A 105,705-nucleotide genomic window follows, 5' to 3' on the forward strand; every position below is an offset into this window, starting at 1 on the left:
GCCTCATCATCAAAAATAAGCTTCCATGAACTCTCTAGAGTCCCAGAAGGTCCGGCATTATTCGTTCTCACAAGCATTCCATTATTCGGAATAGAGCTTTTCATATCTTGAGGAAGAATAACTTTCATCTTTTTCCCCTTTCGACAATTGTTTCCAATATTATAGCATATAAGGACTAGTTCCCAATACCTTTTTTAGTCATAAATTCACATTATTCCCCTTCTTTACTGATCAGAACCAAATTTGTTACCTAAATGTAAAATAGAAAAATTCGACAATATGCTATGATTTAGGTGTGAAAACAAGCGAAAGAGGGTATATGAATATGTTAAAACGCAAAATTATGACATTCTTTGCAGCAATCATCTGTTTAACACTATTCTTCCAGGAAAAAACAGAGGCCGCAGAACCTATTAATTATAATCAGCTGGTGCCCCTCTCAAAACTTTACATCGGTGTACCCTATCAATTTGGCGGGACAAGCCCTGTTGGGTTTGACTGTTCCGGATACATACAATTTGTTTATAAAAAAATCGGCATTCATCTTCCAAGAATGACAAGCGACCAATTCCATACAGGTGTAAGTGTCGATAAAAGAAACCTAAGGGTTGGCGATCTTGTATTCTTTGAAACATACAAAAAAGGGCCTTCCCATTCCGGGATCTACCTTGGGAATAACGAATTTATCCATGCTTCATCTTCAAAAGGAGTCATGATATCAAAGATTGATGATCCTTATTATTGGGGACCGCGCTATTTGGGAGCGAAAAGAGTATTAAACTATCAATTGCCATTAGGGAAGTTTAAGGATATTCCCAGCAGCTTTTGGGCAGAAGACCAGATATCAGATTTAAATAAAAAGGAAATTATCGTTGGATATGAAGGCAGTCAGTTTAAGCCTGACTTGGATATGACACGTGCAGAGGTTGCTGCTCTCATTGCCGAAGTATTTGAATTAAATATCGCTGACCGTTCCAGTAAGTTTAAGGATGTGCCAAAAGATTATTGGGCTCTTGGGGCCATAAATGCCGTACAAAAAGCAGGTATCATCAAAGGAGATTCTACAGGCAGCTTCAGGCCAGAAGAAACTCTTTCAAGAGAGCATCTTGCATTAATTTTCACAAGAGCCTTTGACCTTACCCCTGTGAAGACACCGGTTGATTTTAAAGATATTCCAAAGGACTACTATGCTGCTGATGCAATTCAAAGACTGGCAGCATCCGGCATTACAACAGGTAAGGAAGACGGCACCTTTGCACCAAAACAGCTTGTTAACAGAACTCAATTCGCCGTCTTTCTTTCTAGAGGAATGAAGTAAAAGACAAAAAACAGCCGCTATTTTACTAGACGGCTGTTTTTTTCTTACTATCAGAATTTTTATCCTTTTGAACTTTGATAACTGTCTAGCTCCAGGCGCCCTGCGCTTTTCTTGTTTATTTTAATACATTCATTGTGCGTACTAAAATTACTGCGAAGTGAGATCTTTTTGTAGGATCATTGGGACGGAACCTTCCATCTTCGTAACCGTTTACGATATCATTGGAAGCGAGCGTATTTATATACTCTTTCGCCCAAAAGCCAGAATGCACGTCCTTAAAGTGCGTTTGCCTTTTTGGCTGTAAATCAAAAGCCAAAGTGATAATTTTAGACATTTGTGCTCTGGTTAAATGACTGTCAGGATTGAATTTTTCAGCACTTTGGAACAAGCCAACCTCTGTCATTTTTGCAATTTCATAGTAAGCAGGATGGTTTTTATCCACATCCTGAAAGCCCGGGTCTATAGGGACTGAGGCTGTAACAGGAATGACGTGCGCAAGCGCAGCAGCAGCCTCTGCTTTGGTTATTGGCTTTTCAGGCAGAAAGGAAAACTCTGATCTCCCGGCTAAAACGCCAGCGTTGACAAGCATCATAATCTCTTTATAAGCCCAATAGCTATCTTTGATATCATTGTATTGTGGCCAAAGCTTCGAAATTGAGAACTTTTCAAAGAATGCATCGGCCATCAGCTGGTAACCTTCTAAAGATGGGTGAACATCATTTGGTTTTGGAACGTACTTTGACCCAGTTAATCCAAACTTATCATCCACAGGAACAAATATCCCATGTCCTGCCTCTGCTGCCTTTTCAATCGCTGCGTTCAGCAACTGGCTTATTTTAATTAATTCTTCTTTCTTCTCCCCTTCTAGCTGCGGAAAAGGAAAATAGTAACCCATAACATAAACTTGAATTTTAGGATTAAGTTCTTTTATCTGTTTGACAGTCATGGCTATGTTTTCAAAAACACCGGCTAATGCAGAACGAACTGTCTCAGAATCATAAGTAAATTCACCTGTCTCGTGAATCTTTATTTGCCTTAACAGGTCATTGGCCCCTGCTGAAATAGTCACCAGGTTGGCTCTTTGCAAATCTATTTTGACATCTTCCTTTTGAATGCCCGCAAAGACTTGCTTGGAAGTAGCACCTGGCACACTGTATTCTTTTGTGAAATAGTGCAGCTTTCCATCCTTCAAAAGCCGGTCAGCAATCATATCTGCATAACCTCTCCCAACCTGCTTGTCCGGTGTCATGCCGGCTGCCAGGGAATCACCCAGTGCTATATAATGAATAGCTCCTGCCTCTGTGGTAGCTTTTGCAGGTGAATGGAAAGTGCCCAGCATAAGCAAAAACACTAATAGCATCGATAGAGTTTTCTTCATGTCTCGCCCCCCTCAAATTTTAGTGTACATACCTATTTTATAAAAACATTCTTTATGAAGAACGAAAATCATGTCGGCTTATCCCTTTTATTTTCCACTAAATAACGACATTCCTTCTTAATAAACTTGTAGATAATAATAGACAAAAGCCGGATCAAAATGATCCGGCTTTATGTCTTAGTATAATTCCTCTTCATCAAAGAAAGGAAGATAATGATAGATTTTCCATGTTCCGCTGTTTGAGTCTAACTTCAGATGATAAGCACCGTCCATTTTTGCAGTAAAGTCCATATTAAAATCCTGGCTCTTATAAACGAATGTTCCAATCATTCCGGTAGCTTCAACTGTTACAAAGCGGTCAGATGCAGAGATTACTTCAAGCTTCAGCTCTTCATCATGAATTTCTGCAGTAAAGGTTCCTTCTTCATCATCCATCAGGAATGCTGCCATCCCATATTCAGCAGCCTCTGCTTTATAGAATCCTGCTGCATTTTTTTCGTACAGGGCAGTAAGCTCCTTATATGCAGAAGTTTCTACTAAGCGATTTTCCGCCTTAATATGGTCATGGAGGAATCCAATTATCTCTTCTTGTGGCACTAGGCTGGATTGTTCCTGCTGCAGTCCTCTGTTGATCATAACAATTGCCTGCGCTCTAGTCGCTAAGTTACGTGGTTTGAAAAGATCGCCATAACCCTTTACAATCCCATTCGCCGCTGCTTTGTTAACAAACTCAAAAGCCCAGTACTCGCTGTCAACATCTGTGAATTTCTGCTTAGTTGCATCAGGGAATTGTACAGTCTTTTCAAAAGCCAGTACAATCATCTTTGTCATTTGGTCCCGGGTAATATTCGCATTTGGTGCAAAACGGCCATCTTCCTTCCCGCTGATGATTCCTAAACTGCTGGCGGTATTAACGTATTCGTAATACCAATCTGATGGTTTAACATCACGAAACGTTTTCGCTTTCCCGCTGTTTTTCAACCCTAAAGCATTTACCAGTATTTTCGTGAACTGTGCACGAGTGATCTTATTCTCAGGCTGAACAGTCATATTTAAATCTTCATCCATATAACCATCTAGAATATCAGCATTAATAAACTTATCCACTTCTTCAAATGCCCAATATTCTTCATCGATATCCATCGGGATGTAATGATCGATTGTTTTAGTCCCAGAGGCAAGAGCAAAATGACTTGGAATGAATGTTATGACTAGCCCCAGGGCAAGTAAAATTTTTAATAGTTTCAAGTGTTGGTTCCCCTCTCGAATTGAATGTATCCAAGTTGATAATAGAGGAAAAAAGAGAATTACACCATCGAAAATTAATGGTAAAGATGAAACTAACCGCTATTATTTGCTAAAAAACCCTTTTTTCTGCTGAAAAAGGGATTAAACCTATCAATTAAAGTCATTTTTTGTAGAAACTTTTGTTGTTTTATTTCTCAAAATCGCGGTATAAATCTAGTAGAGTGGAAATTGTAAAAATAATACATTCACAATAAAGGAGAGGAATAATATGAAGATTAAAGCTGGAAGCTGGAGAATGTTATCTGTGCAGGATAAAATTTTTATTCTAAAGGCAATCAGTGATCGCTCAAAAATTAAGAGAGATTTCAGATAGAGAATCCTTATTATATGGCCCATGAGAAAACAACATACCGCAAAACCTTCTTCCCTATTAAAAGTTTAAAAGAAATCTTTCCTTTGGATTAACTAATATTTATAAGATTAGCGATTGACGTTCAGGTTTCGTTGTTGCTTATTCCCCTTTGTACACAATGCCGCATTCGACCAAACAATAGAAAAGACTCCCCTTGCCTAGTCATTTTAATCCTTTAAGTAGCCCCTTCCATTATAACCCTATAGCTGGCCCTCAACTGCCAGCTTTTCAGCCTTTGCCTTTCCTTCAAAAATGGAAAGAAGCACGATTCTTCTTCCGTCTATTACAAAGGTTTCCTTACTAGAATAAGAAAAGCGCAAGCGCCTTGCCCACCCCCGACAAGCACAAGACGAGCCTCCCGGAAAGGCGTTCTTTGCCTTTTTGGGAGGCTTGGCTTGTGACCTCGAGGGGGTAGCGCTGGAGCCAGACAGTTATCGACGTTCAAAAATTATATACTTTCTTATCCTTTAAAAAGAAAAATTCACCATTGAAATTCTGTATGCTTTACTATATGTTCATTAAGAAGTTAAGCTTTTTAAAATTTGCTGGCATAAAGTGAATTCCATATAATAAAAAGCATATGGATAACATTTCAAAAGGGAACTGAAACTAGGGGTGAATCTGTGAGGAAAGAAAAGAAAAAGAAAAGGAAATGGCTCCGAATAATCGGCATCATTTTTCTTCTTTTATTACTGGGGGTTGCGGGCTACGGATTTTACATTTATTATTCTGTAACATCCGCAGTAGATACCATGCATGTGCCCATTAAACGCGAAAAATCAGATAAAAGAGAACAAACCATAACACTTGAGAAAAAAGATCCTTTCACCGTTCTGATGCTGGGGGTTGACGAACGCGAGGGAGATAAAGGGCGGTCTGACACCATGATCGTTCTCGCAGTAAACCCGCAAACCGAATCGGTAAAAATGCTGAGTATACCTCGTGATACAAGGACGGAAATAATAGGCCGGGGATCCGAAGATAAAATCAACCACTCCTATGCTTTTGGCGGTGTAGAGATGGCGATGGAAACGGTTGAAGATTTTCTTGATATCCCTATTAATTATTATGTGAAAATGAATATGGAAGGTTTTCAAGACATTGTGGATGCCGTAAACGGGGTGGATGTTTATAATGACCTGGCATTCAGAGCCGGGATGAACCAATTCAGCAAAGGTAACATCCATTTGGACGGAGAAGAAGCATTGGCTTTCGTGCGAATGAGAAAAGATGACCCCAATGGTGACTTTGGGCGTCAGCACAGGCAGCGCGAAGTGATCCAAGGAGTCATTGACAAAGGAGCCAGCTTCAGTTCTCTGACCCGTTTGGATGATATCCTTGCGGCTCTAGGCAAAAACGTGAAAACAAACATTACCTTTAGTGAAATGGTTGATATGCAAAAAAACTATAAAGATACAGGCAAAAACATCGATCAGCTTTCCATCGAAGGCGATGGCCAATATATAGGAGACATTTGGTATCTAATCGTGCCGGAAGAAGAACAGCTGCGCGTTCAAACTGAGATGAAACAGCAGCTGCAAATGAATAGGTAACAAGTCCTCTTAATTTGCCTGCAAAACAGAGGACTAGCCTCCATAAAAGGTAAAAGTGTCAGCCGCCAGCCAAAGACTATAGTCCTTGGCTGGCGGCTGACACCTGCTTTACTGGAAACCCATAAAATTTAGCAAATCCGCTAATTTCCCGCAGCTGACTGGTATTCTCCGCTTTTTACATTTCCAGTAGCGAAAATAAGATTATTTAAACATTGTTTCCTTATCCTCTCATCGCAAACAAAGTCGTATAAAAGTTCCGTTTTAAGCTTTGAAGTGATAATGGATAATTGTTCTTCCGAAGCATCCTCCATTTTGTGATCAGTTAAATATTCTTCAATTTCTCTTTCAAAGTATTCAACTGAACCAAATAACACTGTCATATCTTCTCCACCTCTCTTGTTTGAAATATTGGTCTTTAAAGGTTCTCATGTCAATGGCTATGAGAGCAAAAAGACCCTCCAAAATGTGGCGGACCCAGCTAGTAAACAATCAAAATACGTTTCCAGGTAATAACCGTACAATTTTGGCAGCCCGACGATCATAGTCCATGACCTTAGACTCGCGGCTTTGCGTCCTTATTTTTCAATAAATTTGCCTTTTTCTAATTCCTACCATAATAATAGAACTTTTGTATTTAACTTTCAACAATTTTCAGCATTTTACTACAGGTATCTCCTGCTTTTCGCATGCGACATTGTGCCTTGCTTCTGGCTGGCTGTTGAAACATTTATTTCCGCCTTAAATGATCTGTTCCCCATCCTCGGTTAAAAAAACGCAATTTTCTAAATACAGTAGGCACCATTCTGCCCACAGACATGTTTCCAGGACGGAATGAATATTCTTTTAAAGACAGCCATAAAAAGAGGGGATCTTTTCCATGAGACGCAAACATTCGGGGAAACTTTTACTTGCCATAATTGTACTCGCGTTAGCTGCTATTCTTCTGCTAAATAGTTTATTCTCTTCCCCTGATCAGCATGCTATAAATACAGTGGATGAGTTTTATTCTTACGAGCAGCAGGGCGAGTTTTCTTCTTCATGGCGAATGTTCCATCCATGGATGAAACAGAAGTTTTCGAAAGGCCATTATATCCAAGACCGAGCCCACGTGTTTATGAATCATTTTGGAGTCGATACGTTTTCTTTTAGCCTAAGTGAACCAGAAGAATTGAAGAACTGGAAACCTGCAAAAGAAGGTCCAAGTTTTAAAAAGATTTTTAAAATAAAGGTCACTCAAACCTTTAAAGGAAAATATGGGAACTTTGAAATCCACCAAGAGGTATTTGCTGTGAAGGATATGGATGAATGGACCATTCTCTGGGATTATAATAAATAATAAAAGAACTAGCCGGGACTCAGCCCGGCCTCTTTATGCTAATAGGCAAAAGTGTGGTTGCCGATTCGCTTGATCACTGTACGAGTGAAAATCCACTGATCTGTAACAAGGTTTGGATTATAGTAGTATACGGCCCCGCCAGTAGGGTCCCAGCCTAAAAAGGCATCTTTTACCGCCTGGTATGCGGTATTTCCTGGAAGCAGCCTGTATTGTCCATCATTAATCGCCGTAAAGGCATTTCTTTGATAGATAACTTGATTAATAGCATCTGGAAATTCATTCGATTCCATGCGGTTTAAGATGACGGCGGCAACGGCAACCTGCCCTTCGTAGCTTTCTCCGCGGGCTTCTCCGTTTACAATGTGCGCCATTGTGTCGACATGATAAATCATATTGGCTGTTTCAGTGCCGGTGACCCCATCCACTCTTAGCCCAAAATCACGCTGGAACTCACAAATCGCTTGAGCTGTAACCGGGCCATAATAGCCAGTTGTTTCTGTTTCAAAATAGCCAAGCTTCTTCATAAAATCCTGCACAAATGTAACCTCGGAGCCGGCAGACCCCTCTTTTAAAAGCTGGGAAGCCTTTGCCTCCGATTGAGTGTAGCCAGCTAAGAAAATAAACATCCATGCTGCTGTTATGTACTTCATTAATCGCATTACACTTCTCCTCTACAATATGTATTTCTGCTATGCTCACCTTAGTATCATCGGCGGCTTTTTATAGCACCCTTTTGCTTTACCCTAGTAAACACCATAGAAACTGATTCAAAAGTCGGCTTTTCCTATAGAGGCAATTTTTCACACATAAAAAGACAGCACCTCTGAAAACTCCGCTTCTTCAGAGGGTACTGTCTTTTAAACATTAATATTTCAATGCCACATTTTTCACCTGCGTATAATTCCGCAGCGCTTCCAAGCCTTTTTCCCGCCCAAAGCCGCTATGCTTATAACCGCCGAACGGCTGGGTGATGCCGCCGCCGGCTCCATAATGATTGATGAAGACCTGGCCGCATTCGAGCGCGCCGGCAACTCGGTGGGCACGGCTGGCGTTTTCAGTCCAAACGCCTGCAACAAGTCCGTAAGCTGTGCCGTTTGCGATTTCGATGGCTTCCTCTTCTGTTTCAAAAGTGGTAACGGTGAGAACCGGACCGAAGATTTCCTCCTGGGCGAGATGGTGGTTCGCTGGAACATTGTCAAAAATCGTCGGCTGCAGGTAATAGCCTGATTCGCATCCTTCTACCGGCTGGCGCTTGCCGCCTGCTGCCACGCGGATTCCGTCGTCCTCAGCCTCCTGCAGGAAGCCTTGGATCCGTTCGAATTGCTTTTGGTTTAACACGGGTCCGAGGTCCGGATTATTGATTCCCGGCCCAATGGTCAGCTCCTCCATGGCAGCTGCCAGCTTTTGCACAAATTCCTCCTTGATCGATTTCTCGATGACCAAGCGGGAGCCCGCTGAACAGGTTTGGCCTGCATTTTGCACAATCGACTTCAATACCCACTCCAATGCTATTTCTTCATTGCAGTCAGCAAACACCACATTCGGTGACTTGCCGCCAAGCTCAAGGGTGACTGGGATAATATTCTTGGCTGCTGTTTCCATGACTCGCTTTCCTGTTTCGACTGAACCCGTAAAGGTAATATGGTTAACACCAGGATGAGCAGATAAGGCGGCTCCTGCCTCATGGCCATAGCCTGTTACCACATGGAGGATCCCTTTTGGCAGTCCGAGGCTCTCCATTAATTCCACAAGCTTCAGCGTTGAAAGCGGAGTATCTTCAGCAGGCTTTAAGACGGAGGCATTGCCGGTTGCGATTGATACGGCAATGCTCCTTGCCGCAATTTGCAGCGGGTAATTCCAAGGGATGATATGCCCGATGACACCAAGCGGTTCACGGACCGTATAATCAATGATGCCCCTCTCCACTGGAATCGTTTCTCCCATAATCTTATCTGCCACACCTGCATAGAATTCGAAATAGCGGGCAGAAATTTCAACGTCCGTTTCTGCCTGGATAAGCGGCTTTCCAACATTCAGTGTCTCAAGCCTCGCTAATTCTGCTTTGTTTTCACGGATGAGGTCGGCTGTTTTAAACAGCAGCCTTCCCCGGTTATGAGCTTGAAGTGACTTCCACTCCTCCGAACGGAATGCTTTTTTCGCAGCCTTGACAGCCCTGTCGACTTCAGCCGCACCACCGCGTGGGACTTGAGCCAAAACAGATCCATCCGCGGGATTCTTCACTTGTATTAATCTATTTTCATCGGGAACAACCCATTCTCCATCAATATAGCAGCCTTGGATTTTAGCACCTGTTGCTTCCACTGCTTATATCCCCCTTCCGCCATCGACATTCAGGACAGAACCTGTCACGATCGCCGATTCTTTTGAACATAAGTACACGAGTGAATTGGCAATATCAATTGGCTGAATCAGCCTTCCTAATGGCACGCTCTTTTTAAAAATCGTATCCTTTGCTGCTTCAATATCAGTATCCTTTGCCGCGAACTGGCCAAGCATGCCTGTGTCTGCTGGTCCCGGATTCACGACATTGACGCGAATTCCGTACTCAGCAAGCTCAATCGCAAGGGCCTGTGAAAACGAGACGGCGGCCCCTTTGGACGCAATATACGCATTCAAACCGGGACGAGGACGCACCATCGAAATCGAAGCGATGTTCACGATGACACCCTCTCCCTGCTTTTTCAGATAAGGTACAGCTTCACGGCAGGTGAGAAAAAGGGATGTCGCGTTGACAGCCATAATCTTCTCCCAATCTGCCAAACTCACTTCCTCAATCGGTGTTGCGGACTGGGCAATTCCGGCAATATTAACCAGACCGCTGATTTTCCCAAACTGCTCACTGGCTTCTGAAAAAACCCTGGCTACATCTTCTTCCTTTGTTAAATCACCGGCAATCGGCAAAAGACGGTCTGTTTGTTCATCGCCTTCCACATTCAAGTCGACCGCAGCCACATAAGCGCCTTCTTCTAAAAACCGCTTAACCGTTTCTTTTCCCATCCCGCCTTTAGCACCTGTAACTACAAATACTTCATCCTTCAATCTCATTTTATAACCCTTCCTTTACTAGAAGTTTCTGCTGCAAAGCTTCGCTGATGGCTGCTCCCATTTCCCTTGTAGTTGAAGCTCCGCCAAGGTCTGGTGTGCGAACTTCCCCCTTCACAAGCACATCTTCAATGGCTTCGATAATTGCTGCACATAAATCCGCTCTTCCCAAATGCTCCAGCATAAGGGCTGCTGACCAGATTTGTGCGATCGGGTTCGCGATTCCCTTCCCTGCGATGTCAGGCGCCGAACCATGAACAGGCTCAAACATGGATGGAAAATCTCCCTCGGGATTCAGATTCGCTGAAGGGGAAAGACCAAGCCCGCCAACCACGGCAGATCCCAGATCGCTTAAAATATCGCCGAATAGGTTGGAGGCAACGACCACATCAAATGAAGCTGGTCTTTCGACAAAATAAGCTGCAAGTGCATCAATATAGTAGCTATCCAGTTTGATAGACGGATATTGTTCAGCCACTGTGCGAATCACTTCATCCCACAGTTTCATCGAATGGACGATGGCATTCGATTTCGTCGCACTCACAACGGATTTCTTGCTATGCTTCTCGGCATATTCAAATGCAAATTTCGCTGCTTTTGCCGTGCCGATTCGCGTAATTATCGTGTTTTGGACAGCCACTTCCTCATCAAGACCAGGATATAAACGGCCGCCGCTGTTGGAGTATTCACCCTCAGCATTTTCACGGACGATGACAAAATCAATCTCTTCACCTTCAAAGCGGGAATGCACACCTTTTAGCATTTTGACTGGCCTTAAGTTTATATACTGGCGGAATTGCTTTCGGATTGGCATGATCAGCTCCCAAACGGTTACATCATCCGGAACCCTTTTATCTCCGATTGCTCCGAACAAAATGGCATCATATTTCTTCAGCGTTTCCAGTGCGTTATCCGGCATCATTTTTCCATGCTGGAGATAGTACTCGCTGCTCCAGTCAAAGGTTTCAAACTCCAGGTCTAACGCGGGGTCAAGCTTTTTCAATAATTCCAATACCTTTACAGCTTCACTTACAACTTCAGTCCCGATGCCATCACCCGGCAAAACGGCGATACGTTTGCTTGTCATTAACTATGCACCTCTTCCATTTCTACGATTTTTCCAGGGTTTAAGATATTGTTTGGATCCAATGCTTTTTTGATCATTTTCATGACCGGCAAAGCCGTGCTTCGTTCTTCCTTTAAAAATTTCATCTTGCCAATGCCGACACCATGCTCACCGGTACAGGTGCCGCGATGGTCAATCGCGAACTTTACCATTTTTTCATTAAACTCATGAAAGCGCGTCATCACATCCTGGTTTTCAGTGTCCAGCGCGAATGCCACATGGAAGTTTCCGTCACCGACATGTCCAAGAATGGCACCATCAAGCTTGTAATCATCCAGTAGCTTGCGGGTATGAGCAATGGTCACAGCCAATTGTGAAATGGGCAGACACACATCTGTCGACACAAGCTTGCAGCCAGGCTTTTTGCTAAGAATTGCCAGAGCCGCCTGATGGCGTGCTTCCCATAGTTGGGCCCGCTTCAGGGAATCATGTTCAAACTCGAACCTCACCGTTCCAGCATCCTTCATCAGTTCTTTGATAAGTGCGATTCCCTGTTCTGTTGCTTCTGCTGTTCCGCTGTACTCTAAAAAAAGAGTGGGCACTTCTTCAAAATCTGTTCCTTTAAACTCGTTAACTGCCTGAATCGTTGCTGCGTCCACAAGCTCCATTTTTCCAATACCCACGCCAGACTGAAGGACTAGCTCAGCCGCCTTTCCGGCTGCCTCAACACTCTCGAAAGACGCTTTTGCCACAACAGTTGCTTCGGGAATTCCGGCAAGCTTCAGTGTTATTTCTGTAAAAATGCCCAGTGTTCCTTCTGATCCGACCAAAAGCTCGGTCAAGTTGTAGCCTGCCGATGACTTCACCGTTTGCCCGCCTGCTGCTGCGACACTGCCATCTGCCAGAACTGCTTGAAGTCCTAGGACGTTATGCTTCATCGTTCCGTATTTCACGGCATTTGTGCCGCTCGCATTTGTTGCGGCCATTCCGCCAATCGTGGCATCAGCACCCGGGTCAATCGGGAAAAATAAGCCATACTTTTTCAAATGCTTATTCAGCTGCATTCTCGTTACTCCCGGCTGCACCTTTACCAAGAAGTCTTCCGGATAAACGGCCACCACTTCATTCATTAGTGTAAAATCCATGCTGATGCCGCCCTTTAGCGGGAGCAGATGGCCCTCGAGGCTGCTTCCTGCACCGAAAGGAACCACAGCCACCTTATTGGCAGCAGCATATTTCACAATGGAAACAACTTCTTCCTCTGTTTTCGGAAAAACGACTACATCAGGCTTTTTCCTTTCGTGATAATCCATGCCCCCAGCATGATGCTCAAGCACAGTTTCATTGACACTGACGCGTTCCGGATCTTTTAACATGTCCAATAACTCTTGATACATTTTCCTTCACCTCTATTTATCTAGTAAAAACAAGCTAATTGATGGCATAAAGCTTAAAATTAGTACGTCAATAATCAGAACAATAATGAATGGCATGATCGCGCGAACGATATGCTCCAGCCGGATCTTGGCGATATTCGATGCGACGAATAGGTTAATCCCGACTGGCGGTGTAATCATTCCAATCGCCAGGTTCACGACCATGATCACCCCAAAATGGACGAGGTCCATGCCGGCTGCCGATGCGATTGGAACAAGAATGGGAGCCATGATGACGATGGCTGCCGAAGTCTCAAGGAATGTTCCAACAATCAGGAGAATGACATTGATAATGATTAAAATCATGATCGCATTGGACGTAATCCCAAGCATTCCTTCTGAAATTTGGGCCGGAATCTGCTCCCTTGTTAACAGGAAGCCAAAGATCGATGCACAGGATATAATGAATAGAATAACCGAAGATGTGATGGCCGAAGAAATGAAGATTTCCGGCAGGTCCTTCCATTTGATTTCCCTATAAATTAAAAGGCCTACGATCAATCCATATACAACTGCCACAACAGAGCCTTCTGTCGGAGTGAAAATCCCGCCATATATGCCGCCAAGAATAATAACCGGCATTAATATGGCTAAAATAGCGCTCCTGAATGCTAAAGCCACTTCCTTTATTGAGCTCTTTTCTTCCTTGCCGTAGCCCCTTTTACGGGAAATAAAATAAGCGACTAGAATGAGAGACATTCCCACGAAAACCCCTGGTATGATTCCCGCGATAAAGAGGTCCCCAATGGAAGCCCCCGCAATCACACCGAATAAAATCAATGGAACACTCGGCGGGATCATAACGCCAATCGTACCGCCGGCAGCCTGAATGGCAGTTGAAAAGCTTTTATCATAGCCGCGCTTGACCATAGCCGGAATCAATATGCTTCCGACGGCAGCCGTGGTAGCCGCTGCAGATCCGGAAATCGCTGCGAAAAACATGCAGGTAACAATCGATACCATTGCCAATCCGCCATGAAGGCTTCCGACCAGCGTACTCGAGAAATTAATTAAGCGCCTGGAGATCCCGCCGGATTCCATCAGCTTGCCTGCCAGTATGAAAAACGGGACCGCCATAAGTGTAAAAGAATCGGTTGACGTAAACATTTTCTGGACAATCACCATCAGCGGAACATTGTCCTGAACCATTAACACAATCATGGAAGCGAGCCCAAGTGCCACCGCAACCGGAACATTAATCAGGAAAAGCATTAATAGCAATCCGAATAATAGCCATGCCATCAGCTGCCCGCCTCCTTTCTCCACTCTGAAACCGTTATGTAGAGCAGATTAATGACAAATAAGATGCTAGCAATCGGAATGACCGTATAAACCAGTCCCATCGGCAGCTGCAGGGCCGGGGAGGTTTGCACCATGCTTCGCTCGATAAAAACGAATGAGTTGACGATTATTTGATAAAAGAAAAAAACAACTAAAACCGCCGATAACAGCAGCATCCCTTTTCTCACCGCTTGATTGGCTTTTTCAAAAAGCAGCTCAATGCTCGGATGCGCTTTAACGCTCACGGCATAGCCCGCTCCCAAAAAAGTGATCCACACAAGCAGGTAGCGTGATAATTCCTCCGTCCAGGCAAGCGGCTGATCCAGCACAAACCGGAAGAGCACCTGCAGGAAAACCACGATAACCATAATGAAAAAGAGAAGGATCAGTATCCATTTGATTAAGGCATTCAATGAATCTACCATTTTTTTTACCACCATAGACTTCCCCTTATGTGTAAAAAACCTGGTCTGTGCCGGCATCTATTGTCCGGCACTCGCCAAGTTTCCCTGTTTTGTTATTTTGTGTTTAAAATGGCGTCAAGTTTTTCCTTGCCGAATTGGGATTCATATTTTTCATATACAGGCTGGATCGCTTCACGGAAAGGCGCAACATCCACTTCTTCAACGATTTCCATTCCCTGTTCCTTCAGTACCTTTAAGGATTCTTCATCAGACTTTGTAATCAGTTCGCGGATCTGGTCGCCGGCCTTTTTGGATTCCTCTTTTAAGATATCCTGATATTCTGCAGGAAGCGTATCCCATACAGATTTACTGAACATGATGACAGCCGGTGAATACAAGTGGCCCGTCAAAGTCATGTACTTTTGGTTTGCTTCATAAAGCTTGTACGTATCTGCTACAACGATTGGGTTTTCCTGTGCATCAACCACTCCCTGCTGAAGAGCTGTTAACGCTTCAGTCCAAGCCATTGGCGTTGGCTTAGCACCTAATGCATTAAATGCATCAAGGTGAATAGGGTTTTCCTGCGTACGGATTTTTAAGCCTTTTAGATCTTCAGGCTTATGGATTGGCTTCTTCGCATTTGTGATATGGCGGAAACCATTTTCCCCCCATGCAAGACCGACAATTCCGACATTCTCCATCCCTTTTAAAAGCTCCTGACCGATTTCTCCATCCAGAACCTTGTAAGCGTGTTCACGTGATTCAAATAAGAAAGGCATGTCCACGATCCCGATTTCCGGATAGAAGTTCGCAATGGGCGCTGTGGAAGAAACAGACATATCAGCTGTTCCAAGCGTAAGAGCCTCAGTCAATTCTCTTTCTGCTCCAAGCTGGCTTAAAGGGAATACTTCGATCTTCACCTTGCCATCTGTGCGCTCCTCAACATTCTTAGCTAGCGCCAACAAACCGATATGGTACGGATGGTCCTCTGTTAAGGAGTGGCCCGCCTTCAGACTAAACGTCTTGCCGCTATCCTTTTCCCCCGAATCACCTTCACCGCTTGTCGAACTGGAGCCGCCGCCTCCGCAAGCTGACAAAATCAGACTCAATACCAGCATCGGCACCAGCCATAAAAATCTCTTTCTCATCTCTAAATCCCCCTTTAATCTTAAAAACTATTAGAATATACAGGCAATTATAACACCTTTTTCGCTTTTATGCGGTAAATTTTTTGTGAATTTTTAGAATTATGTGTATGCAGGTATGCTTGAATTTTGTCAAATATAAAATAAGCAGATGATAAAGCCCTAACTTTAAAATTAACTGGAAAGAGAATCCCAACAGAAACGGTTTTAGGGCTATTCATTAAACCAAATTGGTTTGCATTCTCATTTTCCTGCGCTAATTTGTGAACTTTGCAAATAGAATGGTCATTTCTGCAAATAGAGTGTTAGATTTTGCAACTAGAACTGCCTAACCCGCAAATTGGACAATTGATTTTGCAAATAAGACCATTATTTTTGCAAATAGACCTGCGTCAATGCCCGGTCATAGGTCTTAGAGAGGGGCACATGTAAAAAAATGTCTGCCCCTTTTTCAGGATGCAGACACTCTTATTAAAACCTCCCTTTATTCTCTTCAAAGACCTTCTTCACTTTCTCTACTACCACCTTCGACCCTCCGCTGTTTTCAACGCCCTCCATCATCATTGCTATCAAAAGCTTAGGAGATTGCGGATTGTACGCAACAAACAGTCCGTTTTCCTGCCCCTTTTCATCTGCGCTTTTCTTCAGCTCGGCAGTTCCCGTCTTGCCGGCCAGCGGGTAGTCTTTCATATAGGCAGCTCGGCCTGTTCCGCCTGGTGCCTGGATGACTTTTTCCATCATTTTTTCGATTGTATCAGCTGTCTCCTCGCTCATCACGCCTTCTTTCAGCACCTGTCCTTTTTCCTCTTCTTCTATTAATACAGGCTTAATCATCGAACCCTTGTTGATGAAAGGCGTATAAGACGCTGCAAGATGAACCATGCTCATTTCTACCTGTCCCTGGCCGTAGCCGGAATCTGCAAGGAGTATTTCAGTGTCCAGACCGCCAATTTTGGATTGTTCAAGCGGAAATGCGTATGGAATTTCCTCTTCGAATGCAAACTTCTTGAGCCCTGCTGCAAACCGTTCTTTGCCAAGTTCGAGTGCCTCCTGGGCAAAGAAAATATTATCCGAGTACATCATCGCCTTTTCAAAGTTCACTGGTCCTCCTGGATCTTTTACCCGCGTAACTTTGTAGCCTCCCCAAGCGCTTCCTTTTTGCCACTGAAGGCCCTTTACATTAATCGTTTCATCCAATGTTAAGGTTCCTTCCGTCAACCCGATTGCACTTGTCAGAGGCTTCATTACAGATCCAGGCGCATAGGTTTGCTTAAAGCGGGTCAAGAGCGGCATGTCCTTATTTTCTTCTATCGACTTCCACTCATCAGCGGTAAAACCAAGTGATGCCTGATTCGGGTCAAAGCTTGGGCTGCTGACGAGCGCCAGCGTATCTCCAGTCACTGGATCCATCGCAGCAGCTGTTCCCGGCTTTCCTCCCAGTTCTTTATAAAGGGATTGCTGCAGATTCATATCGATTGTCAGCTGAATATTTTCCCCATTCTCAACCGGCTTCTCTGCCAGCATGACTTCAGAGCCATCTTTCTTTTGGATGCCGATTTTGATCCCGTTCGCCCCTTTTAGCCGTTCTTCCAGCACCTGCTCAAGTCCTCTTTTGCCAATCATATCCGTGCTTGAATAGCCATCATGCTCCTTCATTTCTTCCGCTGTAATGGACCCCACATAGCCGATCAGGTGTGCAGCTGCTTCACCCATTGGATATACTCTTCCTTTGACATCCTGCTTTAAAACGCCTTTCAATGCAAAGACTTTATCCAGCTTATCTTTATCATCAGGGGAGACTTTTTTAATTGGAACAAAATATCCCGGCTGCACCCAGCTGGCATTTAAGCTTTTATGAATCTGTTCCTCTGATACCCCTAGTGCCTCAGATAGCCCTTTAATGGTCTGTTCCTTTTGAGCGCCCATCTGTTCAGGAACGACACCGATTTCGTAAAGGGTGCCATTTAGAGCAAGCGGGTCCCCGGTACGGTCCACAATATCGCCGCGCTTAGCTGGAATGGTTGAGTAGTTTATTTTATCCTCCGGACCAAGCTCTGGAAAAATATAAGTCGTGTCCCAGGCAACAAACCAATTTTCTTTTTCTTCCGTTTCTTCCCTCACAAGCTTGGCATCATGGGTGAACTCAATCTTCCCGGCAGCACTGTCCATGCTTGCAGAAAAAGGAAAACTGGCACTCTCTTCCTTCTTATATTCCTTCTCCATATCCGGCTTGTATGTAATCTCCAGATTATTTATCTCTAAATCCTTATAAACCTTTTCATAGCGGCCAGCATAATCCTCTTTGCTGATGGACTGCTTCGCATCCTTCGACAGAAAGTCATACATCTTCTCAAACTCCTGCTTATTCCAATGCTCCACATACTGCGCAAAACGATCCTGCGGCTTAACTTCCTTATTGCACCCGCTCAAAGCGGCCAAAACCAGGACAGCAAAAACGGCAAACATAACCTTTCTCATACATCACCCTCCCTTCCAATAGTTTACCATTTAATTGAAGGATTTACCTAGTGACAGGTGCTACCCGAATTTCTTTGAAAAACAAATAAGGGGATTCCACTTCAAAGTGAAATCCCAAGTAAATACATTGCTTAAGAGAATAGTTTAATAAAGAAACTTAATAGAATTCCCACAATCCCAAAGTCGGAGTCTCCGAATGTAGTCCCCTCAAATCCAAGGGATCCCAGAACCGGCAGCAATAAGGCCGGCAAAAAGGAGATTAATAGACCATTGGCAAATGCTCCAATCATCGCCCCTCTTCGTCCGCCAGTGGCATTTCCGAAGACCCCTGCCGCTGCACCTGTGAAGAAGTGCGGGATCAGGCCAGGCACTATGACTTTTAATCCGAATAACGGAAGCAGGAACATCGAAATCAACCCAGCCACGAAGCTAAATAAGAATCCGATAATAACTGCATTAGGGGCAAACGGGAATACTGCTGGACAGTCCAAAGCAGGCTTGGCATCTTTAACCACTTTATCCGCAATCCCCTTAAACGCAGGTACGATCTCTGCAATAAGCATACGGACACCTGCAAGGACTACATACACACCTGCAGCAAACGTAATCGCCTGCATCAGTGAGAACACAAGGAAGTTTACCCCGCCGCTAAGCTCCGTTTCCACATACCCTTTGCCAGCGATCGGAGCTACGACCAAAAAGAGAATGGTCATAGTCAAAGACATTGCAACTGATGTATCACGCAGAAAGCCGAGTGATTTTGGAACCTTAATATCCTCAGTAGAATTAGATTTATCTCCTACACGCTTTCCAATAAAACCTGCTGTAAAATAGCCAATAGATCCAAAGTGGCCAACAGCAATGCTGTCATTGCCCGTAATTTCCCGGACATACGGCTGGACGAGTGCAGGCATGAATACCATCAGCAAACCTAGAATAATAGATCCGATCATAATCAATGGCAGCCCTGTTACCCCGCCAGTTGCAAAAGCGGCTGAAATCAAGCATGCCATAAATAATGTATGATGCCCAGTTAAGAAAATATATTTGAATGGTGTAAAGCGGGCAATTACAATGTTCATAACCATTCCGAAAAGCATAATCATAGCTGTTTCCTTGCCAAATGTTTGCTGGGCAATCGCTACAATCGCTTCGTTATTCGGAATGACACCCTGAATATGAAAAGCCTTCTCAAACATTTTGCCAAAGATATCAAGCGAACCAATTAAGATGGTTGCTCCTCCGTTCAGGATGAGGAAGCCCATGATTGTTTTTAAAGTACCTGAGATCACATCGGCAATTCCTTTCTTTTGAAGAAGCAAGCCGAACAATGCAAATAAACCAACCAGGATTGCAGGTGTACCCAATAGATCATTCATCAGAAAATCAAACATCTTTACCCCTCCTTTTAAAATAGAACCTTTTTTATCAGTCTCTTTATCTATTTTTGAGAGAAAAATCATTCACACTGAAGCATTTCTCAAGTTATACTATAATTGTCTTTTTTATTTTTCAGCGGGCGATTTTTCGCCTGCTCTTTTTATATATATCTATTATGATAAATGTGATTCTAATGCTGCTTTTAGCTCGTCTTGGTCAAGGATATTGGTCAATCCGATAATCGTTCTTGTTCCATCGTCCAAAGTTGAGATTAAATCTTTTGACCCCAGGTAAATATCCGCTTTCTCCGATTTGGCAGTGGTTAAGTCTGTATGGGAAACATCAGCTTCTACTCCCAATTGCCCCAACACTGTCTTTACATTCATCTCGACAATAAAACTGCTTCCAAGTCCATTTCCGCACACAACTAGAATCTTTTTCATCTTTATTTCCTCCTTAGTCTTTTGAATATAGATTAATAATCTCTAAAACTTCTGCTGCTGTCTCTGCACTTTGCAGCTTTTCAAGATTCTCCCCATTTGAAAGCATTTTGGAAAGCTGGGATAATGCCTTTAAATGTGTTTCATTATCAATCGCTGCCAGAACAAAGAACAGCGTTACCTGGTGCCCGGATTTTTCTGAAAAAGAGCAGCTTTCCTTTAATTGCAGAAAGCTCATTCCAAGTTTGTTCACTCCTGCCTCAGGACGTGCATGCGGAAGGGCAATACCTGGAGCTATTACAATATAAGGCCCCATTTTCTTCACATTCTCAACCATTGCATCTATATACTCCTGGCTGATTGAATGGTCAGCCAATAACGGCTGCGACGCCATTTGCAAAGCTTCCTGCCAGCTATTTGCTGAATCTGCAAATTGAATTTTGTCTGGGGTCAGTACTTCATGTAGCATCGGCTTTTGGTCCACCTCACTTTTCATTTCCTTAATCGATTGATAGTAGGTTTTTAATTCCTGGAAAAGCATGCCTTCGTTTTTTATGTCAGCATGCTTCCTGATTATGCTCATAAGAGCGTCTATATTTTCCGGTCTTGGTGTTATTTTAGCTGTTTGAACCTGTTTGAGCAGCGCTTCCTTTTCAGAAGGATTCAAAATGGGATTCACAATAAAAACCGGAATGTTTTTCTCGGATACTGGTGTTGTAGAGATAACAAAATCCACATCGGCAAGGAAGGCTTTTTCATACTCGCGAACCGTGAACACATTTGTTACATCCACTAGCGGCATAAGATCTTCCACTTGTTTCTGGAGTATTCTTGAGGTTCCAATTCCGCTTGCACAAACGACAACAGCCTTCTTCCTTGCTTCCACTTTTACGCCCTCTTTGTCAATCCATCCTCCGAAGTGCATGGCAATATAGGCCACTTCATCATCGGAAACAGATTTCCCGAGAACATATTCAAAGTGATGCACCACTTTTTTCGTAAGAATAAACAGATCCTGATACGAATCCTGCACAGATTTGGATAAAGGATTCTCCAGCTCAATGCCATATTTGATCCTGAAATAGGCAGGTTTTAAATGAATAAGCAGATTCCGTTCCAGTTCAATCCGGTTTTGAAAAAATACACAGGCGTATTTTTCAAAATCATCCACCATTCGGGATACTATTTGTTTCAGATTCCTAAGCTCCTTGTTCTCCCATTCAGTTCCCTGGTAGTCACTAATTTTGGAACTCAGCAAATAGGTGGCAATATAGCAGGCTTCGTCTTCAGGAATCCTTACATCGAAACCGCTTTCAATTCTTTGGCAAATAAATTGGGCGGAACTGTACTCTTTTGTTTTTTTAATGACTTCTTGTTCAATGGGATCCATTTGAATGTACTTTCCCTGAGTAAACCTTTTAATAAGCAAAAATAATTGGGCGCTTAACGTCTCGATTACTTCATCCGTATAGCGGACTTCTGAATAAGACTCACTTTCACTCAAGATGCAGTAAATCGCGTCCAAATCTGAACGCTGGAACAATTCAGGAGATAATTCCTGCTTATCCTGAATCGTTAACTGAATTTCCGATAAGAGATCGTTCCATCCGCGATTGGTCAAAACCTGTGACAGAAAATAAATCAGCATCTTTCGTTTATCCTGCTCTTCACCGTCAATGAAATAGCCTGAGGTTTTATGAGAATTCAACTCAATTTGAAAATGGGCAAGCTGCCTTTTCAAGTCCCTTATATCTGCTAAAAGAGTACTTCTGCTCACGCCAAGCTGATCCATAAGATCCTGAAGGAACACTGCTTTTTCACGGGTCAGTATTATGATTGCAGCCCAGGCAATCCTCTCTTTTTTGGAAAACTCATAACCCGTTTTTTTATCAAAAGAGCCTAAGGCCTGTTTAATCTGCTGCTTGCCCTTCTCACTGAGAAAAAAACCGGCAGTCCGTACATAACCAAGCTCTTCCAATCCTTTTTCTTTTAGCCAGCTATTAATTTTTTCAATATCATAATAGACTGTCCGCTTTGAAACATTCAGAACCTCTATTAACTCCTGTGGTGATACATGCGATGGAGTATGAACCATTTTCGTCAAAATTGTCATACAGCGATGGCCTAGAATCATGGGGAGCGCTCCCTCCTTTACACGATCCAAAAACTGATTCCCTAGATTAAAAAGTGCAAAGATTAGACCTTTAAATAAAAAGGAAAACCTTATTTATTGCTATTATACTCCCCCTTTACACAAAAAGAAGTCCGAATATTGTGAGCATAACATTGCAATATTCGGACCGATGCAGCACCAGACACCACCCGAATTTTGTCGAATACTCACCTCGAAAATTTCAAACAAACGTTTGATTGAATGTGAATTTCCCTTCCGGCAGTAGTACAATCTCTCTATTTACCGTATAATTTAAATATTCAGTAAATAAAGCGCGACGGTGAATTTTTATAAAGGGAGCTGAGAGAATGCATACAGAAAGCCAGAAGGTCGGGTGGCTGAAAGGGATTATAGAGGCGGTTCACGATGGCATACTTGTGATTGACCGTGAGGGAATTGTTCAGCTAATTAATGATGAATATACAAATATAACAGGCGTAAAAAAGGAGCAGATTATCGGGAAGCCCTTGCTCGAAGTCCGTCCTGGCGCAATGCTGCCATCTGTACTAAAAGATGGGAAGCCTCGTGCAGGCGTTTTTCGAAAAGAGAATAAGATGGAGTATGTAGTGGATATGGCTCCTGTTTTTGAAAACCAGGAAATCATAGGGGCTGTATCTGTTTGCAAAAGCATTCCTGAGGTATTCCTGCTCACGAAAGAGCTGAAAAAGAGTAGGAAGCGGGTTAGCCAGCTGGAAAAAACGTTTGGAAGAATCCATCAGGCAAAATACACGTTTTCAAATATTATTGGAAATAATGAACGGCTAAAAAAAATAATTGCCCAGGCCAGGAAGGCTGCCGCTTCAGAATTGAATATTCTTTTAACCGGGGAATCCGGTACGGGAAAAGAGCTTTTTGCACAGGCCATACATAATGAGAGCGTGCGCAGTTCCTCCCCTTTTGTCCCAGTTAATTGTGCAGCCATTCCCAACTCACTCTTGGAGAGCGAATTGTTTGGCTACGAAGAAGGCTCTTTTACAAACTCAAAGCGGGATGGAAAAGTCGGTTTATTCGAACTGGCCAATCAGGGAACTCTTTTTCTGGATGAAATCGGGGACATGCCGCTTGATCTTCAGGCGAAACTTCTGCGTGTGCTGCAGGAAGGGACTTTTAGGAAAATCGGGGGACTTGAGGAGCAAAACGTGGATGTCCGTGTGATTGCAGCCACAAACAAGGACCTGCTGAGCATGGTTCAGAAGGAGCGATTCCGGGAGGACCTTTTTTACCGGATCAACACTGTGCACCTTTCTATTCCTCCTCTCCGGGAACGGAAGGATGATCTGCCAGATCTCATTTCCTTTCTGCTGAACGAGCAAAAAAGCAATCCGGACGCCCGGATTAACCGAGAAGCAATGAATATACTCCAGCAGTATGACTGGCCCGGAAATATCCGGGAATTGAAAAATACAATTCATTACGCCATTAGCATGTGTGAAGGAAATGAAGTAAGGAATGAACATCTCCCAGATACGATTAAAAAACGTTTCATTCCGGCCGGCAAAAAGGCAAAGCCGTTCCAGCCCCTGGAAGAGCTTATCAGGGAGACTGAAAAGAAAGCGATCATGAAAGTTCTCGAACAAACCGGAGCAAGTGTGAAAGGCAAGAAAGAGGCAGCAAAACTCTTAGGCATCTCACTCGCCTCTTTATATAACAAAATAACAAAGCTTCACATTCCGCTGTAAATTTCTAAAAATTTAGAAATTTGATAAATCCTTCTAAGTTTTTAGAAACCCTTGTTAGGCGTATCCTGAGGATAGTTATTTCCAATAAATGTTTCTACTATTCTAGAAACCTCCCCTTCCCTCTTTTCCAGAAAGCCTTTCCTATCAAGGCTTTTTATTTTTGGCACAGGAATTGCATCTACTAATTGTGAAAGCGCTTTAAAAACATGAAGGGGGTTTTGCATTGCTAGCTTTAATGGGCTTTTTAACAATCGCCATATTTTTGTATCTTATTCTATCAAAAAGAGTTTCCGTAATTGCCGCCTTAATCCTGGTGCCAGTGGTATTCGGCCTTTTCACCACTGATATCAAGAGTTTAGGAACCATGATCCTCGATGGGGTTACAGGAGTTGCTCCTACAGGGATCATGCTCGCTTTTGCCATCTTGTTTTTTGGCCTTATGAGCAAAGCTGGCCTTTTCGATCCCGTCATATCAAGGATTCTGAAATTAGTTAAAGGAGATCCTTTAAAAATTGTCATCGGCACAGCCATCATTGGCATGGTGACCCACCTTGACGGGTCCGGGGCTTCAACATTCCTGATTACCATCCCGGCTTTGCTGCCGCTTTATGAACGGCTGGGAATGAGCCGCCTTGTGCTGGCCGGGGTGGTGACCCTAAGTGCCGGCACCATGAATATCGTTCCTTGGGGAGGGCCGACCGCCCGTGCAGCCAGCGCTTTGGGCATCGACGCGGCAGCCCTGTTCAACCCGCTGATTCCAGCGATGATTGCAGGCTTAATTTGGGTTCTGTTTGTCAGCTATATTCTGGGAAAAAGAGAACGAAAGCGCCTCGGAATCCAGGATTTCCAGTATGACTTTAACCAGGAATTAAGCGAGGCCGACGCAAAAGCCAGAAGGCCCAAACTGCTTTGGCTTAACCTCCTCCTTACCATCGTGACCATTATCGCTCTGGTAAAGGTATGGCTGCCGCTTCCAGTTATTTTTATGGTTGCCTTTGCGATTGCTTTGGTTTTGAATTATCCAAATCCGAAGGAGCAGCAGGAACGGATTACCGAGCAGGCAACCGGAATGGTGGCCGTTGTTTCTATCATTTTTGCAGCTGGCATATTCACTGGTGTCCTCTCCGGAACGGGGATGATTGAAGCAATGGCGAAAACGCTCGTTGACTTCATCCCGGAAAGCACGGGGTCCTTTATGTCCCTGATTGTTGCCATAACCAGTATGCCGCTTAGCCTGGTCTTTACTCCTGATGCCTATTACTTCGGCGTACTGCCAGTATTAAGCGAAACGGCCAGCGCCTATGGCGTTGATCCGGTAAATATCGGGCGTGCAGCCATCCTGGGGCAAATGACGACAGGCTTCCCTTTAAGCCCGCTTACGGCCTCTACCTTCCTTCTGATCGGCCTGGCGAGAGTTGAACTGGCTGACCATCAGCGCTTTATCTTCATATGGGCGTTCGGAACAACCATCGTCATGGCCCTTATTGCCTTTATTACAGGAGCCATTGCCATTTAACTAGCAAAAAAAAGGAGTGTTTATGTTGCTGCGAATCGGATCAGGTGCAGGCTTTGCGGGTGACCGGATTGAACCTGCTAAAGATTTAGTAGAAAAAGCGAATTTAGACTATCTTGTTTTAGAAGGGCTGGCCGAGCGGACCATTGCCCTTGCGCAAAAACAAAAAAGAAGGGATCCTCACCTGGGCTACAACGAATATTTAGAAGATCGAATACGCTTGCTCCTGCCTTCACTGGTAAAAAATAAAGTCAGGCTTATTACAAATATGGGTGCTGCCAACCCAATCTCTGCAGCTAAAAAAATCAAGGAAATAGCAAATGAAATGGGATTAACGTGCAAGGTTGCCGCGGTAACCGGAGATGATGTAACGAAGAAAATCAGCATAAGCAGCAGAGTGCTAGAAAGCGGAAAAAGTCTCGAACATTATGAACCGATCATTTCCGCAAATGCCTATCTTGGGGCTGAAGCCATCCTGCCTGCATTGGAGACTGGTGCAGATATTATCGTAACTGGAAGAGTTGCCGACCCCTCCCTCTTTCTGGCGCCTATCATCCATCATTATAAATGGAATCTGGAAAACTATGAGTTAATCGGACAGGGGACAGTAATCGGGCATTTATTAGAATGTGCCGGACAAATTACAGGAGGATATTTCGCTGATCCAGGATTAAAAGACATCGAAGGGCTGGCAGATTTGGGCTTCCCTTTTGCCATCGTGGAAGAGGACGGAACCGCCATCATCACCAAGCTTCCTGATACCGGCGGGGCTGTCACTCTTCAGACTGTAAAAGAACAGCTTTTATATGAAGTCCATAATCCTGAAAGCTATCTTACTCCGGATTGCATCGCCAATTTTACTGCTGTTCATTTAAAAGAAATCGAAAACAGCCAGATACGGGTTCAAGGAGCCACCGGAAAAAAGAAGCCCGATACGTTAAAGGTTTCAATCGGCTATCATGCTGGCTTTTTAGGCGAAGGGGAAATCTCCTATGCCGGTTCAACTGCACTAAACAGAGCAAAATTGGCGGAAAGCATTTTAAAAGAAAGATTAGCAGGACAGCATCCTGATGTAAGAACCGACCTGATCGGAGTCTCTTCCCTCCACCATAGCCAATTTGGAGATTATACACCATATGAAGTAAGAGTCCGGGCGGCTGCATTATGCAAGCATATTGATGATGCCAGGCAAATCGGCCACGAAGTGGAAGCTTTGTACACGAACGGTCCTGCCGGCGGGGGCGGAGCCAGAAAAAGAACGGAGGAGGTCATCGGGATCGTTTCTTCCCTGATAGACCGGTCAGCGATTACCATAAAGACGGATATTTTGGAGTGAAAACTATGAAAAAGGTAAAATTAATCGATATCGCTCACAGCCGCACTGGGGACAAGGGCAACACGCTTAATTTCTCGTTAATTCCTTATAACGAAAAACACTACCACACGCTTGCAGACCAAGTCACAGCAGAAACAGTAAAAGACCATTTAAATCATATTGTGAAAGGAAGCATTACCAGGTACAATTTGCCAAACATTAAAGCTTTTAACTTCGTATGTGAAGAAGCGCTCCTCGGCGGTGTCACAACCTCCCTGGCAATCGACACTCATGGAAAAAGCCTCAGCAGTGCTGTCCTGGAGATGGAAATTATGATAGAGGATTAACGGGAACCCAAAAGGCAGAGAGTTGTGTTTATCAAGACCTAAATTAAAAAAATCTTAATAAATAAAGGACGATACATATTTTATATGACCCCCGCGCCGCTTTTGTGTCGAATTTTGCTTAGCGTACAAAATTTCCGAAATGTTGGCTGTACCCCCTTGTGTAATTCGTTTATGTTAGCGAATAGTTGCTCTAATACAAAGTCAGGAATGAAATCAATTTGATCAATTGATTTCTTCCTAAGTCTTGGCCTGTCCTCTGGAAAAAGTAAAAGTCTCATATGAGTTTTAGGAGCGATGGTATATTCGTATCGTTGAATATCCTCAAGGAATTTTCCAACTATGGATAAACCATACGAAATATACTTTTCGGGATGGGAGTTTCTTTGTCTTAAATTATTTTTAGCATATTCGTGCAGCCATTGAATGTATTGCTCCATGTGAGAACGCTTAAATTCCTTTAAATCGCTCCATGTAGGTTCCAACATGAAAACAAAAGAAAAGAATTTCGGTAAATACCTATGATACCTTAGAGCTGAGCCCCATGTGAAATTGTTTTTGTTTAAGAGGCGTTGCTTCATATACTTTTTCACTTGCTCACGTATTCCTATCTGTTGGATCTTGGTAAAGTTTATATAATAATCAGTTGTGCTTTTGTTATATTCAATTCCACATTTGTCATACAAAACCCGTACATCCCAACGGTCTTTCTCCCATTCCTCACGAGTATCGATAAGATCAAAGAAAGTAGAATGGATATTCCGAAGGAAATTTGCCAAGGCTGTTCTCTGTTTATACTCTCCATAAATCAAATCTCGTATTGTTTTTTGTGTCGCTAGCCCTTGCTAATTCAACCAAAACCACCATTCTCGTTCTGTATTATCTATATCTATATCAAGGAGGGAGGAGAGTTTCGGATACCTTTCGTTTAGAAACTCTGTTAGCCTTCCCAAAAATGCGACTTGACCGGAAAAAGTTGTAGTCAGCGTCCATTTTTCATGGAATAATTTCTGATACCATACATACTTAACCTCTAGATTCACCGAAGGGTTTTTGATTCGAAAATGGTTATTCCGGTTTGTACCTTTATACTTGTTCACCATAACCTGAAACTGTGGTATGCCTTCTAAAAAGGTGAGACTCCAAATGTCGTTGATTAGGAAGTAAGGATTCTGTTGTTGTTGGACAATTAGTGAGCCATTCGCTTGCACCATCTTTACTGGGTAGCTTGACAATACAAGCTGTATTCGTTCATGAAACCCAAGTTGTTCTAAATCTAAATTTATTATTTGCTTCATTCTCTCCCACCGTTCTTTTGTTGTATTTGGAACACTTCTTGAGCCTTTTCCAATCCTTACGGATGTCTTCTACCGAAGGATGAAGGTAAAGGTTCATGGTTGTTTGAATTTGCGAATGTCCCAGACGCTCTTGCAATTGTTTTATATCCTTTGTTTCTTGGTAGTACATCGTTGCGTGTGTGTGGCGGAAAAGATGTGGATGTATATCAATACCTGTTTTCTGCCGTAACCGCTTGAATAAAGCTTCCACATCACTATATGTCATTGGTTTTCCTGCATTCTTGCCACGCAGTTTAACGAATAAAAAATTCGTCTCCATATCCAGGTCATCAATGACTTCGTATAAATAATCGTCATACAAATCCATGAGAGATTGCGACATAAAAATTTCCCGTTCACCAGTTTTCAGTTTTGCTCCGTTCTCCAATTCCCCACGGTCAGTTAAACGAATTCGATGCCCTTTTCCATGATCAAATTTGAAATCCTCCAAGAAGAGGGAAAGAGCCTCTCCAATCCGTAACCCCGTCTCAAATAGAAGTTGAATTAAGAAAGTGTCCCGGCTATTTGTGGTAGCCCCTACGATTTGTTGTACTTGCTCCTTTGTGAGTATTTGAATTCTCTTTCGAGGTTCCTTCACCTTCAACACATTCCGAATGGACGACTTATCTTGGATAATGTGATGAAGAAAACTCTTATATCGTGTTCTCCACCTGTGAACACTTGTCGCATCAGTTTTTCCCCCATGTCTCGGGGAAGTTCTTCATTACGATAAAGGTAATCATAGAAATTTGTAACAGCCGTGACCGTCAGGTTCACAGTCTTCTCTGTTTTCTTTCCCTTTAACAGGGGATAGGGACGTTACTTTAGTACTCTCGTATGGCCTTCGAAGTTAGCCTATAAACTCCACCAAATCCTCTAAACGTACCTCTCGGTAATCTTTCGTTGTTTCCAGTAAATATGTAAAATATTGCTTTAACGCATAACAGTAAGTTTTCTGTGTATTACTGCTTTTCCCTGTCCTATCTAAATACTTTAAGTATTTAACCACTGGAATTATTGGCATTCCTCCTCCTATGGAATTATTGGCATTCCTCCTCCATCGATTAACATATATCTCTTTCCATGCTCCAGTATTACTTCTTGTACACGTATAATCCACCACTCCTAAAAAAAATTCACACTCGGTCTACGACCTCACTACGCCTCCCGCTGTGGGCTACGTCCCCCTAAACCAAAAAGCCAAGTACTAACACATTTTATTCATACAATACTATTTTTTCAAACTCTTATTAATAATTATTAAATGAATGAAAAAAGAGGATCTACGCCCTCATATTGGACATAGTATCCTCTTCTAATTATAGTATGGTTAACTTTGCTCCCTGCCTTTTTATCTCACTAAAATATCAGAAATACCTGATGCTAAAATAACCGGAAAGCAACCCAATGATTTAGTTAGCGTATCTCTTTTGTGGCACAGTGCTGGCGAAAATCTGGTTTATTCGGCAAAATCCGGGTGGTGCCTAGTACCTGTGCGCTAATCTTTTCCCTCTTTTTGCTGACCATAAAATCATCGATATACCCGGTCCCCAGCACAACCCCAGATACAATAAACAAAAACCCGATGATTTGCTCAAGCAGGATGGTCTCTTTCAGTTTAATGAGAAATCGTCTTACTGTCAGGTACAGCCATTTCTGTTCCGTAAATATTGTCTATAAACTCTTTCGGCATCGGCTTCGTCAGCAAAGTGACCAAAATCATAACAGGGGCCGCAGCTAAAATCGAGTAGCCGGAAGCTGCGAAAGGATTTGTGATGGCTTCAAGGCCTGGAATCCATCCCATATACAGCACCGCATAACTGATTACACCCACACAAAAAGAAGAGATGGCCCCTTGTTTGTTGGCGCGCTTCCACAGAGCTCCAATTGCAAGCGGACCCGCAAGACCCGATACCATTCCTCCAACACCAATCCATAAGAACATGGCTAGAGATTGAGGAGGATTATACGCAAGGAGAATTCCCAAACCAAGACAAGCAACAACCGCGACCCGGCCAATGATTAAGGAGTTCCTTTCCACCTTCTCTTTATCCGGATTGTTTTTCGCAAATGTTTTACGGTAAAGGTCATTGGCGAAAATTTGCGAGAATGAAACGACCAAGCCATCACCTGTAGAAAGAATGGCCGATAACACGACAACGGCCATCAGTGCTGCAGCAAATGGCGGGAACACTTCAATAAACAAGGCCGGTATGACGGCGTCTGAACTTTCCAGCGTACCCGGAATAACGGCTGCACCCAGAAGTCCGCCAAGTGCCATCATTGGCAAGAGAGCACCACCAACGATACAAAAGCTTAAGAACACCTTCATTTGCTTTCCATTTTTAAGAGCGAAGAACTTGTTCCCGATATGCGGCAGCACGCCGAAAGGAATATGGGCGATTAAAATAAGGAACACAAGCCATGCACTGCCATAAGTATTATGCCCTTCAATAAACAGTGTGTCCCATCCGCCCTGAGGATTTTTGGCTGTGATTGCATCATTAACAGCAGTAACTCCGCCATCTACGCCAAATCCGGTAAAAAACATAACCGTGATCATCACGGCAATTATTAACATGAGGAAGCCTTGAACAGCATCCGTTAAAATATCAGAATGCGATCCGCCGAGCACCAGATAAATGCCCAGGACAATAGCTGTCAGCCAAAGCCCCGCTTGATAGCTTAAACCCATCATCGTTTGGAACATCAATGCGGCTGCGACCAGCTGGGAAACAATATAGAAAATAAGAAGTAAAGAGAGCAGCGCCAGCCCGACCCGCAGAAATTCACTGTTAAAACGTTCCCCAACAATCTCGGGAATGGTGCGGTTGCTAAATTTGTCGCCCATTTGCTTAACCATTTTCGCTGTTAAAAGCATCCCTCCATAGATGCCTATCGGATAGATCATCGGATACCATAAGCTTGGGAAACCTGAGGTATAGGCAGTACCTGGAATCCCCATAAATGTGGCACCTGATGCAGTTGTAGCACAGACTGCAAGCCCCAGTGCAATTGGGCCGTAGCTTGAGCGTGCCGTTGCAAAGTCATCTGCGTTTTTTGTTTTCTTCATTCCTGCATAGCCGAGATAAAGCATCAGCCCAATAAAGAACACCATTAATATCCATGACCAAGCGATTACTGACATAAACAGACCCCCTTAATGAATCATTAATCGATTTTAAACATATCCGTTTTAAAAATTAGAAAGCCCAGGACTACCCAGGAACCCAAAATATATATGGCACCGTAATGCAACACAGTCATATTTTCACCTCCCCAAAAAGGGTAAAAATGACAACGCTTTCAAAATAATCAGCTATTGCGTTTTGCCATACTCTCCAGCCACGAATACAATTCCTTCATTTTTCGGGCTTCGGCCGTAACTCCGGTTAATGCTTCGGTTACCATTAACGTTTGCTTGCCTCGTGAACACTCATAGAAAACATGATACGGCAGATAAATCCTTTCCTTCCGGTTTAAATGATAAATAGGCAGCTTTACTGGCCGCATTGACTTAAAAACGTAGTTTTCAAGTGCCCGCCTGCATTCATCGTCGGCTGACTCTTTTGCAACCCTAATCGGCAGGCAGTTCTCCGGTTCAGCCTGCACGCTTTCACCATCAGGCCAAATATCGGTTTGCGCCGCAACATTCGTCAAGCCGTTTACACCAATGCGAATAAGGGCTTTTCCGTCCCTAAACATAAATCTGGGAACGGTAACCTTCCATTCATAAAACATATAAGGATAATAAAAAGTAAACACCGGATCGGCACGCTGACCGGCTGAGGAACTAAATAGCGTCCTTTTTCCCGGCTTCTTTATGATGTCTTCAAGAGTCAGCCCCCCCTTCGCGGCCTGAATCGCAATGGAAGATACATTTTTAATAGCCTGGGTCATCGTCTAGCCTCCTTCGAAAAAATATCTTTTGCCCTGATAAGTTGGTTTCCGCTAGAGGCAGTATGTGAATCGCGGGCGGTGCGGGAGCCACTTTGGCGCATAACGCGCCTGTTGGGACTCCTTTTTTTCCGCACTGCCGCAGGACATTGCATGTTCTCCCTTTGATTCGGCACTCCCGCAGGACATTGATTCACCATGCCTGAAAGTGCGAATTCATTTTTCCAGAAGCCCTCCATTTCCGCTTCAACCAACGGAACTCCATGCGTTTTAAAACAACCTATAAATTAATGATGACAGTTTTCAGAAAAGTCATCTCTTCAATCGCATAACGCGGACCTTCTTTACCGATGCCACTATCCTTAATTCCGCCGTATGGCATAGCATCCGCCCTGAACGTGGAAGCATCATTGATAATGACTCCGCCCGTTCTAAACTTTTTAACTGCCTTCATGGCTGTATTGATGTTGGTTGTAAAAATCCCCGACTGGAGACCATAGTTCGAATGGTTGGCCTGCTCGATGGCATCATCAATATCCTCAAAAGGCATCACCGTTATAACTGGTCCGAAAATTTCCTGGCAGACCACTTTCATCTCATGGTTCACATCGCTTAAGATCGTTGGCGTTATAATCGCCCCATCCTGTTTTCCGCCGATGACCACTTTGGCCCCCTGCGAAACAGCTTCATTGATCCACGCCATCACACGATCCGCTTCTTTTTTACTGATCAGCGGCCCAATATTTGTTTCTGCATCAAGCGGATTACCTATCTTTAACAGCTCTGTTTCGGCTTTTAGCTTATCAAGGAATTGGTCATATACCTGTGAATGAACCAAGATGCGCTGAACAGAAATACAAGCCTGGCCTGCTGTATTGAAGCCTTTTAGCACACACATTTTTGCAGCCAGATCCAGGTCTGCGTCATGGTGAACGATATTAGGGGAGTTATTTCCAAGTTCAAGCGAGACAGGGCGCAGTCCGCTGTTTTCCTTAATGTGGCGGCCAACTTCTGCACTTCCGGTAAACGTATATTTGGCAATTCGCTCATCCTCAAGCAGCCACTGGCCGACCTCCGATCCTGAACCGCAGACAAGGTTTATATAGCCGGAAGGCAGCCCTGCTTCTTGTAAAATATCAATTAAATGATAAGCGGAAGTCGCCGTATTGGAAGCCGGCTTCCATACAACCGTATTGCCGGAAGCAATCGCTGGGCCGACCTTATGGCAGGCTAGGTTAAACGGAAAGTTAAATGGAGTAATCGCCCCTATGACCCCAAGCGGTGCCCGGACTGCATAGCCCATGCGATTTTCCGCCCCGGGGCTTGCCGAAATTGGAATCACTTCTCCGTCAATCCGTTTGGCTTCCTCTGAAGATAAAGTGAGCGTCTGGATGGCGCGGTCTACTTCTCCCCGGGCGTCGGTAATGGTTTTCCCGACTTCCCTTGATAATGTAAGAGCCACTTTTTCTTTTCGCTCCTTTAAAATCTCAGCAGCACGCTTCAGAATTTCATACCGCTGATAAGGAGTCAGCTGATCTTGATCAAAGGTTTTTTGAGCAATCGATACCGCCTGATGAATATGCTCCTTGCTCGCCTTTGCCACATTGGCAATCACTTCACCAGTGTATTTATCCAGTACAGCAAACTCTGAATCTGTGAAAATTTCCTGGCCTCCAATGATTAGGCCTTTTCTTTCTGCTGTTGTTTGATCTGTTGGCATACGAATTCCCCCTTAAATAGTAAATAATTTAAGCTCAGTGATTTCCGCTCCGCATACTGGGTTTCCGCGGGCTGTCAGGAAGTCCCTTGGCGTCTTCTTGCACCAGCAGAGTCTCCCTTTCCAGCCTCAGACGACCTTTTTCCTCTGGCTCGCTTCTTTTACGGCTTCATGAACCCTTCATGGCGACCTTTTTCCTCTGGCTCGCTTCTTTTGAGGCTTCATGAGCGCTTCATGGCGACCTTTTTCCTCTGGCCTACTTTAGTTGCGGCTTCTTGAGGGTTGCCACTTCCAATGCACATTGAATCGGCACCCTTGAATAAACCGCAGCAGCTGAAGAAAGCGGATTCATTTTTTAGCACTTACACGCCTCCCGCTGCAATTAACGGTGCTAAAACCAATGGCAGCGCAGCTTAAGCGGATTCTATTACTCTCTTACTTTTCTGCTCCTACCACAACCGGAAGCACAATAGAAGCACGTGTTACTTCCCTCGAAGCTGACTTATCCAGTGCCTCCTGGATATTTTCAAATTCAAATTCGCCATCCATCATATGGGCAAACGGATATTTGTCGATATTCTTGGACATGAATTGCAGCGCCTTCTCCAAATACCAAGGATCATAGCGAACAATTGCCTTGATTTCGATTGATTTGCGTGTCAGGAAGCCAGGATCAAAGTCCGTGTACTTACCTGGGGATACGTTACCAATCGTTACATATTTACCGCCGCTTCGAACCAGATGGATTCCTTCATGGAAGGCAGCTGGAACACCGCTTAACTCGATTCCTACATCAGCACCAAGTCCATTTGTCAGCTCGCGGACAGCTGCTGCCCTTTTTTCCGTTGTATCGTATTCCGCTATGCTAATCGTATGGTCCGCACCGAATTTTTTAGCCATTTCCAATCTGGACTCTACCGCATCAATAATAATGACAGTGGCTCCTTTTTCCTTTGCAACAGCTGTTGCGTTTAATCCCAGGCCGCCGGCACCCTGAATGACAAGCGTATCGCCATAGGAGATGCCGGACTTATCAAGGCCGAAGTACACCTGTGACAGAGCACAGTTTGCACTGGCTGCCGCAATATCAGGCACATTGTCCGGAACTTTATAAAAGAACATATCCGGGTGGATATAATAATGGGAAGCAAAAGTTCCATGGAAATGAGGCGATTCCTCCGGATCTTTATTCCAGAAATTATAGGCGTTTTCACAAAGGTGGAAATGCCCCTTCAAACACATATTGCATTTCCGGCAGGTAACATAATAAACCGTTGCAACCCGATCGCCCTCTTTAATCGGGCGTCCCGCAAAGTCGGTCGTGACACCTTCGCCAAGCTTCTCTACAACCCCTACCATTTCATGGCCCAACACACCTTTTCTCTTCGTAGGATGCTCACCGCGCCAAATATGCAGTTCAGATCCGCAAACATTTGTACGAGTGACACGCAGCAATACCGCTCCTTTGTCCGGCTCAGGCAAATCAAATTCGCGAAACTCCATTTTCAACGGCTCAACCATTACAGCAACTTTCCCTTTCATCAATAAATCCCCTTTCATCAGAAAAATTTTTAAGCTATTTTTAAAGAATGCAAGTATCGTGCCAACAGGGAAAATCAGGTTATATGGGATTTTGGATACAATTAATATTGCAAAAATACAATATATTGTTAATATTCAGAATTATAAACAGGATAAAATGTTATGGTACAGGCATTTAAATACAAAGTTGCACAAATGCAACCTGTGTTGCAAAAGTACAACAGCCTACGCCAATGGATCCCAGGCCATTAAAGCAAAATGACATACAGCTAATTATCTATTTTTATAAGCAATGATATTTTGTCTGTTGATTTCCGCTAAAAAAACTCAAGCTGCAGCGGGCGAACAGAAGCCCCTCCTTGCACTCGAGCCTGCGGGATCTCCCTTAATCATGCGCCTCCCGCTAGACATTGAATCGCATCATCGAATAACCTCCACATGAATAAGGCACTTTCACGGGATTAGCGTCTTCCACTCTCAGCAGACCACTAAAATCAACATTGTACTTTAACAAAGCCAATATAAAAAAGAGAAGTTCCTCAACGAAGCCGCTGAAAAAGTGTTCACTTTGAGTAATTAGCCAGCACTTTCATCAACATACAGCAAATAAAAGAAGTTGATTACCTACATATAGTAGGTAGTCAACTTCTTTTTTCTCTTTAAATGGACTTTTTCAGTGCCCTCGCCTCAACACTTCTCTTTTTCGACAAAACCCAGGCGGTACCTGGTACTCATTTATGACCAGCGGGCAGTCAGCATCTTCCTTCTTGTGTAGAATTCCACGCCGTCTGTTCCATTGGCATGAAGGTCTCCGTAGAAGGAGTTTTTCCAGCCGGAGAATGGGAAGAAGGCCATTGGCGCTGGGACGCCGATGTTAACACCGAGCATGCCGACTTCGATGTTTTCTCTGAAGTAGCGGACACTGCTTCCGCTTTGTGTGAATAGGCATGCGCCGTTTCCGAAATCGGATTTGTTTGTAAGCTCAATCGCTTCTTCCAGGCTCTTCACTCGTACAATGGAAAGAACCGGAGCAAAGATTTCTTCTTTCCAGATTTTCATGGATGGATCCACATTGTCAAAGATCGTTGGCCCGATGAAGTATCCGTTTTCGTGGTAAGCTTCGTCTTTACGGCCATCGCGGACAAGGGAAGCTCCTTCTTTTTCGCCAATTTCAATATAATGGCTTGTGCGCTCCTTGTTTTCCTGGCGGATAACCGGCCCAAGGAACACATCCTCATCCAAACCGTTTCCAATTGTCAGCTGGTTCGCCTGCTCATTCAATTTCGCCACTAGCTCGTCAGCAATGGAATCAACAGCTACCACAACGGAGCAGGCCATACATCTTTCGCCCGCTGATCCGTAAGCGGCAGCAATAATTTCCTTAACCGACTCATTAAGCTCTGCATCAGGCATAACGATCGAGTGGTTCTTTGCACCCGCAAGCGCCTGAACGCGTTTGCCGTTTGCCGCTGCAGACTTGTAGATATACTCGGCAACAGGCTGGGATCCAACGAAAGAAATAGCCGGTACATCTTTATGGTCAATCAGGCTGTTTACCACGTCATGGGCACCATGAACAATGTTGAATACTCCTGCTGGAAGACCTGCTTCTGTGAAAAGCTCTGCCAGGCGGTTAGCCAGAAGTGGGGTTCTTTCAGATGGCTTTAAAACGAATGTGTTTCCGCACGCAATCGCAAGCGGGAACATCCAGCAAGGAACCATCATTGGGAAGTTGAAAGGCGTAATCCCGCCAATGACGCCGACAGGATAGCGGTACATGCCGGATTCAATATTCGTCGCAATGTCCGGAAGCTGCTTGCCCATCATAAGGGATGGAGCGCCTGCAGCGAATTCCACACATTCAATACCGCGCTGAACCTCACCGTAAGCTTCTTTATAGTTCTTTCCGTTTTCCTGCGTAATCAGCTTCGCAAGCTCATCCCAGTTATCGACTAAAAGCTGCTGATATTTAAAAAGAATTCTGGCTCTCTTTGGAACCGGCGTTTTGCTCCATGTTTTAAAAGCTTCCTTCGCTGCCTGAACCGCATGATCGACATCCTCGCGAGTGGAAATCGGTGTGCGTGCAAGCTCTTCCCCAGTTGCAGGGTTTGGAACCATTTCGAATTTTTCCGTATTTGCATCTACCCATTCACCATTGATATAGTTCTTTAATACCCTTGTTGTTGTCGTTGTCATCAGTAAAAACTCCTTTCAAAATTAGAAATCTATTAAACTCGGACTTTTAAAAAATCGAATATAAGATGACTGCCAGGATTAATACAACCGTTGGCATGGCCACACTCAGGATAAAAATAGGCCAGTAGGCACGTTTATGGGTTTCCCCGCATATCGCCCGGATTGTCGTCACAACATAGCCATTATGCGGAAGCGAATCCAGTCCGCCTGAAGCCAGTGCTGAAATCCTGTGCATCGCGCCAGGATCCAAACCCTGTGCCATATACATTGGCGCCAGAATCGGTAGGGCAATCCCCAAACCGCCTGATGCCGATCCGGTAATCCCGCAAATCAGCGTAACTGCTATTGCCAGGCCCATTAACGGCGGGCCCGGAATATTGACCAGCGCATCCACAAATGTATCAAAAGCGGCGACCTGGGCAGCAACGCTTCCGAATCCAACTACAGCACACGTATTGGCAGCGGCTACTAATGCATCCTGGGCGCCCTTTGCAAGTGCTTCCCAGAATCCAGCCAAATATTTAATCATCAATACACAGGCCAAAACGATTCCGCTGGATAAAGAAATCAATGCTGCAGCTGTTGATGAAGTGAAGTTGGCAGCTGTGTTTAAAATCGCAATAACGGCCGCCAGCGGCAGGATGGCCAAAATCACATGCGGATAGTCCTTCCCAGCTGGAGCAGCATCCGGCCTTTGCATAGCCAGCTCTGAATCAAGTGCAGCTGCCGACTCTTTGGCACTGGACGGGTGATTCGGCAAGGAGAATACCTCGCCATTTTGAACCGCTTTTTTCACCATTCGGCTGAGTAAAATACCGCCTGTTACCATGATCAAAAGTGCCATTAACACCCCGATGATTCCGCCCGCTGTCGGCTTCGTTCCGAAGAACTCGGTCGGAATCAAGTTTTGAATTTCAGGTGACCCCGGTGCTGTCATCGTAAAGGAGATCGATCCGAATACCAAGGCTGCCGGGATAAATCGATGCGGCAGATTAGCCACTTTAAATAGTGAAACAGCAATTGGATAAACGGCGAAGCCTACAACAAACAAGCTGACGCCCCCGTATGTCATGATCGCTGCTGCCGCTACGACCGCAAATACCGCTCTTGACGGGCCAAGCGTATCCTTCACCCAATTCGCAATACTGTCAGCCGCTTTGGTTACCTGCATGATTTTTCCGAAAATCGCTCCCAGCAAAAAGATCAGGAACCAGGAGTAAAAATACTTTGTAAAGCCTGTCATATAGTGCTCAGTCAGGGCGGCCTCCAGATTTAATCCCCCTGTAAGAGCTACCACAACCGCACTAATGATGGCTGCAATGATGATATTGATGCCTTTCATAGTCAAATACATTAATAGAAGCAGTGAGGCAATTAACCCAAGCATTCCGATCACCTGAATGTCCCCCTATTAAACTTTCTCTGTTTCAGAGGAAAACTGATAATCATAGCAAACATGGTAGAGCTCTTCCAGTTCGCTCTGGTCCGGCACTCTTGGATTGTTGCCCGGGCTGCCGCTGTCAATTGCATCCGTAGCCATTTTTCCAACAGCATTCTTAAACGCTTCCTCGTCAATTCCCCATCCTCTTAAGTTAGGAATATTTAATTTCAGGCACAAATTTTTAACAGATTGCACCGCAATCTCTGCCGCTTCCTTGTTGGAAAGGTTTTCATTTTCAGGCTGAAAAATTCGGCCGATATCCGCCAGGCGATCCACACAAGCTTCCTGGCTGAATTCCAGAACAGCCGGCAAAAGCATGGCATTTGAGATTCCATGCGGCACATGGAATAAGGCTCCAATCGGACGGCTCATGCCGTGGACAAGGCATACGGATGCGTTTGAAAACGCCATGCCAGCCTGAAGGGATCCAAGGCTCATGGCCTCACGGGCATCGACATTTTCACCGTCATTGTAAGCGGTTAAAATATGGTTCACAATCAATTTCATAGCCGAAATGGCCATTGTGTCTGTCATCGGATGCGCTTTTTTGGATAAATAAGCTTCAACCGCATGGCTCAGCGCGTCTACACCTGTTGCGGATGTGACAGTCTTCGGCGAAGAAATGGTCAGCAGCGGATCCACAATCGCTACGCTTGGCATGAAGGCTGGCTGCTTAATCATCATTTTGACATCATTGGTTGAGTTCGTAATAACGGTTACATCCGTCGCCTCAGAGCCAGTGCCTGCCGTCGTCGGTATGGCAATGTGAGGAACCGGTGCCTGCTGGGCTAGCTTCTTTCCGCCCATATAGTCGCCGATATATCCGCCGTTTGTCGCAAGCACCGCGATGGCCTTTGCCGTATCGATGCAGCTTCCGCCTCCTACAGAGATAACCAGGTCACATCGCTCTTTTTGAAAAAGCTCCAATGCTTCTGCTACATACTCGTCAGTCGGCTCGGATGCTACCCCAAGATAAACCTCGCTTAGAACGCCAGCTTCCTGAAGATAGGTTCTGCATTCGCTTACATACCCAAGCTGGTCCATCACTTTATCACTGATCATTAAGGCCTTTTTCCCTCTTAACGCCGCTTCAGGCCCAACCTTTTCTAAAGAGCCTCTTCCATAAAAAATTGCTTCCGGCACACGGAAAACTGCTGGTTTCTCCATTGAACATTCCACCCCTTTTATTCTGTTACTGCTACACTTATATGTTTGCAAGGAGCGTGCCAACTTTGAAATCCAGTAAAATCAGTGTTTGTTGTCTGCAAAAGTGTAGTTATTTCACTACAGTTGTAGATTTTTTATAGCGAAACCACTACACTACATTTACGAAATGCCATGCTTTCTCAGCTTCTGATAAAGGGTTGTCCGATGGATGCCCAGCAAATCGGCGGCCTTGGATTTATTCCCGCCGGCCTTTCTTAGAGCATGAAGAATCAATTCCGATTCTCTTTGGTTGCCCAGTAACTTGGCTTCTTCGATGGATCCGGCTGCGGATGGCGCTTTCTTTCCTTTTTTAACGGAAGGGCCCGCCCCCTTCAGCATATCCGGCAAATGCCGATAATCAATGACCTTCCCGTCCACCAGTGTCACAAGCTGCTCCACCGTATTCACCATTTCACGGATATTCCCTCGCCACGGGTGATGGACAAAAGCATTTACCGCCTCAGATGTAAATAGTTTTCCAGGTATCTTGTACCGATCACAAATTTCTCTCAGATAATGGACCAGCAGGACGGGGATGTCTTTTTTCCGTTCACGGAGCGGCGGAATGTGAAGCTGGATGATGTTCAGCCGGTAATACAGATCCTCACGGAATTCCCCATCCTCGATCATTTGCTTAAGGTCACGGTTTGTCGCTGCGATGACTCTGACATTAATTTGATATTTTTTCACACTGCCGACTCGTTCTGCTTCTTTTTCCTGAAGGACCCGCAGCAGCTTGGTTTGCATGACTAGGGGCATCTCTCCGATTTCATCGAGAAAAATGGTGCCATTGTCGGCCAGTTCGAATTTCCCCGGCTTGCCGCCTTTTTTCGCGCCAGTGAATGCTCCTTCTTCATAGCCAAACAGCTCGGACTCGAATAAATGCTCTGGGATCGCCCCGCAGTTTACACTGATGAACGGACCCGTAGAAAAGGGGCTGAGATGGTGAATGCTTTTGGCGAACATCTCTTTGCCTGTTCCGCTTTCGCCCGTAATCAGGACAGTAGCCGCCGTTCTTGCTGCCTTCCGGGCCAGCCGCTTCACCTCTGTAATTCCCTCGCTTGTCCCAATGATCTGATCAAGCGTAACCCGGCTGTCGCTCTCTTTTTTCTTTGTAAAAAGATCAGGATTTGCGGTTTGATTTTCCTGCAGCTTTTCATAGATTTTATAAACCTCTGTGACCCCTTCAAAAATCAGCATCCCGATCGCGCCGACAATCCGGTCTTCCTTCCAGATCGGAATCCGGTGCACCACCATATCATGGCCCTGGATATTTTGAAGAACCCCGCGTTCTGCCATGCCAGTCTTCACCGTTTCATGGAGATGAGTGTTATCAATCACCTCTGTTACATGCCGTCCAATTGCATCCTCCCGCTTAATTCCGGTAAAACGGCTATACGCCTCATTAAATTCCTGCAGGATGCCATTTTCATCGACAACAGCAATGCCCTCATAGGCACTTTCCAAAATGGCGCCAAGAGCACCGGTGGAATTATGCTGCTGCTTCAGCTTGTAAATATACTTGGAAAGCCCATCAAGGATATCCCTCGCTGTCAGGATGCCAAGCAGCTTTCCATCCTCCCCCATAACCGGCAGCTGATCATACGGAAGCGAAAACACATCAAGAATGGAATCATCCGGCCTGATGGCAGCCAGATTTGCCTTAGGTATGCTGCCGATCAGATCGTCTCCTTGATTGCCCTGTGCAAAATAGTTTATGAGCTTTCTCGACGTAATCATCCCAATCAGCCGATTGGTCTCATCCACCACCGGCAAACTGTCAAGGTGCAGCTGCACCATCATTTGAGAAGCCTCCCTTAATGTCTGCCCCGGCTGAATGCAATAAGGGCTGGGTGTCATCCAGTTCTTCACATGAAAGAGTTCATCGCTATGCAGTTCTTGATTCTTATCAGATACAGCTTGAGACAAGTCGGACCCCTCCATCAGTCTTAATTTTCTAAATTATAACACTTCTTAAGAACGGCAAAAACTAGCGGTTGTTGACAGATTCGAAAACCGGATGTGTTGCGGCCAATTGTGAACTTTGCAAATAGAACATCGAAACCTGCAAATAGGGAGCGTAATTTTGCAAATAGGGAGCGTAATTTTGCAAATAGGGAGCGTAATTTTGCAAATAGACTGTGGGAACCTGCAAATAGAATGACCTATTTTGCAAATAGAACCGGAAAACCTGCAAATAGACCACTCCGAACAACGAATGCCATCAAATTTATAAAAAGAAAGACAGAGAGCACTCCCCTCTGTCTTTCCGCCAATACCATTTAGAAAATCGAGAACAGCACAACGGCCAGAATGACACCCAGGATCGGCACAACAACTGTCAATGCACCAAATGCAGGGTATGCATCCTTATGGGATTCACCGGCAATCGCACGAATGGTCGTAACAACGTAGCCGCCATGCGGCAGAGAATCAATAGATCCGGAAGAAATCGCCACAACACGGTGAAGCTCACTTGCATTAACACCCATATCCAGATAATGCGGGGCAAGCAGCGGCAGCGCGATGGATTGCCCGCCGGATGCGGATCCAGTCAGGCCGGCAATAACAGATACTGCGAGGGCTCCTCCGATTAATGGGCTTCCCGGAATGCTTGTCATTACATCAACCGCACTGGCAAATGCAGGTGTCGCTTTGGCCACCCCGCCAAAGCCTACAACGGCAGATGTATTGGCAATCGCGATCAATGCGCCAATCGTTCCTTCAGACGCGGCTCCCCATACATTGGTAAAGTACTTCCGGTTAAGAATATAAGTTGCAAAGCAGCCGCTCAATAAGGCAATGATCAGGGCTGACTGTGCTAATGAATCATGGAAGATAAATGAAATCACTAGCACGACCAAAAGCGGAATCATACTTAACAGAGGGCTTGGCAGATTTTCACGAATCAAGGTAGAATCCGTTTCCCTTGCCTCAAATTTCTCCCCATTGCGGACAGCTTTATTGATCATCTTCTTAAGCCACCAATAACCAAATGCCATCATAAAGACAGCAACAATGAAGCTGACCTCCCAGCCTGCATACGGAGAAGTTCCCAGGAACTCAATCGGAATCCAGTTCTGGATTTCCGGTGAACCAGCTGATGTCATGGTAAATGTAGTCGAACCGAAGGCAAGAGCTGCCGGTATAAACCTTCTTGGCAGGTTAGCTTCCTTAAATAGACTCAATGCCATTGGATAAACGGAAAACGCCACGACAAACAGACTCACGCCGCCATAGGTTAAGACCGCACAGGCAATCACTACCGCTAAAGCCGCCCGCTTCATGCCAATTTTATCGATAATCCATTTCGACACACTGTCTGCAGCTCCGCTGTCTTCCATTAACTTTCCGAAAATGGCCCCAAATAAGAACATCAAATACCAGGATGTGATAAATCCGGCAAATCCGTTCATGTAATTCGTTAAAAAATTGGCTTCCCCTTCGGCCGCCACCTGCGGAAAAATTGGCAATCCGCTAAATATTGCAACAATAAAAGCTGCAAGAGGGGCAGCAAGCAGCAGGTTCATCCCTCTCATCGTCAAGTAGATGAGCAGGATTATCCCCCCAAGCAATCCAATCATACTAAGCATAGAATCCTCCTATCCGAAAAGCGTAAGGCGCCCGCCTATAAGAACGCAGACTAAAACCGCTACGTCCTGTGGCAACGTCTGCATGACCCGCATCCTCGCAAAAGCTGCCGCTTTCGGTCGTGCGGTGCTTATCCTCAAAAAAAGCTACCGCTTTTTACTTCGTGCCAAAAGATTTGCTGACGAAGCCTTCCTATTCCTGCGGGCCTCAAGCATAAGACAAGCCGGATGAAAGGTTGTACTTTAACCTTTTGGACGGATTGGCTTAGACCCGAGAGCCGATGGCGCCTGGAGCTAGACATTAATCAAATTTCAAAGGCACTAAAATCGGATTTATGAAAACCCCTTCCTTCTGTCCTTTACGGATCCTCTTTCGACCAAATGCCCTTCTACCCGCTGGATTTCAGGGGCGTCAATGTCCCCGTTAATATGCTCCAGCAGAAGGCTGATCGAATCATTGACCATTTCATCAATCGGCTGATGCCACGTGGTTAATTCATAGGAAGACCAATCTGACATGGCTACATTGTCAAAGCCCACAATGGAAAGATCCTCAGGAATTCGGATTCCCTGTTTTTTCAGATAGTCCATTGCACCAAAAGCGGATATATCATTTGCACAGAAGAGAGCATCTATCCTTTTATCGCGTTTCAGCAACTTTTCCGCTGCTGCAAATCCTCCTTCATATGAATAAAGACCGTTTTCCGTTAAAAAGGAAGAAATGCCGTGTTCAGCCAAAGCCTCCCGGAAGCCATTTTTTCGATCAACTGTTGTGGAAGTATTCATCGGTCCGGAGATAAAGGCGAGATTTTCATGTCCCTTTTCTATCAGGTAGTGCCCAATCCTTTTCCCGGCAGCAAAGTTATCGCACACAACAGCACTGCTTAAGGAATCGTTCACATATCGGTTAAACAGGACGACCGAGATGCCATTGCGGGTAAACTTCTGTACAGTCGATGAGGTCAAAAGTGCATCCGTAATGATGGCTCCCTCCACACTGTACTCAATTAAATGGCTCACTTCATCCTCTTGGATCTCGTTATTCTGGGAGTTGATAAACATCACCTTGTACCCTTTTTCGGCCAGCGTGCTGTAAAATTTATCGAGAACTTCCGGATAAAAAGGGTTCTGGATATTCCGCATCACAATGCCGATGATGCGGGACTGATTGGTAATCAGGCCCCGCGCAATGGCATTCGGCTGATATCCGAGCTGTTCTGCAGCCTCCAGAATAAGCTTTTTCTTTTTCGAAGAGATACTTGAATTTTCACTAAAAGCCCTGGACACGCTCGATTGGGAAACACCCGCCAGCCGAGCGACATCCATAGCTGTCACTTTTTTATTTTTCAACACATGTTCCTCCTGCCTGAATCTAGACAGAGAAATTATAACAGATTTCGATTACTTCACGAGTCTGCTGTAGAGCTTAACGCGAAGATCTGCCTGCGCCTGGTGGCCTTTAAAGCCTTCAAGGTCGCATAGACGGGATGCATATTCACCGATTTTCGCACTCGCTTCAGGAGTCGTTCTCTGGTAGGTGCAGGTTTTCAGGAATTTTCCAACCCATAGTCCGCCAGTATAGCGCGCTGCCTTTTTCGTTGGAAGGGTATGGTTTGTTCCAATAACTTTATCCCCGTAAGCAACATTTGTTTCAGGCCCAAGGAAAAGCGCACCGTAGTTTGTCATGTTTTCAAGGAAGTAGTTTGGATCTTCTGTTAAAACCTCCACATGCTCATAAGCCAATTGATCCGCTTCCGCAACTGCTTCTTCCAGGCTGTCAACTAGGATGATCGAACCGTAGTCCTTCCATGCAACACCTGCAACATCTGCAGTAGGTAGTGTTTCCAGCTGGCGCTCGATTTCTTTTACCGTTTCATTCGCTAATTTCTCTGATGTTGTAATCAGACATGCCGGAGAGTTCGGTCCATGCTCTGCCTGTCCTAAAAGGTCTGTTGCCACCATTTCGGCATCTGCTGTTTCATCCGCAATGACAAGAACCTCAGTTGGGCCGGCAAACAAGTCAATTCCGACTCTGCCGTACAGCTGGCGCTTCGCTTCCGCCACAAATGCATTACCTGGTCCTACCAGCATATCAACCGGCTCGAAGGTTTCTGTTCCAAGTGCCATCGCACCCATCGCCTGGATTCCGCCCAGAATGTAAATTTCGTCAGCGCCGGCAAAATGCATTGCCGCAACGGTTGCAGAAGGAATTTCCCCTTTAATCGGAGGCGTGCAGGCCATCACGCGCTTAACGCCCGCTACTTTAGCAGTCAAAACACTCATGTGGGAGGATGCAACCATTGGATAGCGTCCGCCAGGAATGTAGCAGCCGACACTGTTTACCGGGATGTTTTTGTGTCCAAGGAACACGCCAGGAAGTGTTTCTACTTCAATGTCCTTTAGTGCTGCTTTTTGATGCTCAGCGAAATTGCGGATCTGCTCCTGAGCAAATTTGATGTCATTAATTGTTTGTTCAGGTAAAGATGCCACGATCTCCTGAATTTGCTCTTCAGATAATCTGAATTGCTCCGGTGACCACTTGTCAAACTGCTCGGAAAGCTTGCGGACCTCTGCATCTCCGTTTTCTTCGATGTTTTTTAGAACCTCACTTACCGCTTCTCTTACTTTAACGTCTGCTTCCTGTACCTCTTGATCGTTCTTGCCTTGTTTTAAGAAAGTTGCCATTTTGATATCACTCCTGTTTTTTATTTTTGAATACGTATGCAAAAATTGAGAAAAAATTAAATGGCTGTCCAGCCGCCATCTACTTTAATCGTATCACCTGTAATGAACTTGGATAGATTGGAAGAAAGGAATAGTGTGGCAGCAGAAACATCCTCGGCATCCGCAAGCTTCCCAAGCGGAATTCTGCTGTAAACTTCCTTTTCAAATTCCTTATCCTCGAACATCCTGGCTGTCAGTTCTGTCTCGATGAAGGTTGGAGCCACTGCGTTGACATTGATGCCATGCGAAGCCCATTCAACTGCAAGCGCTTTTGTCAGCTGCACCATGCCGCCCTTGCTTGCACAATAAGCTGCCCGTTTGTAGTAGCCGACAAAGGCCATCTGGGAAGCAATATTGACAATCTTGCCGGATTGATTGGGAATCATATATTCGGCAGCTTTCTGGCTGCAGAAAAACGCTGCCTTCAAGTTGGTATCGAGCGTGAGATCCCAATCCTCTTCTGTTACTTCCATAGCAGGCTTAGCCCTGTTAATCCCTGCGTTATTGACCAGCACATCGAGAGAGCCCATATAATCGACTGCTGCTTCTGTCATTCTTTTAATCTCTGAAACACTGTTCAAATCAGCTGAAACATAGAAGCTACTGCTATTTATTTTTTTAAGCTCCTCGGCTGTTTGCTGGAGAGCTTCTTTGTTTCTCCCCACAATCACAACCTTCGCTCCATTTTCGGCAAAGGAAAGGGCGATATCCCTTCCAATTCCTTTGCTTCCGCCCGTCACGATCACCGATTTATTCTCAAGGCCGGGAAAGTTCTTCATACCATTCCTCCATCAGCTTTATTAGATTCCTAGATCCTTCTTTAAAAAGCGGATTAGCTCAGCTTCCCTTTTCTGATTGTACTCCCTTGAAAAATCCCCGTTCCAATCGTAGTATCCTTCACCCGTTTTATCACCGAGCTTCTTTTTTGCTACAAGGTTCTTTAATGTCGGCAAGGATCCCTCTGCATTGGATAAATGCTGGAATAGATAATCCGAGATGGCCGAAAAGACATCCAATCCGCCCATATCGGCCGTCATCAATGGCCCTGAAACAGGCAGCCTCCGTCCAATACCGTAAGTGACTGCATCATCAATATCCTCTTTGCTTGCGATGCCTTCCTCCAGAAGATACTGGGCTTCGCGGAAAAGCGCGTACTGAAGGCGGTTGCCGACAAAACCGGGCACCTCTTTTTTCACTTCGATCGGCTTTTTCTTCATTTGCTTTAAAAGCTGAAAGGACCTTTCCACTGCCTCATCCCCAGTCTTCTCACCCCGTACGACCTCTACAAGAGGAATCAGATGGGCCGGATTCCAGAAGTGTGTCACCACTGTCCGTTCCGGATGCGCAGTTTCTGAAGCAATCTCTGTTGGACTAAGGCCGGAAGTATTGCTGGCAAGAATGACATCCGGACCGCAAATAACGCCAAGACGCTTAAATAATTCAATTTTTAATTGAATATTCTCCGGTACAGCTTCGATCACGAAAGTTGCACCCTGGACCGCTTCTTCAACCGAAGTAGTCATTTTGATGTTACCCTGGATTTGGCCAGCCTCCGAATCAGATAAAATACCGTTATCGAGCATAACCTCCAGCTTCTTCAGCATATTGGTCCAGCCCTGTTCAAGATCGGCGTCACTGATGCCCTGCATCTTCACACTCAATCCGGCCCATGCCGCATTAAGCGCGATCGAATGCCCCATCGTGCCGCACCCAAGCACAGCGATTCTCTCCAATTAGCCACCAACTTTCTGAAATTTCTACTTTTTGAATACGTATTCAATATACAATGTAAACGCTATAATTTCAAGCAGAAATATTAAACTATTAAAAGTGTTTGGGAAGATTTCGGGATAAAAACAGCCAAAAATGGTGGTAAGAGAGGGGATGGTGCTGTAGAAAGAAGGCTGTCTTTTTGGCACCACCTCATAAAAAAAGCAAAACTCATCTGAGCGTTTGCCGCATATTTTAGAAACTCACTCTATTCTTCCAAACTTTCATCTCCATCATATAAATGCTTTTCCAGCTCACCTCTTATATGATTGGGGATTGGTTCAGATCTTTGTGTTTTAAAATTGTAATTCACGTAAATGACCGTTCCTTTTGCACATACTTGATTGTCCTGGTAAAGCTCCTCATATAGCTCAAAGCTTGTATTGCCTATTCGTTTTACCCAAGTTCTAACTTCGGCATTCTTGCCAAAATAAATTTGGCTCGTATACTCGACATTCATTTTTAAAAGAATTAACTTCCAGTTATCAAAAGTATGCTCCGGCGTAAAAAGCCTGAACACTCTATTCCGTCCTGCTTCAAACCAAATGGGAACTGTCGTATTATTTATATGGCCGACCCCATCTGTTTCAGAAATCCTTGGTTCAATAATCGTCTTGTACATATATATCACTCCTTTTATTCAACACCAGTTGTATTTAACTTCGATGATGGACTTCTGATTCCTGCTTTTAAGCTGATAGCATAGAGCGGCTGCAAAACTCCTTCTTCCACTATGCAGATGCAGATTCCTCTATTTCCACTATTCTATTGGTGAAATGTTGATCCATCGCCAAGTGACCGATAAATTGAAATTCTGACCGATAAAATGAGAAACTGACCGATATATCGAAAAAGTGACCGATATATGAGAATTCTGACCGATAAATCAAAAAAGTGACCGATAAAAATGACGATCCTCCTGAAGTAATGAGTAATTGCCTGATTTATCAACCATTTTGGGGATGAAGAACTTTTTTCAAAGATTAGAATCTCAAAACGGCCCTCACAATGGAGACAAAGGACATTTTTCAGCAAAAGGACCGCTATTTTCAGCCGCCTCCTTCCGTAAAAGCAGATTTAACAATAAAAAAGCCTGCTGAACATACTCCAGCAGACTTATCATTTAGCCTAATTCGGGTGGTACTTGGTCTGGTATCTCTAATTCACTTTAAACTTCTTAACAGAATCCAATAACTCCTCCGCCATTCCAGAAAGCGACGCAGCAGATGCCGCGATCTCTTCCATGGATGCCAGCTGCTCCTCTGTAGCCGCCGACACATCCTGGCTCTCGGAAGTCGTGACAGCTGCAATTTCTTCAATGGCCGTCACAATTTCAACCACTTGGTCTGCGCCTTCAGCCATGTCCCTGATTGAAGAGGAAACCTCCGCGATTTGGCTGGACACCGTGTCTGCGAACTGCTGGATATGGCTAAATGCATCCCCGGCATTGTTAACAAGGTCGATTCCTTTTTCAACTTCCGCCGTTCCTTTTTCCATAGAATCGATGGCTTTGCCTGTGTCTGTCTGAATGGTTGAAATGAGCTCTCGAATGCTTTCGGTCGATTTAGATGACTGTTCGGCAAGCTTTCTGACTTCATCGGCAACAACAGCGAAACCTCTTCCATGTTCACCTGCCCGGGCCGCTTCGATGGCCGCATTCAGCGCCAATAAGTTGGTTTGATCGGCAATCTCAGAAATGACATTGACAATCTGGCCAATTTCCTCGGAGCGTTTTCCTAATGTATGAACAATCGAACCTAATTCACTAACCGTATGATTAATATTCTTCATTTGGTTGTTGGAAAGATCAATGGCAGTATTCCCTTTTACGACGACTTCATTAGTCTCACCGGCCGTCTTGGCCACAACCTCCGTGTTGAGCATAATCTGCTGAATCCGGCCTGACATCTCTTTTACAACAGCTGTACTTTCCTTTACCTTTACAGTCTGCTGTTCAGTCGCAGAGGCTACCTCCTGGATGGAGTTCGCCACCTGTTCGGTCGCCATATTATTTTGCTCTGAGCTTGCTGTCAGCTGTTCCGAAGAGGAAGCAAGATGAACGGCCTTCTCCCCTACCTGGTTGATCAAATGCTGCAGGGATCCAACCATTTTGTTAAAGCTGACGCCAAGCTTTGAGATTTCATCATTATTCTTCACTTCAAATTTCTGCGTCAAATCACCTTCACTGACCTTATCCGTAGCCAGAACAAGCTGGTTCAGCGGCCGGGTGATCGAACGGACGATCAAATAAGAAATAACGGCGCCTACTAAAACGAAAATCCCGACAAACAGAATCGTCGACATCATGATCGGTTTGACAGCTGCGCTGATTTCATCCAGGTTCATGGTTCCAATCACCTTCATGCCGGTCAGTCCATTGGTTGTAAAGCGCATCTCCTTGCTTACTCCATCCAGTTTGTATTGCACACTGCCTTCTTGCTTATCAAGCACATCTTTTGTCCAGCTGGCTTTAGCTTCTGTTCCTGCTTTTTCGGAAGGATGGACTAAATAACTTCCGGCAGCACTAAGAATAAAGGGATATCCGCTTTCACCGATGCTAATGTTGTCTGTCAGCTCGCTTAATGCAGACAAGCTTAAATCAATTCCGACCACTCCGGAACTGTCGCCCAATTTTTGGGCAACCGTAATCAAAATGTTCCCGCTTACGGCATCAACATAGGGCTCTGTAATATAAGCCTGTCCCTCAGATTCCATGGCGCCTTTATACCAGGGGCGTGTCGTCGCGTCAAAGTCATCAGGCAAATCTGCCTGCGGAAAAATGACAAGGTCACCGTTTTCTGACCCTGCATAAATGGCGACCGATTCAGGATGCAGCTCCTTATATTGACTGAAGGAAGTATAAGTCTGATCCAGCTCTTCTTCCGCGTAAAAATCCTTCTTTATTATTTCCGAAAAATAATGGGTATCCTCCATCTTTGGCTTAATGAAATTCATGATGAATGTATCAAGGATTTTTACATTTTCCTCCGCACTCATGCTAATCTGGTCTTTAATTTCTTCCTGCGCTTTTTCATACGATATGTATCCAATGGAGATGGAAGGTATCAGCAGGATAATAATAAATGAGAGAATCAATTTCTTCCGGATCGTAAATGAGAATAATGGTTTCGCTGGTTTCTTCTGTTTTTTCTTTTTCATAATATTTCCCTTCCTCTACTAAGCATTTACCGTTTTTACTTGGCTGATGGCGCCTTCAAGCTTGTCGTCCACCATCCTGGCATCGTCAATATGTTTTTGGATCAGTCCATTCACCTCGTCAAAAATGGACTTGGTTTCGATAATCTCCTCTGCCACTTCGCGGGAATAGCCTTTTTGAACATCAATCATGTCCATGACAGCATGAACCTCTGATTCAACAGAATGAATCAGTTCAGTGATGGAATCAATTTTACTCGTCGTTTCCTGGCTAAGATCAATCCCATCCTTTATAAGGTCCGTACTCAGCAAGGTGGACTGAAGCGTAGCGGCTATATCTGTCTGGATGTTTTTCGTCAGGGAACTGATATTAGCCGTACTAGTCGCCGTACTTTCTGCCAGCTTGCGGACCTCATCGGCAACTACAGCGAAGCCCTTGCCTTGCTCCCCTGCCCGGGCCGCTTCAATGGAGGCATTCAAAGCCAGCAAGTTGGTTTGATCGGCAATGTCCTTAATCACTTGAACAATCAATTCAATCTCCTTCGAACGGCTGCTGAGCTGCTCCATTTTCCGGGAACTCTCATCCAATTGAACCCCAAGCTGTTTAATCAGCTGCTCGGACTTGCCGACAGACTCCCGGCCTTCTTCTGAACTCTTTACCATTTCTTTGGCTGAATCGATCAGGTTCTCCCCTTTATCCGAAAGGGCCTGGCTATTTGTAAAAGTAGCCTCACTATGGGCTTTGACGTTTTCAAATCGCTCTTTAATTTTCACAACCAGATCGCCCAGAATATAATGCTGTCCATTTACGACTTCATGCTGGCTAATGGTGTTGGTCAGATCATCGTTAAACGATTCGATCAGCCCCCTGTAAAACTCCTCTTTCGCCTTTATCTCTTCCTTAACCGACTGCAGCTTAGCCTGCAGCTCCTTATTTCCCTCTTCCAACTGCAGCAATTTCCCTCTCCCAAACAAATTCATCGCCCCGTCTCCGAATTAATATCCCTATTATTATATCGACAGGAATCGGCAAACCTTGTGACCATATTCACTATTTTTTTAATTTTTTTTAGAAAAAACAGATCTTTCGGACTATAAAAATAAGAAAAGCACAAGGCTCCTTGCCCACGAAGGAACGCAGACTAAGAACGCCACGTCCTGTGGCAACGTCTGCATGCCCCCCATCCCGGGGGTCTCAAGCATAAGACGAGCTGGCTGAAAGGTTGTTTTTTTACCTTTTGGACGGATTGGCTTAGACCCGAGAGCGGATGGCGCCTTTCGCTAGACAGTTTTCTAAGTTCAAAGAGATATCAATTCTGATATCACCAAAAAAGAGCTGCCGCATATACGGCAACTCTCCATATGATTCCTATTTATTCGGCTGCATCCACAATCCGTTCTTCGATTTGTGGATCTACTGTTCCAAGTTCCGCTACATAAGTGCTGAAGATTTCCCAATCTGCAACACCAAGGTCTGTTACACGGCCCGCTTCATAAGCTTGGGCAAATACAGCATAGCTGTCTCCGCCTTTTGCTGTAAATGCGTTCGTCGCAACAGTGTAAGTTTTGCTGTCATCAAGAGCTGCAAATTCGCCAGGTGTTTCCTCTACTTCAACAGAAACAACTCTTTCTCCAACAGGCTTGCTGCTGTCGTACGTATATTTCATGCCGGACACCTGAAGGAATCCGCCGTTTTCACCAGGAGCATTGCTGACACTTTGTTCTAATGCTTCTTTAATTTCTGTACCAGTCAGATCCATAGTCGCAAGCGTATTTCCAAAAGGCATCACCGTAAGCACATCACCTAAAGTGATGGGGCCTTCATCGATTGCTGCACGGATACCGCCTGAGTTTTGGAAGGCGATCACAGTATCTTGGTTAAATTCCTTTGCTTTCTCAAGCATTCCATCTGTAATTAAATTTCCTAGCGCGGTTTCGCTGTTTCGTACACTTACATTGCTATCATCATTTACGCGCGGGTTTGGAAGTTCCTTTGCTGCAACTCCGCCTGTTTCCGTATTCTTTACTTCTTTAATTTGATCGGAATACTTCTTCAGTCTATCAGCAGCTTCGGCATCTTCTTCAAAGCCATCAACTTCAATCAATTCGCCGGCATATCCAATAACGCTTCCTTCGTCGTCAAATTCAACGTCAAGAGTTCCAAGGTGGCCGCCATATTGGAAAGCCTGGACAATGACTGTAGCGTCTTTTAATTCACCGTTCTCGTCTTCCTCAACAAGGACAGGTTCGGTTATTTCGGAATGGCTGTGCCCGCCTACAATAACGTCAATGCCATCTACAAGAGCAGCTAGCTGCAGGTCATTGTCGACAGCTGCATTGTCGTCATACCCAATATGTGAAAGGGCTATTATTTTATTAACACCCTGCTCCTCAAAAGCAGCAACCGCTTTTTCAGCTTCTTCAATATAATTTTCAAACTCGACAGAACCCGGGCTTGAAATATTAGCCGTATCCTCTGTTGTTAAACCAAAGATCCCAACTTGTTCGCCATCAACTTCTTTAATGATGCCATTATAAATATTGCCTGCTTCCGGTTCATCAGTTGTTACATCTTCCTGGAAAATGCCATTGAAATGTTCATCTTTTGAAAAATCAACGTTCGCGCTCACCATTGGGAACTGAGCACCCTTGACAAAATCAGCCAAAGCTTTGTGGCCTTCAGGGCTGCTTCCTAAGTCAAATTCATGGTTTCCGAATGTCATAGCATCGTACCCCATCAGATTCATAAATTCCAAATCGGCCTGGCCTTGAAACTCATTGAAATATAGAGTTCCGGAGAACACATCGCCAGCATCAAGCAATAAAGCGCTTGGATTCAATTCCCTTAGCTCATTTACTGCAGTGACACGCTTTGCCACGCTATCCAAGTGAGCATGAGTATCATTTGTATGCATAATAGAAAGCACAAAATTCTGGTTTTCTTCATAGTGTACAAGGGCACGGTATAAGAAAGTGGCGAATGTTGCACGGTTCACCGGTGATTTCGGATCGAACGTTCCATCTTCCTTACCCGTCGTAATGCCGTTTTGCGCAAGAATCTTTACATTCTCCAAGTGAGAAGGACTTACGCGGTCTAAATCTGTAAATGGAACTTCTTCATCTGTCGCTTCAAGATCAAAGGCTCTGACTAATACAGATGCCATTTGCTCGCGGGTTACTACATCGCCAGCTCCGAATTTACCGTTAGATCCAGTGAAAATGCCGGCATCTTTCGCTGCAGCTGCACCCTCAGCAAACACAGACTTTTCGCTTACATCAGGAAAAGCCTTCAGGTCTTCAGGAATCGGAAGCCCCAATGCATTCGTTAATAGATTGGCAGCCTGTCCTCTGATTAAGCTCTGGCTTGGCTTAAACGTTCCGTCTTCGTATCCATTTATGATGCCCGCATCTACCAAGCTATAAATCTCTCCTGCTGCCCAAAAGTCCTCTTTGACATCCGAGAATGTGTTCGCTTCTTCGGCACTTGCAGCCGGTGCAACAGCAGCAGCCACAACAGCGGCAGTTGTCGCAGCTGCTAAAAATTTGCGGTAAGACTTAGGTATGTACGCCATGTGAATTTTGTCCTCCCTAGCTATTTTTTTGATAAAAAAACACCTACTCCACAATATTTTTTCATAATTCAGAATAGGCTCTCTTAACCTATCTTACCATGAGATACAGCGGCAAACACGCAAAAATAGTAAGAATTTGTAGTTTTTTCGTCATTTTTTTGTAAATTTATAGATTTTTATTTTTAAAGGTATTTATTACTTATTGTGGAAATAGTCTGATTATTAGATTATTTTCGGAAAGGGGTTACAGAATTGAAAAAGGTAATGGGGCTTTTGTTTCTATGTTTCTTTGTTTTTATTGGTTCGGCTGCTGCTGAAACCTTGCACTTCCGGGATGTGAAATCCGATCATTGGGCGAAAAACGATATCCATCAGTTATTTTACCGTGGCATCATCCAGGGCTATGATGATCAAACGTTTAAGCCCAATCATAAAGTGACGATTGCCCAATTTGTAAAAATGGCTGTGGCCGCGAATCAGCTTTCTCTTAAAGACGGAAGCCTGCCGTTTTCCGTGCCAGCGAAGCACTGGGCAAAGCCCTATCTGAGTACTGCTTATTCAGCAGGACTTCTTACAGAAGCTGACTTTGGGGCTGCCGTAAACCCCAATCATGAAATTTCCAGAGAGCAAATGGCTATTATAATGGCACGGAGCATGAAGCTAGCGCCTGTGAATCAGACGGTATTTAAGGATCAAGCCTCCATTAATAATAAGGGACTTGTTGTCGCAGCCTACAAGGCGGGCATCATTTTCGGCAAAGAGGATGGCACCTTCAGGCCAAAGGAATCTTCGACAAGGGCCCAGAGTGCTGCTGTACTTGAAAGAATGCTTCGGGTTAAAGGAGCCCCGACTCCCATGACACTAGCACAAGGTTCCCATATGATTGCAACAGCAGAGAAAAAGGTGATAGATATTCTGGGCAATGAAATCTTCGAGAACTTTCAAAGTCCGGCTCCATTTCCAACCCTCCGCCCAAAAGTAACCGTTTATTATACGGGAAAAATGACAACAGATACATGGCAAAAAGTCTATGAAGAATATCCAGGCTGGCTTTACGAACCAAACGCACTTATTCCATTTACAATGGAAAGGCTGAATTTTACCGTTAAATACGACAGCCAAACCAGCACAAAAGCCGTCCTTTCCTTTCGATCGGCAGCGGATGATGCCGGCTATGCCTCACCAGGAATCTGGACTTACACACTTGTAAAGGAAAACGGAAAATGGCTGATTGCAAATATCAATCACAATGACTACACAAGACCGTTTACAAAGTATGAGGGAAAGCTGATTATCCAGGAACAAGGCTTAAGGGAAGAGGAAAAGGGTGCCGCGGCCAATTATCTCGCGACCGATAAAAAAGGAAATTATGTCTATGGCATCTTTAAAAATGGCAAACGGATTAGTAAAAAAACATTGAATCCGGAAGATGGCTATATTTATTGGTTTTAAGCAAGCTAAAACACCCGGCTATAATGGATCCAGGTGTTTTTTTGCTGTGTGTCTGCTAGGTTTTCTAACGGCTATGAAAAGAATGGCTGCTGCTATCCAGGCACTGTCAAACAGAATATCGAAAAGCCGTCCATCCCGCTGGAAAAATAGTTGGAGAAACTCGGTCGAGAAGGCATAAAGCACCGATAGGATTCCTGCTACCATTTGCCCCTCCTCTCCGGCTCAATACTGGATTTAAAGAAAGCTAGATTGCTTTTAATCAAAAAAATACATCGGCTTGATGCCAAAGTTATCGTACTTCCCTATGTATTCTCTATATTTGATTCACCAAAATTGTCACAATCGCACTAATCACAACAGCAATAAATGGAAGAGAAAGATAAAGCAATTTCCTCTTAAACTGTTTCTTCCTAGCAATTTCCTCTGGCGTAATCCACATATGGTTTGACATCAAAATTCTCCTTTTCTTTTTTGATGGCAGCTGGCTGGCTTTATCGCAAAGGCATAGCCTTTTATCTACGACTCCTTTGCGATAGAAGCCCCTTTAGCTTTGCGTCATTACTTTTCAGTAATTTTGCCTTTTATTTCTCATATCGGAATCGTTTTCAACGTTTAAAGGGTTTGAAAATAAGTATTACTATTCCGAAAATAGAACAGCTAACTGCGCAAAAAGGATATACCCTCTATTGAAAATAGATAAACCTGTTTGCTTTTAAATATTGGAGATTGAATGAAAATAGTTATTCATTTTCTTATATGGTGTACGTACTGATTAACACAAAAGACCTATCCCGGAAATACCGGAATAGGTCTCTTTCGTTCTATTGCCCCTTCATTAAACTTTCAATATAATCCTTCAGTACATGCACCCCATACACACAATCATTCAATGACGTCCATTCCCGCGGGTTATGGCTGATGCCGTCTTTGCTGCGGATAAACAGCATGGCTGCCGGTATTTCACTTCCGACGATCATGGCGTCATGTCCTGCGCCGCTTGGGATTGAAATCGGCTTTATATCAAATTTGGAAAGTGAATCTGCTAGTTTTGCCTGCAGTTTCTCGCTGATTGGCAAAGGCTTTATTTTTGCGTTAAGATTCATCTGCACTTCAATATTTCTTTCCGAAGCTATTTTTTGCGCTTCCCCCCGGATTAGCTCCAGCAATTGATCACGTGTGTCCTCAAAAATATCCCGAATATCGACGATTAATTTGACTTCCTGTGCGATGACATTGATTCCATTCGGATGCACATTCAGCTGTCCGACAGTGGCAACAGCTGTATCACTGACTTGCTTCGGAAATTGTTCAATGACCCCAACAAATCGTGAGGCTGCCACTAAAGGATCTTTGCGTCCAATCATCGGCGTGTTTCCGGCATGCCCGGCTTCTCCTGAAAAAATGACCTCAAGCCATGCCGGGCCGGCAATCCCGCTTACAATGCCCACTGGCTGATCTTCCCGCTCGAGTATCGTTCCCTGTTCAATATGCACTTCAACAAAGGCCCCAATTTCACTTCGCCCGTCTCCGGCCCTTAAGCAATCTTCTGCACTGCTGCCATACTCGGACAGCACCTCTCTCAATGACTGGCCATTTTCATCCCGCAGGCGATCCATTTCCTCCGGCTTCATTTGTCCCATAAAAGGCCGGCTGCCTGTAAAACTGCTTTTAAATCTCGAACCCTCTTCATCTGAAAAAATAACAACCTCATAAGGCTTTTCAGGTATATATCCGGTTTCTTCCCATGCCTCGGCGACTTCCAATGAAGAAAGAACGCCAAGCGGTCCATCGAAATGGCCGCCATTGGGGACGCTGTCAACATGGGAACCGGAAACAATCGCAGCTGCACTCGTTTTCCCTTCTAATCTTCCGAACACGTTACCAGCCCCATCCGTTCTCACCGCTAAGCCGGCGCTTTTCATCCAGCCGGCCACCAGTTCTTTCGCTTCCTTTTCTTCAGGAGAATAGCCTGGCCGAATCACTCCGCCGCTCTCCTGAAGGCCTATTTTTGAAAGTTCATCAAGTCTTGCGGCAAGTCTTTCTCCATTTACACCCGAATGAGATAGGTCCGGGTTATACTCTTTTATTAGTTGCTCGTACAGGTTTCGTTGCATTGACGAATCACTCTCTTTCTTTTTTATTTTTCAGATTACGAAACTAGCTTTTTATTTTTATTTTTGCAATCAAGGTGGAAAAAAGATGGGTTTTGATCCTATTAACACTGTGAAATTGCTGGAATGTTCATACAGCGCGAAGTGACCGATATATTGAAAAAGTGGCCGATAAAAATGAAATCTGACCGATCTATCGGAAAAGTGGCCGATAAAACCGAAATCTGACTGATCTATCGGAAAAGTGGCCGATAAAACCGAAATCTGACCGATCTATCGGAAAAGTGGCCGATAAAACCGAAATCTGACCGATCTATCGGAAAAGTGGCCGATAAAAATGAAATCTGACCGATCTATCGGAAAAGTGACCGATAAAATCAAAATCTGACCGATCTATCGGAAAAGTGACCGATAAAAATGAAATCTGACCGATATCTGCTAAAAGTGACCGATAAAATGAAAAGTGGCGGATAAACATGGCGAATGGCCGATATTTTTAAAAACTGGAAAAAACACGCCATCCGAAACAGGCCGTCAGCACCCAATTTAAGAAGTTTTCTCAAAACAAACAAGAAAAGCCCAGCAGATTCACACCCGCCAGGCCGCAAACAATTAAATAATCCCTTGCATCCGCAAAATAATCTCCGCAATAACCGCAGATCCGATAAAGGTTCCGAAGAACACAAAGATTGCGACAATAATGCTTCTCCAGCCCAGCTTGGAAAAGTCAGCCCAGTTCTTTCCAATTGAAATACCTGCATAGGCAAGGATAGGGGTGGCAAGAGCCAGAATATTGATCTCACTCGTCCATCTGACTACATATTCAGATCCTGGAAACCATGGGATCGAAATAAGAATACCAATTAGACCGATATACCCCACACTCGGAATATTCACAGGTACGACTTTTTCCAGCACAAGCCCCACGACACTGATCAAAATCAGCACAAGCATGCCCGGAATGGCAGCAGACGGCACCACATCATACCCAACCCAGTTGCCGACAATGGCGGATAGGCCGAATACGAGTAAAATCAGAAACCACTCAATGATATTTTTAAACATTCATGTCGCCCCCTTTGCCAGCCCCTGCTGCCTTTTTCTCCTTGCGCCTCATCATAATGGAATAGAGTTTTTCCGTTAATGGCAAGCCGATAAAGATACTCACATACAGCCCGGTTGAGAGAGAAATCAAGTTGCTTGCTCCTGCAAAGGCAACGATCTGACTTTCCAGCTCAGGAAACAACCCGATCAGCGATCCGCTGGCGGCAGCCATCATACTTCCGCTTCCGACCCCTGAAGCCATGGCAAAAGATAGAGGATGAAGAGGCGTGATTGTTGCCAGGAACCCTGAAATCAATCCGAGGAAAACCGCTCCAAACACGGTTCCAAAAATATAAATCGCCATAACGCCCCGGCCCTCAGGCGAATCAAAGCCGAACTTATTCATAATTAACCCGACATTCGGTTCCCGGGCTACCGAGTGAGTCATCCCAATGCTTTCTCTTTTGAACCCTAAAAGGACTGCAATCGGAAGCGCGAAGAAAATCGTTCCAAGGTTCCCCAGCTCCTGAAGCAATAAAGCAGGACCGGCTGCAATCAATGCCTCAATCTGCGGCCCGATGGTTACGCCTATTTTGGCAATCAAAAGAGTAACCCCAAGGATGATGAGCGGCTCCGCATTCTTTGCCTGCTTTTCTTTCACTAGCGGAGAAAAATATAAGCCAAGCCCCATGAAAAAGGCATACAGCATTGGCAGCAGCAAAATGACCCCGCTGCCCACTTTAAAGCTGAACTGCCCGACAGCTTCGGTAATTCCTACAAGAATAAGAGCGATAACATGTAAGCGCCAATCTTTTAAAATTTCTGTCTTTTCATTCTTCATCGTTTCCCCCCTAGATTAAAAGATTACTAGATCGATCCGCACACAGCGGAGGAATCAAGCTTGCCCTTCCCTTGCTCCATTGCCTTCCCATAGATTTCGCACACGAGCTGACCCAATGGAGAATCTTCACGATAGAATTCGGCTGTCTCTTTGTATAAGTGAATATCCTTATTCATGTGCGCCAGGCTAAACAATACATTTTCGTAGGAATCTTTAAGTATATTCTCCCCGAACACGGATAGCACCCGATTATGCGCAGACCCGCTTTGAATAACTTCCGCAAGCTGAGACCGGCTGACACCTGCTTTTTCCCCCACTGCAAAAGCCTCCCCTAGGCCAGCAGTCATTAAAGCAACCATCATATTATGGCAAAGTTTTGCCACCTGGCCCGATCCTGAAGGGCCGAGCAGAAAAATATCCTTTCCAACGCTCTCCAGAACCGGGCGTATACCTGGCAAATATTGATCGTCTCCCCCAACCATTATGGTCAACGTGCCGGCATCAGCACCCTTAGGCCCTCCGCTTAACGGGCAGTCATAAAATTGAATGTCTCTCTCCTTCGCAGCCAGATTTAATTCCTGCGCTGTAATTGGGTCAATGGTGCTCATATCCAGAACATAACTGTTAGGCTTTAAAGCAAGAAAGACTCCGCTTCTTCCCATCATAACATCCTTCACAATACTGGGTCCAGGCAATGAGGAAATCATTACGTCCGCTTCCTCTCCCACTTCATAAGATGAGGCTTTGGGAATTGCCCCCATCTCTTTGCATAGATTCATGGCATCGGAGCTGGGATCATAAACAAAAACCGGATAACCATTTTTGATTAAGTTTTTAACAATTCCCTTGCCCATTGCCCCGCAGCCAATCACGCCAATCCTTTTCATCCTCTCCCACTCCTTAAGGCTTTATATAAACCGTTTTTGTATCCAGCCAAAAATCCAGCGCTGCGCTCCCCTGTTCACGCGGCCCGATGCTTGATGTCTTTTTCCCGCCAAAAGGAAGCTGGTTTTCATAATGATTGGATGGAATATTCACGTGTGTGACGCCTGTTTCAATTTTACGGACAAAATCGAATGCTTTTTGAAGGTCGTTCGTAAAAATGGCCGATGACAAGCCGAAGTCCGTATCATTCGCAAGCTCAATCGCCTCTTCATAAGAATCCACTTCCATTACCGCTACTACCGGCCCGAAAATCTCTTCTTGTGCGATAGTAAAATCCTTCGTGACCTTGCTGAAAACGGTCGGAGCCACAAAATAGCCTTTCGCTTGATCATCATCCGTCAGCTGTTTGCCGCCATATTCGAGAACTGCGCCTTCAGAGATCGCGCTATTCACATAATGAAGATACGTATTTAACTGATGTTTATTGGCAACAGCGCCGTTGTCAAAGCCTTCCTGGATCCCGTTGCCGACTTTAATTTGCTTCGCTTTTTCAACCAATAGCTCAATCACCTTTTTGGAGATGGACCTTGGCACAATCACACGGCTTGTTCCTGTACAGCTTTGGCCATTATTATAAAAACCGCTGATGACCACACTCTGGACTGCCTCTTCCAGGCTGGCATCCTCCAAAATAATTGTGGCGTTCTTCCCGCCCATCTCAGCCTGCATTTTGCCGCCGTGAGCTGTCACGAGCTTTCCAAGATGGATCCCAACATCAGAGGAGCCTGTGAAAGAGACAGCTTTGATTTTCGGATTGGTTCCAAGTTCTTCACCGACAACAGAACCCGGCCCAGTAATCATATTGAGCACGCCCGGTGGCATCCCCGCTTTTTCAAACAGTTCCACAACTTTGACGGCAATAAGGGAGGTATCACTCGCAGCTTTATAAAGAATCGTATTTCCCGCAAGCATGGATGGGGCAATTTTGTAAATGGCGATGCCAAGCGGAAAATTAAATGGTGTTACAACTGCAACCACACCAAGCGGTTCCTGAATGGTACAGGCAAACGTATCCGGGTCGATAAGAGGGACCGTTTCACCTGACAGCCGATTCGCCTCGCCGCTGAAATGTTTTAGCGCCTGTACCGTTGCATCCACTTCTTTCCGCGCTGATTCAATCGTTTTGCCGACTTCCTTTGTAATAATCTCTGCTAAAGCCTCTTTTTCCTCTTGAATAAAAACGATAAGTTTAAAGAGAATATCCCCCCTGCTGATTGGGGATGTCTTTTTCCAAGCTGGAAATGCCTTCTCGGCACTTTCAATCGCTTTTTGCACATCAACGGCATTCGACTTTTGAAAGTAGCCCAATACATCTTCCGTATTGGCAGGATTCACACTCGGATACACTTCCCCTGTCACAGAGGGAACCCATTCCCCATGAATATAATTGTAAAATGTTTTTACCTGACCATTCCCGACAGCAATGCTTTGGCTATTAATCTCAGTACTCATCAAATCTCTCCTTATCTGAGTAATTTAAAATTAATTATAATATTTAGAAAATTTAATGTACATGTGTCAGCAGCCAAAGAATCCTGCTATTTTTTGTGACAAGGACCAATTAAGGGGTTAAAAAATCAAAGATCTGAAAGGCAAGTACAATGGCAATCCAATCTTCCTTTTTAGTAAAATCCATATCCAATTGACTCTCAATTTTCTTCAGGCGGTATGTAAGCGTATTGGGATGGACATGCATCTCTTCTGCCGTTTTTTTGTGGCTCTTATTATTGGCAAGGAACACCTGCATCGTTTGCAGATATTCACGTTCCATTTGTAAAAGGGGGCCAATCTTATCGGAAATGAATTTATTCAGCAAACTTCTGTCCGTATTGAGCCAAAGCCTTTCAGCACCTAGCTCTGAGTAGGTGACAAAGGTTTTGTGTTTATGGTTTTTGGCAAATGACAAGGCTTCAGTTGCTTCCTGATATGAATCAGCCAATTCTGATAGAGGAACCTCTCTGCCCATGCCAATAACAGCCTGATTGTTAAAAGTCATGATTCTCTGGATGTCCTCCGCCAGCTGCTGACCATGCCTTTTCCGTTCATTAGCCAGCAAGGCCACAATTTGATCCGATTTCGTAAAAACAATGCTGGTTTCACCGTATTTCACAAGTATATCCTCCAGTGACCTGACCAATTTCTCTTTTTGGAGAATGGACGTGGACTCCCAAAGAAACCCCGACTTGCAATCAATCACCATACAGGAAACGCTGCTTTTTTCCTGTATGCGGAATTTCTCCAGCATCCTCGCATCCAAACGAGCACCAGTCAGGAGGTCATGGAACGCTTCACCCCGCAGATGCATTTCTTTTTCAAAGAGCGTATTCTGTTTCACAAAGTCCAGTGACAAGGCGGTCGCAGCATGTTCCAAAGCGGCCTTCTGGATATTGGTTAAACGTTCAATCGGCACTTCTAAAAGGAAATACCCAAAGAGTTCGTTGGAGCTGATAATCGGAAATGCGTTATTTTGTTGGTCGTTCGTCTCTGAATAGGTAACGGGGATCTTCAAAATTCGGCTGATGGTTTCAAGGATATATGCCGTTCCCCTCCCCTCCAGTAAAATCTTCGTAAACCTGCGGTGAATATCCAGCGAATGGCTCAGCTCTTCATTTTTACGCTTGACTTCTTCGTAAAGATTGGAGTTCATCATGGCAATCGCAGCCTGGTCCGCCACAACCTCTAATATATGAAATTCATCTTCTGTAAACTGAACATCTTTATCAAAATTATCCACCACAAGCACGCCCATACACTCATTTTTGTACACCAATGGGACAAGGATTCCGCTTTTAACCTCCCGGCGGAAAACCCCGTTATAGAAGTGGATAAAATTGGTTTCAGACATGCGGCTCATATGCTCCCTAAACTCATGCCCGGAAGCAATAACACCCTTCTTTGTAAGAAAAACCAGCCCTGTCAAAGATTCGCCCGGCTCGAATTTCACCTGCTGCATGAACCGGGCATCCACCCCCACACCTTGGGAGAAATGAAGCAAACCATCTTCTTTTAACTTATAAAGAATCGTCGTATCCGCATTTTCAACCAGATCAAAGGCGGCTTTGACAAGTCTTTTTAGTATCTCCTCCAGCTCAAGAGACTGGGTCAGGCTGCGATTGATTTCAAGAAGCCGGATCATTTTGTTTTGTGTAATATTCATGGGCTATGCTCCATTCTGATTGGTTCCGTTTTTTATCTATTATAGTACCAATTTCAGTTTTCAGAGGGAACTCTTCGCATAAATTCAGCATATCAAGCCTGCCAAATGAATCCATTTGCAATTTTTGCCGCTCTATTTGCAAAATCCCCCATTCTATTTGCAGAGTTCACAATTGGCCAAAAAAACTCTACTAAAATCCCCACAGCGTTTTTCAATCAAACGTTTGATTGAATTAAAATATCGTTTTTTCAAAAAGGGATTGCATAAATAATTATTTTTATGAATAATAATACATATACTCATTTTCCATATAATACTAGGAGGACATACTCATGGAACATCTCGGCTGGTTATCCATCATTCCGCCATTGCTGGCAATCATAGCGGCAATTGTAACCAAAAACGTTATCATTTCATTATTTTTAGGTTCATTTTCAGGTGTTTTAATTTTGACAAAGGGTTTGCCGCTTACAGCGACCAAGACGATGATTGGCGATTATTTGTTTGTTCAGCTGACAGACAGCTATAACGCTGGTGTGCTGGTATTGCTTGTTTTTATCGGCGGGTTTGTCGCTTTAATGGAGAAATCAGGCGGAGCTGCAGCATTTGCGGAAAAAGTAATTAAGTATTTAAACACAAAATCCAAAACGCAATTGGCCGCCTGGTTTGGCGGCATTGTTATCTTTTTCTCGGATCTTGGCACTCCTCTTTTGATTGGGCCAATTTTTGAAAAGGTATTTGATAAAGCAAAGATCTCTCGGGAAAAGTTAGCTTGGATCATCGATTCAACAGCTTCCCCTGTTGCCGTTCTTATTCCCTTTATCGGCTGGGGAGTATACATCATGGGACTCATTCAAAAAGAGTTTGAAGGACTGAGCATGGCTGAGTCAGATTGGGACGCATTCATCCAGGCAATTCCCTATCAATTCTATCCAATCCTAACCGTTCTGATGGTGCCGCTTGTTGCATTCACAAAACTGGAGTTTGGTGCAATGGCGAAAGCGGAGAAGCGTGTAAAGGAGACCGGTGCATTATATTGGCCTGATTTAAAGCCGATGAGAAAACCGGATCGTTTTAGCGAGTTAAAAGAAACAAAAAGCAAGCCTATCCTCATCTGGCTGCCGCTGCTTGTACTGCTTGTAACATTATTCGGAATGCTGATCCCGCTTGGATTTCCGTTCCAAAAGATTGAAGGAAGCGCCTTCCGGGTTGCTCTTACAACCGCTTATTTATTTGCTGGCATTCTGTTAATTGTCATGATGGTATTTTACAAGGTTAAAAAGTTTGGAGAAGCCTTTGATATTTATATATCAGGCATGCAAAAAATGATGTATGTGGCTGCTACACTCGTGCTGGCTTGGTCTCTAGGCACAGTCATGAAGAATCTGGGAACGGCCAATTACATTGTAGAAATCATGGATGGAAATGTCCCTGCCTTTATCGTCCCTGCCATCTTATTCCTTGCAGGTGCATGTATGTCGTTTGCGACCGGAAGCTCATGGAGCACATTCGCCATCATGATGCCTTTGGCTATTCCAATGGCGTTCCATCTGGATGCATCAATTTACGTCTGCATTGGGGCAGTTTTATCAGGGGGATTATTCGGTGACCATTGCTCTCCTATTTCAGATACTACCATTTTATCCTCTACAGGAGCGGGCAGTGATCACATGGACCACGTAAAAACACAGCTTCCTTACGCAATCTTAAATGGATCTGCTGCACTTGCCGCTTATCTTGTGGCTGGGCTAGTCGCAACTACCCTATCGCTTGCAGTTGCGATCGTCATCATGGTATTTGCAGTCATCTTTATATCCAAGTGGCAAAATAAGTCCAATACCGGGACACCGATGAATACGTAGTAAAAAGCAAGCCCTGTTCCTTCCTAGGAACAGGGCTTTTATTTCGGAAAAATTGGATGGTCATCCTACTTCCTCCCCCTCCCAATCTTATATTTTCGTATCTTATATAAAAGGCCCTGCCTGGTTATGCCAAGCACTTCTGCTGCACGCGACTGGTTGCCGTTTTCGTTTTCGAGTGCGGTTTCGATGACTTCTTTTTCTACCTGCTCCAGGTGATCCGTCAAGGAGAAATCCTCATCTAGATCCAGTGAAGCAGGTGAGTTTTCCTCTTCTTTTCCTGAGAAGTGGTTCACAACCTCCTGCGGAAAATCCTCGAGACGCAGCTGCCCGGATGGAGAGAGGACAGCGGCTCTTGAAAGGGCATTTTGCAGCTCCCGGATATTTCCGGGCCATGGATAGGTGGTTAAATGCGTTAATAAGTCTTTTGATATGGTATAACTGCGGTTATGTTCTTCCTCAAACTCCGCCAAAAACTGTTCTATTAATAGCGGAATATCCTCTATGCGCTCCCGCAGCGGCGGCAAGGTGATCCCGATAATATTCAGCCGGTAATACAGATCCTCGCGAAATTCCCCGTTTTGCACCATTTCCCAAAGGTTTCGGTTCGTTGCTGCAATGATGCGGACATCCGAAAATTCCTCCTTGGCTGTGCCAAGCGGGGTGAAGGTTTTATCCTGGGCAAATTGCAGAAGCTTTGCCTGCACATCAAGCGATATTTCGCCAATCTCGTCCAAAAACAGGGTCCCCTTGTCTGCAGCTGCACACTTTCCTTCCTGCGATCGGACTGCACCGGTAAAAGCACCTTTTTCAAAGCCAAATAATTCGCTTTCGAGCAGGTTCGATGGAATGGCTGCACAATTCACCTTGATAAAGGGCGCTGTCCTGCGCGTGCTGTCCAGATGCACAGCGTGGGCACAGCGGGATTTCCCCGTCCCGCTTTCCCCTTCCAGTAAAATCGTGATGTCCTGTGAAGCGACGCGTTCAATCAGGGAATAGACTTCTTGCATTTTCTGGCTTTTCCCAATCATGCCATGGAGATTGTATTTTCTTTGGACAGCCTGCTTTAGCTCTTTATTTTCTTTTTTTAACGTCTTCATTTCAAAGGCTCTTTTTATAACAGCTTTCAATTCATCGGCCTTTATCGGTTTTGTCAGGTAGTCGTAAGCGCCCATTTTCATGGCTTTGACGGCGTCCTCGATATCACCGTAGGCTGTACAGGCCACAAATACGGTCTCCGGGTAATTCGGCGACCATTTTTCAAGAAGCTTTAATCCTGTCGTATCCGGCAGGAGAAAATCCAGCAGCACCAGGTCCACGCTTTCACTCTGCATCAGCTCTTCTGCCGCTTTCCCGGTCTCCGCTTCCATCACGTCGAAGCCTTCCTTCTTTAAGGTCAATTTTGTCAGGCGGCGGAATTTTTCATTATCTTCAACTAACAAGATCGTCTTTTTCATTCTGAATCGCCTTTCTCATGCTTTTTCAATGAAATCAGGAAGGACGTTCCTTCACCCATTTCACTCTCCACTTCGATTTGTCCGTTATGGGAAGAGATAATTTCATGGGTGATCCATAAGCCGAGCCCTGTGCCTTCCTGCTTGGTCGAAAAGAACGGATTAAAGATCCGCTTGATTTTCTGCTGCGGAATGCCGATTCCATCATCCTTTATTTCTATTTCAATCGTACCATGAGCGGCCGCTTTCATCGCAACAGATATCGTTCCATTTAAAGAAACCGCTTCGATGCTATTAATAAAAATATTAATGAAGGCTTGAATCATCTGGTTTCGGTCGCCTTTAATGAAATAATCTTCCCCTTCAGCATTAAGCCGTGCCGTGATTTTCTTTTTCCTGAACTGATGGGATAAAAGCTGCAGTGTTTCAGCCGCTGACGTTTTCACGCTAAAGACTGTTTCATCCTTCTTGTTTTTTCGGCTAAACTGCAAAAATCGCCTAACGAGCAGGTCCAGGCGCTGAATCTCATCCTGGATATCTTTCGCTGCTTCAGCAATCATTTCAACAGAAGCTTCTGCCTCCGCTGTGGAAACAGTCAGATCCTTTACTTCACTCGCTATTAAATCACTGGCCAGCTGCACCGTTCCAAGCGGATTTTTCACTTCATGGGCAAGTCCGGCAGTCATTTGCCCGATGGCAACCAGCTGTTCAGACCGCTGGATATGCTTTTCAAGCTTCCGGATCTTTGTCACATCCCAGAAGGTTGTAAGGACTCCAATCACTTCATGATTTTCATCCAGTAAAGGAGAGCTCGACTGCTTAATGACCTTTTTCCCAAATTCATTTTCAAACGTAAAATCTTCCTCAAGGCCTTCATATTTCCTGGAAACGTGCTTGCATTGCTCAAAGTGATCCCTGAAAAACTGCGGCAGGACCGAAATGGATTTTCCAATTAAATCTTTGTTTGTGACATCAAGAAGATCCTTTGCTGTTGTATTCATGGATGTAATGAAGCCTTCAGGATTGATGGCAATCACGCCAAATGGAAAAGATTCCAAAATCAGCTCCAAATGCCGTTCGGAGGACTTGAGGCTTTCCGCCATATACTTCATGGTGCTTGATAACGTCTTGATTTCATCATCTTTCGCCAGGACAGGAGTAAACCACTCCCCGCCGCGGGCATAGCTGGCTGCCTCATTTGTCAGAATCTTAATCGGCTTAATAATCCAGCGTATGCCAAAAATCAGCACGGTCACTGACGCGATAAAAATGAGAATGAATCCCTGCAGCAAAATATTTTTCAAGGAATCGATCACCGCATTCGATTCTGACAGCGGAATGGAAGTAGCTGTGTAAAATGGCAGGCGGTCAATCGGATTGTAGGCAACAAGGGATTCTTCACCCCAGAGATCTCCCCTGTATACCCCGGTCCTGTCCAAAAAAGCCTCACGCGGAAAGGGATATGCATCAAGAAGCGTCCCGGATTTGCTAAAATCATTGGTATCAAACAAGACTTTGCCTTCCTTGCTAAAAAGAAAGCTGTGGCCGAAATCGCCGATGACATTCTTCTTAAAATACTTCTGGAGATTAACAAGGCTGACATAAGCAATCAAACCGCCCTTCACTTCCCCATCCTCAACCTCCTGAAAGGGTACAAGAATCACCAAAGTCGGCTCTCCGTTCATTTCTTCAATCGAATCTGCCACAAAGGCACTGCGCCGCCATTTAAGCTCGTCATATAAATCGGTTTCAGCAGCACTCAGCTTGGCATCCGCTTCTTGGAAAGGAGCGTTATATTCGATTCTCCCCCGTTCATTAATCATGTGAATCCGTTTAAAAAAAGGATCGTTCACCGCTAATTTCGTCAGCATCTCTTCCAATGCTCCATTTTTAGAGACTGGCTGGTTTTCCGTGATATTTTCAAGCAGCTGTATTTTAAAATTGAATAAATCGCTCGTTTTATCCGACATGACTTTCGTAACCTGAATGGTCTGATTTTCTGTCTGCTCTTTTATAATATCTCTTGAAGAAGCAACAGCCAGAATAAAGATAATCAATAAAGGGATAAAAATAATGACCGCCGTCAGATATAGAAATCTTTTGGTTAATCTTGATGGGTAAAGCCGTTTCATCGATTTCCCCTTTCTTATCTAAGCTGTTTTTGGTTATAAACACTGGACCGTTCCTTTCCGCTGCAGGCACGCAGCGAACCCGTGGGGAGGAAGTCGAGCCTCCTCGACGTTCTGTCTGCGGGGTCCCGGCTTTTCCTCTGTCTCCGACAGGACATTGAATTTGCTTTCTAGAATAAACACCGCACGAAGGAAATGCGATAGCATTTTCGAGGATCAAGTGCCTTCCGCTCCAATTCACTCTGTGTTTCAAATGCTATTAAAAGTAACAATCTTTTAAAAAACAGCCTTTTTTCTATTACCTTTATACCATACACTATGACGGCTGAGGCCCCTATTTAAATATAGGAAAAACTTAGTAAATAGGATAAAAAAGGAGGAAACCCTGTAAGATTTCCTCCTTGCTGTCTTATTCTTCAATTAGGCCATTTTCAGTAAGCCATGCCCTTGCGACTTCTGTTTCGCTCTTTTCTTCAATATCGACTTGATAGTTCAGGTCTGTCATGGTCTCGGTGTTTAGCTTTTCAGCTAATGGCTTTAGAAGCTCCTCTAATTCAGGGTACTTTTCCATGGTATCTTCATGGACGGTGATCGCCGCATTGTAAGCAGGGAAGAAGTTCTGATCATCTTCAAGATTCATAAGTTTAAAAGCTTTAATGCGGCTATCTGTTGAGAATCCCGTTGCCACATCCACCTGTCCATCCTTTAATGCCTGATAAAAAAGGCCCACGTCCATTTTCTTCAGATTAGCAGAACCGAATGCAAATCCGTAAGCTTTTTCAACCCCTTTGATTCCATCCGGTCTTGTCGCAAATTCTGCATCCGTACCTAATGTTAACTTCTTGCCGTCGTTTACATGGTCAGCCAGGTCGCTGATCGATTCAATTCCCAGCTCCTGGGCTTTGCCTTCCTTCATCATGAGCGTATACGTATTGTTGACTTCAGACGGGTCCAGCCACACAATCCCGTTTTCTTTGTCAACTTCCTTTATCTTTTCATAGGCCTTTGCGGAATCTGAAATAGGATCAAGCTTGTTATAGGTTACGAGGCTTGTTCCAGTATATTCCCAGTAAAGATCAACCTGATTGTTCTCCAGTGCCTGGCGGACAACCTGGCTGGCCATATTGCTTTTCTCCTCAACTTCATAGCCATTTTCCTTTAAATAAATGGCTAGGATTTTAGAAAGAACAAATTGCTCCGTAAAATTTTTGGCTCCTACAACAAGCTTTTTGTCAGTAGCAGAAGCAGATGAATCCGATTCGCTGCCGCATGCGGACAAAAGCGAAAGCAGCAAAGCGATGATAACAGTAAATGATAATAGTTTTTTCATTTCATTTTTCCCCCTAAAAAATTGTTCATCTTAATCAGAAACGGCTGCGGATGGTCTCAGTCCCTTGGAAACAATCAGCTTTTCAGCTGCCCTTATCAGCTGATCAGCCAAAAGAGCTAGCAGCGTAACCGGAATCGCTCCGGACAGCAGATAAGAGTTGTCCCTCATCATGATTCCAGTGAAAATCCAGTCACCCAATCCGCCGCCGCCTACTAAATACGCTAAAGCCGCTGTTCCGATGTTAATGACAACCGCTGTTCGGATGCCGGCCATGATCGGATAAGCAGCGTTTGGCAATTCGATTTTCAAAAGAATCTGGGCTGGTGTGTAGCCGATTCCTTTAGCCGCATCCAAAAGATCGGGATCAATGGACTTGATCCCAGCTACCGTATTTCTTAAAATCGGCAATAGCGAATATAGAAACAGCGCAAAAACTGCAGGCTTAAAGCCGATTCCCATCCAGGTCATCGCAAGTGCGAGGATAGCAAGGCTGGGGATGGTCTGTCCCAGATTGGCTGTATTCATAAATAGCCACTGCAGCTTTTGAAACTTCGGCCTTGTGACCAGTATGCCCATGGGAATCGCCAGTACAATGGCCAGGAATGAAGACAAAGCCACCATATGGATATGCTGTATTAATAGAAAAATAAATCCCTCTGCATCATCGATGATCAGCTGATAATAGCCTGATTTAAAGGACCAGGCAAAAAAGCTCATCACCAGGGTAAAGAGAATCAGCTTGATCACAAAAGACACTAGGCGTTTATTCATGTATCTCTCCCCCTATTTAATATGGTGATGCAGGTATGCCTCGACATCATCGATTCGCATGGCTCCAACCAGCTTATTGTTTGCCTGCACAAACAATTGATCGGCTTCCTGATTCAGGAGAATGGATAGGGCATCCCGCAAATTCGTTTCCACCGTAATCGTTTTTTTATTGTGTTTTTGCAGCCCGTCCGCTTTTCTCAGCATCCGCTCGGAAATCAAATCCTTAACCGTATGAAGGCTTAAGCTTTTCAGCGCCCGATCCTGTCCGACAAATTCCCGGACAAATTCATTTTTCGGACGAGCCAGCAGCTCACTTGGCGAATCATACTGCATCAGCTTCCCGCCCTCAAAAATGGCAATGCCGTCACCCATTTTAATCGCTTCATCAATATCATGGCTGACAAACAGGATCGTCTTTTTCACTTCCTGCTGGATTTGCAGGAATTCATTTTGAATGCGGGAGCGAATCACCGGATCCAGTGCCCCAAACGGCTCGTCCATCAGCATGACAGGCGGGTCTGCAGCCATCGCACGGGCAATGCCCACCCTTTGCTGCTGGCCTCCTGAAAGCTCATGCGGGTATCGCTTGCGGTATTCATCCGGATTCAGGCCGATGAGATCCATTAAATGATTGTACCGGTCTGTTTTCTTTTTGCGGTCCCAGCTTAATAGATTCGGGACGGCCATGACATTATCTTCAATCGTCATATTCGGGAACAGTCCGTTATGCTGAATGACATACCCTATGTTCCGCCTAAGCTCGATTTGGTTCAGGGAATTGACATCTGTTCCATTGACAAAAATCTTTCCCTCTGTAATGGACTCGAGCCTGTTGACCATTCTTAATGTCGTCGTTTTCCCGCAGCCCGATGGCCCCAGAAAGACGACAATATTCCCTTCAGGAACCTCAAAGCTCACATCATCAACGGCTTTTACCTTATCGCCGTAAACTTTGGTGACTCCATCAAATTTAATCATGCTTTCACCTCATCTTTTTCTATCACTCTTATGAATCCGCTATTGCTGAAAACCCTTAGGCGTCATCCGCTTCTGCAGAATCCCAAGCAATCCATCCGCCACAATCGCAAGAATGGAAATCGCAATCGCACCTGTGAGAACCATCGTGGTATTGGACCTGGATATCCCCTGGTTGATCAGCACGCCAAGACCGCCAGCTCCGATAAACGCTGCAATTGCGCCGATTCCGATATTCATGACCACAGCCTGCCTCACCCCTGCCATAATAATGGGAAGGGCGTTTGGAATCTCAACGCGCAAAAGACGCTGCATCGTGCTCATTCCCAGTCCATTGGCTGCATCACGAATATGGGGATCGACGTTATTGATGGCTACATATGTATTTCTTATAATCGGCAACTGCGAATACAAAATAAGGGCAATAACCGCTGGCACAAAGCCGATCCCGTGGTTAATAATCGAAAGAATTGGAATCATGATCCCAAAAAGGGCAATGCTTGGAACTGTCATAATCACATTTGCGACCTGCAGGACTGTTTCTGCGAGTTCCTCATTCGTCGTCAGGTAAATGCCCAGCGGCAGGCCAATGGCAATCGCAATGATAACAGAAAGCCCCACAAGCTGAATATGCTCAAGCATATAGGCCCCTATCGAAGCCTGGTTCTCTATTATATAGTTCCATATTTCATTCATATCTCTACACCCCCTCAAGCTTCACATTTTATATATGCAAGTTCCGTGCCAACTTTTTAAAACACACTAAAAAAAGCGTCCAGACCCTCATCTGCCAAGGGTTTAGACGCTTTTCTCCAAAAAGGTGGATCATGAAAAGAAATTTTCACTGTGTAAAGGATTTTTACAGATTTGTTAAAATTTTTTTACAAAATATGATCGATTTGCATGTTCTCAGTTACCCTGTTTAACAATATACCTTCTCCTGCTTTAGGGACGAAGGCATATTGTTATGCATTCAGAAGGTTAATCTATCCATTAAACAATCCAACCGGAAATAAAATGGCATCCGGAATGTATGTAATGATGAATAAGATAACAATCAAAATAATAACTTGCGGTACCAAGAACTTAAACATTTTAGGTACACTGATTTTACCGATAGATGCTGTCACAAACAAGCAGACACCAAGTGGCGGTGTAGCCATGCCAATCGTCAGGTTGACTGCCATTACAATTCCGAAATGGATAGGGTCTATGCCAGCAGCAAGGACTAGCGGCAAAAATAGTGGCGTAAAGATAGATACTGCACTTATCGTATCGATAAAAGTTCCTGCGATAAGCAAGATTAAATTAATTATAAGCAATAACAGGAACGGACTTTGTGAAACTCCGCCAAGCAAGTCGATAATTTGATTTGGAATACTGTTGAAAGAAAGAAACCAGATAAACAAAGCAGCATTCCCAATAAGGAAAACGATCGTAGCTGTTGTTTTCGCTGTACTCAATAGAATATCCCAAAGAGCTTTGAATTCAAGTTCTTTGTAGACAAACTTACCAACAATAAAAGCATAAAGGACTGCAATAACGCCTGATTCCGTTGCAGTAAACACACCCGAAGTGATACCGCCAATAATGATCAAGGGCATCAGAAGTGCTAATATTGCATCTTTTGCACCTTTAACGATCTCCTTAAAAGAAGCCCGTTCTGCTCTCGAACGATAATTATATTTTTTCCCGACAAAATAGCTGTATATCATCAAGCCTATTCCCATCAATAAACCCGGAATAACCCCTGCAATAAATAAATCACCAATGGATACACTTGCAATTACTCCATACAAGATTAAAACGATACTTGGAGGGATAATCGGGCCAATGGTTGCCGATGTAGCAACTAAACTGGTCGAGAAACGAATATCATACCCTTCCTTGTTCATTGCTGGAATCATCATTCCCCCTATTGCCGCAGCGGCTGCAATAGCTGTACCGGTAAGCGCGGAAAAGAACATGCTTGCAAGGACAACGACCAATGCAAGTCCTCCAGGCAAATGACCAACCAGTGTTTGAGAGAATTTAATTAACCGTTTAGAAATTCCCCCCTGCGTCATCAATTCCCCAGCAAGAATGAATAATGGAACAGCAACGAGTGTAAAACTGTCTATACCATTAAACATTTTACGGGGAATATTGATTAGAAGCCCTGGATCTGTAAGCATGATTCCCAAAAAGGAAACAAAACTTAAGGCAAAGGCAATCGGTACCCTACAAAGGATCAATATGAATAATAGGACTATTAGCCAGGCCATTTGAACACCTTCTTAACATGGAAGTAAAGCATGAACAAGCTGCTTATGGGCAATGCCATGTAAACATAACCTTTTTTAATTGGCAGGAATCCCACTATTTGACCTGATTTCAAGTTATCAGAAACAAGCATCATTCCGTAATAGAAGAAAACTCCTATTATCACTAGGACAATGATATAGGCAATCACATTAAAAGCCTTTTGTATGCTCACCTTCGCATTTTCCCACACGTCTACCGTTAAATGTTCCGATTTTTCGAATGCTAGAGCTGCACCGAATAAAATGCTATATACAAAGCTAATCATGACGACTTCCTGTGACCAGCTAAGCGATTGTTTTAATGCAAATCGATAGAACACTTGGGCTAAAGTAAGAATAACCGTAATGGATAAGCAAAATGTTATGATAATCTCTAACAGCTTTACAATATAATAATCTATCTTTTTAAGCAGCATATGTTCACCTCCCTTTCAATTGGGATTAATGTGCGTTATTTACTTTCCATTTCCGAAATCAATTCGGCTGGAACTTGATCTGCTAAAGCATTTTTTACATCTTTTGTTGCTTCTTTAAAAGCTTCACGATCTGGCTCAGAAATTGTAACACCGTTTTCTTTCAATTCCGCAATAATTTCCTGCTCTTTTTCTTCAAGGAAGTTTCTTTGATATTCTTTTGTTTCTTCTACAGCTTCTTCAATAACCTTCTGTTGGTCTTCGTCTAACTTTCCCCAGGAATTATTGCTCATAATAACAACTGCAGGCGTATAGGTATGACCTGTAAGAGCAACATACTTTTGAACTTCATAAAACTTCATAGAATGAATAGTAGGCAGTGGATTTTCTTGTCCATCTACTACTCCTTGATCCAATGCAGAATAAAGTTCATTAAATGCAACAGGAGTAGGATTCGCTCCTAATGCTTTCATATGTGTTTCCCAAACCGGAGCTGGTTGAACACGAATCTTTAATCCCTCTACATCTTGAGGCTTGTTAATTTCCTTCTTATTATTTGTTAAGTGTCTAAATCCAACTTCCCAGTATCCCAAGCCTTTCATATTGTTTTGATCAATTAGACCTAGGAGTTCTTTGCCTGGTTCACCATCAAGCTTACTATAAACATGTTCACGATCATCAAAAATATATGGAAGTCCAAATAGATTCATTTCTGGAACAGTGTTTGCAAGAGAACTATCTGCCGCTACAACCGACATATCAATTGTTCCGTCTATAACTTGTTCAATTGCCTCAGCTTCACTTCCCAATGTTGCATTCCCATGGATTTCCACCTTGATTTTGCCATCCGATTTTTCTTCAACAACTTTAGCAAATTCTGCTGCACCAATTTGGTATTGGTGTGTATCAGAACCAGAGTGAGCTAACTTTAAGGTAAGAGCACCTTCACTCTCCCCCTTAGAAGAACTAGAACCTGAACAACCGGCAATAAATGCAGATAACGCTAGTGTTGTAGCCATTGCCATTATCCTTTTTTTCATGATTTTTTCCCCCTTATAGTCCTTGTTTATATAAATGTCGTACACGGCTAGAAAACACCGGTACTTTCTTGCGAACTTCTAAAGTTTCTTCAACATTAATTGAGATTGATAGCGTTTCTTCGGCTTTTTCAGATCCCTGAATTAAGGTATCTCCCCAAGGATTAACAACCATCGAATTACCGCCAAATGTTTCTCCATTGTAGCCACCCACACTATTGCAGGAAACAACAAACATTTGGTTTTCAATAGCACGTGTAATTTGGATGTTTCTCCAATGATTTAGCCTTGAAAGCGGCCATTCTGCTACTATGAACAATACCTCAGCACCTTCTAGCGCAAGAGGGCGGATAATTTCTGAAAAACGCAGATCGTAACAAATGATAACGCCCATCTTAATGCCATCAAGTTCAAATATTTCCGGCACTTTCTGGCCGCCTGCCAAATATTTGGGTTCATTTAACATTGGCACCAGATGAACTTTATCATATTGATAAACGACTTCACCTTCTCGATTTATTACAGCAGCTGTGTTAAAAACCTTTCCATCCACTTTATTGGCAAAAGAGCCTCCAATAATATTAATCTTATAGGTTTTAGCCAATGTTTGAAGAAATAGCAGCGTTTCCTTTCCATTCTCATCTGCATGAATGTGGATGTCTTCCAGTGTGTAGGAAGTTGTCCACATTTCAGGAAAGACAACCAAGTCTGGTTTAGAATTTTGAACTTCCTTTTCCACCCATGCTCTAACTTTTTGATAGTTCCCCTGTGGATCACCCGGTAGTATTTCCATTTGGTATATTGCTACTTTCATATTTTATCCCTCCCCATCTAGACGTGTTATCGAATATTCAGCATGAATCTCATCATTTTGCACTTCATCAATGAAAGACATTTTGAATGCTGAACCGTATTTAAATCCTTCTAATAACGGTACGGTTCCTGAAAATACGACTATATTTTTCATTGGTACCGTTTTTTTGTTTAAGAAACGCTTAATATCATTTAGAGGAATGATTTCATTTATATTAGCTCTCTGGTATTCCTCCCACTTACCATCTACTTTCACCTGAGAAGTTAAAACCAGATCATCCCAATGATCAATAACATCCTTTAGTTTCCATGCCTTTTGTGCCAGAGGTTTATCACAAATTTGTTTTGACTGGTTTATATCAATTGTTTCGAGAGAACGATCGGTATGATCACTCCCAACAGTAATGAAAACTTCTTCTTCTTTGTCCCCAAAAATTAAAACAATCTCAGCTTCACCACTTGATTGTCCGCCAAGGACTTCAATTTCACCCGTTTGGCTCAAACTATTTCTTCTTACAGGATAAAGGGTCGGGATTTCTGCTGGTCTCGGAACACCAATTTTCTCGAGCTCAACAATGTGCTCCATCGTCTTTTCGATATTTCGTCCCGCATACCCAATACAATATACATGGCTGACTTTTATTTCCCTTTGTTCATTGTCAACAAATAATGGCAGTAGTGTCTTATTCATTTTATACCTCCTAAAAATGTTAGCGCTTTCAGTTACGCTTAAAAATTTTAATTTCCTTCGACGATTTCAATAGACTTCTTTGTTTGCTTCAAGTGCTGCTCCATTAAACTTGTCGCTTGAAGCTCGTCCTTCACTTGCAATGCATCCACGATCGTGGAATGTTCTTGAATTACTTCTTCCATACGCCCTTTTTTCGCTAAAGCTTGATGACCTATTAACCTTGTTAAGTTATATAAATTTAACAGAATGTCACCCAACAGGTGCTGCTCAGCAAAGAAAAGAATCTTTCTATGAAACTTTTGATCCAATTCAATAAATTCAATCCGATCATTTTTTTCCATTGCCTGTTTTTGCAAATCCACTAATTCTTTTAAATGCTGAATTTGACTTGGCTTACTAACAGGAATAATCCGTTTTAATCCTTCTGTTTCAATAGAAATACGGAGAAAAATAATTTGATCCTTTTCGCTCGGGGTAATTTCCCGAACCTTTAGCCCTTTTCTTGGTACTGATACTAAAAGTCCATCTTTTAATAAATCCCCCACCGCTTCTCTTACAGGAGTTCTAGAGGTATTTAATGACTGTGCCAGGATTGTCTCTGTAATAACCTCATCGCCTTTAATGTTCCCATTAAAAATGGCATTTTTGATCTCATCATAAACGATTTCTTTTGTTGTCTTTGATTTCACAGGGTTCATGTTTAGATTATTCAATGTAAATTCACTCCTATGTACAATGTATACATTACACATAACACAGAATACACAAATATTTTTAAATTGTCAAACTTTATATGGAGATTCAAAATCTACTGTGCAGAAAAAAGAAGTCCTATTTTACGAGGCAGGACTTCTTTTTACTGTTTACTATTCTATTTGCAGGTTTTAATGGTCTATTTGCAAATTATCTGTTCTATTTGCAGGTTCGCCCACTTTATTCGTAAAGTTCACAATTCCCTGCCATCCACTGCCTCAAGGGAAATCAATCAAACGTTTGATTGATTTTTTAATCCTGATAAAAAACAGGCCTGCTCAGCAAAGCTGCAGCAGGCCCGAAAATTTCCCATATGTATTAAAGCTTCCTACTTGAGGAAAAGCCACAAGCTGCAGATCCACATAAGGAGCCATTTCCTCTTTTACTTCCAAAAGGGCTTTAAGGGCAGTTAAGCTCGGATCGGTGACATCCACATGTGTACGGTCATGCTGGATACCTTGCGCCTAATAATGTCACTTGTTTGCCTAGTTTGGATATATCGGTCACTTTGTTAGGCTTATCGGTCAGAAATTGATTTTATCGGTCAGTTTTCAATTTTATCGGTCACTTTTCCAATATATCGGTCAGTTCGCGTCACATCAGCTTTCAATTCATTTCACTGTGAAGATAGAAGTAACCCTGGGATTTTTTCATCCAAATGAACAAAGCACCTTTATTGAATCCGCCCATAAACAATCATGATTTTTCTGGACAACCTTCAAGCCAGTTTCCGCTTACAAAATACAAAGTTTCCCAAATAAAGGGTCTGTCGTCATTTAACACCTCCTTCATATCCGATTATTCAAAATAAATTGAATATTATATACAATATCTCTTATTCTCTCTTTATCACTATTCAACCTTTACAAAATGGACAAATAAGTAAGATGGATTATGAAGATTCGGAACTGATAGTTCTTTAGAAGGAGGTTTCAGGATCATCGACGAGAGGTTAGCTGCTTTATTAATAAAGCAGAAAATTCGACATAGTCTTCTTCAATTTCCCAGGAAAAGATTTTATTCACCAAGATTTTACAGCAAATGATTTGCCAGCAAAAAAATAGAGCTGCAGCCCCATAAGAAAAGCTCACCCCCCTTACTTAACGTTCTATTTCAATCAAACGTTTGATTAAAACTCATCATCCGGCAAAATCCGCCACACTTCTCCCAAGCTGGACAGCATTCGCTTCGACATAATCCGACAGTCATCTACACAATGTAAAAACTAAGCAATTTTCTGATAATTACTGTAAAAATATGATTCTTTTAGAAGAGAATTGTGGTAAAATTGTCTAAAATATGTCGACAGGAGTGACTAGGAACAGTGAAAAAAAAGATGGTCACCATAGCAGCTGCCGCTATGCTTTCTTCTGCCTTTGCAGCACAGGCTTCGGCTGATACTTATACAGTCAAGAAAGGCGATACGCTATACCAGCTGGCATCAAGATATAAAACCTCCGTGACAGAATTAAAAACGCTGAATAACTTAAAATCAGATTCACTTTCAATCAACCAAACACTCCAAGTTCCAGAAACGAAAAAAAAACCAGCACCTTCAACGCCATCAGTTTCGGCACCTGCAAAGCCAAACGTCACCCATACCTATACGATAAAAGCCGGCGATTCCTTATCAAAAATTGCCCTATCACATAATATTAGTTTAAAAGAATTGATGAGCTGGAATCACCTCAGCCACCACATCATCTATCCGGGACAAGTGTTAAAAGTATCAAAAGCTGCTGAAAGCACAACAGGCAGCATTACAGCAACAGCACCTGCGGCTCCCCCGGCAGTGTATGCTCCAGAGGACGGCAAAGGCGAATACATCGTCAAAAGCGGTGACTCACTGAGCAAGATCGCTGTGGAAAATAACACAACGGTTCAGCAGCTTAAAGATTGGAACAAACTTAGTTCGGATTTAATTTTTGCCGGACAAAAGCTGGTGTTAAGGGCATCTGGACAAGCCCCTCAAAATCCAGCAGTCACGGAAAAGCCAGCCCAGGCGGAAAGCGGTACTGCTGTTGCGGTTTTGGCAGAAGCCCAAAAGCATATCGGAGTACCATACAAATGGGCCGGCTCCAGTCCGGATGGCTTCGATTGCAGCGGGTTTATCTATTACGTTCTTAATAAATCCGGTTCCACGTTAGGGAGATACTCTACAGACGGATATTATAGCCGCTCCTACTATATCGATCAGCCTCAGCCCGGTGATTTAGTATTTTTCGAGAATACCTATCGTCCCGGAATTTCCCATATGGGCATTTACGCAGGAAACAATCGGTTTATCCATTCCAGCTCAAATGGAGTGGAAATCTCAAGCCTGGATGACTCCTATTATAAAAAGCACTTTGATGGTTTTAAACGATTCTACTAAGACACCTGAATTAGGTGTCTTTTTTTGCCAGCAGAGATGCGAGACCGATAGTTTTAAGTATTTCTACTATTAAAACACTGCAAATTATGAGACCGATACGATTAACCTTTTGTCTTGGCCTCCTTTTGCACTTACAAATATTGATCTATTTGCAGGTTTTTTTCCGCCTATTTGCTGGTTTTTCCGATCTATTTGCAGGTTTTATCCACCTACTTGCAGATTTTTCCCGCCTACTTGCAGATTCCCTCCGCCTACTTGCAGATTCCCCCCGCCTATTTGCAGGTTTCCTCCGCCTATTTGCAGGTTTCCTCCGCCTATTTGCAGAGTTCACATTTCAGCTTTTTTCCTTCTACATCAGCAAAGAAACCAGCAATCTGCTGGCTCTTCTTTTTACTTCTTGCTATAAAACCGATCTCTGACCCTTTTCAGGCGGGCGTGATAATTTAGGATGTCTTGCCTTGCCTTTTCAGCTTCGGGGGCAATCGGCCTCAAGCTTTCAATTTCCCAGTATTCGATCATGACATCAAGGACCTGATCAAAATACTCAAGCGGGCCGTAGTTGGCTTCTTTTGCGATGATGGACATGCGATCGTCAAAATCCGGCATGACGGCTCCCGGCATCTGGAAATTCTTAATGACATTTCCAAGATAGTAGCAATAGTTCGGTTCCAATTGGAGATGATATTTAATGACATCCCGGTAAAAGGCATAATGCAGCGTCTCATCTTTTGCCAAACGTCTGAGCATACTGGACAAATCCCTATCATGTGCACCGGCTGCTTTTGCCACATTATAATAAAAGACCATGGTGGCAAGCTCCTGCATAGAGGTGTAAACCATCGTTTCAAATGGGGTGTGAAAATCAGGGTTCCAGCCATTCTCCAATGTCTGTTTATGAAGTTGATGAAGCCGTGCCGGATCTACATTCCGGGTAATTAATAGATACGTTTCCAGCAGATTCGAATGCTGGTCCTCTTCCGCTGTCCAAGTCTGTACAAACTCCTTAATGACGCTCAATGACCCCTTAAAGGTCTGATCCAGGTGAGAAGTAAACCAAGGCAGATTCACTTCTGTTAAAAGGGCGGTTTCAACCGCGATAATAACAGATGCAGGCAGCGTCACCTGGCTTTTATCCCAAGGCACACGCCGGAAATCCTGCGCCTTATCCCACGGCAGGAATTCATGATATCCCCAATCTACTTTCTCAGCCCGCTTTTTGTGTTCGTCATATAACTCCCTTAGTTTTGGCTCCAGTCTAAAATCCAGATGGTTTGTTAACAAAGTGAACCCTCCAACAAAATTAGTTTAATATTCTGAAATTAATTGACGTACATCGCTGCTAGCCTATTTTTATAATGTAGTCTTATGACCTGTTACTAAATTATAACATACTACTCCTTTTTAAACTAAAAAGAAGCTTAACTCTTTACAACTTGAGTCTTTTAACCTTCTCCCCTTCAATTATTCACCAATATAAAATGCTTCACCCAAAAGAAAAGACCAGCCAATGCCAAAGCTAATCTCTTCATTTCACTTATTCTTATTCCCTATGATGAAACAACAGGATTCTTCGAGCTCCTAAGCCCCGTAATTTCCAACTCCACCTCATCTCCGGATTCCAGCCATCCATCCACTTCCGTTCCCTGCGCCCACCGTACCCGAGCCGATTCCTTCACCGGATATTGCTTTGCTGGATTTTGTCAGGCTTGGTTTATAATCGTTCACCATTCCGTCACATATTCCCAAACTCCCCCCTGTCTTTTCCCCCCTCTCATTCCTATTTTAAAGAGGAAAGGGCGGTGCATTTATGTGAATATAAAATCCGGCAGTGTTGATCAGTTTGAACAGTTTTCGCAGTTTAAGAATCTTCAGGAGTTTAATGCCCATTTGGAGATGTGGCTTGCAGTTAATAAGGTTAAATTTTCGAAGGGTGAGCTTGTGGGGCTTAAGAGGCTTTCGCGTTACGCAGCGAAAATCCCTGGTGTGTCCAATGCCAAAATCGGAACAGTGTTAAAAGCCATTCATGAAGAGTACAGCGGCAATGGCATTTCCCGCTCCACTTTTAAAAGAATGATCGCCAAAGCAGCTGAACTTGGCATCTTTACAGTCCATGAAACGGAAAGAAAAAACGGCTCACAATCCAGCAACTTATACGTATTCAATCGTTTTCCCAAGAGTGAACCACCTAAGAAAGAACAATTGGACCACCCTAATAAAACAATCAATCTTTCTAAAACTATTAAAAATCAAAAGAATACTAAACGTAACACAACCGAGCTCGACCACACTTTTACAAGTGATCGTGTTCCCCAATCATTCGTGGATGTGGTGAAGTACTTCTTTCCAGAGGCTAAGAGCATTGAGAAGTTTTGGAGAATGACCAGCATTGCAGCTTATCGAAATAATCGTGAACAAAATCAGGCACAGGTATTGGAGACAGCCATCCATTCCTTTAAGCAGCTGATCCGCAAAATGAAAGCGAGCACTGTAGCGAAGCCGATTGCTTACTTCTACGGAATACTGAATAAAAAACTCGAGGAATTATACTTTGAAGACTTATATAACATGGGATTTTCCACAGAAGACAAGCAGCGTTATATGGGATTTTTCTACAAAAGTTAAGGGCTCTCCCTTCACAAATTGGGGTACCAAAAACAAAAGCTTTGCTGACACTGTCAATATTTCGTCACATTTGCACCTGCTTTTTCACAAAAAATAAAAAAGTGGCTTTTTCCCGGAAATTTCCGATTTTACCCCCAAAACGCGGCAGTTTGGTACCCAAATTCGTGAGTTTTGAGTGAAAACTCCCCGAAACACGACTTTTTTTCGATTCGCTCAAAAGTCGTATTCCCGCTATCTTAAAGCTACCCGGGAATACTTAGATAGCGCGCTGTCCTGAAGGAATCGCACAATGGAGAGCTTTGAGCAAACGGCAGCACAATATGAACCGATGATTCACCAGATTATTCGATCACTGAATATCTATAAAAATAAAGAGGAATTTTTCCAATTGGGGTTAATCAAACTCTGGGAGTGCTGGAATCAATTTGACCCAGAAAAGGGAAATTTTCTTACCTATGCTTATACAAATGTAAGATTGAGGATAATGGGCGAATTGAATAAAAGCAAGCGCCATGAGGATCGCAATGTAGTTCCAGATGAAGAATATTGGCACTCAGCCGAATGCTCTTCTCTTGATCGGCCCCTAGAAGAGAAAATAATCCTTTCTTATTGTGAAGGGCTATCCAAGAACCAGACCATATGGGTGGTATCGACCTTTCTCTATGATTTAACAACCAACCAGATGGCTGAAAAATACGGCGTGACAAACTCAGCAGTTAAAGAATGGAAAAGAGGGGCTTTAACCAGGCTAAAGTCGACTATAAAAGAACGATAAATAACTAGATGATGATACCCTCTAAAAATTATTTTTATCCACCCTGTCGTTTTCCGCCTTTCATTTCTATTATAAAGGTGAAAGGAGGTGAGCAAGATGGCACAAGCAAATATCATCGATTCCAAACTTCGTCTGGTCTTTGAAACAGGATTGGACGAACTAGGCAAACCAGTCACAAAGTCAAAAACCTACAGCAGCGTTAAGCAATCCGCTACAGCTGACCAGCTTTTCACTGTAGGACAAGCAATCGCAACACTATCTAACTTTCCGTTAGTAGCCCTTAACCGCAACGACAGCTTCGACATCATTGGCTAATCTGCTAAATTTCTACAAATCACGAGGAGGTGAAAAACATGGCGAAAACATTGGAAATGACATTCCTAACGGAAATGGGCAAAACATCTAAACTATCCGTTGATAACCCAATTGAACCGATTGACCCAGTCGCTGTCAAAGCAGCGATGAACCAAATCATTGCAGCCAACGCATTCGACGGCAATGGCGGTGACTTCGTTCAGGCTCAAGGTGCTAGATTAGTTGAGCGTAACGTAACCGAATATGAACTAGTTTAATGCGAAGAGGCCGGTTTCTGACGAAGCCGGCTTTTTTTCGAGGGGAGCCTGGCACCCCTCTCCACCACCACCCCCAGAAAGGAGCAATGAAAATGGAACAGATCGTCACCCTAATCAGCGAACTTGGCTTCCCGATTGTCGTTACGTTTTTTCTGCTGAACCGAATCGAAGCCAAGCTCGATGTAGTTGTGTCGTCCATCCAAGGATTGCCGGATCGGCTGAAGGAATAATAAAATCACTCTTTTCATCTCAGCAAAAATCCTGGGTATCAGTAAATTTAAAGCTAAGTTTGAAGCCTCATATTCAGACAAAGCTTAGGTTATTACTTAATTACTTATAAAAAATACTCACTATTTTCTGCAGTAAAAAAGTCAACAATCTACTAAACTGTTGACTTTTTTATTTTTATTTGGTTTAAAGCTATTGATTTAAATATTTTATAGCAAACGAACTCATCGCAATAATTCCAGTCGGGATTGATTTTTCATCAAAGATGATTCCCGGGTTATGAAGTCCTTTTTGGGATGCTTCCGTTTCATTTCGAGTTCCTAATCTGAAAAGCATTCCATCGACGTGCTGCAGATAAAAAGCGAAGTCTTCTCCCCCTAAAGATGGTTCAGGTAAATATTCTAAAGCCTCTTCACCAAGGCTGTCTTTAACTGCTTCTGATAACAAATCAACAAGCTTTTCATCATTTATAACAGGAGGAGACCCAGGGTAATACTTCAGAATAGCATTTCCATTGAACGCTTTGGCGACGTTTTCTGAAATCTCTACCATTGACTCTTTGATCTTGTCGCTTGTCTCAGTTTTCATGGAGCGAACGGTACCAGATATGGTCACTTTATTTGCGATAATATTATCTGCTGTACCGCCATGTATTTGGCCAATTGTAACAACTGCTGGTTCCAGTGGCGCAAGGATTCTGGATACAATTTGCTGGAGTCCAGTTACAATCTGTGCTGCAACTGGAATAGGGTCCACGCTCTTATGGGGGTGAGCAGCGTGCCCCCCTGTTCCAAATACCTCAATTTCAAACCGATTAGTCGAAGCCATGATTGCATCATGTTTAACACTGATTTTGCCAGCCTCTGTAAACGGCCATGTATGCAAACAAACAATGTGATCCACCTTTGGCTCGGAAAAGACCCCTTCTTCGATCATCAGCTTTGCACCTTGCATGGTTTCTTCGGCTGGCTGAAAGATGAATTTTATCTGCCCCTTAAAATGTTCCCTTACCTTATTTAGTACAATAGCTGTTCCCAGTAAAACAGATGTATGAATATCATGCCCGCATGCATGCATAATTCCGAGATTACCAGATGCGAAAGACAGACCTGTTTCTTCTATAATAGGTAAAGCATCGATATCTGCACGTATTGCAAGTGTAAGCCCTTCTCCTGTCCCCTTTAATAAACCAATGATGCCGGTGCCATTTGAGCATTCCTTCAATTCAATATCCGTATCCTTTAACGTTTCATAAATGAACTTTGTTGTACGAAACTCCTGCAGACTCAATTCAGGGTTTTCATGCAGATTCCGTCTGATCTCGATGATTTGTTTTTCGATTTCTGCCGTTAAGCCTTTAATATCGATTTCAGCAGTTAAACTTTTAGTATCCATCTATTCTTACTCCTCGCGGTGAAATGTAAATCAGTTACCTAATTTGCCTTTAATATTAAGAAAGATTAAGGCCATCAGATAGCCCTAATTCTACTTATTAATTTAGATCAGCTTTGCCCATTTCAACGATTTGCTGATATACATCTTCTCCCCACATTTCCTTGCCTAATGAGTCACGGACTGGCTGAGTAGCCTCAATAAATGCATCGATTTCCGGATCAACAAACGTCACACCGGCACTTTCCAGCTCTTCCACCATTGACTGTTCACTTTCAGCCAGTTTTTCTTCAGCATATACCTGTGATTCCTTTGCTGCTTCAAGTAAGATATCCTGAAATTCTTCTGATAACCCTTGGAAGAACTGTTCGTTTATGGTTACAAAAGCCGGCTTAAACATATGATTTGAGTTGATAATATATTTTTGAACTTCCTGGAAACCGGCAGCATAAAATGTTTCTAATGGATTTTCCTGCCCATCAACTATACCTGTTTGCAGCCCGCTGTACACTTCTCCAAAGTCCATTGGAGTAGGATTTGATCCTAGAGCTTCAAATGTCTGAACATAATAATCCCTTGCAGGAGCACGCAGTTTTAAACCTTTCATGTCCTCTGGGGTTTTGATTTCTTTATTTGCAGATATAACCCTTGGACCACGAGGCAGAATTCCGATATTGCGGACTCCCATATCACTAACCAATTTGTCATTCCATTCCTGTCCAATTTCAGAATCCATTACATGCATCCAATGAGCATTGGACTTCATAAGATAAGGAAGAGATAAATATTCAATTTCCAACATTCCAGGGTCTCCACTTGACATCATTTCAATGGTTCCCAGCTTAACTTGTTCCATCTGTTCTGCTGTCGAACCAAGCTGGTTTCCTGGAAACAGCTCAACCTCAATATTGCCGTCAGTTTTTTCTTCAACAAATTCCTTGAATTTTTCCATTCCTGAGTAAGCTGGTTCTCCTGGATTTGCCCAAGTACTATAGGAAATCGAGTATTTTTCCTTAGATTCAGAATCAGACCCAGAATTTGTACCGCTGCTCGTTGAATCAGAACACCCTGACAGCAAAGTTGCCGTAGTAAACGCACCTAAAACTAGTGATACTAATTTTTTTCTCATTTTTAATTCCCCCCATTTAAAATGTATACTTTTTTATTGCTTAGCAGCGGAAAAGGCTTGGTTTAAAGACATGTTCGTGTTTTTTGCCTTTTCCACTAGTATGACACCATATTCAACAAGGCTTGAAACAATTTTTTCTCCTCTTTCTGCCGAAGCATTTAGAGGATTACCCATTATGCCTTCTGCAGAGATATCTTCCATGTTAAGATACAGATTAGCCTTTGATGCATTCAGCTTTATTTTTAATAGATTATCAATGGTAAACTCGCCAAAGTTTTCATTCGATTTCCATGTTTCAGGGAGCAAATCCATCCTCATATATTGAGGAAATAGATAAGACATAACAGATGACAGAGGCTCTCCCCCATGACCGGATGGATCCTTCTCTTCTTGGTAAATCCCATTTTTTTGTTCTTGAGTAAGCATCTGCCATAAGTCCATTGATGCCACCATAACTTTCTTTTCTCGTCTTACCTTTCTTGCCACTTGATCAACAGCAGGACCGTTACCCGCATGCCCGTTAAAGAAAACAATTTTAGTAATGCCATGTTCGATCAAGCTTGTACAAATATCCTCCAGAAGACTAATAACCGTCTGCTGTGATAAAGAAATGGTACCTGGATATCCCCTAAAGTACTCCGAATTGCCAAATGGGACAGTCGGAACATATAAAGCTCCTGTTTTTTCAGCTGCTCTTTTGGCAATTTCAGTGGCTGCCATAAAGTCTCCAGTAACGGAATGCGGTCCATGCTCCTCCATTGATCCCAAAGGAATAATCACAACTGGATCTTTTTTAAATGCTGCATCTGCTTCTTTCCATGTCATATGGTGTATAGCGATTTTTTGCAAAATATTCAATTCCCTTCTATGTTTAAAATTTGATTAAATGCATATGTTTGCTTGGTATTGAATTCTAAAAATCTTATCATGTTTTATATAAAACAACTCTAAAAAAACAGTTTTACAATTACCAAACTTAGATATGGTATATAAGCAGTTAAAAGTACAGCCGCAACTAAGGGAATATATAATGGCAGCATCTCTTTAACCAGTTTTCCAAAGGACAGTTTTGCAATGTCTGCTACAATATATAACAATATTCCAACCGGCGGAGTCGCTCCTCCAATGGTTAAGGTTAAGACCATTAAGACACCAAAGTGGATTGGATTAATGCCAACTTGCATTACAATTGGTGTTAAGATCGGCGCGAAAACAATGATTGCTTCTGACGGAAGCATGAATAGCCCGATTATGAACAAGAATACGATAATTAGTGTAATAATCACTGTTGGATTTGTTGAAAACGTAAAAATAAAATCCCCTAATGTATCAGATATTCTTGATTTTGTTACAACCCATGCAAAAATGGTAGCAGCTGCAAGGATAAATAATATTTTTGCAGATTCATAGCTAGTTTTCTTTAGGATTGAACCAAACGAACGGACGTTTACATTCTTGTAGTAGAACACGGTAATAATAATCCCGTATAAAACGGCAATCGCTGCAGATTCTGTTGGTGTAAATACTCCGCTGATAATCCCGAATACAATGATTACCGGCAAAAGTAAGGCTGGAATACCTGATGAAAAAGTCTTTCGCGCTTCCCTGAAGGTAGATCGCGGGTAGCTTGGGTAATTTCTTTTTACGGATATAAAATAGGTATACCCCATTAAAGAAATCGCTGTTAGTAGACCCGGGATGATACCTGCAATCAGTAAAGGACCAATAGGCTGCGAGGTAACGATTCCAAAGATGATTAAGGTGATGCTTGGCGGAATAATCGGGCCTACAATTGAAGAAGCTGCTGTAATGGCTGCGGAAAACTTCTTATCATAGCCTTCCTTTTCCATAGCTGGAATGAGTACTGAACCTAGAGCAACAGTATCAGCAGTGGCTGATCCTGAAATTCCAGAGAAAATAATACTGGCCACATTATTTACTTGGGCTAATCCCCCTTTAAAATGGCCAACCATTACTCTTGCCATTGCAATAATCTTATTGGTTATACCTCCAGAATTCATTAGCTCACCGACTAATAAAAAGAATGGAACGGCGAGCAGCGTGAAGGAATCCACTCCCCGCACCAGACTTTGAGCAACCATACTGAGATTGACTCCTTCAATGATCAAATAAACCAATGAAGAGATTCCCAGTGCAAAGGCAACAGGAAGCCCAAGTATTATTAGCAGAATCATTAACGCTACTACCAGGAATATCATGCCTTCACCTCCTCTATGATGGAGCTGTTCGTATATTGTCCAGCCCGGTAATCCCTAATATCATGAATAGATTTGATAACAATGAAAATGAACATTAACACACAGCCTACTGTTGCTGCTACTCTCCAATAGGAAAAAGGAATTTCCAAAGCCCCAGATTCCAGATAGTGTGAAACTTTAACCAGCTCGATAGAGGAGTATGCGGTAATGGACAAGAATACGAGAATCATAGCCCTCATCACTAAGGATGTAATAAGCTTCACTTTCGGTGACATTTTTTCCTGAAGCAGTTCCACGGCCATATGCTTATCGTCAAAAGATACAACCGCAGCTCCTATAAACACCATCCAGATCAAGATAAACCGTGCTAACTCATCACTCCATACAAGCGGTTTGTCAAAAATAAAACGTGCAATAACCTGAAGGATCGTCACAACAACAATGACTAAAAGAGAGCCGCTGATTATGTAACGGAACGGCAAGGCATAATCTCTTCTTTTTTTCATTTCTCCCACCCCCAAATGATCTTTCTTTCATAAAAGCGACCTGTTAAATTTCCAAATCACCCCCATCTTTGCTATACATAATTTTATATGGCCAATCATCTGATCTCACATAATACTTTACATACTCAACAGGCTTATAGTCTGAGTCAAAAGAGACTCTCTTAATCTGCAGAAGAGGGAAGCCCTTCTCAACTTCAAGGTAATAACTGAGTTGTTCATCAGCCTGTACAGCGGCAATTTCCTCCGTTACATATGCAAAGTCGACACCCAGCACCTCACTTGCGAATTGGCGCATATGCAAAATCTCACCGGCATTTTTTATTTTCTCAATATCCACATCCACATAATGATGAATTAATAAAAATGTTGGAACATTATTATCGATCCTAATTCTTTTGACTTTTACTATGGGAGTTTCCGCTTCAAGTTCAAGACTTTTCGTAACATCTTCCTCTGCAATCACTTTGGAGGCGTCTATCGTTTTACAGCTCAATTGATTCCATCTCTTACTAAAGTTAGAGCTGAATCCCCCCATAGACGGCCAGGGTCCTGAAAGTCCATTATTTACCACAACAGAACCAATTCCGGGTCTTCTTTCAATTAGCCCCTCCGATTGGAGCCTGCCTAACGCTTGTCTAATTGGAGCTCGGCTTACACCATAAATCTTTTGCATCTCACTTTCTGTTGGAAGCTTGTCCCCTAAAGCGTAATAATTCGTTTTAATTTTGTTAAAAAGATCATCAAATACTTGTAGATTTAATGTTTGTTTCAAAGCTGCACCTCGTTCTCTATTTCTGTATACTTCATTATTACTTTTCGTCACTTTGTTATAACAAAGTAGGTATAAATGCATAATAAACAATTGTTTTTAAATAGTCAATATTTTTTGTTAATTTAAAAAACTCTTTCTCAATCTATATTAATAAACACTCTTTCTTAATTTAGATTTAACTTCATAAAAATTGCACAGTCACTCTCACAGATCCGTACGTGCGGGTCATCGCATACGGCTCCTCCATATTATCCCCGCTGGGGATGATGTTCATTGTAAATATCCACTAAAAGAGATGAGACCTTTATCTCTAAGCCATTCATTCGAGATAGCTGTAAGTACTGGAGTACATTTTGAACTTCTCCACGAGTACATTCGTAGTTTGGGAAGTTAACCTTTCCACTTCCTTCTGCGCAGTTCTCTGTGTAGCTTCTTAATTGGACAGACCTTTGATGCTAGACTAAATAGTAGACACAGATTGTTATAATAAATACATCAACTATAACGGGGTGTGTCTGTATGGCAAGAGGTAGACAATTCGAAGAGGCATTTAAAATGGAAACTGTAAAGTATATGAATGAAAACAATAAGCCTGTAGCCCAAGTTGCTAGAGAGGTTGGTGTGAATGCTAATACTTTACATGGCTGGGTGAAGAAGTATGGTCAACAACCTGAAATTAAGGCTGTCAAAACATTTTCATCAGAAGCAGCTGAATAAAGAACTCTTCAGAAGGAAATCTGCGATCTCAAGGAGGAGAATGAAATCTTAAAAAAGGCGATGCACTACTTCGCGAAAATCCCTCGGTAAAATATGAATTCATTCATGAAAATCGCTCCCGACTCCGAGTGGAGAAGATGTGCAGCATTCTGGGAGTTTCCCAAAGTGGTTACTTCAAATGGTCAAAGCGACCCAAAAGTAACAGGCAAAAACAACACGAGATATTATCACAAGAGATTCTTAAGACCCATTTAGAATTTAAGCAACGTTACGGCAGTGTAAAAATCGCTAAAACCCTGAATAGACGCGGTGTGAAGGTAAGTGAGCGTACGGTCTCTCGCATTATGACGAAAAACCAATGGAAGTCTTGTACCGTCAAGAAATACAAGGCTACAACCAATTCGAAGCATCAACATCCAGTAAGTGAAAACGTCTTAAATCGACAGTTTAGAGCCAGTAAACCAAACCAATTTTGGATAACGGATATCACTTATATTCCGACCAATGAGGGCTGGTTGTATGTAGCGACCGTAATAGACTTGTATTCTCGTAAAATAGTAGGTTGGGCTATGGACAAAACCATGACAAAGGAATTAGTTATCTCTGCATTAGAGATGGCATACAAGCGTCAAAAGCCATGGAAAGGTGTCGTTCTCACTCAGACCGAGGTGTTCAATACGCCTCCAGCGAGTATCAGAAACTATTAAAAAAGTACAATATGATCGGCAGCATGAGCCGAAAGGGAAACTGTTACGACAATGCTTGTATCGAATCTTTTCACGGTATTCTTAAACGTGAGCTTGTTTATCAAACCAAGTATAAAATGAGAGATGACGCAAAGAAATCGTTATTTGAATATATTGAGTTTTTCTACAATTCCAAGCGGATCCATTCAACTTTGGGCTACTACACGCCGAATGAATTTGAGCAAATGTTTGGGGGTTCTGTAGCCTGATTTTACCTTCATAAAAAAGTTTAAATCGCCTTTTATTTGAACTTTTTTATGAAGGCCACCAAGCGAAAGCGCGGTAGAAAAACCTGTGTCTATTTTCTTGACGTAGTATCTAACAGAATCCGGTTGTGGTACTGGACATTCCCTTCTTTTGCAGGGTTATCCGACTCTGCTAGCCAACACGGTTGAATTGTCGCCTGTTCCAGGTTTCGCCTTCATGTCCTCCGCACACTTTCTTACGGACAATGCACTACCTGTCAGCTAGACACTTCCGCCACTGCGGCATGTCAGGGACTTTCACCCATAAGTCCGATGCGCTGCCAAGCGCACAAAAACAAGAGGCCTTTCCAGGCCCCTTGTTGAATAAACATATTATCTCTTACTTCTTTCCTGTCCGAACCACAGCCAGCTCCTTATTAAACTTAAGAACATATCCCTTGGCTTTTCGGTTATAGACGATGCAATTTGTTAAAGTATCAAATTTATAATCGGAGAAATAGGCGTTTAATTCCTTCAAATCTCGCTGGATTGTTTTGACGCTCACATTAAAATACTCCGCTTCCTTCTCTTTGCTTATGACTTCTCCTTGGCTAAGACGTTCAAAAAGGGACAATATCCTCATGGTTTTCATATGTGATTCTTCCAGCACGATGTCTTCTCCCCTCGCTGCTTTTTTATCTATACAAACTCTATATATGAATACCATAATGGTTCTACAGGAATAATAACATAAACATAGTGCTATTATAGGTAATTCCACCTATAATTTCTGAATTATTTTCTTTAATATCGTCAGGTTATCGAGTTTGTTTAGCTGATTAACCTTGCGAAGGGATAAAAGGTAAATGTCAGAAAAAGATTACATCGGATAATTATGAGTATGTTAAAAGTTTTCTAGAAGATAACTCCATAATTGAATAGGATGTAGAAGAAGAGAATTATAACGATTTTGTTAAGTTTCTAGAAAAACAAAAAGACTAACTCTTCAAGCTAGTCTCTTTTTTTTCTATTTCTTTTTTATTCTCATAATAAGATGTTGATATTTCTTATTTTTATCCTTCAACTTGCCAATTTCCTGCTGTCTAATCTCATATTTAATTATTATGGGGATTGGTACATATTCTACTTTGTTTCCTCTACCAGTTCTGAAATGGTTTCTCCCTTAGCTATTAATTCTTCAATTTCATCTAGAGTCGGCATAGCTTCAGATGAACTATGTTTGCTTACAACAATAGAGGCTGAAGCACTGCCGTATTTTAAGGCAGTTTCTATATCTTTACCTGTAATTAGGGCATATAAAAATGCTGAAGCATATGAATCGCCTGCACCAAAGGTTTTAAGTACATCGGTCTTATAGGCCAGCCCTCTAAAAACTTCTCCGGATCTGGAGAAAACATAGGAGCCTTTAACACCATGCTTAACCACAACTAATTCCGGGGAATGCTTAAACAGATGTTTTACCGTATATTCGTTATTACCTCCTGTTTGCCTATTTTCCATAACATCAAATTCTTCTCTTGTGCCAATCACAACATCTGCCATCTCTGCTGCCAATGAATAATACACAGACGTTTCTTCAGTGGACTTCCAAGTGTACGGCCGGTAATCCAATTCAAAAACAACTTTTACTTTGTTCCTTTTTGCTAAACTAATTGCCCTTAGCACTGCTTCACGAGATGGGCTAGCCGACAATGCTGTCCCTGAAACGAGCAATAGTTTTGATTTTTTTATATAGTCTTCATTGACCTCAGAAGGAGAGAGGTAAAGATCTGCTACGTCTTGGCGATACATTAAAATGCTGCACTCTTCCGGACTCTTAATTTCTGTAAAGGTCAATCCAGTTTTGCGGCCTTCTTTATCTATATGAATGTTTGATGTATCAATGCCGACACAGCGTAAATAATGCTCAATAAACCTTCCATGCTGGTCATCAGAAATCTTTCCAATGATACCAACTTTTAATCCTAACTTAGACCCTCCAATGGCGATATTTGCAGGAGATCCTCCCACATATTTGGAAAATGTCTTTGTTTCTTCCATTGGCCGGTTAAACTCAGATGCATTCAAATCAATGCACATACGGCCAATGGCAATCATGTCAAATTCCCTTTCATTACTCATTTCAAATATCATTCCGCTAACATCCCCTTCCCTTGACCTTACTAACGCTTTAATATCCATTCGTGATTTGGATCATTATAAAATTTCCAGATTCTATTAGGTCCTGCCATTACATTTAAATAATAGGAAGTATACCCGTCAGGTACACCTACTGGATGATACCCTTCTGGTACAATCACCACATCTCCATTTTCAACTGTCATCGTTTCATCTATTTTGCGATCATCTGTATAGACTCGTTGAAACACAAAGCCTTGCTTAGGATTCATTTCATGATAATAGGTTTCCTCTAAGTACGATTCATCCGGCAAGTTATCACGATCATGCTTATGAGGAGGATAACTGGACCAGTTCCCGCTATCTGTATACACCTCAACAACAAGCAAGCTATTAGCAGCAGGCATCGAATCAGGCAAAATATTGTGTACCATCCGCTTATTGTTAAGAACCCCTCTATGTTCAATGCTATTCTCTGAGGCTTTAATTAATTTCGTAGGCAATTGATTGTCAGAAGGCGAATAGCAAAGTGCCACTCGAGCCCTACTAATTCCCTTGATCTCAAAGTGACGATCATTTGAAACATACACACTATCTGTTGGAATCTTTTCAAATACACATTCGCGGGTGCCTAAATTTTTGAAGGTCTGCTCCCCTTGTGTGACTTCTATTTTTCCTGTTAAAGCTACAATGCAGCACTCCTGCTTTCCCAGCATCTCTGAATACTTGGCACCCTTGTCTATATCCACAATTTTAAAATTGACATATTCTAATGATGAATTTTCTGAAGTAACCTCCTGAACGATCGTAAATCCTTGTGCCGCTTTAGTATTGATTGGTTTTCTAAGCAAACTTCCCATATATGCCTCCCTATTTTCCACCTTTATTAATCATTTTGGTCATGTTGACGGCCAAATCTAAACACAATGATTCCTATTAACCCAAATAGATTAGTTTCTACTATTCGAAACTAGGTGACTTGTAGCGTGCCGTCACGACCTTTTTACGAGTATAAAAATCAACACTATCTTTCCCATTGGCATGTAAGGTTCCAAAAAAAGATGATTTCCATCCTGAGAAAGGAAAGAAAGCCATTGGAGCGGGTACACCGAGATTGATCCCTAACATGCCGGCATCTATATGTTCACGGAAATATCTAATTGACGATGCATCATTAGTAAAAATGCAAGCACCATTTGCAAATTCAGATTGGTTTGCAATTGTAATAGCTTCTTTTAAATTTTTGACTCGCTTAATAGATAGTACAGGTGCAAATATTTCTTCTTTCCAGATCGTCATATCAGTGTTAACATCATCAAAAATAGTAGGACCAATAAAATATCCTTCACCTGCTATTTGCTCACGTCCGTCCTGTATAAGGGTTGCCCCTTCTTCAATTCCTTTTTCAATGTAACTGATCGTTCGGTTTAGATTTTCTTTTCTGATAACTGGACCTAGCAGCACACCGTCATCCAGTCCATTGCCCATCTTGACATATGCTGTTTTTTCTTTCAGCATGGCTATAAACTCATCTGCAATCCCCTCTTCCACTGTTACCACAGAACATGCCATACAACGTTCCCCTGCTGACCCAAAAGCTGAAGAAATAATGGCTGTAACAGCATCTTCTAAATCAGCATCATTTAAAACAACTGTATGATTTTTAGCACCAGTTAAGGCTTGAACACGTTTGAGGTTATCACTGGCCTTTTTAAACACGTATTCACCTACTGGCTTAGAACCGACAAATGAAATAGCCTTTACTTCAGTATGATCTAACATACCATTGACGACATCATGTGCACCGTGAACGACATTAAATACTCCCTTTGGAAGTCCAGCTTCTGTAAAAAGCTCTACTAATCTATCTGTCAAAAGCGGGGTTCGTTCAGAAGGTTTTAGAACAAAGGTATTTCCTAGTGCGATTGCCATCGGGAACATCCAGCACGGCACCATCATAGGAAAGTTAAAAGGAGCAATGCCACAAACTACACCAATGGGATATCTGTAATTCGCTGCTTCAATATCCTTAGCAATTGTAGACAGAGAGTCTCCCATCATTAAAGAAGGGGCTCCCGCTGCAAATTCAACATTCTCTATTCCCCTCTGCACTTCACCTAATGCCTCTATTAGACTTTTTCCATTTTCCTTTGTGATAATATGTGCCAATTCTTCTTTATGCTTTGTCAGCAATTGCTGGTAGTTGAATAAAATTCTCGAACGACGGGGGACAGGCACTCTGCTCCACTCGCCAAATGCGTTGGAGGCAACTTCTATAGCGTAATCAATGTCATTTTTTGAAGAAAGAGGAACTTGAGCAATAACTTCTTTCGTAGCCGGATTAAACACATCTTCATAGGCTGTTGCCTGGCTATCAATCCACTCACCATTTATATAATTTTCAAGTTTTCTTATTTCAGACATAGGATCCCCCTGTAATATACTTTTTTAAAAATATTTAGACAAAATTAATTAAACAGCTTCAAACATTTTTCCGATTTGCAGCTGATCACGTTTTAACCACTGAGAGATGAAAACGAATAATAAGACTGTGAAGCCAATGAGATCCGTAATGAATAGAGGATGAATTAAACAGATTAACGCGATACATAACAGAATGAACTTAAACCATGATAAACCTTTAAATAGAAACTTTTCCGATATAACCGCCATAATGACTACAGCAGCGACCGCAAGAAAAATGGTATAGACGAGATCCACCCAGGACACCCCTTTTTCAACAATGAGAATAGGGCGATAAACGAATAGGAAAGGAACCAAGTATGCAGCAATTCCTAATTTCATTGCTGTAAATCCGGCTTTTACCATTTTTTCAGTACCTGCAATTCCGCATCCCACATATACAGCTAAAGCAACTGGCGGGGTAATTGCCGAAATGCCGCCCCAATAGTAGCAGAACAGATGGGCAGCTAAAGGAGGGACGCCCAATTTGACTAACGCAGGGGCAATCATAGTAGCTGTCACGATGTAAACAGATGGTGTAGGCAAGCCAAAACTTAAAACAAGGGAAGAAATGGCGGCAATCGATAAAGTTAATAACAGGTTATTCTCACCTATTTGTACAAGCTGATTCGTAATAACCATGCCCACTCCGCTTAAAGAAACGGTTCCTATGATAAAACCAACAACAGCACAAGCAATTGAAATTCCAATTGCACTTTTTGCGCCCATTTCCAGTGCTTCAACTATATCTTTGACACTCATTCTTGTTGCTTTTCTAAACATGCTACATATAACAACAGCAAAAATGCTCATTAAGGCTGCAAACAGCGGAGTAAAATTCAGTACAAGCAATCCAATTAGCATGACTAAGGGGATTAGCATATGACCATGTGATTTTAGAACTCCTATCGTATTAGGGAGACGATTTTTATTCACCCCGTTTAACCCTAGTTTCACAGCATGCAGGTGAAGTTGAATGTAGACAGCTGCATAATAGATGAGAGCAGGCACTAAAGCACCTAACGCTACATAAAAATAGGAAACTCCCAAGTACTCTGCCATAATAAATGCTGAAGCTCCCATAACTGGCGGCAGAAATTGTCCTCCGCAAGAAGCAACTGCTTCCACTGCTGCAGCAAAGTGAGGTTTAAATCCTACATGCTTCATTAAAGGAATCGTAAACATCCCAGTTGAAGCAACATTTGCAGCTGAACTTCCTTGTATTGTCCCCATTAAGCCACTCGCAATGACCCCAACCTTAGCAGGTCCACCTGGTTTATGTCCTGCAACTGCCAAAGCTAAGTTAGTAAATAATTCAGTAGTTCCAGATTTACTTAGGAAGGCACCAAATAATATAAATAGGAAAACATAGGTTGCTGCAACACCTACAGCGACCCCGAAGATCCCTTCTGTCGAAAAGTACATATGATCAACGACTCTTTGATAAGAGAATCCCCCGTGGCTCAATAGATCTGGCATCATGGGACCTACAAATAAATAGACAAGGAAAATGGCAGAAAGAATCGGCAATGCCCACCCGATAACCCTGCGCGTCGCTTCTAATAAGACCAGACAGAAAATGATTCCCATGATTGTATCCTGGGGAGTCGACCATCCGCCCCGCAGAGCAATTTGGGTATAGTTAAATGCCAAATACCATGCCGATATAATTCCTGCTAAGGCCAATACTACATCTGCTATACCCGGTCTAAACTTCTTGGATGCCTTCTTGGTCATAGGATAAAAAATAAAGGCCAGAAAGAGGATCATTCCAATATGCAATGGACGCTGCTGCATGGCTGGCAGCAGTTTATAACCGGCTGTATATAAATGAAACAGAGAAACCGCGACACAAAAAACAAGTATTCCCCCAGCCCACCATCCTTTTAAAGACCTCGTGCTGCTTTCAATTTTGTATTTTTTGCTAATCTCCCCAATATCAACTAATCCCTCAGCGGATTCTTGTGAAGCTATATCCTGGCTGGATTCCTCGTTAGACCCATCGTATTTTTTCATATTTTCACCCCTGTTCATTATGGAAAATGTTCCTGGGTAATTTATCCAGGAACATCAGGTTCATACCTTTAGAATTAATCTAATAATCCTATTTCTTTAAAGTACTTTTCCGCTCCTGGATGCAGCGGGAATTCCTGCCCCTGTAATGCAAATTCTTTATCAATATATTTTGCTAAGGGAATTACGGCTGTTAAATCTTCAACATTTTCAAATGTTGTTTTTAAAAAATCGTAAACTGCCTGTTCAGACATATCCGAATTGGCCACTAAAAGAATAGGTTCTGCCCACGTTGTAAATGGTTCATCTTGATTAGGATAACTTCCAGCTTCAATCGTAATTGGAAATTTCACACTGTCCTTCGTTGCTGCTTCAATCACTTCATCAGGGAAGCTCTTCAGTGTCATAAATCCGGTATTCATCATCTCTGTCCAAGAAGCAGAGTAAATCCCGTCACCCCAAATGGCTCCATCAATTTGACGATTGCGCAATTGATCAATCGTTTCACCATGAACTGTATATTCTGGACTAAAATCTTCAAATGCTGCATCAATGACAGGTAAAATGATCTCCTGCATTTCGATTGTCCCTGTACTCCCCAGTTTATTAATGGACACAGAATGTCCTGGAAGATCATAGATTGTTTTAAAAGAATCATCCGCCCACTCTGATACACCGAAATGAGTGACATTCGGATAGACAAATGTCAGAAACCCCATGTTCTGAAACTTTCCTTTTTCCTGTTCAGCAAACTGTCCCTCATTGTTATAAGCATCGATAAATGTTTGAGCTGTGCCGAAAGCAATCTCAACTTCCCCGGAGTTGACTAACGCGATATTATGAGGAGTGCCATCCGTAGCTTGAATGGAGTATTCATAGTTATTGAACTTATTATTCATCAACCCCATCATTGCTCCGCCTAAACGATAATAGTTCCCGCCAGAACCTCCAGTGGCCACCCTGACAAATTGGCTTTTTTGATCTCCCCCGCTGCCTTTTTCATTACCTTTTTGCGCCACTTGCTCACCGCTTTGACATCCTGCCAAAATAAGTAATAATACAATCCCAATTAAAAATAAAAACTTCCCTTTTTTTAAAAAAATCACAAGTATCACCTCTCCTTGGAATCTTCTCTAAACGCAGCTTTCTGTTAGAAATATATTGTGAAAGCGCTTAACCAATTTTCAAAAAATATATACCTCCTTTACTATTATTTTTTCAGGGAAAGCGCTTAACTGCTATTAAGTGGATTATACTAAACGTCTATATGGATTTCAATAATGTTTTTTAAATATTTTAAAAATTCTTTAGTTTATTTCGATCATTTAATGGCTCAATCCCTTATAAATACAGAGTTTAATGAAAATCTAAAAAATCAAAAATTTAATCCTTTCTATCCTTTATGACTTATGATATCTTATATAAAGGGAAAACGCTTAACCAAAACTCATTATAATTATTATTCAAAACATTATAAATTAGAATCTCTTTAAGGAGGAAAGCATGATTGAAGACAACAATATATGATGTTGCTCGTGAGGCTAATGTTTCCATAGCTACGGTGTCTAAGGTTCTCAACAATTCAGGGCGTATTGGCGAAGAAACACGAGGAAAAGTTATGGAAATTATAAAAAAATTAAATTATCAGCCTAACAAAATGGCTTCAGCGCTAACAGGCAAACAAACCTATAGTATTGGATTATTAATTCCAGACCTTGCAAACCCCTTTTTCGCAGAACTTGCCAGAAGTATTGAAGACCAAGGCCATCAGCTTGGCTATCACCTGATCATATGCAGTACGGACTATAATCCTCAAAAAGAACAGAAATATGTTGATTTATTAAAAAGAAATAAAGCTGATGGGATTATCCTAGCATCAGGATTTGAACAATCCAACATTATTGAACAACTGATAAATGAACAAATTCCTGTCGCTGTCGTTGCCAGAGATCTCCCCATTCCAATTGTGAATACAGTATCCAATGATGATTTCTATGGGGGATACCAGGCTGCAAAGCATTTAATCGACTTAGGACATAAAAAAATCGCGGTTATAGCCAGAGATGTTTGGACAAATAGGCAGCGCTTAGACGGTTACAATAAAGCACTTAGTGACGCAAATATTCATTATGAATTTCCGTTTGAATACATTAGAGAATCTACTATTGAGTGGGGGAAAGAAATGGCAACTCATTATTTACAATCAGCGGATCCCCCTACTGCCATTTTTGCATGTAACGACCTTCTCGCAATAGGAGCAATTCAAGCTATTAAGGAAAAGGGACTAAAAGTCCCTGATGATATATCTGTAGTAGGCTTTGACAATACCATGATCGCTAATATAGCTGACCCTCCTCTAACAACAATTGCCCAGTCAACCAAAAATATGGGTAAGCATGTAATGGACCTAATCAATAAAGAAATAACTGAAGGGATAACGGATAAAACTCGTTTAGCTCTGCTTCCTAAATTAATTACTCGGAAATCTACAAAAAGCATTAGAACATTAAGTTAAGAGTACAAAGACTAAGTTTTTATTTTAAGGAAAGCTTCCAATCCTATTGCCTGCGGAAATAACCGGCAATAGGATGGCAAAAAAATAGAATAATAGCTTCCCACTAGTGTTGCACTAATTTAATCTCACTATTAAAAATACTCAAAATGTTCACTTTTTTATTTTTTTCCAAAGAAAAAGTCCTTTATAATAGATAAAGTCAGGTGGTAACCCGTCCAAATCCACTAAAAAAGGACCAATCTCATGTCAAGATTACACGAAAAACTTCATTTGGACAATGGTTTTCACCAATAAATATGAAATTATTTGAAGATCAGGTGAAATCAAAGGAATTAGATTACTATACGAAAAAATTAACGACAGAGTCATTCCTAAAATTACTATTTTTTGCGCAGCTTCAAGAAGTTGAAAGTCTTCATGCGCTAGGCGATTGTCTTTTCGATAACGAACTTCAAAAAGGGATTGACCTTGAATCCATCAGTATTTCTCAGTTATCACGGCGATTAAATGGTTTGAACCCCGATCTATTTCAACGGCTTTTCCTTGATTTAGTGGCACAAATTCATGCCAAGACACACTACACCAAACTTGTCATGCCGTTAAAAATTATAGATTCCAGCACATTGCCACTTAATTTGACTAATCATAAATGGGCTAAGTTCCGTAAAACGAAGGCTGGTGTAAAGTTGCATTTGCGCCTTGTGTTTATGGAAAAAGGTGAATCCTACCCAGAAAAAGTAGTGATAACAACGGCTAAAGAACATGACCGTGGTCAGCTTGAAATTATGGTAGATGACAAAGAATGCATGTATGTGTTTGACCGTGGCTATCTAGATTACGAACGTTTTGATCGAATGACCGATGATGGATACTTTTTTCTTTCCAGGTTACGTAAAAACGCTGTCGAAAGGGAAGTTTATAACTTTAAACTACCCGATGATTCAGCTGTTCTGTCCGATCAAATGGTTTTAATTGATACCACTCAAAACCATGTTGAAAATTACTTTCGCCCTTTTAAAGGTATTGGATTCAAAAGGAAATGAACTTCATTTGATCACCAATCATTTTGATTTGAGCGCCGAAGAAATCTCTGCCATGTATAAATCACGCTGGGCAATTGAGTTGTTTTTCAAATGGATCAAACAACATCTCAGTATGAAAAAGTTTTATGGTCAAAACGAACAGGCGATTCAAAATCAAGTGTTTATCGCCCTTATTGTTTTTTGTCTTCATGTTCTCGCGCAAATTGAAGCGAAAAGTAAGCGGAAAATCCTACAAATTAGCCGTTATTTAAGGGCCGCTTTGTGGAAACCAGCTCATATCTGGCTACGGAAAATTGAAGGGAATGCCGTTCCGTAACAAACTAATTGTCGTTGTCGCACATGTCTAATTGTAAATAATATCCAAATGGATGGAGTCACCTTTATTAGGGTATTAACTATTTTGGCTCTAAACAGGAAATATTATAAAACTGAAAATTCCGTTAATTTTAATGCAACACTAGTGATAGCTTCCCAATTCAATCATCCAGGTCAGCTATTATTCTATTTATCTATTTAAGATGTTTATATAACCACTCTTTAAATAACTGATTCAATTCCCTGTTTTTCTGCCCCTTCAGCCACTCCACCTGATCAATAGGCAGATTTAATTTAAGCGTGATCTTTTCATTTGGCATTTCCACTTTCCTGATATCCTCCAATGTAATGCCTTCTTCAATATCCGGAAATGACAAATCATGTTCACTCACACAATGGATGCCCTTATAATCTTCATCCTCATCCCGTTCGCAGAATAAAGTAATCCGCGGAAGCTTTCCCGGCACTGATTTTAGAAACATAAAGGAATTGATTACTCTGCCATCTTCAAGCTCGATCTCTGCTATCAGGCTTTCCCTATCTTTATATTTTCCCAGAGTCACTTCACTCACAATCATATCTACTTCCAAAGTGCTTCCAGCAGAAGACTCAAAAATATAAATGGCACTCTTAAATATATAGACGATTTCTCCATCTATCGTTACCGATTTTACGCCAGCCATATTCCTTCCCCCATACAATAGGATAATCAATAGTTGTGAAATACGTTTTAATTTATGTCCATCATACCAAAAAGCGCTGCCATTTGGAGATTCAAACAGCTGTTATTTGTATGCCATGATGAAAAACCTTGCTGCATCTATGATTGTTCAAGATTAGGAATCACTTTTTCCATAATTTTCATTCCCCCTCACGTTTCTATATTGCTAAAATAATAAGGGTAGAAAAGATATGAAAAAAGAGGTCTTAAAATGGCATTATCGTTAAACAAAGAAGATATGAAGAAATTGAATCCAAAAAATTTATGGAAATACATCATGACAGGTATTATCTCATTTTCAATCGGAGCTGCAATCGGTCCCTCACAGAGCGAAGTAGATGCTTTAGTGGAAGGGAATCAAGAGATTAACGAGAAGGTCGAACAGCAAAATCTGCTTCTGAATAAAAACACGGAAGAAATAAAGACCCTTCAAACGGAAAACAACAAATTGAAAGGCAAGCTGGAAGAGGCCTCACCTTTCTTTAATCTATCCGAAGAGGAACAGGAAGCTGTACTGAAAGAGATTCAAACCAAGGCGGAAGCGGAAGAACAGCGCAAGAAGGAAGAAGCCGAAAAAGCAAAGAAAGCGGCCGAAGCAAAGGCTGCTCCAGGGGCCCCGTCTATGCTGAGATGGACGTGCAAATGGTACTGTCATCTGAAAGAAAAGCATCTTTTAGCGGCACATCAAATCTTCCAGCCGGAACTGAACTCCTTATTTCATTTAGCTTAACGGATTATAGCTACCACGCCTCTACCAAGACGGTGGTCGAAGAAGACGGATCTTTTACAACGGAACAATTCTCCAATCATGGCACCGCCCTGGCATATGGCACTTATCTTGTGGAAGTGATATCCGGCGTGGCCAATATTCAGCCTCCTGAAGTAAAGGCCATTCTTGGCGAGAACTACGGCAATGTCAAGGGCCCTCTTCTTAAGGCAGTACCAGGCGGGAGGATACTGAAATTAGAGAAGAACTTTACGTAACAGTGCGGAAAATGTTGTGTAAATAAGTATGAAAGCAATCCTCCTTGGCGAGAATTAGGATAAATAATTTTTGCTAAGGAGGATTTT

Annotated in this window: 89 protein-coding genes, 4 pseudogenes and 2 riboswitches (1 of these 95 cut by a window edge); of the genes and pseudogenes, 20 read left to right on the forward strand and 73 right to left on the reverse strand. The window is 43.0% G+C overall.

Features of this window, described 5'->3' with window-relative positions; genetic code table 11:
* Positions 1-128, reverse strand: partial view of a hypothetical protein gene (locus NCCP133_RS12060; protein WP_264805251.1) — the beginning only. It extends 703 nt beyond the left edge of the window; the window shows 128 of its 831 coding nt (coding positions 1-128); its start codon is at positions 126-128; its stop codon lies off the left edge, out of view.
* Between the two features lie 197 nt (positions 129-325).
* On the opposite strand from NCCP133_RS12060, the gene NCCP133_RS12065 reads away from it, so the two are divergent.
* Complete coding sequence (locus NCCP133_RS12065; protein ID WP_264805252.1) at positions 326-1,318, forward strand: C40 family peptidase; 993 nt, start codon at positions 326-328, stop codon at positions 1,316-1,318.
* A gap of 115 nt (positions 1,319-1,433) precedes the next feature.
* On the opposite strand, the gene NCCP133_RS12070 is transcribed toward NCCP133_RS12065, so the two are convergent.
* Positions 1,434-2,696: an S-layer homology domain-containing protein gene (locus tag NCCP133_RS12070; protein ID WP_264805253.1), complete on the reverse strand. Its 1,263-nt coding sequence runs from the start codon at positions 2,694-2,696 to the stop codon at positions 1,434-1,436.
* Positions 2,697-2,873: 177 nt separating this feature from the next.
* Positions 2,874-3,944: an S-layer homology domain-containing protein gene (locus NCCP133_RS12075; RefSeq protein WP_264805255.1), complete on the reverse strand. Its 1,071-nt coding sequence runs from the start codon at positions 3,942-3,944 to the stop codon at positions 2,874-2,876.
* Between the two features lie 1,035 nt (positions 3,945-4,979).
* Here NCCP133_RS12075 and NCCP133_RS12080 point away from each other — a divergent pair.
* On the forward strand, positions 4,980-5,909 hold the full coding sequence (locus NCCP133_RS12080; RefSeq protein ID WP_264805256.1) for an LCP family glycopolymer transferase: 930 nt from the start codon (positions 4,980-4,982) through the stop codon (positions 5,907-5,909).
* Between the two features lie 140 nt (positions 5,910-6,049).
* Here the strand turns inward: NCCP133_RS12080 and NCCP133_RS12085 are convergent, their stop codons facing one another.
* Positions 6,050-6,289 (reverse strand): hypothetical protein, encoded by a 240-nt coding sequence (locus NCCP133_RS12085; protein ID WP_264805257.1) that lies wholly within the window; start codon positions 6,287-6,289, stop codon positions 6,050-6,052.
* Positions 6,290-6,431: 142 nt separating this feature from the next.
* Positions 6,432-6,515: riboswitch (cyclic di-GMP riboswitch) on the reverse strand.
* Positions 6,516-6,786: 271 nt separating this feature from the next.
* Here NCCP133_RS12085 and NCCP133_RS12090 point away from each other — a divergent pair.
* The gene (locus NCCP133_RS12090; RefSeq protein WP_264805258.1) at positions 6,787-7,245 is read left to right on the forward strand and encodes a hypothetical protein; all 459 of its coding nucleotides are present in this window, start codon (positions 6,787-6,789) and stop codon (positions 7,243-7,245) included.
* 38 nt (positions 7,246-7,283) lie between these two features.
* On the opposite strand, the gene NCCP133_RS12095 is transcribed toward NCCP133_RS12090, so the two are convergent.
* The 12 genes from NCCP133_RS12095 to NCCP133_RS12150 form a co-directional block, all read right to left on the reverse strand.
* On the reverse strand, positions 7,284-7,904 hold the full coding sequence (locus tag NCCP133_RS12095; protein ID WP_264805259.1) for a cell wall hydrolase: 621 nt from the start codon (positions 7,902-7,904) through the stop codon (positions 7,284-7,286).
* Positions 7,905-8,109: 205 nt separating this feature from the next.
* Positions 8,110-9,567 carry an aldehyde dehydrogenase family protein gene (locus tag NCCP133_RS12100; RefSeq protein ID WP_264805261.1) on the reverse strand — a complete coding sequence of 486 codons (1,458 nt, stop codon included), beginning with the start codon at positions 9,565-9,567 and terminating at the stop codon, positions 8,110-8,112.
* 3 nt (positions 9,568-9,570) lie between these two features.
* Positions 9,571-10,311, reverse strand: coding sequence for an SDR family NAD(P)-dependent oxidoreductase (locus NCCP133_RS12105; RefSeq protein WP_264805262.1), 741 nt, complete (start codon positions 10,309-10,311; stop codon positions 9,571-9,573).
* Between the two features lies 1 nt (position 10,312).
* Complete coding sequence (locus NCCP133_RS12110) at positions 10,313-11,395, reverse strand: tartrate dehydrogenase (protein WP_264805263.1); 1,083 nt, start codon at positions 11,393-11,395, stop codon at positions 10,313-10,315.
* Entirely contained in the window at positions 11,395-12,771 is a 1,377-nt protein-coding gene (locus tag NCCP133_RS12115) for an FAD-binding oxidoreductase (protein ID WP_264805264.1), read from the reverse strand. Before NCCP133_RS12115 ends, NCCP133_RS12110 begins: the two co-directional genes overlap by 1 nt.
* Positions 12,772-12,783: 12 nt before the next feature.
* The gene (locus NCCP133_RS12120) at positions 12,784-14,052 is read right to left on the reverse strand and encodes a TRAP transporter large permease (protein WP_264805265.1); all 1,269 of its coding nucleotides are present in this window, start codon (positions 14,050-14,052) and stop codon (positions 12,784-12,786) included.
* A complete protein-coding gene (locus tag NCCP133_RS12125; protein WP_264805266.1) occupies positions 14,052-14,531 on the reverse strand; it encodes a TRAP transporter small permease in 480 nt (159 codons plus the stop codon). The genes NCCP133_RS12120 and NCCP133_RS12125 overlap by 1 nt, the downstream gene beginning before the upstream one ends.
* A gap of 77 nt (positions 14,532-14,608) precedes the next feature.
* Positions 14,609-15,643, reverse strand: coding sequence for a TRAP transporter substrate-binding protein (locus NCCP133_RS12130; protein ID WP_264805267.1), 1,035 nt, complete (start codon positions 15,641-15,643; stop codon positions 14,609-14,611).
* 468 nt (positions 15,644-16,111) lie between these two features.
* Positions 16,112-18,118, reverse strand: coding sequence for a penicillin-binding transpeptidase domain-containing protein (locus tag NCCP133_RS12135; RefSeq protein WP_264805268.1), 2,007 nt, complete (start codon positions 18,116-18,118; stop codon positions 16,112-16,114).
* Between the two features lie 131 nt (positions 18,119-18,249).
* Positions 18,250-19,512, reverse strand: a complete 1,263-nt coding sequence (locus tag NCCP133_RS12140; protein WP_264805269.1) for a PTS ascorbate transporter subunit IIC — start codon at positions 19,510-19,512, stop codon at positions 18,250-18,252.
* 159 nt (positions 19,513-19,671) lie between these two features.
* Complete coding sequence (locus NCCP133_RS12145; protein WP_264805270.1) at positions 19,672-19,941, reverse strand: PTS sugar transporter subunit IIB; 270 nt, start codon at positions 19,939-19,941, stop codon at positions 19,672-19,674.
* Between the two features lie 13 nt (positions 19,942-19,954).
* Positions 19,955-22,072, reverse strand: coding sequence for a BglG family transcription antiterminator (locus NCCP133_RS12150; protein ID WP_264805271.1), 2,118 nt, complete (start codon positions 22,070-22,072; stop codon positions 19,955-19,957).
* 347 nt (positions 22,073-22,419) lie between these two features.
* On the opposite strand from NCCP133_RS12150, the gene NCCP133_RS12155 reads away from it, so the two are divergent.
* The 4 genes from NCCP133_RS12155 to NCCP133_RS12170 all read left to right on the forward strand — a co-directional run bounded on the left by NCCP133_RS12155 (position 22,420) and on the right by NCCP133_RS12170 (position 26,965).
* A complete protein-coding gene (locus NCCP133_RS12155) occupies positions 22,420-23,790 on the forward strand; it encodes a sigma-54 interaction domain-containing protein (RefSeq protein WP_264805272.1) in 1,371 nt (456 codons plus the stop codon).
* A gap of 223 nt (positions 23,791-24,013) precedes the next feature.
* Positions 24,014-25,306: a CitMHS family transporter gene (locus tag NCCP133_RS12160; RefSeq protein ID WP_264805273.1), complete on the forward strand. Its 1,293-nt coding sequence runs from the start codon at positions 24,014-24,016 to the stop codon at positions 25,304-25,306.
* A 22-nt stretch (positions 25,307-25,328) separates the two neighbouring features.
* Positions 25,329-26,639 (forward strand): acyclic terpene utilization AtuA family protein, encoded by a 1,311-nt coding sequence (locus tag NCCP133_RS12165; RefSeq protein ID WP_309298062.1) that lies wholly within the window; start codon positions 25,329-25,331, stop codon positions 26,637-26,639.
* Positions 26,640-26,644: 5 nt separating this feature from the next.
* Positions 26,645-26,965 (forward strand): AtuA-related protein, encoded by a 321-nt coding sequence (locus NCCP133_RS12170; RefSeq protein ID WP_264805274.1) that lies wholly within the window; start codon positions 26,645-26,647, stop codon positions 26,963-26,965.
* A gap of 80 nt (positions 26,966-27,045) precedes the next feature.
* Here the strand turns inward: NCCP133_RS12170 and NCCP133_RS21870 are convergent, their stop codons facing one another.
* The 21 genes and pseudogenes from NCCP133_RS21870 to NCCP133_RS12270 all read right to left on the reverse strand — a co-directional run bounded on the left by NCCP133_RS21870 (position 27,046) and on the right by NCCP133_RS12270 (position 55,110).
* Positions 27,046-27,741, reverse strand: a complete 696-nt coding sequence (locus NCCP133_RS21870; protein ID WP_309298063.1) for a hypothetical protein — start codon at positions 27,739-27,741, stop codon at positions 27,046-27,048.
* Positions 27,742-27,807: 66 nt separating this feature from the next.
* Complete coding sequence (locus NCCP133_RS21875; protein WP_309298064.1) at positions 27,808-28,260, reverse strand: hypothetical protein; 453 nt, start codon at positions 28,258-28,260, stop codon at positions 27,808-27,810.
* Positions 28,257-29,412, reverse strand: a pseudogene (locus NCCP133_RS21880) (tyrosine-type recombinase/integrase). The gene NCCP133_RS21875 and the pseudogene NCCP133_RS21880 overlap by 4 nt, the downstream one beginning before the upstream one ends.
* Before the next feature lie 505 nt (positions 29,413-29,917).
* A complete protein-coding gene (locus NCCP133_RS12185) occupies positions 29,918-31,447 on the reverse strand; it encodes a sodium:solute symporter family protein (protein ID WP_264805276.1) in 1,530 nt (509 codons plus the stop codon).
* A 167-nt stretch (positions 31,448-31,614) separates the two neighbouring features.
* On the reverse strand, positions 31,615-32,199 hold the full coding sequence (locus NCCP133_RS12190) for a hypothetical protein (protein WP_264805277.1): 585 nt from the start codon (positions 32,197-32,199) through the stop codon (positions 31,615-31,617).
* A gap of 277 nt (positions 32,200-32,476) precedes the next feature.
* Positions 32,477-33,916, reverse strand: a complete 1,440-nt coding sequence (locus tag NCCP133_RS12195; protein ID WP_264805278.1) for an aldehyde dehydrogenase family protein — start codon at positions 33,914-33,916, stop codon at positions 32,477-32,479.
* 218 nt (positions 33,917-34,134) lie between these two features.
* On the reverse strand, positions 34,135-34,275 hold the full coding sequence (locus NCCP133_RS12200; RefSeq protein WP_264805279.1) for a hypothetical protein: 141 nt from the start codon (positions 34,273-34,275) through the stop codon (positions 34,135-34,137).
* Between the two features lie 73 nt (positions 34,276-34,348).
* On the reverse strand, positions 34,349-35,455 hold the full coding sequence (locus NCCP133_RS12205; RefSeq protein WP_264805280.1) for a zinc-binding dehydrogenase: 1,107 nt from the start codon (positions 35,453-35,455) through the stop codon (positions 34,349-34,351).
* A 735-nt stretch (positions 35,456-36,190) separates the two neighbouring features.
* Positions 36,191-37,651, reverse strand: coding sequence for a CoA-acylating methylmalonate-semialdehyde dehydrogenase (locus tag NCCP133_RS12210; protein ID WP_264805281.1), 1,461 nt, complete (start codon positions 37,649-37,651; stop codon positions 36,191-36,193).
* 46 nt (positions 37,652-37,697) lie between these two features.
* A complete protein-coding gene (locus NCCP133_RS12215) occupies positions 37,698-39,047 on the reverse strand; it encodes a GntP family permease (protein WP_264805282.1) in 1,350 nt (449 codons plus the stop codon).
* 15 nt (positions 39,048-39,062) lie between these two features.
* A complete protein-coding gene (locus NCCP133_RS12220) occupies positions 39,063-40,259 on the reverse strand; it encodes an iron-containing alcohol dehydrogenase (protein ID WP_264805283.1) in 1,197 nt (398 codons plus the stop codon).
* Between the two features lie 159 nt (positions 40,260-40,418).
* Positions 40,419-42,158, reverse strand: a complete 1,740-nt coding sequence (locus NCCP133_RS12225; protein ID WP_264805348.1) for a sigma 54-interacting transcriptional regulator — start codon at positions 42,156-42,158, stop codon at positions 40,419-40,421.
* A gap of 422 nt (positions 42,159-42,580) precedes the next feature.
* Entirely contained in the window at positions 42,581-43,891 is a 1,311-nt protein-coding gene (locus tag NCCP133_RS12230; protein ID WP_264805284.1) for a GntP family permease, read from the reverse strand.
* Between the two features lie 330 nt (positions 43,892-44,221).
* Positions 44,222-45,238 carry a LacI family DNA-binding transcriptional regulator gene (locus tag NCCP133_RS12235; protein WP_264805285.1) on the reverse strand — a complete coding sequence of 339 codons (1,017 nt, stop codon included), beginning with the start codon at positions 45,236-45,238 and terminating at the stop codon, positions 44,222-44,224.
* A gap of 51 nt (positions 45,239-45,289) precedes the next feature.
* Entirely contained in the window at positions 45,290-46,573 is a 1,284-nt protein-coding gene (gene hisD, locus NCCP133_RS12240) for a histidinol dehydrogenase (protein WP_264805286.1), read from the reverse strand.
* Positions 46,574-46,629: 56 nt separating this feature from the next.
* Positions 46,630-47,391, reverse strand: coding sequence for an SDR family NAD(P)-dependent oxidoreductase (locus NCCP133_RS12245; protein ID WP_264805287.1), 762 nt, complete (start codon positions 47,389-47,391; stop codon positions 46,630-46,632).
* Positions 47,392-47,412: 21 nt separating this feature from the next.
* Positions 47,413-48,345 (reverse strand): 3-hydroxyacyl-CoA dehydrogenase family protein, encoded by a 933-nt coding sequence (locus tag NCCP133_RS12250; protein ID WP_264805288.1) that lies wholly within the window; start codon positions 48,343-48,345, stop codon positions 47,413-47,415.
* A gap of 245 nt (positions 48,346-48,590) precedes the next feature.
* Positions 48,591-49,004, reverse strand: coding sequence for an acyl-CoA thioesterase (locus NCCP133_RS12255; RefSeq protein WP_264805289.1), 414 nt, complete (start codon positions 49,002-49,004; stop codon positions 48,591-48,593).
* A 536-nt stretch (positions 49,005-49,540) separates the two neighbouring features.
* Positions 49,541-51,541: a methyl-accepting chemotaxis protein gene (locus tag NCCP133_RS12260; RefSeq protein ID WP_264805290.1), complete on the reverse strand. Its 2,001-nt coding sequence runs from the start codon at positions 51,539-51,541 to the stop codon at positions 49,541-49,543.
* Between the two features lie 18 nt (positions 51,542-51,559).
* Positions 51,560-52,519 (reverse strand): methyl-accepting chemotaxis protein, encoded by a 960-nt coding sequence (locus NCCP133_RS12265; protein ID WP_264805291.1) that lies wholly within the window; start codon positions 52,517-52,519, stop codon positions 51,560-51,562.
* 392 nt (positions 52,520-52,911) lie between these two features.
* Positions 52,912-55,110, reverse strand: coding sequence for a 5'-nucleotidase C-terminal domain-containing protein (locus NCCP133_RS12270; protein WP_264805292.1), 2,199 nt, complete (start codon positions 55,108-55,110; stop codon positions 52,912-52,914).
* Positions 55,111-55,362: 252 nt separating this feature from the next.
* On the opposite strand from NCCP133_RS12270, the gene NCCP133_RS12275 reads away from it, so the two are divergent.
* The gene (locus NCCP133_RS12275; RefSeq protein WP_264805293.1) at positions 55,363-56,562 is read left to right on the forward strand and encodes an S-layer homology domain-containing protein; all 1,200 of its coding nucleotides are present in this window, start codon (positions 55,363-55,365) and stop codon (positions 56,560-56,562) included.
* Positions 56,563-56,580: 18 nt separating this feature from the next.
* On the opposite strand, the gene NCCP133_RS12280 is transcribed toward NCCP133_RS12275, so the two are convergent.
* The 8 genes from NCCP133_RS12280 to NCCP133_RS12315 all read right to left on the reverse strand — a co-directional run bounded on the left by NCCP133_RS12280 (position 56,581) and on the right by NCCP133_RS12315 (position 64,660).
* Entirely contained in the window at positions 56,581-56,766 is a 186-nt protein-coding gene (locus NCCP133_RS12280) for a VanZ family protein (protein WP_264805294.1), read from the reverse strand.
* A gap of 109 nt (positions 56,767-56,875) precedes the next feature.
* Positions 56,876-57,013 carry a hypothetical protein gene (locus tag NCCP133_RS12285; RefSeq protein ID WP_264805295.1) on the reverse strand — a complete coding sequence of 46 codons (138 nt, stop codon included), beginning with the start codon at positions 57,011-57,013 and terminating at the stop codon, positions 56,876-56,878.
* A 22-nt stretch (positions 57,014-57,035) separates the two neighbouring features.
* Positions 57,036-57,151, reverse strand: a riboswitch (cyclic di-GMP riboswitch).
* 232 nt (positions 57,152-57,383) lie between these two features.
* On the reverse strand, positions 57,384-58,676 hold the full coding sequence (locus tag NCCP133_RS12290) for a M20 family metallo-hydrolase (protein ID WP_264805296.1): 1,293 nt from the start codon (positions 58,674-58,676) through the stop codon (positions 57,384-57,386).
* A 609-nt stretch (positions 58,677-59,285) separates the two neighbouring features.
* On the reverse strand, positions 59,286-59,738 hold the full coding sequence (locus NCCP133_RS12295; RefSeq protein ID WP_264805297.1) for a hypothetical protein: 453 nt from the start codon (positions 59,736-59,738) through the stop codon (positions 59,286-59,288).
* Positions 59,731-60,558, reverse strand: coding sequence for a DUF3100 domain-containing protein (locus NCCP133_RS12300; RefSeq protein WP_264805298.1), 828 nt, complete (start codon positions 60,556-60,558; stop codon positions 59,731-59,733). The genes NCCP133_RS12295 and NCCP133_RS12300 overlap by 8 nt, the downstream gene beginning before the upstream one ends.
* 26 nt (positions 60,559-60,584) lie before the next feature.
* Positions 60,585-61,445, reverse strand: coding sequence for an NAD(P)-dependent oxidoreductase (locus NCCP133_RS12305; RefSeq protein ID WP_264805299.1), 861 nt, complete (start codon positions 61,443-61,445; stop codon positions 60,585-60,587).
* Positions 61,446-61,458: 13 nt separating this feature from the next.
* Complete coding sequence (locus tag NCCP133_RS12310; protein ID WP_264805300.1) at positions 61,459-62,955, reverse strand: aldehyde dehydrogenase family protein; 1,497 nt, start codon at positions 62,953-62,955, stop codon at positions 61,459-61,461.
* A 109-nt stretch (positions 62,956-63,064) separates the two neighbouring features.
* Positions 63,065-64,660 carry a helix-turn-helix domain-containing protein gene (locus NCCP133_RS12315; RefSeq protein WP_264805301.1) on the reverse strand — a complete coding sequence of 532 codons (1,596 nt, stop codon included), beginning with the start codon at positions 64,658-64,660 and terminating at the stop codon, positions 63,065-63,067.
* A 332-nt stretch (positions 64,661-64,992) separates the two neighbouring features.
* On the opposite strand from NCCP133_RS12315, the gene NCCP133_RS12320 reads away from it, so the two are divergent.
* Entirely contained in the window at positions 64,993-66,522 is a 1,530-nt protein-coding gene (locus NCCP133_RS12320) for a Na+/H+ antiporter NhaC family protein (RefSeq protein ID WP_264805302.1), read from the forward strand.
* A gap of 65 nt (positions 66,523-66,587) precedes the next feature.
* On the opposite strand, the gene NCCP133_RS12325 is transcribed toward NCCP133_RS12320, so the two are convergent.
* The 13 genes and pseudogenes from NCCP133_RS12325 to NCCP133_RS12385 form a co-directional block, all read right to left on the reverse strand.
* Positions 66,588-67,976, reverse strand: coding sequence for a sigma-54-dependent transcriptional regulator (locus NCCP133_RS12325; protein WP_264805303.1), 1,389 nt, complete (start codon positions 67,974-67,976; stop codon positions 66,588-66,590).
* Positions 67,973-70,105, reverse strand: coding sequence for a sensor histidine kinase (locus NCCP133_RS12330; RefSeq protein ID WP_264805306.1), 2,133 nt, complete (start codon positions 70,103-70,105; stop codon positions 67,973-67,975). The genes NCCP133_RS12325 and NCCP133_RS12330 overlap by 4 nt, the downstream gene beginning before the upstream one ends.
* A 406-nt stretch (positions 70,106-70,511) precedes the next feature.
* Positions 70,512-71,432: a glycine betaine ABC transporter substrate-binding protein gene (locus NCCP133_RS12335; RefSeq protein ID WP_264805307.1), complete on the reverse strand. Its 921-nt coding sequence runs from the start codon at positions 71,430-71,432 to the stop codon at positions 70,512-70,514.
* 30 nt (positions 71,433-71,462) lie between these two features.
* Positions 71,463-72,203 (reverse strand): ABC transporter permease, encoded by a 741-nt coding sequence (locus tag NCCP133_RS12340; protein WP_264805308.1) that lies wholly within the window; start codon positions 72,201-72,203, stop codon positions 71,463-71,465.
* A 12-nt stretch (positions 72,204-72,215) separates the two neighbouring features.
* On the reverse strand, positions 72,216-73,181 hold the full coding sequence (locus NCCP133_RS12345; RefSeq protein WP_264805309.1) for an ABC transporter ATP-binding protein: 966 nt from the start codon (positions 73,179-73,181) through the stop codon (positions 72,216-72,218).
* A 39-nt stretch (positions 73,182-73,220) separates the two neighbouring features.
* The gene (locus NCCP133_RS12350; RefSeq protein ID WP_264805310.1) at positions 73,221-73,874 is read right to left on the reverse strand and encodes an ABC transporter permease; all 654 of its coding nucleotides are present in this window, start codon (positions 73,872-73,874) and stop codon (positions 73,221-73,223) included.
* A gap of 290 nt (positions 73,875-74,164) precedes the next feature.
* Positions 74,165-75,442, reverse strand: a complete 1,278-nt coding sequence (locus NCCP133_RS12355; RefSeq protein ID WP_264805311.1) for a TRAP transporter large permease — start codon at positions 75,440-75,442, stop codon at positions 74,165-74,167.
* Entirely contained in the window at positions 75,430-75,897 is a 468-nt protein-coding gene (locus tag NCCP133_RS12360) for a TRAP transporter small permease (protein WP_264805312.1), read from the reverse strand. Before NCCP133_RS12360 ends, NCCP133_RS12355 begins: the two co-directional genes overlap by 13 nt.
* Before the next feature lie 35 nt (positions 75,898-75,932).
* Entirely contained in the window at positions 75,933-76,934 is a 1,002-nt protein-coding gene (locus tag NCCP133_RS12365) for a TRAP transporter substrate-binding protein (protein WP_264805313.1), read from the reverse strand.
* 13 nt (positions 76,935-76,947) lie between these two features.
* Complete coding sequence (locus NCCP133_RS12370; protein WP_264805314.1) at positions 76,948-77,745, reverse strand: carbon-nitrogen family hydrolase; 798 nt, start codon at positions 77,743-77,745, stop codon at positions 76,948-76,950.
* Positions 77,746-77,748: 3 nt separating this feature from the next.
* Positions 77,749-78,435: a DUF2848 domain-containing protein gene (locus tag NCCP133_RS12375; RefSeq protein WP_264805315.1), complete on the reverse strand. Its 687-nt coding sequence runs from the start codon at positions 78,433-78,435 to the stop codon at positions 77,749-77,751.
* Between the two features lie 47 nt (positions 78,436-78,482).
* Positions 78,483-79,148, reverse strand: coding sequence for a GntR family transcriptional regulator (locus NCCP133_RS12380; protein WP_264805316.1), 666 nt, complete (start codon positions 79,146-79,148; stop codon positions 78,483-78,485).
* Positions 79,149-79,514: 366 nt separating this feature from the next.
* Positions 79,515-79,652, reverse strand: a pseudogene (locus tag NCCP133_RS12385) (cytosine deaminase); the annotation flags it as partial.
* 860 nt (positions 79,653-80,512) lie between these two features.
* On the opposite strand from NCCP133_RS12385, the gene NCCP133_RS12390 reads away from it, so the two are divergent.
* Positions 80,513-81,562, forward strand: a complete 1,050-nt coding sequence (locus NCCP133_RS12390) for a C40 family peptidase (protein ID WP_264805317.1) — start codon at positions 80,513-80,515, stop codon at positions 81,560-81,562.
* 390 nt (positions 81,563-81,952) lie between these two features.
* On the opposite strand, the gene NCCP133_RS12395 is transcribed toward NCCP133_RS12390, so the two are convergent.
* Together NCCP133_RS12395 and NCCP133_RS12400 are read right to left on the reverse strand one after the other, a co-directional pair.
* A complete protein-coding gene (locus NCCP133_RS12395; protein WP_264805318.1) occupies positions 81,953-82,843 on the reverse strand; it encodes an acyl-ACP desaturase in 891 nt (296 codons plus the stop codon).
* 324 nt (positions 82,844-83,167) lie between these two features.
* Complete coding sequence (locus tag NCCP133_RS12400) at positions 83,168-83,308, reverse strand: hypothetical protein (RefSeq protein ID WP_264805319.1); 141 nt, start codon at positions 83,306-83,308, stop codon at positions 83,168-83,170.
* 63 nt (positions 83,309-83,371) lie between these two features.
* Here NCCP133_RS12400 and NCCP133_RS12405 point away from each other — a divergent pair, with 63 nt between their 5' ends.
* From NCCP133_RS12405 to NCCP133_RS12425, 5 genes are all read left to right on the forward strand, one after another.
* Positions 83,372-84,184 (forward strand): hypothetical protein, encoded by an 813-nt coding sequence (locus NCCP133_RS12405; protein WP_264805320.1) that lies wholly within the window; start codon positions 83,372-83,374, stop codon positions 84,182-84,184.
* A 289-nt stretch (positions 84,185-84,473) separates the two neighbouring features.
* The gene (locus tag NCCP133_RS12410; RefSeq protein WP_264805321.1) at positions 84,474-84,959 is read left to right on the forward strand and encodes a sigma-70 family RNA polymerase sigma factor; all 486 of its coding nucleotides are present in this window, start codon (positions 84,474-84,476) and stop codon (positions 84,957-84,959) included.
* A gap of 96 nt (positions 84,960-85,055) precedes the next feature.
* On the forward strand, positions 85,056-85,274 hold the full coding sequence (locus NCCP133_RS12415; RefSeq protein WP_264805322.1) for a DUF1659 domain-containing protein: 219 nt from the start codon (positions 85,056-85,058) through the stop codon (positions 85,272-85,274).
* Between the two features lie 38 nt (positions 85,275-85,312).
* On the forward strand, positions 85,313-85,531 hold the full coding sequence (locus NCCP133_RS12420; protein WP_264805323.1) for a DUF2922 domain-containing protein: 219 nt from the start codon (positions 85,313-85,315) through the stop codon (positions 85,529-85,531).
* Between the two features lie 92 nt (positions 85,532-85,623).
* Entirely contained in the window at positions 85,624-85,761 is a 138-nt protein-coding gene (locus NCCP133_RS12425; protein WP_264805324.1) for a YvrJ family protein, read from the forward strand.
* A 190-nt stretch (positions 85,762-85,951) separates the two neighbouring features.
* Here NCCP133_RS12425 and NCCP133_RS12430 read toward each other — a convergent pair whose 3' ends face one another.
* The 6 genes from NCCP133_RS12430 to NCCP133_RS12455 form a co-directional block, all read right to left on the reverse strand.
* A complete protein-coding gene (locus tag NCCP133_RS12430; protein ID WP_264805325.1) occupies positions 85,952-87,154 on the reverse strand; it encodes a M20 metallopeptidase family protein in 1,203 nt (400 codons plus the stop codon).
* A gap of 97 nt (positions 87,155-87,251) precedes the next feature.
* Positions 87,252-88,280, reverse strand: a complete 1,029-nt coding sequence (locus tag NCCP133_RS12435) for a TRAP transporter substrate-binding protein (protein ID WP_264805327.1) — start codon at positions 88,278-88,280, stop codon at positions 87,252-87,254.
* 33 nt (positions 88,281-88,313) lie between these two features.
* Entirely contained in the window at positions 88,314-89,129 is an 816-nt protein-coding gene (locus NCCP133_RS12440) for a creatininase family protein (protein WP_264805328.1), read from the reverse strand.
* 98 nt (positions 89,130-89,227) lie between these two features.
* Positions 89,228-90,499 (reverse strand): TRAP transporter large permease, encoded by a 1,272-nt coding sequence (locus NCCP133_RS12445; RefSeq protein WP_264805329.1) that lies wholly within the window; start codon positions 90,497-90,499, stop codon positions 89,228-89,230.
* Positions 90,496-91,005, reverse strand: coding sequence for a TRAP transporter small permease (locus tag NCCP133_RS12450; protein WP_264805330.1), 510 nt, complete (start codon positions 91,003-91,005; stop codon positions 90,496-90,498). The genes NCCP133_RS12445 and NCCP133_RS12450 overlap by 4 nt, the downstream gene beginning before the upstream one ends.
* 43 nt (positions 91,006-91,048) lie before the next feature.
* Positions 91,049-91,777: a GntR family transcriptional regulator gene (locus tag NCCP133_RS12455; RefSeq protein ID WP_264805331.1), complete on the reverse strand. Its 729-nt coding sequence runs from the start codon at positions 91,775-91,777 to the stop codon at positions 91,049-91,051.
* Positions 91,778-92,296: 519 nt separating this feature from the next.
* Here NCCP133_RS12455 and NCCP133_RS21975 point away from each other — a divergent pair.
* A pseudogene (locus NCCP133_RS21975) lies at positions 92,297-93,449 on the forward strand (IS3 family transposase).
* A gap of 376 nt (positions 93,450-93,825) precedes the next feature.
* Here the strand turns inward: NCCP133_RS21975 and NCCP133_RS12470 are convergent.
* The 6 genes from NCCP133_RS12470 to NCCP133_RS12495 form a co-directional block, all read right to left on the reverse strand.
* On the reverse strand, positions 93,826-94,095 hold the full coding sequence (locus NCCP133_RS12470; RefSeq protein WP_264805334.1) for an HTH domain-containing protein: 270 nt from the start codon (positions 94,093-94,095) through the stop codon (positions 93,826-93,828).
* 473 nt (positions 94,096-94,568) lie between these two features.
* The gene (gene iolC, locus NCCP133_RS12475; protein ID WP_264805335.1) at positions 94,569-95,579 is read right to left on the reverse strand and encodes a 5-dehydro-2-deoxygluconokinase; all 1,011 of its coding nucleotides are present in this window, start codon (positions 95,577-95,579) and stop codon (positions 94,569-94,571) included.
* Between the two features lie 29 nt (positions 95,580-95,608).
* The gene (gene iolB, locus NCCP133_RS12480; RefSeq protein WP_264805336.1) at positions 95,609-96,424 is read right to left on the reverse strand and encodes a 5-deoxy-glucuronate isomerase; all 816 of its coding nucleotides are present in this window, start codon (positions 96,422-96,424) and stop codon (positions 95,609-95,611) included.
* Positions 96,425-96,524: 100 nt separating this feature from the next.
* Complete coding sequence (locus NCCP133_RS12485; protein WP_264805337.1) at positions 96,525-97,988, reverse strand: CoA-acylating methylmalonate-semialdehyde dehydrogenase; 1,464 nt, start codon at positions 97,986-97,988, stop codon at positions 96,525-96,527.
* 48 nt (positions 97,989-98,036) lie between these two features.
* Positions 98,037-100,043: a TRAP transporter permease gene (locus tag NCCP133_RS12490; RefSeq protein ID WP_264805338.1), complete on the reverse strand. Its 2,007-nt coding sequence runs from the start codon at positions 100,041-100,043 to the stop codon at positions 98,037-98,039.
* A gap of 74 nt (positions 100,044-100,117) precedes the next feature.
* The gene (locus NCCP133_RS12495) at positions 100,118-101,146 is read right to left on the reverse strand and encodes a TAXI family TRAP transporter solute-binding subunit (protein ID WP_264805339.1); all 1,029 of its coding nucleotides are present in this window, start codon (positions 101,144-101,146) and stop codon (positions 100,118-100,120) included.
* A gap of 401 nt (positions 101,147-101,547) precedes the next feature.
* Here NCCP133_RS12495 and NCCP133_RS12500 point away from each other — a divergent pair, with 401 nt between their 5' ends.
* Together NCCP133_RS12500 and NCCP133_RS12505 are read left to right on the forward strand one after the other, a co-directional pair.
* Entirely contained in the window at positions 101,548-102,555 is a 1,008-nt protein-coding gene (locus NCCP133_RS12500) for a LacI family DNA-binding transcriptional regulator (protein WP_264805340.1), read from the forward strand.
* A 296-nt stretch (positions 102,556-102,851) separates the two neighbouring features.
* Positions 102,852-103,914: pseudogene (locus NCCP133_RS12505) on the forward strand (IS4 family transposase).
* A 193-nt stretch (positions 103,915-104,107) separates the two neighbouring features.
* Here NCCP133_RS12505 and NCCP133_RS12510 read toward each other — a convergent pair.
* The gene (locus tag NCCP133_RS12510; protein ID WP_264805341.1) at positions 104,108-104,596 is read right to left on the reverse strand and encodes a hypothetical protein; all 489 of its coding nucleotides are present in this window, start codon (positions 104,594-104,596) and stop codon (positions 104,108-104,110) included.
* A 249-nt stretch (positions 104,597-104,845) separates the two neighbouring features.
* Here NCCP133_RS12510 and NCCP133_RS12515 point away from each other — a divergent pair, with 249 nt between their 5' ends.
* Positions 104,846-105,364: a hypothetical protein gene (locus NCCP133_RS12515; protein WP_264805342.1), complete on the forward strand. Its 519-nt coding sequence runs from the start codon at positions 104,846-104,848 to the stop codon at positions 105,362-105,364.
* A gap of 32 nt (positions 105,365-105,396) precedes the next feature.
* Positions 105,397-105,618: a hypothetical protein gene (locus NCCP133_RS12520; protein WP_264805344.1), complete on the forward strand. Its 222-nt coding sequence runs from the start codon at positions 105,397-105,399 to the stop codon at positions 105,616-105,618.
* Positions 105,619-105,705 lie beyond the last annotated feature (87 nt).

The sequence above is a fragment of the Cytobacillus sp. NCCP-133 genome (genome assembly GCF_026011715.1).
Lineage (GTDB): Bacteria > Bacillota > Bacilli > Bacillales > Cytobacillaceae > Cytobacillus.

Excerpts from the sequence above, each read along its gene's own strand:
- NCCP133_RS12065 (WP_264805252.1), top strand. The coding sequence starts at position 326 with ATGTTAAAACGCAAAATTATGACATTCTTTGCAGCAATCATCTGTTTA.
- NCCP133_RS12070 (WP_264805253.1), bottom strand. The coding sequence starts at position 2,696 with ATGAAGAAAACTCTATCGATGCTATTAGTGTTTTTGCTTATGCTGGGC.
- NCCP133_RS12085 (WP_264805257.1), bottom strand. The coding sequence starts at position 6,289 with ATGACAGTGTTATTTGGTTCAGTTGAATACTTTGAAAGAGAAATTGAA.
- NCCP133_RS12090 (WP_264805258.1), top strand. The coding sequence starts at position 6,787 with ATGAGACGCAAACATTCGGGGAAACTTTTACTTGCCATAATTGTACTC.
- NCCP133_RS12095 (WP_264805259.1), bottom strand. The coding sequence starts at position 7,904 with ATGCGATTAATGAAGTACATAACAGCAGCATGGATGTTTATTTTCTTA.
- NCCP133_RS12105 (WP_264805262.1), bottom strand. The coding sequence starts at position 10,311 with ATGAGATTGAAGGATGAAGTATTTGTAGTTACAGGTGCTAAAGGCGGG.
- NCCP133_RS12110 (WP_264805263.1), bottom strand. The coding sequence starts at position 11,395 with ATGACAAGCAAACGTATCGCCGTTTTGCCGGGTGATGGCATCGGGACT.
- NCCP133_RS12115 (WP_264805264.1), bottom strand. The coding sequence starts at position 12,771 with ATGTATCAAGAGTTATTGGACATGTTAAAAGATCCGGAACGCGTCAGT.
- NCCP133_RS12120 (WP_264805265.1), bottom strand. The coding sequence starts at position 14,052 with ATGGCATGGCTATTATTCGGATTGCTATTAATGCTTTTCCTGATTAAT.
- NCCP133_RS12125 (WP_264805266.1), bottom strand. The coding sequence starts at position 14,531 with ATGGTGGTAAAAAAAATGGTAGATTCATTGAATGCCTTAATCAAATGG.
- NCCP133_RS12130 (WP_264805267.1), bottom strand. The coding sequence starts at position 15,643 with ATGAGAAAGAGATTTTTATGGCTGGTGCCGATGCTGGTATTGAGTCTG.
- NCCP133_RS12135 (WP_264805268.1), bottom strand. The coding sequence starts at position 18,118 with ATGAGAAAGGTTATGTTTGCCGTTTTTGCTGTCCTGGTTTTGGCCGCT.
- NCCP133_RS12140 (WP_264805269.1), bottom strand. The coding sequence starts at position 19,512 with ATGTTTGATTTTCTGATGAATGATCTATTGGGTACACCTGCAATCCTG.
- NCCP133_RS12145 (WP_264805270.1), bottom strand. The coding sequence starts at position 19,941 with ATGAAAAAGATTCTAGTTGTGTGCGGAAATGGACTTGGAAGCAGTTTT.
- NCCP133_RS12150 (WP_264805271.1), bottom strand. The coding sequence starts at position 22,072 with ATGATTCTAGGCCATCGCTGTATGACAATTTTGACGAAAATGGTTCAT.
- NCCP133_RS12155 (WP_264805272.1), top strand. The coding sequence starts at position 22,420 with ATGCATACAGAAAGCCAGAAGGTCGGGTGGCTGAAAGGGATTATAGAG.
- NCCP133_RS12165 (WP_309298062.1), top strand. The coding sequence starts at position 25,329 with ATGTTGCTGCGAATCGGATCAGGTGCAGGCTTTGCGGGTGACCGGATT.
- NCCP133_RS12170 (WP_264805274.1), top strand. The coding sequence starts at position 26,645 with ATGAAAAAGGTAAAATTAATCGATATCGCTCACAGCCGCACTGGGGAC.
- NCCP133_RS21875 (WP_309298064.1), bottom strand. The coding sequence starts at position 28,260 with ATGAAGCAAATAATAAATTTAGATTTAGAACAACTTGGGTTTCATGAA.
- NCCP133_RS12185 (WP_264805276.1), bottom strand. The coding sequence starts at position 31,447 with ATGTCAGTAATCGCTTGGTCATGGATATTAATGGTGTTCTTTATTGGG.
- NCCP133_RS12190 (WP_264805277.1), bottom strand. The coding sequence starts at position 32,199 with ATGACCCAGGCTATTAAAAATGTATCTTCCATTGCGATTCAGGCCGCG.
- NCCP133_RS12195 (WP_264805278.1), bottom strand. The coding sequence starts at position 33,916 with ATGCCAACAGATCAAACAACAGCAGAAAGAAAAGGCCTAATCATTGGA.
- NCCP133_RS12205 (WP_264805280.1), bottom strand. The coding sequence starts at position 35,455 with ATGAAAGGGAAAGTTGCTGTAATGGTTGAGCCGTTGAAAATGGAGTTT.
- NCCP133_RS12210 (WP_264805281.1), bottom strand. The coding sequence starts at position 37,651 with ATGACAACGACAACAACAAGGGTATTAAAGAACTATATCAATGGTGAA.
- NCCP133_RS12220 (WP_264805283.1), bottom strand. The coding sequence starts at position 40,259 with ATGGAGAAACCAGCAGTTTTCCGTGTGCCGGAAGCAATTTTTTATGGA.
- NCCP133_RS12225 (WP_264805348.1), bottom strand. The coding sequence starts at position 42,158 with ATGACACCCAGCCCTTATTGCATTCAGCCGGGGCAGACATTAAGGGAG.
- NCCP133_RS12230 (WP_264805284.1), bottom strand. The coding sequence starts at position 43,891 with ATGCTTAGTATGATTGGATTGCTTGGGGGGATAATCCTGCTCATCTAC.
- hisD (WP_264805286.1), bottom strand. The coding sequence starts at position 46,573 with ATGGCAACTTTCTTAAAACAAGGCAAGAACGATCAAGAGGTACAGGAA.
- NCCP133_RS12245 (WP_264805287.1), bottom strand. The coding sequence starts at position 47,391 with ATGAAGAACTTTCCCGGCCTTGAGAATAAATCGGTGATCGTGACGGGC.
- NCCP133_RS12255 (WP_264805289.1), bottom strand. The coding sequence starts at position 49,004 with ATGTACAAGACGATTATTGAACCAAGGATTTCTGAAACAGATGGGGTC.
- NCCP133_RS12260 (WP_264805290.1), bottom strand. The coding sequence starts at position 51,541 with ATGAAAAAGAAAAAACAGAAGAAACCAGCGAAACCATTATTCTCATTT.
- NCCP133_RS12265 (WP_264805291.1), bottom strand. The coding sequence starts at position 52,519 with ATGAATTTGTTTGGGAGAGGGAAATTGCTGCAGTTGGAAGAGGGAAAT.
- NCCP133_RS12270 (WP_264805292.1), bottom strand. The coding sequence starts at position 55,110 with ATGGCGTACATACCTAAGTCTTACCGCAAATTTTTAGCAGCTGCGACA.
- NCCP133_RS12280 (WP_264805294.1), bottom strand. The coding sequence starts at position 56,766 with ATGGTAGCAGGAATCCTATCGGTGCTTTATGCCTTCTCGACCGAGTTT.
- NCCP133_RS12285 (WP_264805295.1), bottom strand. The coding sequence starts at position 57,013 with ATGTCAAACCATATGTGGATTACGCCAGAGGAAATTGCTAGGAAGAAA.
- NCCP133_RS12290 (WP_264805296.1), bottom strand. The coding sequence starts at position 58,676 with ATGCAACGAAACCTGTACGAGCAACTAATAAAAGAGTATAACCCGGAC.
- NCCP133_RS12295 (WP_264805297.1), bottom strand. The coding sequence starts at position 59,738 with ATGTTTAAAAATATCATTGAGTGGTTTCTGATTTTACTCGTATTCGGC.
- NCCP133_RS12300 (WP_264805298.1), bottom strand. The coding sequence starts at position 60,558 with ATGAAGAATGAAAAGACAGAAATTTTAAAAGATTGGCGCTTACATGTT.
- NCCP133_RS12305 (WP_264805299.1), bottom strand. The coding sequence starts at position 61,445 with ATGAAAAGGATTGGCGTGATTGGCTGCGGGGCAATGGGCAAGGGAATT.
- NCCP133_RS12310 (WP_264805300.1), bottom strand. The coding sequence starts at position 62,955 with ATGAGTACTGAGATTAATAGCCAAAGCATTGCTGTCGGGAATGGTCAG.
- NCCP133_RS12315 (WP_264805301.1), bottom strand. The coding sequence starts at position 64,660 with ATGAATATTACACAAAACAAAATGATCCGGCTTCTTGAAATCAATCGC.
- NCCP133_RS12320 (WP_264805302.1), top strand. The coding sequence starts at position 64,993 with ATGGAACATCTCGGCTGGTTATCCATCATTCCGCCATTGCTGGCAATC.
- NCCP133_RS12325 (WP_264805303.1), bottom strand. The coding sequence starts at position 67,976 with ATGAAAAAGACGATCTTGTTAGTTGAAGATAATGAAAAATTCCGCCGC.
- NCCP133_RS12330 (WP_264805306.1), bottom strand. The coding sequence starts at position 70,105 with ATGAAACGGCTTTACCCATCAAGATTAACCAAAAGATTTCTATATCTG.
- NCCP133_RS12335 (WP_264805307.1), bottom strand. The coding sequence starts at position 71,432 with ATGAAAAAACTATTATCATTTACTGTTATCATCGCTTTGCTGCTTTCG.
- NCCP133_RS12340 (WP_264805308.1), bottom strand. The coding sequence starts at position 72,203 with ATGAATAAACGCCTAGTGTCTTTTGTGATCAAGCTGATTCTCTTTACC.
- NCCP133_RS12345 (WP_264805309.1), bottom strand. The coding sequence starts at position 73,181 with ATGATTAAATTTGATGGAGTCACCAAAGTTTACGGCGATAAGGTAAAA.
- NCCP133_RS12350 (WP_264805310.1), bottom strand. The coding sequence starts at position 73,874 with ATGAATGAAATATGGAACTATATAATAGAGAACCAGGCTTCGATAGGG.
- NCCP133_RS12355 (WP_264805311.1), bottom strand. The coding sequence starts at position 75,442 with ATGGCCTGGCTAATAGTCCTATTATTCATATTGATCCTTTGTAGGGTA.
- NCCP133_RS12360 (WP_264805312.1), bottom strand. The coding sequence starts at position 75,897 with ATGCTGCTTAAAAAGATAGATTATTATATTGTAAAGCTGTTAGAGATT.
- NCCP133_RS12365 (WP_264805313.1), bottom strand. The coding sequence starts at position 76,934 with ATGAAAAAAAGGATAATGGCAATGGCTACAACACTAGCGTTATCTGCA.
- NCCP133_RS12370 (WP_264805314.1), bottom strand. The coding sequence starts at position 77,745 with ATGAAAGTAGCAATATACCAAATGGAAATACTACCGGGTGATCCACAG.
- NCCP133_RS12375 (WP_264805315.1), bottom strand. The coding sequence starts at position 78,435 with ATGAATAAGACACTACTGCCATTATTTGTTGACAATGAACAAAGGGAA.
- NCCP133_RS12410 (WP_264805321.1), top strand. The coding sequence starts at position 84,474 with ATGGAGAGCTTTGAGCAAACGGCAGCACAATATGAACCGATGATTCAC.
- NCCP133_RS12415 (WP_264805322.1), top strand. The coding sequence starts at position 85,056 with ATGGCACAAGCAAATATCATCGATTCCAAACTTCGTCTGGTCTTTGAA.
- NCCP133_RS12420 (WP_264805323.1), top strand. The coding sequence starts at position 85,313 with ATGGCGAAAACATTGGAAATGACATTCCTAACGGAAATGGGCAAAACA.
- NCCP133_RS12425 (WP_264805324.1), top strand. The coding sequence starts at position 85,624 with ATGGAACAGATCGTCACCCTAATCAGCGAACTTGGCTTCCCGATTGTC.
- NCCP133_RS12430 (WP_264805325.1), bottom strand. The coding sequence starts at position 87,154 with ATGGATACTAAAAGTTTAACTGCTGAAATCGATATTAAAGGCTTAACG.
- NCCP133_RS12435 (WP_264805327.1), bottom strand. The coding sequence starts at position 88,280 with ATGAGAAAAAAATTAGTATCACTAGTTTTAGGTGCGTTTACTACGGCA.
- NCCP133_RS12445 (WP_264805329.1), bottom strand. The coding sequence starts at position 90,499 with ATGATATTCCTGGTAGTAGCGTTAATGATTCTGCTAATAATACTTGGG.
- NCCP133_RS12450 (WP_264805330.1), bottom strand. The coding sequence starts at position 91,005 with ATGAAAAAAAGAAGAGATTATGCCTTGCCGTTCCGTTACATAATCAGC.
- iolC (WP_264805335.1), bottom strand. The coding sequence starts at position 95,579 with ATGATATTTGAAATGAGTAATGAAAGGGAATTTGACATGATTGCCATT.
- iolB (WP_264805336.1), bottom strand. The coding sequence starts at position 96,424 with ATGGGAAGTTTGCTTAGAAAACCAATCAATACTAAAGCGGCACAAGGA.
- NCCP133_RS12485 (WP_264805337.1), bottom strand. The coding sequence starts at position 97,988 with ATGTCTGAAATAAGAAAACTTGAAAATTATATAAATGGTGAGTGGATT.
- NCCP133_RS12490 (WP_264805338.1), bottom strand. The coding sequence starts at position 100,043 with ATGAAAAAATACGATGGGTCTAACGAGGAATCCAGCCAGGATATAGCT.
- NCCP133_RS12510 (WP_264805341.1), bottom strand. The coding sequence starts at position 104,596 with ATGGCTGGCGTAAAATCGGTAACGATAGATGGAGAAATCGTCTATATA.
- NCCP133_RS12515 (WP_264805342.1), top strand. The coding sequence starts at position 104,846 with ATGGCATTATCGTTAAACAAAGAAGATATGAAGAAATTGAATCCAAAA.